Origin of the sequence: Flavonifractor porci (assembly GCF_037572415.1) — a bacterium.
GTDB lineage: Bacteria > Bacillota > Clostridia > Oscillospirales > Oscillospiraceae > Flavonifractor > Flavonifractor porci.
This window is the reverse complement of sequence record NZ_JBBHLB010000013.1, coordinates 1-89,083: the sequence shown is the minus strand read 5'-3', so window position 1 is coordinate 89,083 and position 89,083 is coordinate 1. Positions and strand designations below refer to the sequence as shown.

At 63.0% G+C, this 89,083-nt stretch carries 80 protein-coding genes, 1 pseudogene and 1 other annotated feature; of the genes and pseudogenes, 51 read left to right on the top strand and 30 right to left on the bottom strand.

All coding sequences use genetic code 11. The annotated features are described in order from the left end of the window. Positions 1–165 precede the first annotated feature (165 nt). The 4 genes from WHJ28_RS11950 to secA all read right to left on the bottom strand — a co-directional run bounded on the left by WHJ28_RS11950 (position 166) and on the right by secA (position 8,328). Positions 166–2,796, bottom strand: coding sequence for a cation-translocating P-type ATPase (locus WHJ28_RS11950; protein WP_340042345.1), 2,631 nt, complete (start codon positions 2,794–2,796; stop codon positions 166–168). A gap of 134 nt (positions 2,797–2,930) precedes the next feature. Further along, positions 2,931–4,475, bottom strand: a complete 1,545-nt coding sequence (locus WHJ28_RS11945; RefSeq protein ID WP_340042344.1) for an ABC transporter substrate-binding protein — start codon at positions 4,473–4,475, stop codon at positions 2,931–2,933. A gap of 191 nt (positions 4,476–4,666) precedes the next feature. Next, positions 4,667–5,479 carry a peptidoglycan editing factor PgeF gene (gene pgeF, locus WHJ28_RS11940; RefSeq protein ID WP_340042343.1) on the bottom strand — a complete coding sequence of 271 codons (813 nt, stop codon included), beginning with the start codon at positions 5,477–5,479 and terminating at the stop codon, positions 4,667–4,669. 101 nt (positions 5,480–5,580) lie between these two features. Beyond that, a complete protein-coding gene (gene secA, locus WHJ28_RS11935; protein WP_340042342.1) occupies positions 5,581–8,328 on the bottom strand; it encodes a preprotein translocase subunit SecA in 2,748 nt (915 codons plus the stop codon). Between the two features lie 308 nt (positions 8,329–8,636). On the opposite strand from secA, the gene WHJ28_RS11930 reads away from it, so the two are divergent. The 3 genes from WHJ28_RS11930 to WHJ28_RS11920 all read left to right on the top strand — a co-directional run bounded on the left by WHJ28_RS11930 (position 8,637) and on the right by WHJ28_RS11920 (position 12,071). Next, entirely contained in the window at positions 8,637–9,047 is a 411-nt protein-coding gene (locus WHJ28_RS11930) for a hypothetical protein (protein ID WP_340042341.1), read from the top strand. Continuing rightward, complete coding sequence (locus tag WHJ28_RS11925) at positions 9,044–10,924, top strand: protein kinase domain-containing protein (protein ID WP_340042340.1); 1,881 nt, start codon at positions 9,044–9,046, stop codon at positions 10,922–10,924. The genes WHJ28_RS11930 and WHJ28_RS11925 overlap by 4 nt, the downstream gene beginning before the upstream one ends. A gap of 112 nt (positions 10,925–11,036) precedes the next feature. Further along, complete coding sequence (locus WHJ28_RS11920; RefSeq protein ID WP_340042339.1) at positions 11,037–12,071, top strand: stalk domain-containing protein; 1,035 nt, start codon at positions 11,037–11,039, stop codon at positions 12,069–12,071. A gap of 72 nt (positions 12,072–12,143) precedes the next feature. On the opposite strand, the gene mfd is transcribed toward WHJ28_RS11920, so the two are convergent. The 9 genes from mfd to WHJ28_RS11875 all read right to left on the bottom strand — a co-directional run bounded on the left by mfd (position 12,144) and on the right by WHJ28_RS11875 (position 22,621). Further along, on the bottom strand, positions 12,144–15,662 hold the full coding sequence (gene mfd, locus WHJ28_RS11915) for a transcription-repair coupling factor (RefSeq protein ID WP_340042338.1): 3,519 nt from the start codon (positions 15,660–15,662) through the stop codon (positions 12,144–12,146). 69 nt (positions 15,663–15,731) lie between these two features. Further along, positions 15,732–15,977 carry a phosphopantetheine-binding protein gene (locus WHJ28_RS11910; RefSeq protein ID WP_340042337.1) on the bottom strand — a complete coding sequence of 82 codons (246 nt, stop codon included), beginning with the start codon at positions 15,975–15,977 and terminating at the stop codon, positions 15,732–15,734. Next, positions 15,974–17,317, bottom strand: a complete 1,344-nt coding sequence (locus WHJ28_RS11905; protein ID WP_340042336.1) for an AMP-binding protein — start codon at positions 17,315–17,317, stop codon at positions 15,974–15,976. Before WHJ28_RS11905 ends, WHJ28_RS11910 begins: the two co-directional genes overlap by 4 nt. Positions 17,318–17,329: 12 nt before the next feature. Next, positions 17,330–18,160, bottom strand: a complete 831-nt coding sequence (locus WHJ28_RS11900) for a VanW family protein (RefSeq protein ID WP_340042335.1) — start codon at positions 18,158–18,160, stop codon at positions 17,330–17,332. Between the two features lie 123 nt (positions 18,161–18,283). Further along, positions 18,284–18,739, bottom strand: coding sequence for a GNAT family N-acetyltransferase (locus WHJ28_RS11895; RefSeq protein WP_340042334.1), 456 nt, complete (start codon positions 18,737–18,739; stop codon positions 18,284–18,286). Between the two features lie 7 nt (positions 18,740–18,746). Next, positions 18,747–19,343: an aminoacyl-tRNA hydrolase gene (pth, locus tag WHJ28_RS11890; protein WP_340042333.1), complete on the bottom strand. Its 597-nt coding sequence runs from the start codon at positions 19,341–19,343 to the stop codon at positions 18,747–18,749. 357 nt (positions 19,344–19,700) lie between these two features. Continuing rightward, a complete protein-coding gene (locus WHJ28_RS11885) occupies positions 19,701–20,660 on the bottom strand; it encodes a ribose-phosphate pyrophosphokinase (RefSeq protein WP_340042332.1) in 960 nt (319 codons plus the stop codon). Between the two features lie 84 nt (positions 20,661–20,744). Beyond that, positions 20,745–21,935, bottom strand: coding sequence for a DapH/DapD/GlmU-related protein (locus WHJ28_RS11880; RefSeq protein ID WP_340042331.1), 1,191 nt, complete (start codon positions 21,933–21,935; stop codon positions 20,745–20,747). 173 nt (positions 21,936–22,108) lie between these two features. Continuing rightward, the gene (locus WHJ28_RS11875; RefSeq protein ID WP_340042330.1) at positions 22,109–22,621 is read right to left on the bottom strand and encodes an HD domain-containing protein; all 513 of its coding nucleotides are present in this window, start codon (positions 22,619–22,621) and stop codon (positions 22,109–22,111) included. Positions 22,622–22,841: 220 nt separating this feature from the next. Here WHJ28_RS11875 and WHJ28_RS11870 point away from each other — a divergent pair, with 220 nt between their 5' ends. The 13 genes from WHJ28_RS11870 to WHJ28_RS11810 all read left to right on the top strand — a co-directional run bounded on the left by WHJ28_RS11870 (position 22,842) and on the right by WHJ28_RS11810 (position 35,744). Continuing rightward, the gene (locus tag WHJ28_RS11870; protein WP_340042329.1) at positions 22,842–24,101 is read left to right on the top strand and encodes an acetyl-CoA C-acetyltransferase; all 1,260 of its coding nucleotides are present in this window, start codon (positions 22,842–22,844) and stop codon (positions 24,099–24,101) included. Positions 24,102–24,180: 79 nt separating this feature from the next. Beyond that, on the top strand, positions 24,181–24,870 hold the full coding sequence (locus WHJ28_RS11865) for a CoA transferase subunit A (protein WP_340042328.1): 690 nt from the start codon (positions 24,181–24,183) through the stop codon (positions 24,868–24,870). Continuing rightward, on the top strand, positions 24,870–25,526 hold the full coding sequence (locus WHJ28_RS11860) for a 3-oxoacid CoA-transferase subunit B (RefSeq protein WP_340042327.1): 657 nt from the start codon (positions 24,870–24,872) through the stop codon (positions 25,524–25,526). The genes WHJ28_RS11865 and WHJ28_RS11860 overlap by 1 nt, the downstream gene beginning before the upstream one ends. Before the next feature lie 210 nt (positions 25,527–25,736). Further along, positions 25,737–26,126 (top strand): GntR family transcriptional regulator, encoded by a 390-nt coding sequence (locus WHJ28_RS11855; RefSeq protein ID WP_087187310.1) that lies wholly within the window; start codon positions 25,737–25,739, stop codon positions 26,124–26,126. Then, the gene (locus WHJ28_RS11850; protein WP_340042326.1) at positions 26,123–27,025 is read left to right on the top strand and encodes an ABC transporter ATP-binding protein; all 903 of its coding nucleotides are present in this window, start codon (positions 26,123–26,125) and stop codon (positions 27,023–27,025) included. Before WHJ28_RS11855 ends, WHJ28_RS11850 begins: the two co-directional genes overlap by 4 nt. Next, a complete protein-coding gene (locus tag WHJ28_RS11845) occupies positions 26,979–28,901 on the top strand; it encodes a hypothetical protein (RefSeq protein WP_340042325.1) in 1,923 nt (640 codons plus the stop codon). Before WHJ28_RS11850 ends, WHJ28_RS11845 begins: the two co-directional genes overlap by 47 nt. Before the next feature lie 366 nt (positions 28,902–29,267). Beyond that, a complete protein-coding gene (locus WHJ28_RS11840; RefSeq protein ID WP_340042324.1) occupies positions 29,268–30,734 on the top strand; it encodes a pyridoxal-phosphate dependent enzyme in 1,467 nt (488 codons plus the stop codon). A gap of 14 nt (positions 30,735–30,748) precedes the next feature. Next, positions 30,749–31,987 carry a threonine synthase gene (locus tag WHJ28_RS11835; protein ID WP_340042323.1) on the top strand — a complete coding sequence of 413 codons (1,239 nt, stop codon included), beginning with the start codon at positions 30,749–30,751 and terminating at the stop codon, positions 31,985–31,987. Between the two features lie 29 nt (positions 31,988–32,016). Continuing rightward, positions 32,017–32,370 (top strand): hypothetical protein, encoded by a 354-nt coding sequence (locus tag WHJ28_RS11830; protein ID WP_340042322.1) that lies wholly within the window; start codon positions 32,017–32,019, stop codon positions 32,368–32,370. A 25-nt stretch (positions 32,371–32,395) separates the two neighbouring features. Beyond that, complete coding sequence (hydA, locus tag WHJ28_RS11825; protein WP_340042321.1) at positions 32,396–33,778, top strand: dihydropyrimidinase; 1,383 nt, start codon at positions 32,396–32,398, stop codon at positions 33,776–33,778. Further along, positions 33,775–34,341, top strand: coding sequence for a nucleotidyltransferase family protein (locus WHJ28_RS11820; protein WP_340042320.1), 567 nt, complete (start codon positions 33,775–33,777; stop codon positions 34,339–34,341). Before hydA ends, WHJ28_RS11820 begins: the two co-directional genes overlap by 4 nt. A gap of 188 nt (positions 34,342–34,529) precedes the next feature. Continuing rightward, on the top strand, positions 34,530–34,904 hold the full coding sequence (locus WHJ28_RS11815) for a lipocalin family protein (protein ID WP_340042319.1): 375 nt from the start codon (positions 34,530–34,532) through the stop codon (positions 34,902–34,904). Positions 34,905–35,324: 420 nt separating this feature from the next. Then, on the top strand, positions 35,325–35,744 hold the full coding sequence (locus WHJ28_RS11810; RefSeq protein WP_340042318.1) for a hypothetical protein: 420 nt from the start codon (positions 35,325–35,327) through the stop codon (positions 35,742–35,744). 397 nt (positions 35,745–36,141) lie between these two features. Here the strand turns inward: WHJ28_RS11810 and WHJ28_RS11805 are convergent, their stop codons facing one another. Then, on the bottom strand, positions 36,142–36,585 hold the full coding sequence (locus WHJ28_RS11805) for a nucleoside deaminase (protein WP_340042317.1): 444 nt from the start codon (positions 36,583–36,585) through the stop codon (positions 36,142–36,144). 113 nt (positions 36,586–36,698) lie between these two features. Here WHJ28_RS11805 and WHJ28_RS11800 point away from each other — a divergent pair, with 113 nt between their 5' ends. The 8 genes from WHJ28_RS11800 to WHJ28_RS11765 all read left to right on the top strand — a co-directional run bounded on the left by WHJ28_RS11800 (position 36,699) and on the right by WHJ28_RS11765 (position 43,491). Next, positions 36,699–37,271 (top strand): manganese efflux pump MntP, encoded by a 573-nt coding sequence (locus WHJ28_RS11800; protein WP_340042346.1) that lies wholly within the window; start codon positions 36,699–36,701, stop codon positions 37,269–37,271. 3 nt (positions 37,272–37,274) lie between these two features. Beyond that, entirely contained in the window at positions 37,275–37,991 is a 717-nt protein-coding gene (gene yqeC, locus WHJ28_RS11795) for a selenium cofactor biosynthesis protein YqeC (protein WP_340042316.1), read from the top strand. Further along, the gene (gene yqeB, locus WHJ28_RS11790; RefSeq protein WP_340042315.1) at positions 37,979–38,782 is read left to right on the top strand and encodes a selenium-dependent molybdenum cofactor biosynthesis protein YqeB; all 804 of its coding nucleotides are present in this window, start codon (positions 37,979–37,981) and stop codon (positions 38,780–38,782) included. Before yqeC ends, yqeB begins: the two co-directional genes overlap by 13 nt. After that, a complete protein-coding gene (locus WHJ28_RS11785) occupies positions 38,770–39,525 on the top strand; it encodes an XdhC family protein (RefSeq protein WP_340042314.1) in 756 nt (251 codons plus the stop codon). Before yqeB ends, WHJ28_RS11785 begins: the two co-directional genes overlap by 13 nt. 121 nt (positions 39,526–39,646) lie before the next feature. Further along, a complete protein-coding gene (locus tag WHJ28_RS11780; protein WP_340042313.1) occupies positions 39,647–40,138 on the top strand; it encodes an RNA polymerase sigma factor in 492 nt (163 codons plus the stop codon). Further along, positions 40,113–41,504 (top strand): hypothetical protein, encoded by a 1,392-nt coding sequence (locus WHJ28_RS11775; RefSeq protein ID WP_340042312.1) that lies wholly within the window; start codon positions 40,113–40,115, stop codon positions 41,502–41,504. The genes WHJ28_RS11780 and WHJ28_RS11775 overlap by 26 nt, the downstream gene beginning before the upstream one ends. 125 nt (positions 41,505–41,629) lie before the next feature. Then, positions 41,630–42,007 carry a BlaI/MecI/CopY family transcriptional regulator gene (locus WHJ28_RS11770; protein WP_340042311.1) on the top strand — a complete coding sequence of 126 codons (378 nt, stop codon included), beginning with the start codon at positions 41,630–41,632 and terminating at the stop codon, positions 42,005–42,007. After that, a complete protein-coding gene (locus WHJ28_RS11765) occupies positions 42,004–43,491 on the top strand; it encodes a M56 family metallopeptidase (RefSeq protein WP_340042310.1) in 1,488 nt (495 codons plus the stop codon). Before WHJ28_RS11770 ends, WHJ28_RS11765 begins: the two co-directional genes overlap by 4 nt. A gap of 57 nt (positions 43,492–43,548) precedes the next feature. Here the strand turns inward: WHJ28_RS11765 and WHJ28_RS11760 are convergent, their stop codons facing one another. From WHJ28_RS11760 to WHJ28_RS11740, 5 genes are all read right to left on the bottom strand, one after another. Then, a complete protein-coding gene (locus WHJ28_RS11760) occupies positions 43,549–44,538 on the bottom strand; it encodes an ABC transporter permease (RefSeq protein WP_340042309.1) in 990 nt (329 codons plus the stop codon). After that, entirely contained in the window at positions 44,538–45,623 is a 1,086-nt protein-coding gene (locus WHJ28_RS11755) for an ABC transporter permease (protein WP_340042308.1), read from the bottom strand. Before WHJ28_RS11755 ends, WHJ28_RS11760 begins: the two co-directional genes overlap by 1 nt. Continuing rightward, the gene (locus WHJ28_RS11750; RefSeq protein ID WP_425461134.1) at positions 45,616–47,205 is read right to left on the bottom strand and encodes an ABC transporter ATP-binding protein; all 1,590 of its coding nucleotides are present in this window, start codon (positions 47,203–47,205) and stop codon (positions 45,616–45,618) included. The genes WHJ28_RS11755 and WHJ28_RS11750 overlap by 8 nt, the downstream gene beginning before the upstream one ends. Positions 47,206–47,308: 103 nt before the next feature. Further along, positions 47,309–48,580 carry a BMP family ABC transporter substrate-binding protein gene (locus tag WHJ28_RS11745; RefSeq protein ID WP_340042306.1) on the bottom strand — a complete coding sequence of 424 codons (1,272 nt, stop codon included), beginning with the start codon at positions 48,578–48,580 and terminating at the stop codon, positions 47,309–47,311. Between the two features lie 175 nt (positions 48,581–48,755). After that, a complete protein-coding gene (locus tag WHJ28_RS11740; RefSeq protein WP_340042305.1) occupies positions 48,756–49,328 on the bottom strand; it encodes a xanthine phosphoribosyltransferase in 573 nt (190 codons plus the stop codon). A gap of 256 nt (positions 49,329–49,584) precedes the next feature. Between WHJ28_RS11740 and WHJ28_RS11735 the strand changes: the two genes are divergently transcribed. The 20 genes from WHJ28_RS11735 to aspS all read left to right on the top strand — a co-directional run bounded on the left by WHJ28_RS11735 (position 49,585) and on the right by aspS (position 70,056). Beyond that, positions 49,585–51,240 (top strand): S-layer homology domain-containing protein, encoded by a 1,656-nt coding sequence (locus WHJ28_RS11735; RefSeq protein ID WP_340042304.1) that lies wholly within the window; start codon positions 49,585–49,587, stop codon positions 51,238–51,240. Positions 51,241–51,274: 34 nt separating this feature from the next. After that, entirely contained in the window at positions 51,275–52,132 is an 858-nt protein-coding gene (locus WHJ28_RS11730) for a YitT family protein (protein WP_340042303.1), read from the top strand. 156 nt (positions 52,133–52,288) lie between these two features. Beyond that, positions 52,289–53,530: a peptidylprolyl isomerase gene (locus WHJ28_RS11725; RefSeq protein ID WP_340042302.1), complete on the top strand. Its 1,242-nt coding sequence runs from the start codon at positions 52,289–52,291 to the stop codon at positions 53,528–53,530. Positions 53,531–53,701: 171 nt separating this feature from the next. Next, positions 53,702–54,058 carry a helix-turn-helix domain-containing protein gene (locus tag WHJ28_RS11720; protein WP_340042301.1) on the top strand — a complete coding sequence of 119 codons (357 nt, stop codon included), beginning with the start codon at positions 53,702–53,704 and terminating at the stop codon, positions 54,056–54,058. Positions 54,059–54,061: 3 nt separating this feature from the next. After that, entirely contained in the window at positions 54,062–54,751 is a 690-nt protein-coding gene (locus WHJ28_RS11715; RefSeq protein WP_340042300.1) for a response regulator, read from the top strand. 102 nt (positions 54,752–54,853) lie between these two features. Continuing rightward, on the top strand, positions 54,854–55,660 hold the full coding sequence (locus WHJ28_RS11710; protein ID WP_340042299.1) for a ParB/RepB/Spo0J family partition protein: 807 nt from the start codon (positions 54,854–54,856) through the stop codon (positions 55,658–55,660). Positions 55,661–55,948: 288 nt separating this feature from the next. Beyond that, positions 55,949–56,734: a ParA family protein gene (locus tag WHJ28_RS11705; RefSeq protein ID WP_340042298.1), complete on the top strand. Its 786-nt coding sequence runs from the start codon at positions 55,949–55,951 to the stop codon at positions 56,732–56,734. A gap of 2 nt (positions 56,735–56,736) precedes the next feature. After that, complete coding sequence (locus tag WHJ28_RS11700; protein ID WP_340042297.1) at positions 56,737–57,627, top strand: ParB/RepB/Spo0J family partition protein; 891 nt, start codon at positions 56,737–56,739, stop codon at positions 57,625–57,627. Next, positions 57,624–58,175, top strand: a complete 552-nt coding sequence (locus WHJ28_RS11695) for a hypothetical protein (protein WP_340042296.1) — start codon at positions 57,624–57,626, stop codon at positions 58,173–58,175. The genes WHJ28_RS11700 and WHJ28_RS11695 overlap by 4 nt, the downstream gene beginning before the upstream one ends. Before the next feature lie 164 nt (positions 58,176–58,339). Further along, on the top strand, positions 58,340–59,641 hold the full coding sequence (serS, locus tag WHJ28_RS11690) for a serine--tRNA ligase (protein WP_340042295.1): 1,302 nt from the start codon (positions 58,340–58,342) through the stop codon (positions 59,639–59,641). Positions 59,642–59,693: 52 nt separating this feature from the next. Continuing rightward, positions 59,694–60,113 (top strand): large-conductance mechanosensitive channel protein MscL, encoded by a 420-nt coding sequence (mscL, locus tag WHJ28_RS11685; protein ID WP_340042294.1) that lies wholly within the window; start codon positions 59,694–59,696, stop codon positions 60,111–60,113. Continuing rightward, positions 60,106–60,459, top strand: coding sequence for a hypothetical protein (locus WHJ28_RS11680; RefSeq protein WP_340042293.1), 354 nt, complete (start codon positions 60,106–60,108; stop codon positions 60,457–60,459). Before mscL ends, WHJ28_RS11680 begins: the two co-directional genes overlap by 8 nt. Before the next feature lie 52 nt (positions 60,460–60,511). Beyond that, entirely contained in the window at positions 60,512–62,326 is a 1,815-nt protein-coding gene (locus WHJ28_RS11675; protein WP_340042292.1) for a WG repeat-containing protein, read from the top strand. A 63-nt stretch (positions 62,327–62,389) separates the two neighbouring features. Then, positions 62,390–63,151 (top strand): 16S rRNA (guanine(527)-N(7))-methyltransferase RsmG, encoded by a 762-nt coding sequence (gene rsmG / locus WHJ28_RS11670; RefSeq protein WP_340042291.1) that lies wholly within the window; start codon positions 62,390–62,392, stop codon positions 63,149–63,151. A gap of 88 nt (positions 63,152–63,239) precedes the next feature. Then, on the top strand, positions 63,240–63,983 hold the full coding sequence (gene minD, locus WHJ28_RS11665; protein WP_340042290.1) for a septum site-determining protein MinD: 744 nt from the start codon (positions 63,240–63,242) through the stop codon (positions 63,981–63,983). Positions 63,984–64,010: 27 nt separating this feature from the next. Further along, on the top strand, positions 64,011–64,427 hold the full coding sequence (locus WHJ28_RS11660; protein WP_087187280.1) for a methylglyoxal synthase: 417 nt from the start codon (positions 64,011–64,013) through the stop codon (positions 64,425–64,427). A 257-nt stretch (positions 64,428–64,684) separates the two neighbouring features. Continuing rightward, positions 64,685–65,320, top strand: a complete 636-nt coding sequence (locus WHJ28_RS11655; protein ID WP_340042289.1) for a hypothetical protein — start codon at positions 64,685–64,687, stop codon at positions 65,318–65,320. 335 nt (positions 65,321–65,655) lie between these two features. Further along, positions 65,656–67,017 (top strand): histidine--tRNA ligase, encoded by a 1,362-nt coding sequence (gene hisS, locus WHJ28_RS11650; protein ID WP_340042288.1) that lies wholly within the window; start codon positions 65,656–65,658, stop codon positions 67,015–67,017. Between the two features lie 124 nt (positions 67,018–67,141). Then, positions 67,142–68,071, top strand: coding sequence for an S-layer homology domain-containing protein (locus WHJ28_RS11645; RefSeq protein WP_340042287.1), 930 nt, complete (start codon positions 67,142–67,144; stop codon positions 68,069–68,071). A gap of 191 nt (positions 68,072–68,262) precedes the next feature. Beyond that, entirely contained in the window at positions 68,263–70,056 is a 1,794-nt protein-coding gene (aspS, locus tag WHJ28_RS11640; RefSeq protein ID WP_340042286.1) for an aspartate--tRNA ligase, read from the top strand. A gap of 88 nt (positions 70,057–70,144) precedes the next feature. On the opposite strand, the gene WHJ28_RS11635 is transcribed toward aspS, so the two are convergent. Next, the gene (locus tag WHJ28_RS11635) at positions 70,145–70,342 is read right to left on the bottom strand and encodes a hypothetical protein (RefSeq protein ID WP_340042285.1); all 198 of its coding nucleotides are present in this window, start codon (positions 70,340–70,342) and stop codon (positions 70,145–70,147) included. 90 nt (positions 70,343–70,432) lie between these two features. Between WHJ28_RS11635 and WHJ28_RS11630 the strand changes: the two genes are divergently transcribed. Then, positions 70,433–70,588: a ribbon-helix-helix protein, CopG family gene (locus tag WHJ28_RS11630; RefSeq protein ID WP_340042284.1), complete on the top strand. Its 156-nt coding sequence runs from the start codon at positions 70,433–70,435 to the stop codon at positions 70,586–70,588. 116 nt (positions 70,589–70,704) lie between these two features. On the opposite strand, the gene WHJ28_RS11625 is transcribed toward WHJ28_RS11630, so the two are convergent. The 4 genes from WHJ28_RS11625 to pta form a co-directional block, all read right to left on the bottom strand. Then, complete coding sequence (locus WHJ28_RS11625) at positions 70,705–72,612, bottom strand: molybdopterin biosynthesis protein (RefSeq protein ID WP_340042283.1); 1,908 nt, start codon at positions 72,610–72,612, stop codon at positions 70,705–70,707. A 22-nt stretch (positions 72,613–72,634) separates the two neighbouring features. Continuing rightward, positions 72,635–73,852, bottom strand: coding sequence for a molybdopterin molybdotransferase MoeA (locus WHJ28_RS11620; protein ID WP_340042282.1), 1,218 nt, complete (start codon positions 73,850–73,852; stop codon positions 72,635–72,637). Positions 73,853–74,005: 153 nt separating this feature from the next. Next, complete coding sequence (locus WHJ28_RS11615; RefSeq protein ID WP_340042281.1) at positions 74,006–75,493, bottom strand: peptidoglycan DD-metalloendopeptidase family protein; 1,488 nt, start codon at positions 75,491–75,493, stop codon at positions 74,006–74,008. A gap of 383 nt (positions 75,494–75,876) precedes the next feature. Further along, complete coding sequence (pta, locus tag WHJ28_RS11610) at positions 75,877–76,860, bottom strand: phosphate acetyltransferase (protein ID WP_340042280.1); 984 nt, start codon at positions 76,858–76,860, stop codon at positions 75,877–75,879. 180 nt (positions 76,861–77,040) lie between these two features. Between pta and WHJ28_RS11605 the strand changes: the two genes are divergently transcribed. Both WHJ28_RS11605 and lepA read left to right on the top strand, forming a co-directional pair. Continuing rightward, positions 77,041–77,739, top strand: a complete 699-nt coding sequence (locus tag WHJ28_RS11605) for a helix-turn-helix domain-containing protein (RefSeq protein WP_340042279.1) — start codon at positions 77,041–77,043, stop codon at positions 77,737–77,739. A gap of 145 nt (positions 77,740–77,884) precedes the next feature. Continuing rightward, entirely contained in the window at positions 77,885–79,693 is a 1,809-nt protein-coding gene (gene lepA, locus WHJ28_RS11600; RefSeq protein WP_340042278.1) for a translation elongation factor 4, read from the top strand. 113 nt (positions 79,694–79,806) lie between these two features. Here lepA and gpr read toward each other — a convergent pair whose 3' ends face one another. Further along, positions 79,807–80,709: a GPR endopeptidase gene (gpr, locus tag WHJ28_RS11595; RefSeq protein ID WP_340042277.1), complete on the bottom strand. Its 903-nt coding sequence runs from the start codon at positions 80,707–80,709 to the stop codon at positions 79,807–79,809. A 199-nt stretch (positions 80,710–80,908) separates the two neighbouring features. Here gpr and rpsT point away from each other — a divergent pair, with 199 nt between their 5' ends. Both rpsT and WHJ28_RS11585 read left to right on the top strand, forming a co-directional pair. Beyond that, a complete protein-coding gene (rpsT, locus tag WHJ28_RS11590) occupies positions 80,909–81,172 on the top strand; it encodes a 30S ribosomal protein S20 (RefSeq protein WP_087187261.1) in 264 nt (87 codons plus the stop codon). A 134-nt stretch (positions 81,173–81,306) separates the two neighbouring features. Continuing rightward, complete coding sequence (locus WHJ28_RS11585) at positions 81,307–82,176, top strand: YihY/virulence factor BrkB family protein (RefSeq protein WP_340042276.1); 870 nt, start codon at positions 81,307–81,309, stop codon at positions 82,174–82,176. A 30-nt stretch (positions 82,177–82,206) separates the two neighbouring features. Here WHJ28_RS11585 and WHJ28_RS11580 read toward each other — a convergent pair whose 3' ends face one another. Both WHJ28_RS11580 and WHJ28_RS11575 read right to left on the bottom strand, forming a co-directional pair. Beyond that, positions 82,207–82,947 (bottom strand): type III pantothenate kinase, encoded by a 741-nt coding sequence (locus tag WHJ28_RS11580; RefSeq protein ID WP_340042275.1) that lies wholly within the window; start codon positions 82,945–82,947, stop codon positions 82,207–82,209. A 1-nt stretch (position 82,948) separates the two neighbouring features. After that, positions 82,949–83,641, bottom strand: a complete 693-nt coding sequence (locus tag WHJ28_RS11575) for an ECF transporter S component (protein ID WP_340042274.1) — start codon at positions 83,639–83,641, stop codon at positions 82,949–82,951. A gap of 252 nt (positions 83,642–83,893) precedes the next feature. On the opposite strand from WHJ28_RS11575, the gene coaBC reads away from it, so the two are divergent. Together coaBC and WHJ28_RS11565 are read left to right on the top strand one after the other, a co-directional pair. After that, positions 83,894–85,093 carry a bifunctional phosphopantothenoylcysteine decarboxylase/phosphopantothenate--cysteine ligase CoaBC gene (gene coaBC / locus WHJ28_RS11570; protein WP_340042273.1) on the top strand — a complete coding sequence of 400 codons (1,200 nt, stop codon included), beginning with the start codon at positions 83,894–83,896 and terminating at the stop codon, positions 85,091–85,093. 55 nt (positions 85,094–85,148) lie between these two features. Continuing rightward, positions 85,149–85,356: a binding site (T-box leader), on the top strand. 188 nt (positions 85,357–85,544) lie between these two features. After that, positions 85,545–86,981: a glycine--tRNA ligase gene (locus WHJ28_RS11565; RefSeq protein WP_340042272.1), complete on the top strand. Its 1,437-nt coding sequence runs from the start codon at positions 85,545–85,547 to the stop codon at positions 86,979–86,981. Between the two features lie 265 nt (positions 86,982–87,246). On the opposite strand, the gene bilS is transcribed toward WHJ28_RS11565, so the two are convergent. The 3 genes and pseudogenes from bilS to WHJ28_RS11550 all read right to left on the bottom strand — a co-directional run. After that, positions 87,247–87,753, bottom strand: coding sequence for a flavodoxin family protein BilS (gene bilS / locus WHJ28_RS11560; RefSeq protein ID WP_340042271.1), 507 nt, complete (start codon positions 87,751–87,753; stop codon positions 87,247–87,249). 36 nt (positions 87,754–87,789) lie between these two features. Next, complete coding sequence (rnhA, locus tag WHJ28_RS11555) at positions 87,790–88,227, bottom strand: ribonuclease HI (protein ID WP_340042270.1); 438 nt, start codon at positions 88,225–88,227, stop codon at positions 87,790–87,792. 142 nt (positions 88,228–88,369) lie between these two features. Further along, positions 88,370–88,624, bottom strand: a pseudogene (locus WHJ28_RS11550) (endonuclease domain-containing protein); the annotation flags it as partial. Positions 88,625–89,083: the final 459 nt, after the last annotated feature.

Genomic DNA, 89,083 nt, shown 5'->3' with positions numbered 1-89,083 from the left:
AAAAACACTTCTCAGCCCGCAAGCGTGCGCGCTTTGCGTGTGCGACGCAGCGGGCTGCATTCCCTCGAAAAAATGCTTGCATTTTTGAGAAGCGTGTCGAGCTTTCTCGACACGCTGAGAGAGGGCCGCCCCGGCAGGGGCGGCCCTCTCTTTCGCGCCTGATGGCTACCCCCGGCTGGCCACCTTGGGGGCGCTCACCCGCTTACCCGGTTTATGGCTGCGGCGAAAGGTCTTGACCGCCTCGCACACCACCACCGGCGTCACCGCCAGACCGGCCACCACGCCCCAGGCCCGGGGGGACAGGGACACGGTGGAAAATACGGTTTGCAGCGGGGGCACCAGCAGCACCGCCAGCTGCATGGCAAGGCCGATGAGGAAGGCCTTGTTCATAGCCGGGTTGGAAGTTACCCCCAGCCGGAGGAGGGAGGCCTCCTCGCTGCGCACGTCAAAGGCGTGGAAGAGCTGACACAAGGTCAGGGTAGCGAAGGCCATGGTGTTGCCCGCCGCCAGAGAGCAGCCCGGCAGCATCCAGGCCCCCAGCACATAGGCCGCCAGGGTGAGGGCCCCCACCATCACCCCCTGCCAGGCCAGCCGGAAGGCAAAGCCGTGGGCAAAGAGGGACTCCCCCGCCTGCCGGGGCGGCCGGTCCATCACCCCCGGCTCCACCGGCTCCACCCCCAGCGCCAGAGCGGGCAGGGAGTCGGTGACCAGATTGAGCCACAGCAGCTGCACCGGGGCCAGAGGCATCTCGGGAAACCGAAACAGGGTGGCCAGGGCAATGGTCAAGATCTCCCCGATGTTGCAGGAGAGCAGGTAGTGAATGGCCTTTTTGATGTTGGCGTAGATGCCTCTCCCCTCCTCCACCGCCGAGACGATGGTGGCGAAGTTGTCGTCGGTAAGGATCATGTCGGCCGCTCCCCGGGCCACATCGGTGCCCCCCTTGCCCATGGCGCAGCCGATGTCGGCGGCCTTGAGGGCGGGGGCGTCGTTGGTGCCGTCGCCGGTCATGGCCACCACCTTCCCCCTGGCCTGCCAGGCCTGGACGATGCGCAGCTTGTGCTCCGGCGACACCCGGGCGTACACGGCAAATTTGTCCACTTCCTCCTCCAGCGCCTGCTGGGGCAGAAAGTCCAGGTCCTCCCCGGTGAGGGCACGGTCCCCCTCCCGGCAGATGCCCAGCTCTTTGGCCACCGCCACGGCGGTGAGCTTGTGGTCGCCGGTGATCATCACCGGCCGCACTCCCGCCCTGTAGCACTGGTCCACCGCCCGGCGCACCTCCGGCCGGGGCGGGTCCATCATGCCCAGCAGCCCCACAAAGGTGAGGCCTTTCTCCAGGCTGTCGCTGTCCAGGCTGTGGGGCAGCCCCTCTATATCCTTGTAGGCCATCCCCAGCACCCGCAAAGCCTTGCCCGCCATGGCCTCGTTGCGCCCGGTGATCCGCCGCAGGGCGCTCTCGGTCAGCCGGCACCGGCGGGCCAGCACGTCGGGAGCCCCCTTCACCATCACCCGGTATCCCCCGCCCGGCTTGCTATGTACGGTGGTCATGAGTTTTCGTTCGGAATCAAATGGAATTTCCCCTTTTCTGGGCCACTCCTCCTCCAATTTGTTTTTATCCAGTCCGGCCCGTGCCGCCGCTTCCACCAGAGCCGCCTCGGTGGGATCGCCGGTACACACCGGGGTTTTCCCCTTCCAGCTCAGCTCGGCGTCGCCGCTCAGAGTGCCGATGGTGAGGGCCAGATCCCGCTCCCCCTGGGAGGGCGTCCAGATGTCCACCACCGTCATTTTATTCTGGGTCAGGGTGCCCGTTTTGTCGGAGCAGATCACCCCGGCGCACCCCAAAGTTTCCACCGCCGGCAGCTTTTTGACTATGGCCCGCCGCTTGGCCATACGGCTTACACCCAGCGCCAGCACAATGGAAATGATGGCGGGCAGGCCCTCGGGGATGGCGGCCACCGCCAGAGATACGGCGGTGAGGAACATTTCCAGCAGATTCCGCCCCTGGAGCAGCCCCACCCCAAACATCACCGCGCACACGCACAGGCACAGGAAGGACAGGGTCTTGGAAATCTCCCCCATCTTTTTCTGTAAAGGTGTTTCACTTTCCCCTTTATCCATCAGGAGACCGGCGATATGACCCACCTCGGTATCCATTCCGGTGGCGGCCACCAGACAGGTGGCCCGGCCCCGGGTGACCACCGTGGCGGAGAGGAGCATATTGCGCCGTTCTGCCAGAGGGGTGTCGGCGGGCAGGGGTCCCAGGGCCCCCTTGTTGACCGGGGCGGACTCGCCGGTCATGGCGGATTCGTCAGCCTGGAGTCCTACCGCCTCCAGGATGCGGCAATCGGCGGGCACCAGGTCCCCCGCCTCCAGGCGGATCACGTCGCCGGGCACCAGCTTGTCCGCCTCCACCCGGGTCAGCACCCCGTCCCGCAGAGCGTGGGCCACCGGGGCCGACATCTGGCTCAGGGCCTCCAGCGCCTTGCGGGCGCTGTCCTCCTGGGACAGAGAGATAATTGCGTTTACCGCCACAATGCCCAAAATAATAGCGGCGTCCAGCCAGTCCTCTCCCCCGCTGGCCCACAGGGACAGGACCGCCGCCGCCAGCAGCACCAAAATCATGGGGTCCTTCAGCTGGCCCAGCAGCCGGGCCAGGAAGGACTTGTCCTTCTTGTGGGCCAGCTTGTTGGGGCCGTGAGCCACCAGCCGCCGGGCGGCCTCCGCCCCGGTCAGTCCGCCCTGATTGCTTCTCAATTCCTCCAGCGCCTGTTTGGCGCTGCACGCATACCACTGTGTCATGGTGACCGCTCCTCGCCTGTTTGTTTTCCATCTTTTGGATACAGTATAGCAGGCCTGTCCCCCGGAATTGGGGGAAAGCTGGCGGGGCGGGCAGACAAAAAGCGGCCCCCGCGTAACGCGGGGGCCGCAAAGGCTTACTGGGTGATCTGCCAATAGGGGAACTGGAAAAACAAATTCTGCTGGGTGGGGGTCATGCCGGAAACTGCGTTCCACTGGGTGAGCACCGACCAGTTTTTGAAGCAGAGTACCCCAAAGGGGGGCTCCTCCGCCAGCCGGGCAAAGAGCTGCCGGGCGCCGAGATCCCGGCTCTGTCCGCTGGTGGCCCGATAGCTCTGGAGCAGCTGTGCGGCCTGAGGGTCGCTGTAGCCCCCGTAGTTGAGGGCGCCCCCGGCGGCGATCAGGGGGGTGAGGTCAAAGTCGGCGGTAAGCCGCACCTCCCCCAGATAGAGGTCAAAATCTCCCTTCTGGAGGGCGGAGACATAGGCGTCCCAGTCCAGCTTGGTGAGGGTGGCGTGGATACCCAGATCGTTGAGGCCGTTGACCAGATGCTGGGCCGCTGCCGCCCGGTCCTGATTTTCGGCAGATACCACCAGTTCCAGGCTGAGGGTCTGCCGTCCGTTGACCCAGCCGCTGCCGGTATTGGTCCAGCCCGCGGCGGTAAGGGCCTCGTCCACCGCCTGGGAGGAGTAGCTGAGGGCGGACGCCTGATCCTCATGATAGAGGGCGGTGCCGGGGTGGACCGGCAGGGCGGCGGGCTGGGCGTGGCGGGAGAAGATGGCAGTGGATACCGACTCCCGGTCAAAGGCCCGCAGCAGGGCACGCCGCACCCCAGCGTCCCTGCAGGGGCCGCTGAGGGTGTTGAAGCCCACATACACCATGGTGGAGGTGGGGTAATCCAGGGTATCAAAGGAGCCGGAGAAGCCCAGGGCATTGGTGGCGGTCAGGTCGGTGGATACCAGAGAAATGTCCTTGGTATCAAAGGCGTGGATCAAATCGTCGGCCTCCTGAATGGCCCGCAGGGGAATGGTATCCAGGGGCAGCTGCTCCCCCTGCCACCAGCGGCTGTTGATGGTGAGGGACAGCTCACTTCCGCTGCCGGAGAGCACATAGGGCCCGGTGCCCAGGGGGGTGCCCCCGGTCTCCTTGACGATGGGGATATCCAGCAGAGCGGGCAGAGAGGCATTGGCCCGGCTGAGGGCCACGGTCACCGTTCCCTGTCCCGCTGTAATGGCGCCGATATCGGTAAACCGGGCGGAATAGAGGGGGCTGGTACGGGCGCTCTCCAGGGAGGAGACCACCTCCGCCGAGGTGAGGGGGCTCCCGTCGGAGAAGGTGACGCCGGAGCGCAGGGTAAAGGTCCAGGTCAGCCCGTCCTCCGAGGTGGTGTAGCGGTCGCACAGCACCTGGCTGACCTCAAACTGCTGATCCAGGGCAAAGAGCCCCTCATACATCAGCCCGCCCAGAGACAGGTTGGTACGGTTGCTGCCGGTGATGGGGTGGAATCCGGCCTGAGGATAGCAGGCCAGGGTAAATTCCGCTCCCTCAGGGGCAGGGGTGGCGCTGGCGGCAGGCTCCGGCGTGGGGGTGGTCTCCGGCTCCGGACCTCCGGTACAGCCCGTCAAGACCAGGCAGAGGGCGGCCCCCAAAGCCGCCAAAAACCGTCGTGTTCGTTTGTTCAAGGGCAGCCCCTCCTGTCTGTAAGTGCCGTATAAAACACACCGTTCCGGGAATTCACTTCCCGGAACGGTACCACTGCTTGCCCGCACTGGCGGGCAACCGTCTCCCCCGTGGGGAGGCGAGGGGGGTATCAAAACCGTTGTGCCGCAAGGCGGCGCGGCGGTTTTGTATCTAGGGGGGAATATATTCCCCCCTAGACGATTGCGATCATAGCAGCCTGGCTGCCCCGCTCCCCGTGGGTAAAGCGATGGGACCAGTACTTGTCGTGGAGGCAGGCGGTGCAGTCGCCGGACACGGCAATATGCTCAGGGTCCAGGCCCACGCTCTCCAACCGTTTGGCGTTGAGAGCCTTCAGATCCACATGGAACTTGCCGGTGGGCAGCACCTGGATGCAGTGGAGCGCGGAGGCGCCCATGGCCTCGGTCATGGCATTGGGCACGTCCTCGTGGGTCTCGAAGCAGCACTTGGAAATGCCGGGGCCGATGGCGGCCAGAATGTCCAGCCGGTCACAGCCGTAGCAATCCACCATCCGCTCCACCGCCTTGGCGGCAATGCCCAGAGCGGTACCCCGCCAACCGGCGTGGACCGCCCCCACCACCCGGCGCACCGGATCGTAGAGCAGGATGGGCAGGCAGTCGGCGGTAAAGACAGTAAGCACCACGCCGGGGATGTCGGTGACCAGGCCGTCGGCCTGCCAGGGCTCCGGCTCGTCCAGACCAATGCCCAGGTCGGCGGTGGTGACGGAACGCACCGTATCCCCATGGACCTGGCTGGCGCACACCACGCCCTTCACATCGGCTCCGATGGCGGCGCAGAACCGGCGGTAGTTCTCCGCCACTCTGGCCGGATCGTCTCCCCGGGTCATGCTCAGGTTGAGGGAGTCGTAGATTCCCTCCGACACCCCGCCCAGCCGGGTGGAAAAGCCGTGGACCGCCCCGCCGGCGGCCTCAACGCCGTCAGAGGCCAGGTACACCAGACCATTTTTGTTGTGTTCAATGATGTTCATATGGTCTCCTTTATCCAGGGCGGGCGGTCCGGAGGCCCGCCCCTACGGGTTTCCGTAGGGGGCGGCGTCCCCGACGCCCCGCTTCTGGGACCAGGCTGCTTTTAGTCCTCTTCGTGCATCCCGCAGCACTTCTTGTACTTCTTGCCGCTGCCGCAGGGGCAGGGATCGTTGCGGCCCACCTTCTGGCCCTTCTTGACGGGCTGCTTCTTCACAGTGCCGTCGCTGCCGGCGCTCTCACCGGTGACCTTGGCCACCCGCTCGCGCTTGACGGTGGAGCCCACCTGCACCCGGGCCAGGAAGATCCGGCGCAGAGTCTCCTCCTGGATGGCGGCGATCATGCGCTCGAACATCTCGTAGCCCTCGCGCTTGTACTCCACCACGGGGTCGTTCTGGCCGTAAGCCCGCAGGCCGATGCCCTGACGCAGCTCCTGCATGGCGTCGATGTTGTCCATCCAGTACTCGTCCACCACCCGGAGCATCATCACCCGCTCCAGCTCACGCATGAGGGGCTCGCCCAGCTCGGCTTCCTTCTTGCTGTAGACCTCGGTGGCCTTCCGGAGGAGCAGCTGCTCCAGGGCGTCCACGTCGTACTTCTGCAGCTCCTCGTCGTCGAACTTGTAGTCCTCGGGGGTAAGGAACAGGCCCCGGAACTGGGCGCACACCTCCCGCCAGTTCTCGGCGTCCATGTGCTTGAGCTCGCCCATGTGGGCCGCCACCTCGTTGGAGATGACGGTGGACAACATGGTCTGAACGGCCTCCTTCAGGTTCTCGCCGTCCAGCACCTTCCGGCGCTGCTCATAGATGACCTTACGCTGGGTGTTCATCACGTCGTCGTACTCCAGCACCGTCTTACGGGTCTGGAAGTTCCGGGACTCCACCTGCTTCTGGGCGTTCTCAATGACATTGGAGAGCATCTTGGAGTCCAGGGGCATATCCTCGTCCACCCCCAGCTTATCCATCATGCCCATGACCCGCTCGGAGCCGAACAGGCGCATGATGTCGTCCTGGAGAGAGAGGAAGAACCGGCTCTCGCCGGGGTCGCCCTGACGGCCGGCACGGCCCCGCAGCTGGTTGTCGATGCGGCGGGACTCGTGGCGCTCGGTGCCCAGAATGAACAGGCCGCCGGCGGCACGGACCTTCTCGGCCTCCTCCTTGATGGCGTCCTTATACTTGGCCTCGGCCTCGGTAAACATCCGGCGGGCCTCCAGGATCTCCTGGTTGTCGGTGTCGGCAAAGCCGGTGGACTCGGCGATGAGCTCGTCGCTGAGGCCGGCCTTCCGCAGCTCGGCCTTGGCCAAAAACTCGGCGTTGCCGCCCAGCAGGATATCGGTACCACGGCCGGCCATGTTGGTGGCCACGGTCACCGCCCCCAGCTTACCGGCCTGGGCCACGATCTCGGCTTCCTTCTCGTGGAACTTGGCGTTGAGCACGTTATGCTTGATGCCCTTGCGCTTGAGCATCTCGGAGATCTGCTCGGACTTCTCGATGGAAATGGTACCCACCAGCACAGGCTGGCCCTTGGCGTGGCACTCCTCGATCTGCTTGACGATGGCCCGGTACTTGCCGGCCTCGGTCTTGTACACCACATCGGGGTTGTCGATCCGGGCCAGGGGCTTGTTGGTGGGGATCTCCACAATGTCCAGGGCGTAGATGGTGCCGAACTCCTCCTCCTCAGTCATGGCGGTACCGGTCATACCGGACAGCTTGTTGTACAGGCGGAAGTAGTTCTGGAAGGTGATGGTGGCCAGGGTCTTGGACTCCCGGGCCACGGTGACGCCCTCCTTGGCCTCGATGGCCTGGTGGAGGCCCTCGTTATAGCGGCGGCCGTACATGAGGCGGCCGGTGAACTCGTCCACGATGATGACCTCGCCGTCCTTCACCACGTAGTCGATGTCCCGCTTCATCAGGCCCCGGGCCTTGATGGCCTGGTTGATGTGGTGGGACAGGGTGGTGTTCTCCGGGTCGGCCAGATTCTCGATTTGGAACTGCTGCTCGGCCTTGGCGATGCCCCGGGCGGTGAGGGTGACGGTGCGGGCCTTCTCATCCACGATGTAGTCGGCGTCCACATCGGGGTCCTCTTCCTCCTTGGTGTCCACCTTGGCCACCCGCTGGCCCTTCAGGCGGGCCACAAAGGCGTCCACAATGGTGTACAGCTGGGTGGACTTGTCACCCTGGCCGGAGATGATGAGGGGGGTGCGGGCCTCGTCGATGAGGATGGAGTCCACCTCGTCCACGATGGCGAAGGAGTGGCCCCGCTGCACCATCTCGGTGGCGTAGATGCACATATTGTCCCGCAGATAGTCAAAGCCGAACTCATTGTTGGTGCCGTAGGTGATGTCGGCGGCGTAGGAGGCCTTGCGGTCCTTGGGCTGGACGTCGTGGATCACCAGACCCACGGTGAGGCCCATAAAGCGGTAGACCTTGCCCATCCACTCGGAGTCACGCTTGGCCAGGTAGTCGTTGACGGTCACGATGTGGACACCCTCGCCGGCCAGGGCGTTGAGGTAGGCGGGCAGGGTGGCCACCAGGGTCTTGCCTTCGCCGGTCTTCATCTCGGCGATACGGCCCTGATGGAGAATGATGCCGCCGATGAGCTGTACCCGGTAGGGCTTCATACCCAGCACACGCCAGGCCGCCTCACGGCAGGCCGCAAAGGCCTCGGGCAGGATGTCGTCCAGGGTCTCGCCATTGGCCAGACGCTCTTTCAATTCAGGGGTCTTTGCCTTGAGCTGCTCATCGGTGAGCTTGGAGTACTCCTCGTCCAGGGCCTCGATCTTGTCCACGATGGGTTTGATGGCCTTGAGCTCCTTGGCGGAGCTGGTGCCGAACAGCTTTTTCAACAGTCCCATGTGTCTGATTCACCTTTCTGATCTCCACCGCGCAAAACGCGGCTGTTGACATTGATTCAGTTTCCTAGTATAGCATAACCCCTTTAAAGATAAAAGAATAAATTGTGAACAAAATCGCATTTCCCTGCTTTTCCCTGTTTCTGATCACGGCTATTATCCCATCATGCAATAAGTGTGCATTTTTGCACACCTGCCGGCGGAAAAACTATGATACACTCTTTCCAAGCCCAAAAACAGGTAGTATAATCAAAAAATAGTCAATCATTTTTTGTAAAATCATCCGTATTTTATCAGGAAGGAGGGGCGCCGTGAAAACCACAGAAGAACTGCGCAACGCGATTTGCACATCCTCCGATCCCGCCATGCTGGCAGGGTGCGCGTTCACACCGCCGGACTTCACCTTTTATTTATGCAGCCTGCTGGAGCGGCGGGGCTGGCTGGTCAAGGACGCCATCCGGGCCTGCTATCTGGAGCGGTCCTATGGCTATCAGCTCTTCAATGGCACCCGTCCTCCCACCCGTACCTTTCTGCTGCGGCTGGCCCTGGCGCTGGAGCTGGGAGAGGAGGAGGCCCAGCAGCTGCTCGCCCGCTGCGGCAAGGCCTCCCTCTATCCCCGCAGCCGGTTTGACGCGGCGGTGCTCTACGGACTGACCCATCACCTGACCCTGGAGGAGACCGACGAGCTGCTCCTCTCTCTGGGAGAAGGGGGGCTTTTGTGAGCCGCACCGATGATTTTCGTCAAGACTACAAGCAGGTGGTGGACAGTCTGTCCCTGCCCGACCGCATCGCCCTGGTCTACCGGCCGGAGGCCTGCCTGGCGGAGCGGGAGAGCCGCAGCGTGTGGCTCCTCCGCCGCCGGTGCGACGAGGCCCCCTATGCGCTCAAGATCGCCCGGGAGGGGGGCGAGGACCTGGAGGAGGAGTTCCGGCTGCTCACCCAGCTCTACCCCGCTCTGGCAGGCCGCGTGCCCCTGGCCGCCGACTGCTTCCGGCAGGAGCAGTCGGTCTATCTGGTCCGCAGCTATCTGCCCGGCCAGTCCCTGACCCGTTATCTGGACCGCACCGGCCCCTGTGACGAGGCCCACTGCCGCCAGCTGGGTGGACAGCTGGTGGAGCTGCTGGAGCGGCTCCACGGGATGGACCCGCCCATCATCCACCGGGATATCAAGCCGGACAATATCATCGTGGGATCTGACGGGGGCGTGGGGCTCATCGACTTCGGCATCGCCCGGCAGTACAAGCCCCACCGGGACAGCGACACCCGCATTATGGGCAGCTCGGTTACCGCGCCGCCGGAGCAATACGGCTTTGCCCAGACCGACGAGCGGGCCGACCTGTATGCCCTTGGCGCCACCCTGATCTGGGCCCTCACCGGCTCCTATGACCGGGGCAGTCTGGAGGAGGCCCCCGTATCCCGGCAGCTGAAGGGGGTGCTGCGCAAATGCACCGCCTTCAGTCCCGACGACCGCTATCCCACCGCTGGGGCACTGAAGGACGCCCTTGGCGGCAGGTCCCGCCGGGGGCCGGTAACGCTGGCGGCAGCGGCCTGTGCCCTGGCCCTATGCCTGGGGGTGGCCGGAGGGGCAGTCCTCCCCCGGATGCAGGCGTCCCAGCCGGTGGAATTCTCCTCCTACTGTCTGGAGCTGGCAGTGCGGGAGGAGCTGGACCGGCCCCTGGGAGAGATCACCTACGGCGATCTGGAGCAGGTGGAGCGGCTGGCTCTGCTGGGCAACGAGGTGCTGGAGGACCCCTCGTCCTATTCCTATTATATGAATGATACCACCGGTGATACCTCTCGGGGCGATGTGTCCGACCTATCCCTGCTGGCTCATATGCCCAATCTGGAGGAGGTATGGCTGTGCCGGCAGCAGATCACCGAACTGTCCCCTCTGGAGGGGCTGCCCATCACCACGCTGGTGGTGTGCGACAACCACATTGAGGACCTGTCTCCCCTCTCCTCCCTCATCGGCCTGAGCACCCTGTGGCTGGGGGGCAACACCCCCTCCGATCTGAGTCCGCTGGCGGGACTGGCCAGGCTGCGGAACCTGAATCTGGACGGGGTGGGCGGCGGCGACCAGCTCACCCCCCTGGACAGTCTGGCTCCCCTGACTGATCTGCCTCTGGTCCGCCTGTCCCTGGGCGGGCGTACGGTGTCCGACGGAGACTGGTCGGTGCTGGCTACTCTGCCCCTGCTGGAGGAGCTCTCCCTGTGGGCGCCCCCGGAGGAGGCGGTGGCCGCTCTGACAAAGCGGGAGCAGCTGCCCATCCTGAACGTGGGCCTGCTGCCCTGTGAGGATCTGTCTGTTCTGGCGGGCTGCCAGGTAGTGGACCTGCGGCTCCACGCCGGGCAGAACTCCCTGGAAGGGGCGGGCGACCTGCCCCGGCTGCGCAATCTGGGGCTGTTCAGCTCCCATGTCACCGACCTGTCCCCCCTGGCCCAGGCCGGACTGCTGGAGACCTTCTGCTTCAACGGCCCTGCCGTCCCCGACTTCTCCCCCCTGACTGACCTGCCCCGGCTCAATCTGGTGCTGGTGCCCCAGTCCATGACGGCCTCTGCCGAGATTGCCTGTCCCGGCAGGGTAAGCTCCCTGGGATAAGGGCCCCGCCCGCCGGCACAAGTGTGCATTCGCGCACACCACTTTCTTACAGTACTGTGGTATGCTGGTTTCAACCCTTGAAACCCCGCAGTTCATGAAAGGAAGTGTCTCTATGAAAAAAAGGACCCGCATGGCCGCTCTGGCCCTCACTGTGGTGCTGGGCACCGGCACCGCCGCCCTGGCCGCCGGTAATCTGGTCAGCATCGCCGTCAACCCGGGCATGAAGCTGTCCATCGACGGCGAGGCCTTTGTGCCCAAGGACGTCAACGGCAAGGAAATGGACGTGTTCGCCTACAACGGCACCACCTATGTGCCCATCCGGGCCATCAGTGAGGCCTTCGGCAAGGAAGTGGGCTACGACGCCGCCACCCAGACCGCCGTCATTCAGTCCGTAAAGCCCCCCTACGATCCCGACAAGGTAGACTATGTACTCTCCGTGGAGCCCGAGCCCTACGTCAATGACAACGGCGAGGAGGAGCTGTGGTACAACGGCGTGGGCTATGAGTTCCGCTGGTGGCTGCCCGAGGAGCAGCAGAACAGCAGCTTTACCGTCAAGCTGGTGGAGGGCCAGCTGCCTGACGGCATCACCCTGTTGGGCGACCACCTGGAGGGCGAGTGCCAGGCCGCCGGTGAAACCGACGTGACCTTTACCGTCACCCCCAGAAAGGGCGACCCCGTCACCCGCACCCTCCACTTCCGGTTCGTGGAGTCCGGCGAATTTGCGGTGGCCCCCATCATCCTGTGGGGCAAGGTAGGCGACACCGTGGACCGGGCCGGCATCAACTCCTTCTATGACGGCATCTTCTACACCGCCGACGACCTGACCGCCGACCGGGAGATCCCCGGCGCCTCCCCCCTGGGTACCCAGGCCACCCTGGACGCTCTGGCCGAGTACGGTCTGTCTCTGGACCATGAGGTCATTGAGAATGAGGACGGCTACCGCTGGGCAGACAAGTACCTGACCGGCACCTTTACCAAGGCCACCGACGGCTGGGTGAAGATCTCCATCCCGGTATACGCCACCGCCGGTACCTCCAACCCGGACTTCCCTATGGAGGAGAACTTCTGGTTCTACGACGATGAAAACGGCGATACCCGGCTGGTCCACGGCAATGTGGACGTCTACCTCAATATTATCGGCTTCTGATCCACGATTCCCATCTTTCTTTCCCTATACAGAAGGGGCCCGGCGCAATGCGCCGGGCCCCTTCTGTCTGTTTTACGGTTGGTCTGCCGGGCTTTGCGCCCCGGTCTTGCCGTAGTCCTCCATCACCTTGCGGCCCCATTTCAGGGGGTCCTCCCCCTTCTTGAGCCGCAGGGCCAGGTAGGGCTTCTCCCCGGCGGAGAAGAGCAGCCGCCCCCGGTAGTGCTCCAGGGCGCACAGGGCGCTCACCCGCTGGAGGTCAAAGCCGTCCAGATAAAATTGCAGGCCGCCCCCCTGCTGGCGGATCTGCACCACCCCATTCTCGGCGGCGGCCGCCCGCAGCAGAGCCACCGAAATCAGGTTGTTCACCGTCCGGGGCGGGTCGCCGTAGCGGTCGATGAGCTCGTCGGTGACGTCGTCGGCGTCGGCCTCGGTGCGGATGGCGGCGATCCGCCGGTACAGGTCCATCCGCTCCTCCGGGGAGGGGACGTACCGGTCGGGGATGGAGGCCGCCACACTGAGGTCGGCGGCGCACTCGGTGCGCTTGGGGATGGGCTCCCCCCGCTCCTCCAGCACCGCCTCCTCCAGCAGCCGCAGGTACATATCGTAGCCCACACTGAGCATGAAGCCGGACTGCTCCGGGCCCAGGATGTTGCCCGCGCCCCGGATCTCCAGGTCGCGCATGGCGATCTTGAAGCCGGAGCCGAACTCGGCAAACTCCCGGATGGCCCCCAGCCGCTTGGAGGCCACCTCGGTGAGCACCTTCCCCTGCCGGTAGGTCAGGTAGGCGAAGGCCCGGCGGGTGGACCGGCCCACACGGCCTCTGATCTGGTGGAGCTGGGCCAGACCCATCTTGTCAGCGTCCTCAATGATGAGGGTGTTGGCGTTGGCAATGTCGATGCCGGTCTCGATGATGGTGGTACACACCAGCACATCCACCTCGCCCTCGCTCATACGGGTCATGACCTCGTTCAATTCTTCCTGGCTCATTTTGCCATGGGCCACCGCCACCTCCACGTCCTCCCCCAGCATCTCCTTGATGCGGGCGGCGGTGCGGGTGATGGTGTCCACCCGGTTGTGGAGGTAGTACACCTGGCCGCCCCGCTCCAGCTCCCGGCGGGCGGCGTCCATCAGCACGCCCCAGTCGTGCTCCAGCACATAGGTCTGCACCGGCTGGCGGTCCATGGGGGGCTCCTCCAGGGTGGACATATCCCGGATACCCGAGAGGGCCATGTTGAGGGTACGGGGAATGGGAGTAGCCGAAAGGGTGAGCACGTCCACCTGGCGGGACAGCTCCTTGAGCCGCTCCTTGTGCTGGACGCCGAAGCGCTGCTCCTCGTCGATGACCAGCAGCCCCAGGTCCTTGAAGGTCACATCCTTCTGGAAAAGCCGGTGGGTGCCGATCAAGAGGTCGATCTGCCCCGCCGACAGCCGCCGCAGGGTCTCTTTCATCTGGGCAGCGGTGCGGAACCGGCTCACCACGTCGATCTCCACCGGGTACTTGGCAAAGCGCTGCTTGGCGGACAGGTAGTGCTGCCGGGCCAGCACGGTGGTGGGCACCAGAATGGCGGCCTGCTTGCCGTCCAGCACGCACTTCATAATGGCCCGGAAGGCCACCTCGGTCTTGCCGTAGCCCACGTCGCCGCACAGCAGCCGGTCCATGGGCCGGGCGGTCTCCATGTCCCGCTTGATCTCGGCGATGCACCGCAGCTGGTCGTCGGTCTCGGCGTACTCGAACTGCTCCTCAAACTCGTGCATCCACTCGGAGTCGGGAGAGAAGGCGAAGCCGGGCTGCCGCTGCCGCTGGGCGTACAGCTGGATCAAGCCCTTGGCCAGGTCCTTTACCGCCTTCTTGGCCTTGGACTTGGCCCGCTCCCAGTCGCCGCCTCCCAGCTTGGACAGCTTGCGCTTCTCGTTGGCGTCCTCGCCGCCGCCGATATACTTGCTCACCAGATCCAGCTGGGTGGCGGGGACGTACAGAATGTCGGTGCCGGCATAGGCGATCTTCACATAGTCCTTCTCAATGCCGTCCACCACTTTCTTGGTCATCTCCACGAACCGGCCCACGCCGTGGTGCTCGTGGACCACCAGATCCCCGGGGGACAGGTCGGCATAGGATTTCAGCTTCTGCCGGTTGGTTGCGGGCTTGCTCCGGCGCTTCTTGCCCAGGGCGGACTGGCCCTCGGTGAGTACCGCCAGCCGCCCCACCGGGTACTCCATACCGGCAGTCACGCCCCCCACGGCAATGACCGCCTTGCCGTAGCCGGGCAGCTCGTGAAGCTCGAAGTCCACGGCGGTGGTCATCTTCTGCTCCCGCAGCAGGGCCTGGAGGTTGAGGGCCCGCTGCTGGCTGCTCACCAGCACCACGGTACGGAAGCCCTCGGAGACGTAATGGGCCAGGTCGGAGACGGCGGTCTCCAGGCTGGCGCCGTAAGAGGGCAGCTGCTTGGCCAGCAGGTTGATCACCGTCCGGGGCCGCCGGGGATAGGTGGAGGCGGCGAAGGCGTCCAGGTAGCACACCGGCCACTCCTCCATCACCTGCCACAGCTCCTCGGGGGTGCGGGCAAAGTCGGCCAGATCCCCCGCCAGCTCGCCCCGCTCCATCAGGGACTTGGCGTCCTCCCCCAGCTGCCACAGGTAGTTCTTCCCCCGCTCGGCCACCCGGCCACTCTCGCTGAAGAGTATTACCGCATCCTCCGGCAGATAGTCGGCCGCCGTGGCCATCTGGGGGTAGATCAGGCTTACATACCGGTCCATGGCCGGGAAGGAGGTACCGGCGTCCAGCCGCTCCCGGTCCTCCTCCAGGGTCTGGACCAGCTTTTCCGCCCCCTTGCGCTTGCGGGTACGGACAATCAGCTTGTCCAGGCCCTCCAGCAGCCCCGCCCAGCCGCCGGGGGTGAACTGGGGCAGCACCTCGGCGGCAGGCAGAATCTCCGCCTCGCTGATGTTCTGAATGCGGCGCTGGGTGTCCGGGTCGAAGAAGCCCATGGCGTCCACTTCGTCCCCGAAGAACTCCACACGCACCGGCTTCTGGTGGGCGGGAGAGAAGAAGTCCAGGATGCCGCCCCGCAGGGCAAACTGGCCCACACCCTCCACCTGCTGGCACCGGGCGTACCCGGCGGCGGTGAGGGTGTCGGTGAGCTCGTTCAGGTCATGGGCCTCCCCCATCCGCACCACCTGGGCCGCCTGGGTGAGCAGGGTCTTGGGGATGGTGCGCTGGAGGAGGGACTCCACCGTACACACCAGCAGGGGGCACTCCCCCGCCGCCAGGGCACGCAGGACGGACAGCCGCCGGTGCTCATACTGCCGGGACACCACCGCCGCGTTGTGGAAGGTGAACTCCCGGGCGGACAGGGTGGCCACCTTCTCCCCGGAGAGGGCGGCCAGGTCCTTCTCCATCCGCTGGGCCTCCCCCTCGTCGGCGCACACCACCACCACCGGCCGCTCCAGCTCCTGATGGAGCCCGGCGGCAAAGTGGGCCCGGTGGACCGCCGATAATCCGGAGAAGGCCACAGGGCAGGCCCCGTTGTCAATGGCCGCCGTCAGGGCACAATATTCCGGGATATCCTTCAGCGCGGACAGCAGTTGTTTCATGGTACACCTCGAAGATATAGAAAAATTTGGAAGTCATAAGCGCACCTTACCCCGGTGCAAGGGTCAGCCTCAGAGGGCCTCCCCCTCCGCCTGACGGCAGAGGGCCAGAATGCCCTCCACCGTGCGGAAGGAGTCCCTGGGCACCCGGGTGGGCTGGATCTGGATGCCCAGATCCTCCAGTCCCTCCAGCAGGTCGATCATAGCCAGGGAGTCCAGGATACCCTCCTCCAGCAGGTCGGCTCCGGGGCGGAGGGCGTCCTGAGTGCCGCAGACCTGCACCAGCAGGTCCCGGATCACATCGTCACCCATCATCATAGCATCTCCTCCAGCCGTTTCCGGTCGCATTTTCCGTTGGGGGTCAGGGGCAGCCGGTCCAACAGCCTCCACTGACTGGGAATCTGATAGGGGGGCAGCAAATCCGCCAGGGCCTGAGCCAGCGTTTCCGGCTCCAGCCCGGACCCCTCCACGAAGGCGGTCAGGCCCTTCACCTGTCCCGCCCCATCCCGCCGGGGGAGCACCGCCGCCCGCTCCACCTGGGGCAGGGCCTCCAGCGCTCCTTCGATGCGGGCAGGTTCCAGCCGGTACCCCTTGTACTTCAGCTGTAAATCCCGCCGCCCCGCCCAGTAGAGCAGTCCGTTTTCCACATAACCCAGGTCCCCTGTGGAATACTTCCCCCCAAACCGTGGTGCCACACTGGCTCCGGTGAGGACGATCTCCCCTTCCTCCAGGGAGATATCCACAGCCCCCTCCCCAACGGTGCCGATGGGCAGGGGCCCACCGCACATCTCCCGGGAAATAGGGACGGCGCACACGGCGCAGGTGGCCTCGGTGGGACCGTAAGCGTTGAGGAGGGCCACGCCGGGAAACCGCTCCAGCAGCCGCCGGGCGGCGGCGGGGGGCAATACCTCCCCGCAGGAAAAGACCGTCCGCAGCCGGGGCAGCTTGGCGGGGTCGAAGGATGGCTCCGTCAGGCAGAGGCGCAAAAAGGAGGGGGTGGCCACCAGCAAAGACAGGTCGCTTTCCTCCAATCGGCGGAACAGGGCGGCAAAGTTCTCCTTTTCCCCTGGGGTGAGGGCCACATGGGTGCCGCCCCCCAGCAGGGACAGATAGAGGTCGGCCACCGACAGGTCAAAGGACCAGGCGGCCTGACCTACCGCCGTCCCGCCCAGGACGGCGGCGATCTCCGGCAGAGCGGAGGCCCAACGAAGGAAGTGCTCCAGATTGCTCAGGCTCACCTCCACCAGCTTGGGCGTTCCGGTGCTGCCCGAGGTAAAGATCTCATAGGCGATGCGGTTGGGGTCGTCGGGGGACGGGCAGGACGATCCGGAGGAAAAGCCCTCCTCCGCTTTTTGCCGGTCCAGCAGGACCGCCCCCGCCTGCTCCAGCAGTTCCCGCTGTCCCGCCAGGGGCAACAGGGGGTCCAGAGGCAGGTAGGGCCGCCCCGCCAGCAGGCAGGCCACAAAGGCCACCGGCACCCAAACCTCACCCGGGTCCCCGATGAGGGCCACCGGGCCGGTCCCTTCCACCTTTAGCTTGGCCGCCAGCCCCTGGGCCATGGGCCACAGCTCCCCCCAGCGGACCACTTCCTCCCCCGCCATCAGGGCGGGCCGGTCCCCCAGAGATTCACTGTGGGCCTTGATTCGTTCCAGCAGCATAGCGCTCTCCTTTCAGCGCGGTAACATCTGATCCGCCGGGATGAGGGCGGGATCAAAGAGCACCTTGGAGTGGTTGTCCAGCAGCAGCTGCCGGCCCACTTCCGCCCCGGTGGCCCGGTCGCAGGCCATGCGGTAGACCTGGCTTACCCGGTAGTATTCCTCACCCTCCCGGACATAACCGCTCCCCTCCTCCCGCAGCCGGTAGCGCAGGGGGAAGGGGGCCGTCCCCCTCAGCTCGCCGCACAGATCGTCCTCGTCCAGCCACACCCGCAGCTGGACCGGCTGGTCGGTGTCGTTGCGGAAGCGGTAATCCACATGGGGATAAAAAATGGAGGTGCCGGTGCCGAAGGGCACCCGGCGGCGGTCGTCGGGAAAGAGGGCGTCCGAGTGGTGGTGCAGCTCGGTGACGGTGAGGGGGCTGTGGAGCACCAGGTAGTGGATCAGGTTGGCCAGCTGGCACAGCCCGCCCCCCACCGCCCGGCCCAGGGTCCCGCTTGCAATGGTGAGCCCGTCCTGGTAGCCCTTCCGGGCGGAGGGCTTGCCCACCAGGCGCCAGAAGGAGAAGCTCTCCCCCGGCGCCACCACCACCCCGTCGATGTGGGCGGCGGCCAGGGCCAGATTGGTCCGCTTGCTGCGCTGCAGGTCCATATCCACTCCGCTCAAACGCCGGAGCACCGGGGAGCGGTGCCCCTTGAGGAGCACGGGCAGCTCCTCCTCACACCGCCAGGTGGACCAGTGCGCCCCGGTCCGCCAATCCGCCAGGGCCTTGCGTTTCCCCTCTTTCCACAGGGAGATCCGGTAGCACACCGGACCATACTGACAAAACAGCCTGCGTCCCGCCATGGAGACCACCTCCCAAATCCGGCGCGCCCCCCTGTGAAAAAGGAGCGGGCGCGCCCGCTCCTTTTATCCTAGCATCCCCGGTTGGAATTGCAAGTTACGATTTGGCAACAGCGGCCCACAGGTTCAAAGCCGGCGCATCATGCGCCGCTCCCGGTAGGTGGTTCCGTCAAAGGTATACTGAATCTCTCCCACGGTTTGAAAGCCCAGCTTTTCGTACATCTGATAGGCCGCCGTATTTTCCAATTCCACATGAAGATAGAGCTCCTCTACCTTCCTCTCTTCTTTCATAAACTCCAGGAAACGGCGTACCGCCTCTTTGCCCAGTCCCTGTCCCTGATACTGTGCGCCGATCATAAACCGGCTCATGCACCAGCCCGGAATTTCGGGGTCATAATCAAACAGGACAAAGCCCACCATCGTGTCATCGGAATAGACGGCCCGGGTGTACAGGCCCTCTTCAAACCGGGCCTCTGCCAAAGAGCGGGCATTATCTGCCACAAAGCCGGTCTGGTCGTCTCTCACCTTCAGACAGATGCAGTCCATGTAATTTCTTTGATCAATTTTGCGAAAAGTAATCATATTTTCCTCAGCCGTTGAATTTGTTCATGGCCTTGTCGGGCCCCTCAGCAATGAGGCACTCCACCGCCTTGCCCGCCTTCTCGATGGCGGCGGTGATGGTCTTGAGGTCCTCCCCCACAAACTTGGAGAGCACCCAGTCGGCCATGTCGTAATCGGGATGGGGCTTCTCCCCCACGCCCACCTTCACCCGGGGGAACTGGTCGGTGCCCAGGTGCTGGATGATATTTTTCAGGCCGTTGTGGCCCCCGGCGGAGCCCCCCTTGCGGATACGCAGTTTGCCGATGGGCAGGGACACGTCGTCGGAGATGACCAGCACATGGTCGGCAGGGATCTTGTAAAACCGGGCGGCCTCCCCCACCGCCTCGCCGGACAGGTTCATATAGGTCACCGGCTTCATGAGCAGCACCTTGGCGCCCCCCAGCTCCACCGTGTTGGTGAGGGCGCGGTACTTCAGCTTCTGCACCGGTACCCGCTGCTCCTCGGCGATATGGTCGATGGCGAGAAAGCCCACGTTGTGCCGGGTATTTTCATATTTGTCCCCGGGATTGCCCAGGCCCACCACCAGCCACTCCACGCCGGAGGCTCGATTTTTGTTGAAAAACATAATGGCTCCTTAAACAGGCAAAGGCGGGGGCAAGCCCCCGCCCTAAATTTGTCAAACAAGTGGCCGCAGCCACTTGTTTGAATGGGATGCAGCCCGCTGCACGCAGGATCTGTCCGCCAAAGCGGACAGATCCCACACTTGCAGGCTGAGAAGTGTTTTCAGCCACGCACATGTCGCGGCTGAAAACAGATAAGATCGTTTTCGTGCCTGCGGGCACGAACTCTGCGAGGCTCTTTTACCGTGCCCTGTATCGGCGCGGTGGTTTCGTATCTAGGGTCGAACCTGCCGGGGGCAGATTCGATGCCAATCAGGCGCAAGCCACCTTTTATGGCAGACAACGTCCCCCCTGGACGGTCATTACACAAAGAGCTTGGAGACGGAAACTTCCTCGTAGATGCGCTCGATGGCCTCGGCAAACATATGGGCCACGGACAGATACTTGATCTTGTCGCAGTTCACGCCCTGCTTGGCGGGGACGGTATCCAGGAAGTACAGCTCCTTGATGACGCTCTTCTCGATGCGCTCCACAGCGGGGCCGGAGAGCACGCCGTGGCTGGCGCAGGCGATGACGTCGGTAGCGCCGCCGATCTCCACCAGGGCCTGAGCGGCGCCGCACAGGGAGCCGGCGGTATCCACCATGTCGTCAAACAGGATAACCTTCTTGCCCCGGACGTCGCCGATGATGTTCATGACCTCGGAGGAGTTGGCCTTCTGACGGCGCTTGTCCACGATAGCCAGACCCATGCCCAGCTTCTGGGCAAAGGCGCGGGCCCGGGCCACGGAGCCCACGTCGGGGGACACCACGATGACCTCGTCCTCGTGGCCGTTGAAGCGGTCGTGGAGGTAGTTGGTGAAGATGGGGTTGCCCAGCAGGTTATCCACGGGGATGTCGAAGAAGCCCTGGATCTGGTTGGCGTGCAGATCCATGGTGAGCACCCGGTCGGCGCCGGCGCGGGTGATCAGGTTGGCCACCAGCTTGGCGGAGATGGGATCGCGGGGCTTGGTCTTGCGGTCCTGACGGGCGTAGCCGAAGTAAGGCATCACGGCGGTGATCCGACCGGCGGAGGCCCGCTTCAGGGCGTCGATCATAATGAGCAGTTCCATCAGGTTGTCGTTGACGGGAGAGCTGGTGGACTGGACCACGAACACATCGGAGCCGCGGACAGTCTCGTAAATGGAGACAAAGTTTTCTCCGTCGGAGAAGGCGCCCACCTCGGCGTTGCCCAGCTCCATGCCCATCTCCTTGCAGATGGCCTCAGCCAGCTGGCGGTTGGAAGTGCCGGAAAAGATCTTAATGTCCTTACCGTGTGCGATCATCTTTCAAACATCCTCTCACAAAATTAGTGTTCTTTGTCTTTGGTTCAGATCGGAATTATTTTCTGTCCCATCAGCGGGACGGGTTCACTTTCTTCTGGACCGGCGGGCAGCCCACTGCTTCTTCACCGCCTGGCGGGGCCGGGCGATGGCCAGGGAGTCGGCGGGCACGTCGTCGGTGATGGTGGAGCCGGCGGCGGTGTAGGCGCCGTCTCCTACCCGCACGGGGGCAACCAGATTGGTGTTGCAGCCGATAAAGGCGTCGTCGCCGATGGCGGTGCGGTACTTGCCCACCCCGTCATAGTTGACGGTGACGGTGCCGCAGCCCAGGTCCACCCGGCAGCCCACGTCGGCATCTCCCACATAGGTCAGGTGGGAGATCTTGCTATCCTCTCCCACGGTGGAGTTCTTCAGTTCCACAAAGCCGCCTACCCTTACATTGGCGCCCACGTGACAGCTGGGACGGATACAGGCGAAGGGTCCGATTTTGGCGCCGGCGTCCACGGTGCTCTCGCTGAGCTGGGAGGCATTGACCGTCACGTTATCGCCCAGGGCGCAGTCCCGGATCATGGTATTGGGGCCCAGCTCACAGCCGGTCCCGATCACCGTCTCGCCCCGCAGGATGGTGCCGGGCAGGATCACCGTGCCCCTGCCCACCCGGACCCGGGGTCCGGCATAACAGGTGTTGGGGTCCATCATACGTACGCCGCTTTCCAGCAGGCGGTAGGCTCCGTAATTGCGGGCGGTCAGCTCGGCCTCCACCCGGCCCTCGGGGCCGCTCTTGAGCAGGGCGGCGCTCTGATACCAGATGCTGCGGCCGCCCAGCTTGTCGGCGTTTTCCTTCAGGGCCTCGTCCAGGCCGCTGCCGTCGGCCAGAGCCTGGGCCAGCAGGGCCGCGTCAATGCGGCACACGCCAGTATCCTTATTATCCAGAGGACCGGCGGCGCTGTCATCCACCAGCTGCCGGGCGCTCTGCCAGGAGAGGAGCACCGGCCGGGTCAGGATGAGCACCTTTCCCTCCAGCTTGCCCAGAAAGGCCATCAGCTGGTCCAGGGCGTCCTCGGTGCCGCCGGTGACGAATTCCGTTTCCACAGGGAAGCAGGCCTCCGCCTTTTCCCGGTCGTCGCTGTGGCACACCACAAAAAACTGTTGCACGCCGGCGCTCTCCAGCGCCTGGGCCAGCCACAGGGCAGCCGGATCAAAGAGCAGCTCCTCCAGCATGGGAGACACGCCGGTCCCCTCCCGGGGCAGGAACACTACCGCTCCAGTCGCGCTCATACCTGAGATCACCTCAAAAAACAATGGATTTGCCTGTTCGCCGGGCGGACAGTCCGCACCGGGGCGTATTCTAAAATCATTATAGCAAAACAGTCGGGAAAATGCACCGAAATTTTGAAAAAATCCCGTCTTTTTTTCCAACTTGGGCCCCTTGCACAAGGAAAGAGCGGTCTTTACCCTTTCTTTACCGCGTTTCCACCGAAGGCGGGCCGGGGCAGACATGCCGTCCGGTACAGGGCGGTCCGCCGCCAGATACCCAGCACCTCCGCCGTGGCGCACAGCTTGTCGGCCAGGCACACCGCCGCCGCCGTCCGGCTGCGGGGGGCCCTGGAGGCCAGAGGCCACATATGGGCCAGGATGCCGTTCTCCTCCTCCCGGCTCAAACCTCCGCACAGATCCCTGGCATTGCGCTCCGCCGCCAGAGGATGGGCAAAGCACTGTTTATAGGAGGGCAGGCTTTTAGGGTCGTACAGATACAGATCATGGAGCAGTCCCGCCCGGGCCGCCGCCCGTCCGTCCCGCCCCCACCGCCGGGCCAGGCGGAAGGCCACATAGGACACGAACAGGCTGTGCTCAAAACAGGACACCCCCGGATGATGACGGATCTCCTTCATGGCCTGCACCGGCTGGGACACCAGCAGCTCCCCCACGCAGTCCAGATAGGCCGCCCAGTGTTCTTCCCGCACAATACCATACCTCCTCTCCGGTCTTGCTCCCCCCTTATTATATCCCCCCGCACCCCGGCCCGCAACCCTATCCTGCCTCTGCTGCGCTGGTACAAACTGGCTGGCCGCCCCTCCCGCTTGCTTGCTCACTTTCCACAGTTGATTTTTAGAAATAGCGGGGGTATAATGAAACGAAGGGTTTATTAGGGGAGAAATTGAAATTATCTGGAGGTCATTCACAATGAAAGAAGTCTACGTAGTCAACTGCTGCCGTACTGCTGTCGGCTCCTTCGGGGGCAGCCTGAAGGACACTCCCGCCACCGATCTGGGCGCCGTTGTGGTCAAGGAGGCCCTGAACCGCTCCGGCCTGAAGCCTGAGCAGGTGGACGAGCTGATGTTTGGCTGTATCCTCACCGCCGCCCAGGGCCAGAACCCCGCCCGTCAGGTGGGCGTGAAGGCCGGCCTGCCCTACTCCGTGCCCGCCTACACCGTGGGTATGGTGTGCGGCTCCGGCATGAAGAGCGTCATCGAGGGCGCCCGCGCCATCCTGGCCGGCGACGCCGACGTGATCGTGGCCGGCGGCACCGAGAATATGTCCGCCGCTCCCTACGCTCTGCCCGCTGAGCGCTGGGGCGCCCGCATGGGCGACAAGAAGGTCGTGGACACCATGATCAAGGACGGCCTGTGGGACGCTTACAACAACTACCACATGGGCACCACCGCTGAGAACATCGCCGACGTGTGGGGCATCACCCGCGAGGAGATGGACGCCTTCGCCGTGTCCTCTCAGAACAAGACCGAGGCCGCCCAGGCCGCCGGCAAGTTCGCCGACGAGATCGTGCCCGTCATGATCAAGAAGAAGAAGGAAATGGTGGAGTTCAAGGTGGATGAGTTCCCCAAGGCCGGCGTCACCATGGAATCCGTGGCCAAGCTGCGCGGCGCCTTCCCCGTGGGTCCCGAGGGCGTGGAGGACGAGATCGTCCACACCTTTGAGGTCACCCAGGTCCACACCGACGACGCCAAGCAGCACGTCCAGCGGGTCACCGCCGCCAACGCCTCCGGCATCAACGACGGCGCCGCCGCCATCGTGCTGGCCTCCGGCGAGGCTGTGGAGAAGTACGGCCTGAAGCCCATGGCCAAGCTGATCGGCTGGGGCCAGGGGGGCGTGGATCCCAAGATCATGGGCGTGGGCCCCGTGCCCGCCTCCCGCAACGCCATGGCCAAGGCCGGCGTGACCATCGAGGACATCGACCTGGTGGAGGCCAACGAGGCCTTTGCCGCTCAGTCCATCGCCGTGGCCCGTGAGCTGGGCTTCGACATGGAGAAGGTCAACGTCAACGGCGGCGCCATCTCCATCGGCCACCCCGTGGGCGCTTCCGGCGCCCGCATCATCGTCACCCTGCTGCACGAGATGGCCAAGCGCGACGACGCCAAGAAGGGTCTGGCCACCCTGTGCATCGGCGGCGGCATGGGTGTCGCCACCATTTTCGAGAAGTGCTGATCCATCCGTAACTTCAAACCGGAGGGCTGTTTACCGGCCCTCCGGCTTGAAAATAATGTGATTTAAGGAGGACACTCCAATGGCCAAGTTTGTCACTGTGGAAGAGGCTGTGGCCCTCATCCCTGACGGCGCCACCATCATGGTAGGCGGCTTCATGGGCTGCGGTACCGCCCACAAGATCATCGACGCCCTGTCCAAGTCCGGCAAGGGCAACTTTACCATCATCTCCAACGACGGCTCCATGCCCGGCGGCCCTCTGGGTGAGGACTACTATGGCGTGGCCAAGCTGATCCACAACCGGCAGGTCAAGCACCTGATCGCCACCCATGTGGGTCTGAACCCCGAGGTTGCCCTGCTGATGAACGAGGGCACCATGAAGGTGGACCTGATCCCCCAGGGCTCCCTGGCCGAGATGATCCGCGCCAACGGCGCCGGCCTGGGCGGCGTGCTCACCCCCACCGGCGTGGGCACCATCGTGGAGGACAACAAGGATTTCTGCCTGGGTAAGCAGACCATCGAGGGCCGCGACTACCTGCTGATGAAGACCGTCCACGCCGACGTGGCCATCATCTGCGGCAACAAGATCGACAAGGCCGGCAACGTGTGGTACAAGGGCACCACCCGCAACTTCAACCTGCCCATGGCCACCGCCGCCGATCTGGTCATCGCCGAGGCCGACCATGTGGTGGAGATCGGCGAGATCGAGCCCGAGAACGTGCACACCTACGGCGTGTTCGTGGACTACGTTGTGGATGGAGGGAAAGCGTAATGGAAAAGTCTGAGATCAAGGGCTTTATCGCCAAGCGTGTCGCCAAGGAACTGAAGGACGGCGACGTGGTCAACCTGGGCATCGGCCTGCCCACTCTGGTCCCCCACTACCTGCCCGAGGGCGTGAAGGTGACCCTCCAGTCCGAGAACGGCATCGTGGGTACCGGCACCGTCAATGACGAGAACAAGGATCCCCTGTACGTCACCGACGCCGGCGGCGCTCCCGCCGCTGTGGCCCCCGGCGGCGCTTTCATCGACTCCTGCTCCTCCTTCGGCCTGATCCGCGGCGGCCATGTGGACGCCACCATTCTGGGCGGCCTGGAGGTGGACGAGGAGGGCTCTCTGTCCAACTGGATCATCCCCGGCAAGAAAGTGCCCGGCATGGGCGGCGCCATGGACCTGCTGGTGGGCGCCAAGCACGTCATCGTCGCCATGGAGCACACCGCCAAGGGCAATCCCAAGATCCTGAAGAAGTGCCGTCTGCCCTACACCGCCGTGCACTGCATCACCAAGATCATCACCGAGATGGCCGTGATCAACGTGACCGACAAGGGTCTGGAGCTGGTGGAGTACAACCCCGAGTTCACCGTGGAGCAGATCCAGGCTGCCACCGAGGCTACCCTGATCGTCTCCCCCGACCTGAAGCCCATGTGCTGATCGGCTTAACGCCACATACAGACGTCCCGCGGGAAACCGCGGGGCGTTTTTTATATCCCGCCCGCCGTTTGCCGCAGAGATACGCTCCGGCCCGCCCGCGCCGAAAACCGGAAGAAAAACGTCACACTTTTTTAAGGATTTCCCCCTGCCCCTGCGTGTATACTAACTGTATTAAGATGTGTCATACACTTCCAGAAAGGAGATGCCAGGATGATCCAGCTCAATTACCGGGACGCCCGGCCCATCTACGAACAGGTGAAGGATGGACTGCGGCACCTGGTTGTGACGGGGGCCCTCCAGGCCGGGGACAAACTGCCATCGGTGCGGGCATTGGCCACGTCGCTGGCCATCAACCCCAACACCATCCAGCGGGCCTACGAGTCCCTGGAGCGGGAGGGCTATCTGTATACCGTGGCGGGCAAGGGCTCCTTTGCGGCTCCCCAGGCCGACGTAAATGCCGACCGGCGGGAGCGGCTGCTGAAGGACTTTGACTCCTCTGCCGCGGAACTGCTGTTTTTGGGCATGACGGCGGGGGAGCTGGCCCGCCGTCTGGACGAGGCCGCCGCCCGCCAGGCGGTGAGAGAGGAGAGGAAACCATGATCGAAGCCAAAAACGTGGTCAAGACCTTCGACGGCTTTAAAGCCCTGGACGGTCTGACCATGACGGTGCCCCAGGGCTCCATCTACGGCCTGGTGGGTCCTAACGGCGCGGGCAAGTCCACCCTGCTGCGCCACGTCACCGGGGTGTACCGGCAGGACTCCGGCTCGGTACTGCTGGACGGCAACCCCATCTACGAAAACCCCGCCGCCAAGGCCCGCATCGCCGACATTCCCGACGAGCTGTACTACTTTCTGTCCGCCTCCACCCGGGACATGATGCGCTTTTACAGGGGCTTTTATCCCCGGTTCGACACGGCCCGGTACGAGGCGCTGAAGGACGTGTTTACCAACGTGGACGAGGGCCAGCCCATCCGCCGCCTGTCCAAGGGGATGCAGAAGCAGTCCGCCTTCTGGGTGGCTCTGTGCTGCCGGCCGGAGGTGCTGGTGCTGGACGAACCGGTGGACGGCCTGGACCCGGTGATGCGCCGCCAGGTGTGGTCCCTGCTCATGGGGGACGTGGCCGAGCAGGGTACCACCGTGCTGGTGTCCTCCCATAACCTGCGGGAGCTGGAAGACGTATGCGACCATGTGGGCATCCTCTCCCACGGCAAGGTGCTCATTGAACGCTCCCTGTCCGATTTGCAGGAGAACGTGGTGAAAATGCAGATCGTGTTTCAGGAGCGGGAGATGCCCAAGCTGCCGGAGGATCTGGGGGTGCTCCATGTGTCCCAGGTGGGCCGCATCCATACCCTCATCATCCGGGGCAATTCCACCGACGTGACCAACCGTCTGGCGGTGTACGCTCCCATTCTGATGGAAGCTCTGCCCCTTACCCTGGAGGAGATCTTTATTTATGAGTTGGGAGGTGAGGACTATGGGGTCCGGGACATCGTACTTTAATATGACCCTCTTCCGCAAAAATCTGGCCCGGTTCTGGCCCATCTGGGGTCTGTACGCCCTGATCTGGGCGGTACTGCTGCCGGTAGGGGTGCTGCTGCGCCGGGACGGCTGGGACAAGGGCCTGGCCCGGGAGTTCCCCCTGCACCTGCTGTACCACAGCGGAAACATGGCCCTGGTGCTGGCCTTCCTCTTTGGCATCCTGTGCGCCATGGCGGTGTTCTCCTACCTCTACTCCTCCCGCTCGGTGGGGATGCTCCACGCCCTGCCCATGCGGCGGGAGGGCCTGTTCCTCACCAACTATCTGTCCGGTCTGGCCTTTCTGTGGGTCCCCAATTTCGGGGTCTTCCTGCTGGCTCTGATGGCAGAGGCCCTCAACGGCAAAGTGGTGTTCAGTTCCCTGTTCACCTGGCTGGTGGTCGCCTGCCTTTTGTGCCTGTTCTTTTACTCCTTTGCCGTGTTCTGCGCCATGTTCACCGGCCATATTCTGGCCCTGCCCGCCTTCTACCTGATCCTCAATTTTCTGGCCTCGTTCCTTACCTACCTGGTGGAGGGCATTGCCCGGGAATTTCTCTTCGGCTTCACCGGCGCGGTGTGGGCGGAGGAGTGGGCCATGTGGTTCACTCCCGCCCTCAAGCTGCTGCGATGCACCGGCCTGGACTACTCCACCAGCACTGTCCGGTACTGCGGCCTGGGTCTGGTAGTCCTTTACGCCCTCATCGGCCTGCTGCTGGCGGGCATTGCCCTGGCGGTCTACTGCCGCCGCCAGCTGGAGCGGGCGGGGGACGTGATCAGCGTGGGCTGGGTGCGCCCGGTGTTCCGCTACGGCATGGCCCTGTGCTGCGCCATCACCCTGGGCGCCTTTTTCTACTCCATCTTCTACACCCTGCTGCCCCGGGGCGCCTGGACCCTGTTGGGCTGGATGCTGCTGTGGGGGGCCTTTGGCTGCTTCATCGCGGAAATGTTGTTGAAAAAGCGGTTCTGGGTGTTCAAAACCAGCTGGAAGGGCTGCGTGGTCTTTCTGGTGTGCCTGGTAGGCGCCATGGCCACCCTGGAGCTGGATCTGCTGGGCTTTGAGCACCGGGTACCCGACGCCGCTCAGGTCAAGACGGTGGAGATCAGCGGTATCAACACCGCCCCCCGCGACAGCGGCGACTATCTGGTCTTCTCCACCTCCGATCCCCAGACCATTGAGCAGATCACCACCCTCCACTCCTCCATCACCGGCCGCAAGGGCGAACTGGAGGCCGTGCAGGCCAGAGGGGTCAGCACCGAGTCCTGGATCAGCGACTCCAACGGGCTGGACCTGCAGGTGGAGACCAGTACCACCGTGCGCCTGTGGTATGAGCTGACCGACGGCACCGTGCTGGAGCGGCGGTACGAACTGCCTGTTCGGCAGGAGGATCTGGAGGACGCCTCCTCCCCCGCCGCCCGGCTGTCCCAGCTCATCAACCAGCCCCAGGTGGCCAATCAGATCTACTTCGGCTCCATCGGCCAGAAGGACCGGCTGGTGGACGCCGCTCTGGTCAACCTTTACAACCCGGAGGACAACAGCTACGGCTTTGAGTACCTGCCCGCCGATCTGCTGAATCCCCTGCTGGAGGCCATACGGGCCGATGTTGCCGAGGGCAATCTGGGCCGCCGCTATCTGCTGGAGGACCAGGAGCGGATGGACAACTGCTGCTATGCCGACCTGGAGCTCACCTTCCGGCTGGATCAGTCCGGTACCTCCGGCGGCACCGCCCCCGCCAGCGAGGCCTCCACCTATACCGTCACCATCACCCTGCAAAAGAGCGCCGTCCACACCATGGAGGTGCTCAGCAGCTACCCCCACGCCTTCCTCTCCCAGGCGGAGGTCAACATACAGTCCAACAGCTGAACCCTCCGCCGCCATCCCTTCAGGGGCGCGCCGTCCAAAACGACGGCGCGCCCCTTTCACTTTTTAAAAAGCCTCGCAGAGTTTGCGCCCGCAGGCGCAAAATAAATTCAGATCTGTTTTTTCCGGGGACATGAGCCTCGGAAAAAACACTGCTCAGCCCACAAGCGTGCGCGCTTTGCGCGTGCGACGCAGCGGGCTGCATCCTGATCCCCAAAATGGCTTTGCCATTTTGGGGACTGCCGCGCCCTTTTGTTGCCTCTCCACAAATCCGACGACCTTTTTCCCAGTGTTGTGGGATACTTTTCCTTGATTTCTCAGCGTCATGTGCTATCATGTTGGTAAGTATCTCGGTAAGGAGGCTTGTGTATGATCGACCTGACCGTCCATCGCCAGGGCCTGGAGCATAACATCCGTATTGCCCGGGAAAACGGCGTGGTGATTCCCACCTTTGAAAATATGATCCATCCCGAGACGGTACCTCAGCCCATCCGGGACCGGCTGACCCATGTGGGCCTGTGGGATGTGGACCCGGCCAACCTGTTCCGCATCACCTGGAAGAACCAGCCGGTACCCACCGGCGGTCTGTACCGCTCCGCCCCCAACTACATCGAGCTGCCCCCCGCCCTCACCGGCGTGCCCGCCCGCATCCTGTGCCTGCCGGGCAAGTGGTTCCCCACTGGCTGCCACAAGGTGGGCGCCTCCTTCGGCTGTCTGGCGCCCCGTCTGGTCACCGGCCAGTTTGACGCCGCCTCCCAGAAGGCGGTGTGGCCCTCCACCGGCAACTACTGCCGGGGCGGCGCCTTCAACTCCAAGCTGCTGGGCGTCCACGGGGTGGCCATTCTCCCCGCCGGCATGAGCCAGGAGCGGTTTGACTGGCTGGCCTCCATCGACGCCGAGGTCATCAAGACCCCCGGCTGCGAGTCCAATGTGAAGGAGATCTTCGACAAGACCAACGAGCTGAGCCGTGACCCCAACTGTATGATCTTCAACCAGTTTGCCGAGATGGGCAACCACCTGTGGCACTATAAGGTCACCGGCGCGGCGGTGGCCGAGGCCTTTGAGGACGCCAAGCGCCCCGGCGACCGGCTGGCGGGCGCCTGCTTCACCTCCGGCTCCGCCGGCACCATCGGCTGCGGCGACTACCTGAAGGAGGTCTACCCCGCCATGAAGCTGGCGGTGGGCGAGGCGGTCCAGTGCCCCACCATCCTGAACAACGGCTTCGGCGACCACCGGGTGGAGGGCATCGGCGACAAGCACGTGCCCTGGATCCACGACGTAAAGAACACCGACATGGTGGTGGCTGTGGACGACAACGACGCCATGGCCCTGCTGCGGCTGTTCAACGAACCGGCGGGCAAGGCCCAGCTCATGGACGCCGGGGTGGACCCCCAGCTGGTGGAGCAGCTGTCCCTCATGGGCATCTCGGGCATTGCCAACGTGCTGTGCTGCATCAAGCTGGCCAAGTACTACGAGCTTACCGAGCACGATGTGGTATGCACCGTCCTCACCGACTCGGCGGATATGTACCGCTCCCGTCTGGCGGAGCTGACCGGGCAGCTGGGCGAGTACGACGCCAAAGCCGCCGCCTGGGACTTTGCCCTCCACCTGATGGGCCTGAAAACCGACTGCATGGCGGAGCTGGGCTACTACGACCGCAAGCGGGTCCACAACCTGAAGTACTACACCTGGGTGGAGCAGCAGGGCAAGACCACCGACGAGCTGGACGCCCTGTGGTACGGCACCGAGTGGGCCGACGTCCACAGCCAGGCCGACGCCCTGGATGAGCTGATCCGGGCCTTCAACGAGGAGACCGGGGTGCTGAAGAGCCTGTAAAAGGAGGTTCCTCCATGAAATATGTTCTGGGCGCCAAGTGCGTCAAATGCGGCAAGGAGTACGCCGCCGTCCCCGATCTCACCATCTGCTCCTGCGGGGGCATCCTGGATATCCAGTACGACTACGCCGCCCTCCGCCGGGATCTTTCCCGGGAAAAGCTGGCCCAAAACCCGGACCGCTCCATGTGGCGGTACCGCCCCCTGCTGCCTATGGAGGAGGAGTCCGCTCCCCCACCCCTGCGGGTGGGCTGGTCCCCCCTCTATGAGGCGGACCGGCTGGGGGCAGAGCTGGGGCTGAAAAAGCTGTACATCAAGGACGACGGCCAGAATCCCACTTCCTCCCTGAAGGACCGGGCCTCCGCCCTGGCGGTGGTCAAAGCCAGAGAGGCGGGAGCGGACACCATCGCCTGCTCCTCCACCGGCAACGCCGCCTCCTCTCTGGCGGGCAATGCCGCCGCGGCGGGACTGCGCACCTACATCTTCGTGCCCAGCAGGGCCCCCAAGGGCAAGGTGGCCCAGCTGCGGATCTTTGGCTCCACCGTCATCAGCGTGGACGGCTCCTATGAGGACACCTTCGAGCTGTCCAAGGCCGCCATTGACAAGTGGGGATGGTACAACCGCAACGCCGCCATTAACCCCTACCTGTCCGAGGGCAAAAAAACGGTGACTCTGGAGATCATGGAGCAGCTGAACTGGCAGGTACCCGACTACATCGCCCTCTCCGTGGGGGATGGCTGCACCATCGCCGGAGCCTGGAAGGGCCTTGTGGACCTGTACGAGGTGGGCCTTATTGACTGGCTGCCCAAACTCATCGCCGTCCAGGCGGAGGGCTGCTGCCCCCTGAACCGGGCCATCCAGACCGGACAGCCCTGGTCTCCCATGGCGGAAAACACCCTGGCCGACTCCATCGCCGTTGGGGTGCCCCGCAACCCGGACAAGGCTCTGAACGCCATCCGGGCCTCCCATGGCGTGGCCGTCAACGTGTCCGACGAGGAGATCCTCTCCGCCATGCCCCTGCTGGGCCGCACCCAGGGGGTGTTCGGCGAGCCGGCCGGAGTGGCCGGTACCGCCGGCGTGAAAAAGGCTCTGGAGCTGGGCCTGATCTCCCCCGACAGCACCGTGGTGAGCATCGTCACCGGCAACGGCCTCAAAGACGTACAAAACGGCATCAAGGCCGCCGGAGAGCCCATGATGGTATCCCCGGATATGGACGCGCTGCTTTCCGCCTTTGACCGGGCGGGCATCCGTCCCTGAAATCCACCAAAGAAAGGAACTTCATCCATATGAACGAACGTGCCGCCAAGGTCGGCGTCTGGGCCTACCTGCTCTTTACCGTGGCCAGCTTTGCTCTGGCCCTCTTCTATCTGCTGAACGGAGGCTTCCGTTCCAATGTCTCCCTGATCGCGCTGCCCGTATGGATGGGCTACACCGCCTTCACCACCATTAAGAGCGTGGCCGACCTCATCGGCGCCCAGAACCGTACCGCCAACTTCACCCGTATGCTGGATCGCTGGCAGGATGCCTTCGGCAAGCGGGGCTCCGCCCTTGCTCTGCTGGCCTTCATGACCATTGTCACCGGCGCCATCAAACTGGCCGTACCCTATATCCTGTTCCAGCTGGGCGTACAGTTCGCCTGACAGAAGCAGAAAGGAGCGCTTCATCATGTCTATCCTCATCCAAAACGGCACCCTGATCTGCCCGGAAGGCCCGGTACAGGCCGACCTGCGGGTGGAGGGAAACAAAATTGCCGAGATCGGTCCTGGCCTTCCCGTGGGGGACAGCCAGGTCATTGACGCCGCGGGCAAGCTGGTCTTCCCCGGCTTTATCGACACCCACACCCATTTTGAAATGAACAAGGGCACCATCAGGGAGACCGCCGACAACTGGGAGAGCGGCACCCGGGCCGCTCTGGCCGGCGGCACCACCTGCGTGCTGGACTTTGCCGAGCCGGAGCGGGGGGCCTCCCTTCAGTCCGCCCTGGACGAGTGGCACGCCCGGGCCGATGGCCACGCCAGCTGCCACTATGGCTTCCACATGACCATCAAGGACTGGGACAAACGCATCATCGCGGAGATCCCTCAGATGACCGCCCAGGGCGTCACCTCCTACAAGGTGTACCTGGCCTATGCCAATATCCGCATCTCCGACGGGGTGGCCTACGAGGTCATCAAGGCCGTGGGCAAGGAGGGCGGCGTGGTGGGCTGCCACTGTGAAAACGGCGACCTCATCGACCGGGCCATCGCCGAGCTGAAGGCCGCCGGCAAGCTGTCCCCCGCCAGCCATCCCCTGTCCCACACCGCCGCCATGGAGGCGGAGGCGGTGGACCGCTGGCTGGCTCTGGCCGAGCAGGCGGGCTACCCCGTGAACGTGGTCCACCTGTCCACCCAGCGGGGCCTGGAGGTGGCCCGTGCCGCCCGGAACCGGGGCCAGAAGGTCTATCTGGAGTCCTGCCCCCAGTACTTCACCCTCACCGAGGACAAGTACCACCTGCCCGGCTTCGAGAGCGCCAAGTATGTGTGCGCTCCCCCCGCCCGGCCCCAGTCCGACGTGGACGCCCTGTGGGAGGCCCTGGAGCACGGTGAGATCGACACCATCGGCACCGACCACTGCTCCTTCAATTTCAACCCCACCAAGATGCTGGGCAAGGACGACTTCTCCGCCATCCCCGGCGGCATCCCCGGCACCGAGCACCGCCCCCCCATCATGTACACCTGCGGCGTGAAATCCGGCCGCATCACCCCCCATCAGATGATGCTGGCCCTGGCTCAGCACCCCGCCCAGCTCTTCGGTATGTTCCCCCAGAAGGGCGCTCTGGCGGTGGGCAGCGACGCCGATATCGTAATCTTTGATCCTGATTATACCTGGCGTATTACCGCTGAGGCCCAGTATCAGCGGGTGGACTACACCCCCTACGAGGGCATGGAGATGGCGGGCCGCACCGACACGGTGCTGCTGGACGGCCAGGTGGCGGTACAGGATGGCAAGGTGGTCCGGGAGGGTCTGGGTCACTATGTGTCCCGTGGCCCCGCCCAGTTCTGGCGATGAAGCGCATCGGCGCCGTGCTGCTGGCCTCCGGTCTGGGCCGGCGGTTTGGCTCCAACAAGCTGTTGACGGCGGTAGAGGGCGTGCCCCTCTACCGCCGCGCCATGACCACCCTGGCGGGTGCGGGGCTGGACCGGCTGGCGGTGTGCTCTCCCTATCCGGAGGTACTGGCCGCCGGGGAGCAGCTGGGTTTTCTTCCCCTGTACAATCCTAATGGTGCAGAGGGTATTTCCGCCTCTATCCGCCTGGGGGTGTCCCGGATGGGGGACATGGACGGGGTGCTCTTTTCCGTATGCGACCAGCCCTTTTTGACCACAGATAGTATTATCAGACTAAAAAAGGCCTTTGAGGAATCAGAAAATGCCATCTGTGCCCTGTCCTGGGGAGGAAAACGGGGCAATCCCGTCCTCTTCCCTGCCGACCTGCTGGACGAGCTGGCCGCCCTCACCGGGGACACTGGCGGCGGCGCGGTGGTGAAGCGCCACCCGGAGCGGCTGACCCTGGTGGAGGCGTTTTCCCCGAAAGAGCTGGCCGATGTGGATCAGCCGGAGGACCTAGACTCATAACAGCAAGAGCAGGCCTCAAAGGGATTCGCTCTTGCTTTGTAACTTTTTTCCAACGCATATTTCTTTTTAAGATTTATTTCAGGTTGCCACTATTGCCCTGGTATGCTATAATCTAGACTACGAAATAAACGTATTTCGTTTATTTTGACCTCCGCCGTATTGCGGCTGAAAAAGAAAGGAAGAATGTTATGAAGAAGCGCGCATTGACTCTGCTCCTGGCTCTGGCCATGATCGTCAGCCTGGCTGCCTGCGGCGGCGGCGGTGGTCCTGCCGGCTCCTATAAGATGACCAAGATGAACGCTGCCGGCGTTGAGATGAACATTGAAGATCTGGCTGCCATGGCCGGTGTGGATATGACCGTCACCCTGGAGCTGAAGAGCGACGGCAACTTCACCCTGGACATGAGCGCTCTGGGCACCGGCAGCAACGTTTCCGGCACCTGGACCTCCAGCGGTAACACCGTGACTCTCTCCAGCGAGGGCGAGGATATTGCCGCTACCCTGAACGGCAATACGCTGGTCATGGAGCAGGACGGCCAGTCCCTTACCTTCGAGAAGCAGTAAGTCTGTTCTCTTACTTATCAAAACGCCTGTGAACCGGACTGTCCCATTTGGGGCAGTCCGGTTTTTCTTCCAGTCTCTGACCTTGCGTCTTTCCCGGGGGACATGCTATAATAATGTCTGCTGAATAAACTGAAAATCGGTTTATTCACGGGGCGGTAGCCGCGCAATTCCACAAAAATGGCTCAAAAGAGCCTCTTTTGTGGAATTCAGCCATTGCTACAACGCGTATTTTCACTGGCGCGTTGAAACGCGCCAGTGAAAGGTGCAAGGTTTTTAGCCGAAATTGTCCAAAAACCTTGCACTTAAATAAAGCCATTTGGCCTTGAAAGCCTTGCTTTTCAAGGCTTGTGGCTTTGTTCAGTACACATTATAATGAGGCCCTACAACCACCTGCCATATACGCAAGAAAGGAAGGACCTTATGAAGCTGATCCGAACCCGACTTCTTTTGCCTCTGTTGGCAGTTCTGTTTCTGACTGCGGGACTGACCGCCTGCGGCAGCGCCCCCCAGAGCGCCCCCACTGATCCCAGTGCCGACGTGGTGGGTATTTACCGCCTGCACACCATCTCCGCCGCCGGGCTGGAGCTGGACGCCGACGCGCTGAGCGAGACTATGGGCACCCAGATCTCCATCCAGCTGGAGATCAAGGCCGACGGCACCTTTGCGCTGGACACCGCCATGCCTGATCTGAACCGCCAGGAGACCATCTCCGGCGCCTGGAGCCAGAAAGACGGCGCCCTCACCTTCGCCACCGACAGCGAGGAACTGCCCGTTACCCTTGCCGACGGGCTGCTGACCCTGGAGCAAAACGGCCAGAGTTTGGTATTTGAAAAGACCTGAGCCCACGCCGCGGCAGACGGGAACCTCCCGCCTGCCGCGTTTTTTTGCAAAAACGGCAGGGGCCGGACGCCCGCTCCTGGCGTCCGGCCCCTGCCGAAGGAAAGAGGATACAATGAAATGAAAAGAAACTGTCTCTTGCGAGTATTATCATACCCAAGAGATGTTAACGAAAAAATCCTCAGGTGTTACAATTCCGTTAAATCTTTCACCCACTCTGTAAAGATCCTGTGAAGAACAGCGAAACGGGCAGCGTTGCGCTCGCTGCCCGTCTCTTATGATTGGAGGATAGAATGAAAAGAAGCTTTGTCTCTTGCAAGTGTTATCCTACCAGTGGGTTGTTAAAAAAGGTAGCTTTGTTTGTTACAATTTGATTAAATGTACAAAAAGGCCGGCTTCTTTACCTCAAATTCTGGAAGAAACTTTGCAGCAGGGCGGTACATTCCTCCTCCATCAGGCCGCCGTAGATGCGGGGATGGTGGTTGAACCGCTCTTCAAACAGATTGAGCACCGACCCGCAGCACCCCGCCTTGTCGTCCTTGGCCCCGTAGTACAGGGCGGGGATGCGGGCATTGACAATGGCCCCGGCGCACATGGGGCAGGGCTCCAGAGTGACGTACAGGGTGCAGCCCGTCAGCCGCCAGCCCCCCAATGTGCGGCAGGCCTGGTGGATGGCCTCGATCTCAGCGTGGCCCAGAGCGGTGCGGGCGGTCTCCCGCCGGTTGCGGCCCTCCCCCACCACCACGCCCTCCTTCACGATGACGCAGCCTACCGGCACCTCGCCCTCCTCCATGGCCTGACGGCCCAGCTCCAGGGCGCGGGCCATATAGTCCCGGTTCTCCATCCGCTCTCCTCCTTTTCAAATGCGTCCTTTGTGGTCATGTGTCCTTATATTTGTTATAGCATAATTCCAACGGCTATGCTATACTATTTGAAGGAAACCAAACTTTTTTGCAGGTGATCGTTTTGGTCGAAATCGTTCTCATCGCCGTCAGCCTGGCCCTGGATGCCTTTGCCGTTTCGGTGTCCAGCGGCATCTCCATCCCCGGCTTCGGCGGCAGACAGGCCGTGAAAATGGGGATCTGGTTCGGGTGCTTCCAGTTTGCCATGCCGCTGATCGGCTGGCTGCTGGGCACCAGCGTCAGCCAGTACATCGAGGCAATGGACCACTGGGTGGCCTTCACTCTGCTGGCTATCATCGGCGGCCGGATGGTGTGGGGCGCTCTGCGCCACGGCGCCGGCGAGGAGGAAGAAGCTCCCTCCGACCTGTCCGCCCGGCGGCTGTGCCTGCTGGCCATCGCCACCAGCATCGACGCCCTGGCCGTGGGCGTGTCCATGGCCTTTATGAACGTGCCGGTGCTCCTCTCCGCCGTGGTCATCGGCGTGGTGGCCTTTGTGCTGTCGGTGGCGGGCGGTCTGGCGGGCCGCCGGCTGGGGGCCCTGTTCCAGCGGCGGGCCGAACTGGTGGGCGGTCTGGTGCTGGTGGGCATCGGGATCAAAATTCTGGCGGAGCATACGATGGGAGGCTGAATCGTGGGCATTTGGGAACGTCTGAACCTGGACCCGGCGGCTCACCGTATGGTGGCCCTGGTGGGGGGCGGCGGAAAGTCGTCCACCATGTACGCCATGGCCAAACAGGCGGCGGACAGCGGGCGCAAGGCGGTGGTCACCACCACCACCCACATCCTCCCCCATCCCGGCCTGCCTCTGGCGGGGGATCTGGCCCAGCTTGCCGCCCTTCTGAAGGAGCACCGGGTGATCACTCTGGGGGCCTATGATGAGCGCGGCAAACTCACCGGCGCGGCAGACCCCGCCGCCTGTCTGGAGCTGGCCGACGTGGTACTCATCGAGGCCGACGGGGCCAAGCTGCTCCCCCTGAAGGCTCCGGCGGACCATGAGCCGGTGATCCCTCCCGCCTGCCATGCCGTCATTGCGTCGGCGGGCCTGGACAGCGTGGGCAAATCCGTGGGGGAGATCTGCCACCGGCCGGAGCGGGTGTGCGCCCTGCTGGGAGTGGAGCCCGACCACAAAATCACCCCCGCCGACGTGGCGGCCATTCTGTCCAGCCCTCTGGGCGGGCGAAAAGACGTGGGACAGGCCATGGCCTTCCGCTGTCTGCTGAACAAGGCGGACAATGACCAGCGGCGGGCCTGGGGAATGGAAATTCAGGAGCTGTTGGCCCAGCAGGGCATCCACAGCGCCATTACTTACTACAAAGAAGAGGAGCGGGGCGGACTATGCTTATTTTAGTGAAAGGCGCGGGAGATCTGGCCACCGGCACGGCGGTGCGGCTGTACCGGGCGGGCTTTCAGGTGGTCATGACCGACGTGGCCCAGCCCACGGCGGTACGGCGGACCGTGGCCTTCTCCCAGTGTATCTACGACGGTCAAACCACCGTGGAGGGCATCACCGCCCGGAAGGCGGAAAGTCGGGACCAGGTCAGGGACATTCTGGCCGCCGGAGAGATCCCGGTACTGGTGGACCCCCAGGCGGCCATTCTGACCCAGCTGCCCTTTACCGTGGTGGTGGACGCCATTCTGGCCAAGCGCAACCTGGGCACCACCATCAGCGACGCCCCCATTGTGCTGGCTCTTGGCCCCGGGTTCACCGCCGGGGTGGACTGCCACGGGGTCATTGAGACCAAGCGGGGCCACGACCTGGGCCGGCTGATCCTGGAGGGTGCCGCCATCCCCAACACCGGCGTGCCCGGCGACGTGGGGGGCTACACCACCGAGCGCATCATCCGGGCTCCCGCGGACGGGCCCTTTGAGCCGGTGGCTCAGATCGGCCAGCAGGTCAGCCTGGGGGACGTGGTGGCCCGTGTCAACGGCATTCCCGTCACCGCCCAGCTCACCGGCATCGTCCGGGGGATGCTCCCCGCCGGTATTCCGGTGACCGCCGGGATGAAGTCGGGTGACATTGATCCCCGGTGCCAGGTGCGCCACTGCTTCACCGTGTCCGACAAGGCCCGGGCCATCGGCGGCGGCGTACTGGAGGGTATTTTGTACTTTGGAAGGAGATTACACCTGTGGAACGACTGATTTTGTGCGGCGGAGGCCACGTCTCCCTGGAGCTGGCCTATGTGGCCGCCCGGCTGGAGTTCGAGGTCATCGTCATTGACGACCGGCCGGAGTTTGCCAACGAGGACCGCTTCCCCATGGCCCATCAGGTGCTGTGTATGCCCTTTGAGGAGGCCCTCAACCGGCTGGGCAGCCGGGACAGCGACTATTTTGCCATCCTCACCCGGGGCCACGCCTTTGACAAGGACTGCCTGGCCCAGGTGCTGCGGGGGCAGTACGCCTATGTGGGCATGATCGGCAGCCGAACCAAGGTGGCCGCCGTGTACAAGGCTCTGCGGGAGGAGGGCTTTTCCCAGGAAATGCTGGACGGGGTATACTCCCCCATCGGCCTGTCCATCGGGGGCCAGACCCCGGCGGAGATCGCCGTGGCCATTGCCGCCCAGCTGATCCAGGTCCGCTCTCAGCGGGGCCCCGGCGCCGTCAAGCCGCCGGAGGGGCCGGGTGTGCTGTGCACCATTGTGGAGAAGCACGGCTCCGCCCCCCGGGGTGTGGGCGCCTGGATGCTGGTGCGCCCCGACGGCAGCTGCGCCGGTACCATCGGCGGCGGCGCTGTGGAGTATGAGGCCAAAAACCACGCCCTGGCGCTGTGGCAGTCCGGGGGACAGGAGGAGGTCGTGGAGTACGACCTGTCCCACGCCGCCGCCGAGCTGGGCATGGTGTGCGGCGGCCGGGTGAAGGTCCGCTTTACGCCGAGAAAAATCTGACCGTACAGAGCCGCCGGGCATTGCCCGGCGGCTTTTTTGCGTCTGCTCCACAAAATGTCCCAAAAAATGAAACCGTTTGTACGCCAGAACCGTGTATAGGGCAGAAAGGAGGGCGGCTCACATGGACGAAGGATGGAGAGAGCCGGGCTGGCTGGCCCGGCAGTATGGTCCGGCGGTGTTTCGGCTGGCCTATGCCCGGACGGGCAGCCGGACCGACGCGGAGGACATCATGCAGGAAGTCTTTGTCTGCCTGCTGAAGGCAAAGCCGGACTTTACCGACCGGGAGCACGCCAAGGCCTGGCTGCTGCGGGTGGCGGTCAACTGCGCCAACGACTGGTTCCGGGCCCCCTGGCGGCGGCGGGAGGAGCCCCTCTCCCCCACCCTGCCCGCCTCAAACGGGCCGGAGGAGGGCGGCCTGGTGGAGGCGGTGCTGGCCCTGCCCCCCAAGTACCGGGCGGTGGTTCACCTGTATTACTATGAGGAGCTGAGCGTGGCGGAGATTGCCGCCATTTTGGGCAAAAGCCAGAGCGGCGTCAAGTCCCGGCTGTTCCGGGCCAGGGCTCTGCTGCGGGAATGGATGGAGGCGGATGAAGATGTTTCCCACGGACTATAAGCGGGAGATGGACGCTCTGGAGCCCAGCCGGGCCGCCATGGACCGGCTGGAGGCGCTGACAAAAGGAGAAGCGGAAGTGAAGCAGGTAAGACGGTTTGGACGCCGGGCGGTGGTGGCGCTGACTCTGTGCGCCGCCCTTGCGGTTTCCGCCCTGGCGGCGGGAACCGGCATCTGGCAGAGCATTTCCGCCAGGCAGGGCCCCTTTTCCCAGATCGCCCAGACCATTCATGGTGCCCTATGCACCGACCAGGGCATCGAGGTCCAGGTGCTCAGCGCCCTGGCCGACGATGTGCGGGGGCAGGTCTATTTTACCGTCCGGGACGTGACCGGCGACCGGCTGGACCGTCAGCTTACTCTGAAGGCAACGGCAGACAGCGATATCGGCGGCGAGCTGGTGGAGTACGATCCGGAAAGCCGCACCGCCCTGTTTGTGGCCCATTTAAACTATTATGACCCCCAGATTCATGGAGCTGTGGGAATCATCACAGGCCGGAAAAAGCAATGCGGCGGCACCATACGTCTGGCTCTGGACGGCATGACTACCCGAAACGGACAACTGGAGGCCTCCGCCTCCTGCGCCGGAGTGACCGATCAGCTGCTGGACAGCCTGCCCCTGTCCGACCAGGACAGGGTGGTCCTGCATATCGAGGAGAGCGGCCATACCCGGGCCATCCTGCCGGACCGGCAGGTGGTGCTGGCTCCCGGCCAGACCCCCATGGCCATGGAGGGTACGGAGGATGTGACCATCTCCTCCATGGGCTTTGCCAGCGACGGCCGCTTCCATGTCCGGGTGGCCTATGCGTCAGGGATCACCCACGACGATGTGAGCATGGGCTATTTCCTCTCCCGGATCTACCCTAAAGACGACAGCCAGGCGGGCCAGGAGAAGTACTGGCTGCCCATGGTGATCACCCAGGTGGACGGGGGCCTGGACGTAATGTTCCCCCTCATTCAGGCCGGCGAAGCCAACGAACTGGACGAAGTGTATTTTTACGGCTGCTATACCCTCCCGGGGGTGGTTATCCCGGGAACCTGGGACATCTCCTTTGAAATGACCTACCACCCCTCCACCACCCTGGCCTGGACGGGCGAGCTGGCCGGGCGGCAGGTGACCCGGGTGACGGTCTCTCCCATGACAGTCACCATGGACAGCAACGATACCGGCGGCTTCAGCTCCGACACGCTCTATGCCATCCTGAAAGACGGCACATCGGTGGCCGCCCAACCCTCTGTAGGTCAGTATGTCAACGTGGGACAAGACGTAGAGGTCATGCGTGCCTACAACACCTGGGAATTTGAGCAGCCCGTGGAGGTATCCCAGATTCACCATTTGACCCTTCTGGAGCAATCCATTCCCGTTCATTGACCCACATCTCTAAAGCCGCCGGGCGTGGCCCGGCGGCTTTTTGATGCCCTTGACATCCTCGTTTTTCCCCGCTATAATCTTCTACAGAAGAAGAACTTCTACAACAGACGAAGGAGGTGCAAACCATGAAGCAGGAGATCCGCCGCCTGCCCGACAGCGAGTTGGAGCTGATGCAGATCATCTGGGACAAGGAGCCCCCGGTGACCCGGCCGGAGATTGAGGAGGCCCTGGCCCATACCCATCCCCTGGCGCCCACCACCATCCTCACCTTCCTCACCCGGCTGTGCGACAAGGGCTTTCTCAAGCTGGAGCGTCGGGGCAAGGTAAACTACTACACACCGATTGTCACCAGAAAGGCCTATCTGGCCCAGGCCAGCCGTGGGGTGCTGGACCAGCTCTTCGGCGGCTCGGTGGCCGCCCTGGCCACCTCTCTGGTGGACGCCGGGGTGAGCCGCGAGGATTTAGAGGAACTGCGTAAGATGCTGGAGGAGGGACGGCTGTGAACCTTGTGCTTATCTGGGGCTACCGTCTGTTTGTGGCCGTCCTGCTGGCCGGCGGCATCGCCTATGCCTTCCATCGGGAGTGGAGCTACGAACAGCAGGTGGCCCTCACCGGCTGCACCAGCCGGGACAGCCGCGCACGCAGCACGGTGGTTTGGCTCACTCCCTGGTCCCTTCCCATTGTGGTAGCCGTGCTGTGGCTGATCACCCTGATCTATGCCGGTCCGGCGGTGGGGGCCGCCGTACTGACGGAGTTCTCCCTCCAGCTGATGGTGCTGCTCACCTTCTATTTCGGAGCGCTGATGCTCCTGCTTCCCCTGCTGCGGCGGAAGATCTCCGCCCGGGCCTGCGCCACCCTGTGGCTGCTGCCCGTCTTTCTCTATTACAACCTGACGGTCTGGCGGATGAGCTACCTGCCGCCCCTGGTGGTCCTGCGGGTGCCGCCCGGCGTGGTCCCCACGCTGCTGGGGCTGTGGGCGGCGGGCTTTGTGGCGGTGGTGCTGTGGCATATGGTCTCCCACTTCCGGTTCCGCCGGGCCATTTTACGGGACGCCAGGCCGGTGGAGGAGCCGGACGTGGTCAATCTGTGGTGGAAGGAACAGCGCCAGTCCCTGCTCAAGCAGCATATCAGGTTGGTCACCAGTCCCCATGTTACCTCCCCCCTGACCATCGGGCTGTTTCACTCCGCCATGTGCCTGGTGCTGCCGGAGCGGGCCTATACCCTGGACCAGTACCGGCTCATCTTCCGCCACGAGCTGCGCCACGTCCAGCGCCGGGACATAGACACCAAATGTTTTTACATCCTGTGTAAGGCCCTGTGCTGGTTCAATCCCCTGATGTGGCTGGCCGCCCGGAGGGCCTCCGCCGATCTGGAGCTGTCCTGCGACGAGATGGTGGTATACGGCGCGGATGACCAGACCCGCCGGGAATACGCCTCCCTCCTGCTGGAGTCCGCCGGGGACGACCGGGGGCTGTCCACCTGCCTGTCCTCTTCCGCCTCCAGCCTGCGCCACCGGCTGCGGGGGGTGGTCAGCCCCGGGGAGCACACCTCGGGGACCAAGCTGCTGGCCCTTATGATGGCCATCCTGGTGCTGTGCTCCGGCCTGGTGGGGGTGAGCGGCAGCTACGGCACCCTGGGAGAGGTGGCTTTGGCCTCTTACGGGCCGGACTACAAGGTGTCCTTTGTATCCATCGATGGGAGAACCCGCTACCGCGCTCAGCGGGATGTAGCCCCCCAGATCGGTGAGCCCCTGCTGGACTACCTGTCCGCCCTGCCGGTGACCAAGCTGGCCACCGGTCAGACGGTCAGTGACAGCGAGGGCAGCCACCTGAGCGCCTTTGTGGCCGCAGGGGACGCATATCTCTTTCTGAACCTCACCGACCAGCTGTGCTCCCTCCAGGACGTGAACAGCGACTCGATCTCTGCGGTGCTCTGCCGGGTGGACGGCCCGGTGGACTGGGATTACCTTGAGTCCCTGCTGGAATAATCCAAACAAAAGAGCGGCCCCGGCGCAAATGCGCCGGGGCCGCGTTTCGTTTGGATGTTACCGCTCTTCTCTAAAATAGGGCAGGCCCAAGGAGTTGGGCGGCTGCTTGTCTTTGCTGTTGCGCAGGGAGGTAAAGATCAGCACGATGACAGTGACCACATAGGGCAGGATCTTGTACAGCTCGTCAGGGATAAAGGCCAGGTGGAGCCGCTGGTACAGGATCATCAGCGCGCCGAAGAGGATGGAGCCCCAGATGGCGTTGAGGGGCCGCCACAGGCAGAAGATCACCAGGGCCACCGCCAGCCAGCCCTCGCCGGACAGGGCCTCGTGGTTCCACACGCAGCTGGCGATGGTCATAATGTACACCATGCCGCCGATGGCCGAGATGCCGCCGCCGATGACGGTGGCCAGGTACTTGTACAGGGTGACGTTGACGCCGGCGGCGTCGGCAGTGGCGGGAGACTCGCCCACTGCCCGCAGGGACAGGCCCGCCCGGCTCTTGTTGAGGAACAGGTGCATCCCCACCGTCAGCACCAGGCCCAGGTAGAGGAAGATGCTGTGGCCGAAGAGCAGGGGGCCCACCACCGGCAGCTGCTGAAGGGCCGCCGGGAAGGGGGAATTGAGAAAGACCGCCTTCAGGTCGTTGCTCACCGCCACATAGCCGCCGGAGCTTACCCGCATATACTCGCCGATGAACTGACCCGCACCGGTGCCGAAGATGGCCAGGGCCAGGCCGGTGACGTTCTGGTTGGCCCGGAGGGTGATGGTGAGGAAGGAGTAGATGAGGGCCCCAATGGCGCCCCCCAGGAAGGCAAAGAGCAGGGCCAGGATGACGGCCAGCACGCCGCTGGTGCCGCCGGCGCCCTCGAAGTAGAAGGCAGCGCCCAGGCCCATGGCTCCGCCCATGAACATCATGCCCTCCACGCCCAGGTTCAGGTTGCCCGCCTTTTCCGACAGGATCTCGCCCAGGGTGCCGTAGAGCAGGGGCACGCCGTTGAGGACGGCGGCCATGATAAGGAGCAGGACCGCGTTGCTGTTGATATCCATTACTTGGCCACCTCCTTATGGCTGCCCCGGAAGATGAGGCGGTAGTTGATGAAGAACTCACAGCCCAGCATACAGAACAGGAAGATGCCGGTGATGATGTCCGAGATGGAGGCGGGGACGGCCAGCTGAGTCTGGAGGGTGTCCGCCCCCTTGTCCAGCACCGCCAGCAGCATGGAGATGCCCACCATGGCAAAGGGATTGAGCTGCGCCAGCCAGGCCACGGTGATGGCGGTAAAGCCCACGCCTGCGGCCACGCCGGCATGGAGGGTATTGTCCGCGCCGGAGGCCACGATAAAGCCCACCAGGCCGGCAATGGCGCCGGACAGGAACATGGTGCGCATGATGATCCTGCCCACGTTCATACCGGCATACCGGGCGGTGTTCTCGCTCTCGCCGATGACGGCGATCTCGTAGCCCTGCTTGGTGTACTTCATATAGAAGAACATGGCCGCCGTCAGGATGAGGACGATGATCCAGCCGCAGTGGACCCCCAGCACCTTGGGCAGCACGGCGGCGCGGTCAAACTGAGGAATGATCTGGGAGCCGGGCCGCCCCTCCCAGGGACCGCCCTGGAGCCACTTGACCACGCCGATGATGATATAGTTCATCATCAGGGTGAACAGGGTCTCGTTGGTGCCCCACTTGGCCTTGAAGAAGGCGGGCACCAGGGCCCACAGGCCGCCGCAGATGGTACCGGCCACGGCCATGACCACCAGCAGCACGGGGGCGGGGAGCTGATCCGCCCAGAACAGGGCAAAGTAGCTGGCGCCCACAGCGCCGGCGGTGATCTGACCTTCGGCGCCGATGTTCCAAAAGCGCATCTTGAAGCAGGGCGCGATGGCCAGAGCGGTACCCAGCAGAGGCACGGCGATACGCACCGTCTGCCGGATGGCGGTGGGCTTGCCCAGAGAGCCGCTCACCATGGTGCCGAAGGCCCCGAAGGGGTTGTGGCCCATCAGCAGGAAGATAAGGGCGCTGATGAGAATGGCCGCCAGGAAGGAGGCTCCCCGGATGGCCCACACCTGGCCCTTGGGCATCCCATCCCGCTTGGCCAGGCGGATCAGGGGCGTATTGGATTCATGCACGGTCCTCTCCCTCCTTTCCCCCGCCCACACGGGTCATAAGCAGGCCCACCTGCTCCTTGGTGGCGGACGGTCCGTCCACAATGCCGGACACCTGGCCGCCGCACAGCACCAGGATCCGGTCGCACAGCTCCAGCAGCACGTCCAGGTCCTCGCCCACCAGCAGCACCGCCACTTCCTTCATCTTCTGTTCGTTGAGCAGCCGGTAGATGGTGTAGGAGGAGTTGATGTCCAGGCCCCGGACCGGGTAGGCGGTCATGAGCACCGTGGGGGCGGAGGCGATCTCCCGGCCCACCAGCACCTTCTGCACGTTGCCGCCGGACAGACGGCGCACCGGGGTAGCCACCCCGGGGGTGACGATCTCCAGCTCGTCGATGAGCTTTTCCGCCAGGGCCTTGGGGGCCTTCCGGTCCACCAGGGGGCCGGGGGTGTCCTTGTAGGTCTTGAGCATCATATTGTCCACCATGCCCATGCCGCCCACCAGGCCCATGCCCAGCCGGTCCTCGGGCACGAAGGCCAGAGAGACGCCCACCTTGCGGATCTGGCCGGGGGTCTTGCCCACCAGCTCCTCTCCCGCCTTGTCCACCGGCACATGGTTGCCGGCGATGTCGCTGTTGGGGTGGGGCGGATAGTAGAAGATATGTCCGGACTCCGCCTTCTGCAGGCCGGCGATGGCCTCCAGCAGTTCCTTCTGACCGGAGCCGGCGATACCGGCGATGCCCAGGATCTCGCCGCCGTACGCCTGGAAGGAGATGTCCTTCAGCACCGGCAGGCCCTCGCCATTGCGGCAGTTCAGGCCCTTCACCTCCAGACGGAGATCCCTGTACTTGGCCTGGGGCCGGTCGATGTTCAGGGTGACGGCATGGCCCACCATCATCTCGGTGAGCTTTTGAGGGTTGGTCTCACTGGTGTTAACGGTGCCGATGTACTTGCCCTTGCGGAGGACCGCCACCTTGTCAGACAGGGCCATCACCTCGTGGAGCTTGTGGGTGATGATGACGATGGCCTTGCCGTCGGCCTTCATGGCCCGAAGGATGTTGAAGAGCCGGTCGGTCTCCTGGGGGGTAAGGACGGCGGTGGGCTCGTCCAGAATGAGGATCTCGGCCCCCCGGTAGAGCACCTTGACGATCTCCACCGTCTGCTTTTCCGACACCGACATATCGTACACTTTCTTGTTGGGGTCGATGCCGAAGCCGTACTTGTCGCTGATGGCCTGGACCTGGGCGGCCACCGTCTTGCGGTCGTGCTCCTTCCCCTTCAGGCCCAGGGCAATGTTCTCGGCGGCGGTAAACACCTCCACCAGCTTGTAGTGCTGGTGGATCATACCGATGCCGTGGGTGAAGGCGTCCTTGGGGGAGCGGATGGTCACCGGCTTGCCGTCGGCCAGAATTTCTCCCTCGTCAGGGAGATAGATGCCGGAGAGCATATTCATCAGCGTGGTTTTACCGCTTCCGTTTTCCCCCAGCAGGGAGAGGATCTCCCCCCGATCGATGGCCAGGTCAATGCCATCGTTGGCCACCACCTTGCCGAAGCGTTTGGTGATGTGCCTGAGTTCAATTGCATGGACAGTTTCCAAGGCTGTCATCCTTCCTGTGATGAGACATGGGTGAGTGGTGCATCATTGCCTTTCCCGGGAAAAGACACAAAAGAGGGCTGCGGGGCAGCCCTCTTTTGTAAATGGATCGTGATTAACCGAAAGCGGAGTTGAGCCACTCGATGCCGTCGATCTGCACGGTAAAGTAGGGCGCAGACTGGAAGTGGGACTCATGGAAGGCCCCGTCAAACACGGCCTCCTCAGAATCGGCCACAAAGTCACCGTCGGTGTCCAGGGCCATGCAGGTGGTGAGAGGCTGACCCTTTACGGTGAAGGTGGAGGTGTCGAACACCTGCAGCTCGCCGTCATGGATGGCCTTCTCCACTTCAGCCAGCTTCTCAGCGGTGCCGGGGGCGGCGATGTCCTCATTCAGAGGAGTCATGACCACAGCGCCCTGGTCCATGCCGTGGCACCAATCCTGGTCGAAGGGCTGGTCGTTGGCCACGGCCTCGATGGCGTAGGCAAAGTACACGGACCAGTCGATGCGGGTGCCAATGAGGGAGGCGTCGGGGGCCACGGAGATCATGTCGTTGTTGTAGCCGGTGTGGAAGGCGCCGGCGTTCTGAGCGGCGGTGGCGGGGGTGGTGTTGTCGGAGTGCTGGGAGATCATGACGCAGCCGGCGTCGCACAGAGCCTTGGCGGCGTTGCCCTCCTCCGTGGCGTTGGACCAGGAGCCCACGAACTGGACCTTCATGGTCACGCTGGGGCACACGCTCTTGGCGCCCAGGTAGTAGGCGGTAAAGCCGGAGATCACCTCGGCGAAGGAGTAGGCGCCCACATAGCCGATGACGGCCTGCTCGGGGGTGATCTCGCCGTTGTCGATCATCTCCTGCATCTTCATGCCGGCCACCACGCCGGCCAGGTAGCGGCCCTCGTAGATGTTGGCGAAGGCGTTGTGGGTGTTCTCCAGGTCGTCCACGGCGGAGGCCTGGTTGGTGCAGGCGATAAACTCAATGTCGGGATAGTCGGGGGCCACCTTCAGCATATAGGGCTCAAAGCCGAAGGAGTTGTTGATGATCAGGTCGCAGCCCTCCTCAGCCAGCTCGATGTTGGCCTCCTCGCAGGAGGAATCCTCGCCGATGTTCCACTTGACCTTCCAGTCAATGGTGATGCCCTTCTCAGCCAGAGACTCAGTGACGGCCTCCTTGCCGCGGATGAAGTTGTAGGTGTAGCCCTGGTCGTTCTCGTCGCCGATGCAGATCAGGCCCACCTTGACGGTCTTGCCCTCGCCGGAGGGGGTCTCGCTGTTGCCGGAGGGAGTCCCGCCGCTGGGGGACTCGCCGCCGCCGCCGTTGCCGCCGCAGGCAGCCAGGCTCAGCATCATGGAACCGGCCAGGAGCATTGCAAGCAGTTTTCTCTTCTTCATGTCCAAATTTCCTCCTTTTAGATCCGATATGACTTCCAACTTTCCTTCAAAACAGCCTGTTCCCCGCAGGCTGGTCTGAACACACAAAAAGACACACGGGCCGTCGGGGACGCCGGCCCCTACGCCCATCTTGTAGGGGGCGGCCTCTGGACGCCCCGCAATTCCCGGCGTTGGCTCAGCAGAACTCCACGCCGTCCTCTACACTCATACTCTTAATTTTTGCCAGAGATTCCACCCGCACGCCCATGCCCCGGATCAGATCGCCGCCGGGCTGGAAGGCCTTCTCCACCGCGATACCGGCGCCCACCAGGGTGGCCCCGGCGTCCAGCACCAGCTTGATGAGGCCCTGGAGGGCGGAACCGTTGGCCAGGAAGTCGTCAATGATGAGCACCCGGTCCTCGGGCAGCAGGAACTGCTTGGCCACAATGATATCGTACACCTTGCCGTGGGTGAAGGATTCCACCTTGGAGGTGTACACGTCGCCGGCGATGTTCTTGGTCTTGTTCTTCTTGGCGAAGATCACCGGACAATCAAAAAACTGCGCGGCCACACACGCGATCCCGATCCCCGATGCCTCGATGGTCAAAATCTTGGTAACCCCGCAGTCCTTGTACAAACGCAAAAATTCCTTACCCATTTCCTGAAACAGCTTTACATCCATCTGATGATTGAGGAAGCTGTCCACCTTCAGCACGCCGCCTTCCCGAATGATGCCGTCGGTGCGGATGCGATCTTCCAGCAATTTCATATCGCCGTCTCCTTAACAAAAAATTCATATTTATTGTATCGAATTCTGCATCCCTCTGCAACTGACCATATTCTATCAAAAAACAACGCCCTCGTCACCCCTTTTTATTGATTTTGTCTGATCTATATGGGGTTTTTTCTGCCATCCTTCCGAAAGGCCCTCCGTTTTTCGTTGTACTTTGCCCGCTCCTTTGCTAAAATAAGAGGTGTCAGACCCTTGCCCCTGTTTTACCCACGATAAAGGAGGTCTTTTTTCCATGAAGCGTCGGATCTGTGCGGCGGCTCTCACCGCCGCTTTCCTGCTTTGCGCCGCTCCTCTCTCCCCCGCCGCCCGGGCCTTCTCCGACACCGGCGGCCACTGGGCCCAGGCCCACATCGACAAAGCCCGGGAGTATGGCCTGATGGAGGGCTATCCCGACGGCCGGTTCGGCATCGGGGACGAGATCACCCGGGCGGAATTTGTCACCGTTCTGTGCCGGATGTTCGGCTGGGATATGATCGCTCCATCCGCCCCCTCCTACATAGACTGCGGCACCAAGGAGTGGTATTACTCCGCGGTGGAGACCGCCCGGGCCCACGACGTGATGGACCCCAACGGCGCCTTCCGCCCCCTGGACCTGATCAGCCGGGAGGAGATGGCGGTGATGCTGGTGCGGGCCCTGGGATACGACACCCTGGCCCAGGACCTGTCCTCCCTCTCCCTCCCCTTTGACGACGTGAAAAACAACGGGGGCTATATCGCCATCGCCTACGACATCGGCATGATCAAGGGGGTGTCCGGCCCCAACGGTCAGCTCAAGTTCCTGCCCGCCCACTCGGCCACCCGGGAGGAGGCCGCCACCATGCTGGTGCGGGTGTATGAGCGCTACCTCTCCAAGGTGGACTGGCTCCACGGCTTCTATGCCTTCTCCTCCTACGCCCAGATCAACCTGACCGCCGACATGGATGCGGTCAGCCTGGGCTGGGCCCGGCTTGAGTACGGCCCGGACGGCCCCACCCTCAACTCCACCAACACAAACGGCAACGACTGGGTGAAACCCTCCGATCCCACCCCCGCCACCGACTACTTCACCAGCCACGGAGTGGACTACAACCTGTGCGTCTTTGGCTCTGCCACCGACTCGGTGACCCTGGCCGACGGCTCCACCACCTCCACCGTGGCCGCTGTGGTCAACAACTCCAACGCCCGGGCCCAGGCCATCGACGCCCTGGTGGCCGCCGCCGGGGACTACGCCGGCCTGACCATCGACTTCGAGGGGCTGAAGGGGGACACCATAAAAAAGAATTATGTCACCTTTATGCAGGAGCTGCGCTCCGCCCTGCCCGCCGGCAAGGCCCTGTATGTGTGCGTGCAGCCCGACACCTGGTACACAGGCTTTGACTACCGGGGCCTGGGTGAGGTGTGCGACAAGGTGATCCTCATGGCCCACGACTATCAGTGGACCTCCATCCCAGAGTCCTATGTGGGCACCGGCAACACCGACTCCCCCGTCACCCCCATCGCCAGCGTGTACGAGGCCCTGCGGGATATCACCGATCCAGCCGCCGGCGTCCGGGACGCGGGCAAGATCGCCCTGGCCATCTCCTTCGGTTCCGCCGGGTTCCACGTTGACCAGGACGGAAAACTCCTGGACACCACCATCTACCACCCCGGCCCCTCCACCCTGGCCGCCCGGCTGGCCCAGCCGGACACGGCGGTGACCTACAGCGACAAGTACCGCAATCCCTGCGCCGTCTACACCAATGAGGAGGGGGAGCGCTACAAGGTATGGTATGAGGACGCCCGCAGCGTGGCGGACAAGCTCCAGCTGGCCAAAATGTTCGGGATCACCGGGGTGTCCCTGTGGCGGGTAGGCACCATTCCCGCCAGCAGCGGATACGACGTGTGGAGCGCCGTCCAGGCCGCCCGATGACGGGACTCCCCCCTGACGAAAAGGAGAGATGGACATGATATCGGACAAAAAGCGATTCTGGAAGGAATTTCTGTGGATGAACATTGCCACGGTCATGATCTCCGTGGGCGTCTACTGCTTCAAATTCCCCAACAACTTCTCCATGGGGGGCGTGTCCGGCCTGTCCATCCTGCTGGGCAAGGTGCTTCCCGTCCTGTCGGCCTCCTCCTACAACACCATCATCAACGTGCTCTTTCTCATTCTGGGCTTTCTGATGCTGGACAAGAGCTTCGGGTTCCGGACGGTGTACTGCTCCCTGCTGTCGGCGGGCCTGATCCAGGTGTTTTCCTGGGTGTGGCCCCTCACCGCCCCTCTCACCGACCAGCTGATGCTGGAGCTCTTCTTCGCGGTGATCCTGCCCGCCCTGGGGGCCGCCATTTTGTTCAACATCGACGCCTCCTCCGGCGGCACCGACATTGCCGCCATGATTTTGAAGAAGTACACCGGCCTAGACGTGGGCACCGCCCTGCTCATCTCTGACGTGGCCATTGCCGCCGCCGCTCTCTTCGTCTTTGACGCCACGGCGGGCCTGTGCTCCCTGCTGGGCCTGGCCCTCAAGTCGGTGCTGGTGGACGGGGCCATCGAGTCTCTCAACCGCCGGAAGGCCTTCTTTATCATCACCTCCGACCCGGAGCACGTGTGCGACTATGTGACCCACACTCTGACCCGGGGAGCCACCCTCTGGACCGCCCAGGGGGCCTACACCCACGACGTCCACCATGTGGTGCTCACCGTTCTCTCCCGGGGCCAGGCGGTGGCTCTGCGCCGCCACCTGAAGCAGGTGGACCCCCATGCTTTCATGATCGTGGCCAACTCCAGCGAGATCTTCGGCAAGGGCTTTTTGCGGGCCTAGGAGCCGGCCAACCATAGATCCATCCATCCCATACCGGGGCGGTGTTTGTGAATTTTCAATGAACCCCGCCCCGGTTTTCTTGCCTGTGAAGAAAAAAAGGTGTACACTAGTGCTGTTTCGCCGGGACTGTCCGGCCATCACAAGGAGGAACGAGACATGAATTGGAAGAAACTCTTGTGCGCCGGACTGAGCGGCGCGCTTCTGGCAGGCGCCATGGCCGGCTGCGCCGCAGCCGATCCCAAGCCCGCCGACGACGATATCGCCTACAAGGCCACCGGCCTGAGCCGGGACACCGTGCTCTTCACCGTGGACGGCCGGGAGGTCACCGCCGACCAGTACCTGTACTGGCTGCTGACCAGCATCTCCACCGCCAAGAGCGCCGGCTACCTGGCCAATGACGAGGCCTGGGAGGAGGAGATCGAGGGCCAGCCCACCGCCGACTACCTGAAGGAGCAGGCCCTGGAGATCAGCAAGCTGTACGCCACCGTGGCCAACCATGCCGATGAGGCCGGGGTGACCGTCACCGAGGAGCAGCGGGCCGAGGCCGAGGCGCAGCTGGACCAGATGGGGGCCATGTACGAGCAGTATTACGGCCTGACCACCCAGGAGTGGCTGGACCAGCAGTGCATCAGCCGGGAGGGCTATCTGGGCCTGAACGACGCCTACTACCTGGTGTCCGGCCTCCAGAGCGCCATGAAGGAGTCCGGCGAGCTTACCCCCACCGACGAGGACATCCGGAACATGATCGACTCCGAAGGCATCTACAGCTGCAAGCACATCCTCATCGCCTTCCCCACCCATGAGGATGGTTCTCCGGCTACCGACGAGGAGAAGGCGGCCACCAAGGCGGAGGCCGACGCTCTGTACACCGAGATCACCGGCGCCGCCGACCCCGCCGCCGCCTTTGAAACGGCCATGAATGAGAAGAGCGACGACGGCCGGGACGAGACCACCGGCGAGCTGTATAAGCCCGAGGGTTACACCTTCCTGTCCACGGGCGCCATGGTGGACGGCACCGGCTCCCTGGTCTCCGAGTTCGTCACCGCCGGCACCCAGCTGGAGGTGGGCCAGATCAGCCAGCCTGTGGAGACCGACTACGGCTACCACATCCTGCTGCGGCAGGACGCCGACAACGAGACCACCCGCACCGCCTACACCGACTACGCCATGAACCAGCTGCTGGACCAGTGGACGGCGGACGCCAAGGTGGAGACCACCGACGCCTACAAGAACCTGGACCCCAAGGCCTTCTATGACTTTATGATGAACATGGTCCTGGAGTGGCAGCAGCAGAAGCAGGCGGAGGCCCAGGCTTCCGAGAGCCCCGCGGCCACTGAGAGCCCCGCTCCTGAGACCGAATCTCCCGCGGCGGAGCCCTCCGCCTCCCCCGCAGCCTGAGGCCCTTTTTCGCACCCTGCGCAGCAGCCCGGCTTTGTCCCGGCTGCTGCGTTTTTCTTTTGTTTTCAACTATTGTTATTTGATTTGAAACGATTATTTCTTGTAAAAATACTGAGTTGTGACACCCTATATCTATAGTTGGGATAACCTTTGATATGCGGGGTGGCTGCTGTGGAAAAACAGGAGAAAAAGCGGTGGCTGGGCGAAGTGGGCACACGGGTGTGGAACTGCCGGGCTCAGCTGGATATGAGCCGGGAGCAGCTGGCCGAGCGGCTGGGTATCACAGCTCAGTACGTCAGCGACATTGAACAGGGAAAAAAGTGTATGTCTATGTCTATTTTTGTAGAGATGAGTCAGGTACTGGGGGTGGGGCTGGACTTTCTGGCCCACGGCACCCTGCCGGAGGACCCGGCGGTGGACCGGCTGGAGCGCCATCTGCGCCAGACCTCTCCCCTGGACCGGGAATTGGCGGCCCATATGCTTCTGCTGGCCCTGAAGGCGGCGGAGGCCATGGGGCCGGAGGACTAAACCATGGCCGCCCACATTCGGGTGCTGGTGGCGGAGGACGATCCTGCCGCCCGGCGGCTGCTGGGAGAAGCCCTGCCCCGGCTGCCCGGACTCTCCCTGTGCGGCGTGGCCGCCGACGGGCTGGAGTGCCTGGCCCTCATGGAGCAGCTGCGGCCCGACGCGGTGCTGCTGGACCTGGTGATGCCCGGCCTGGACGGGCTGGGGGTGCTGCGGACCATGGGCCGGCGGCGGGATGGCCCTGTGGTGGTGGTCACCTCCCAAATCTCTCACCAGGGGGTGATAAAGTGCGCCCTCTCCCTGGGGGCCAGCTATTATCTGGTTAAGCCGGTGAACGTCCAGGCCCTGCCGGAGCTGCTCCAGTTCCTCTGCGGCGCGCCTCTGGAGCGTCAGGCTATGGAGCTGCTGGACTCCATGGGCGCCTCCGGCCTGGGCATGGAGGCAGCGGCACGGGCCGCCGTGGTCCTTCATCAGTGCCCCAGCGCCCTGCTGAAGGAGGCCTACGCCCCCACCATTGCCAGTCAGCACACCTGTTACGGCAGCGTGGAAAAGAACATCCGCTCCATGGTGGACAAGCTCCACGCCGCCCCTCGCCCAGCTTACATAGACCTGATGGGCGGCCTGCCGCCCCAGCGGCCCAGCAATCTGATCTTTCTCCGCCGCCTGGCCCAGGCCCTGGACCGGGAAGGCGGGTAAATGGAAAATATTTCCCATTCGACGCTGTTAGGCCTCTTTTGCGGAAAAATATGGTAATCTATAGTCAGACCAACTACTTACCACCGCGAAGGAGGCGCTTTTATGCCGCTGCTACGTCGAAAGGGCCTGTTTGAAAGCAATCGGGTCCAGTTTATGCCCATTTCCGCTATTTCCCCCAATCCGGCCCAGCCCAGAAAGGTCTTTGCCCAGGATGGGCTGGAGGAATTGGCGGCCAGCATTCAGGAGCACGGGGTGCTCCAGCCCCTGTCAGTGCGCCGGACAAGCACCGGGCTGGAGCTGGTGTCGGGAGAACGCCGTCTGCGGGCCTCCAAGCTGGCGGGGCTGACCGAAGTGCCCTGCATTATTGTCAGTGTGGACGGGCAGGAGTCCTCCCTGCTGGCCCTGGTGGAGAATTTGCAGCGCCGGGACCTGGACTTTGTGGAGGAGGCCGCCGCCCTGTCCTCTCTCATTCAGACCTACCGCCTCTCCCAGGAGGAGGCCGCCAAGCGGGTGGGCAAGTCCCAGTCCGCCGTGGCCAACAAGCTGCGGCTGCTGCGGCTCCCCCCTGCCGCCCTGTCGGTCCTGCGGGAACACGGCTGCACCGAGCGCCACGCCCGGGCCCTCCTCAAGCTGGAGGACCCCGCCGCCCAGGAGGCGGCTGCCCGCTATGTGGCGGAGGAAGGCCTGACGGTAGCCAAGACCGAGCAATATGTGGAGGAGCTCCTTCACCCCGCCCCGGACAAGCCTGCCCGAAAGAAGCCCGCCTTTATTATTAAGGATGTGCGGCTCTTCCTCAATACGGTCACCCGGGGGCTGTCCATCATGAAGAGCGCCGGGGTGAACGCCAACTGCAAACGTCAGGAGACGGCGGACTCCATCCAGCTGACCATTACCATTCCCAAATCATAGCCTTTCCCTCTCTTATCTTTTGCCGGATGTTTCACGTGAAACATCCGGTCTTTTTCTGTTTGACATTTCCAGCTTGTTTCACGTGAAACACACACTCTCTTTTTGCATAGTGCCCTCGCGCCAGCACAGCTGCGGCGACCTACGCTAAAAAATGTGCCACCGGCACATTTTCTTTACGCTGCGGCGTGAAACAGTGAAACAACCATTCTTTTTCTTTTGCTGTTGAATTGCGTCAGGCAAGGGGATATAATAGAACCTGAACCTTTACAAGAAAAAGGCAGGTGCGCTATGGCAAAAACCATCGCTATTGTAAATCAGAAGGGCGGGGTGGGCAAAACCACCACCTGCGTCAACCTGGCCGCCGCCCTGAAAAAGCTGGACCAGCGGGTACTGGTCTGCGACTTTGACCCCCAGGCCAATACCACCTCCGGCTTTGGTGTGGACAAGACCATCTCCCCCAACATCTACGATGTGCTCCTCAACGGCACCGACGTCCGCAAAGCTGTGGTATCCACTCCCTACGTGGACGTGATCCCCGCCAACAAATCCCTGGCAGGCGCCACCGTGGAGATGATCACTGCCGACCACCGGGAATATCTGCTGAAAAACGCTCTGGATGCTCTGGACGGAGACTATGACTATATCTTCATTGACTGTCCCCCCTCTCTGGAGCTGCTCACCCTCAACGCTCTGTGCGCCGCCGATTCCGTGCTGGTACCGGTGCAGTGTGAGTACTACGCCCTGGAAGGACTGAGCGATCTGCTGTCCACCATCCGCATCGTCAAGCGGTCCCTCAACCCCAGGATCGGACTGGAAGGAGTGGTCCTCACCATGTACGATGGGCGGACCAATCTGTCCATGCAGGTGGCGGAGGAGGTCAAGCGCCACTTCCCCGGTCAGGTATACGCCACGGTGATCCCCCGCAACGTCCGCCTGTCCGAGGCCCCCAGCTTTGGCAAGCCGGTGCAGGCCTATGACCCCTATTCCCGGGGGGCCGAGGCCTATGGAGCCCTGGCGGCCGAGCTGCTGGAACACAACCAATTTTCCATTACCCGGGAAGAAAGGAGCGAATGACCATGGCATTGGAACGCGGCCTGGGCAGAGGCCTGGGCGCGCTGCTGGGCGACGCCGCCCTCCAGTCCCAGGAGGGTGGTTCCCTCTCCCTCCCCATCTCCCAAGTGGAACCCGGCCTGAAGCAGCCCCGGAAGCGGTTCGACGAGGAATCCCTCCAGGATCTGGCCGACTCCATCCGCACCCACGGGGTCATTCAGCCCCTGACCGTGCGGCGGCTGGCCTCCGGCTACTATCAGATCATCGCCGGCGAGCGCCGGTGGCGGGCCGCCAAAATCGCGGGCCTCACCGAAATTCCCGCCGTCATCATCGAGGCCGACGACCGGAAGGTCATGGAGCTGGGCCTCATTGAAAACCTCCAGCGGGAGGACCTGAACCCGGTGGAAGAGGCCAACGGCTACAAAGTCCTGATGGACGAGTACGGCCTCACCCAGGAGGAGGTGGCCCAGCGGGTGGGCAAATCCCGCCCGGCAGTGGCCAACGCCCTGCGTCTTCTGGCTCTCCCCGATCCCGTCCACCAGCTGCTGGAGGAGGGCAAGCTGTCCGCCGGACACGCCCGGGCCATTCTGGCCGCCCCCACCGGCGAGCTGCAAAAGAAGCTGGCCCAGAAGGTCATTGCCGAGGACCTGTCGGTCCGGCAGACCGAAGCCCTGGCCAAGCGGCTGGCGGCCGGCGAAAAGGAGCCCCCCTCTCCCCCGCCCGGCCCCGACCTGTCCATTTACCTGCGGGCAGCGGAAAAATCCCTGGCCGCCCGGTTTGGCCGCAAGGTCAACATTATCAGCGGCAGGAAAAAGGGTAAAATAGAACTGGAATACTATAATCCGGAGGATCTGAACACGCTGCTGGACCTGCTGGAACAGCTGCCCTCCTCCAATCAGGGAGGTGCCGACCTTTGAGCAAACCCGATCCCGAGAAGCAGGAGCGCAGCCGCCTCCAGCACGAGGCCGAGCATGAAAAGCCCGCCAAGCGCAACCCAGTGCTCTTCTATCTGATGATCCTGTTCGCAGCGGCCTTCCTGCTGCTGCTCATGTCCTTCCTCATGCAGCGCCGGGCCAATCAGGAGGCCATCGACAACCTGCAGGAGACTTCTAACTCCGCCACCCAGTCCCTGCAAAATACCATTGCCCAGAATGAAGCGCTGACCAAGCAGGTGGAAGATCTGCAATCCGCTGTCTCCGACAACCAGCAGACCATCCGGGAACAGGAGGACCGCCTGGAGGCGCTGGAGCAGGAGCATGAGGCGCTGACCAAGAGCACCCAGGCCATGGACTGGTTCTGGCAGATCAACGAAGCCTATAGCCGGGGCCGCTATACCCAGGCCCGCGGCCTTATTGAGGAGATGGGCGAAGAGCTGCCCCAGTACCTGCCCAAGGAGAGCATTACCGACAACGGCCGCTTCTCCCCCTACGACCGCTATCAGGAGATCTACGAAGCCCTGTATTAAACGGGATGTAATGGCCAACTTACCGAAGACATGGCAGCCGAGCAGAAGACTCGGGCCACCTGTCACAACATTCTGTCCCGCACATTGTTTCACGTGAAACGGCAGGCGTCCAAAAGCCGCCTGCCTTCCCTTCCCTATCACACATCAGAAAGGTTGAATACACCATGCTGGATATCAAGTTTGTCCGTGAGAACCCCGAGATCGTCAAGGAAAACATCAAGAAGAAGTTCCAGGAGGAGAAGCTGCCCCTGGTGGACCAGGTCATCGCCCTGGACGCTGAGAACCGCAAGACCATCCAGGAGGCCCAGGATCTGCGTACCGCCCGCAACGCCAAGAGCAAGCAGGTGGGCGTGCTGATGGGCCAGTCCAAGAAGGACCCCTCCAAGCTGGCCGAGGCCGAGGCTCTGAAGGCCGAGGTCAAGGCAGACGCCGACCGTCTGGCCTTCCTGGAGAACCGGGAGACCGAGCTGGCTGAGGAGATCCGCAAGATCATGCTGGTCATCCCCAACATCATCGACCCCTCCGTGCCCATCGGCCCTGACGACTCCTGCAACGTGGAGGTCCAGCGCTTCGGGGAGCCCGTCACCCCCGACTATGAGATCCCCTACCATACCCAGATCATGGAGTCCTTTGACGGCATCGACATGGACGCCGCCGGTCGTGTGTCCGGCAACGGCTTCTACTATCTGATGGGTGACATCGCCCGCCTCCACGAGGCTGTGCTGGCCTACGCCCGGGACTTTATGATCGACAAGGGCTTCACCTTCTGCGTGCCCCCCTTCATGATCCACGGCAACGTGGTGGAGGGCGTTATGTCCCAGACCGAGATGGACGCCATGATGTACAAGATCGAGGGCGAGGATCTGTATCTGATCGGCACCTCCGAGCACTCCATGATCGGCAAGTTCATTGACCAGATCATCCCCGAGGAGAAGCTGCCCCAGACCCTCACCTCCTACTCCCCCTGCTTCCGCAAGGAGAAGGGCGCTCACGGCATCGAGGAGCGGGGCGTGTACCGCATCCACCAGTTTGAGAAGCAGGAGATGGTGGTTGTCTGTAAGCCCGAGGACTCCATGCACTGGTATGAGCAGATGTGGCGCTACTCCGTGGAGCTCTTCCGCTCCCTGGACATCCCCGTCCGTCAGCTGGAGTGCTGCTCCGGCGACCTGGCCGACCTGAAGGTCAAGTCCTGCGACATCGAGGCCTGGTCTCCCCGTCAGCAGAAGTACTTCGAGGTGTGCTCCTGCTCCAACCTGGGCGACGCCCAGGCCCGCCGCCTGAAGATGCGCGTCAAGGGCGAGAAGGGCACCTACCTGCCCCACACCCTGAACAACACCGTGGTGGCTCCTCCCCGTATGCTCATCGCCTTCCTGGAGAACAACCTCCAGGCCGACGGCAGCGTGAAGATCCCTGCCGTCCTGCGCCCCTACATGGGCGGCAAGGAAGTGCTGGTGCCCAAGCACTAATGAACGCAGGGGCGGCCCTTGTGGCCGCCCGCATAGAATAAAGGAGTACCAAATGTCCGCAAAAGAGAAAACCAAAGGCTTTATGGCCGAGTTCCGCAAGTTCATCGCCCGTGGCAACGTGATGGATCTGGCCGTGGGCGTCATCATCGGCGGCGCCTTCAAGTCCATCGTGGATTCCCTGACCAACGACATCCTCATGCCCTTCGTGGGCCTGTTCATCGGCGAGTCCACCTTTGCCGCCCTCACCTTCCAGGTGGGGGGCGCCACCATTGCCTTCGGCAGCTTTATCCAGGCGGTGGTCAACTTCCTCATTATGGCCTTCGTCATCTTCTGCCTGGTGAAGGGCATCAACCGTTTCCACCGCAAGAAGGAGGAGGCCGCCGAGACCGCTCCGGCAGAGCCGGTGCTCACCACCCAGGAGCAGCTGCTCACGGAGATCCGTGACCTGCTGAAGGAGCAGAACCATGACTGACCGGCCCGACAACAACACCAGCCGGGAGGAGCGGGAGCCCTACGTTCCCGCCTCCCCGGTGAAGCGCATCATGGCCTGGGTGGGCATCGTGTATATGGTGGGCTTTGTGATCCTCAACCTCTACCCCTTCTTCAATGGAGGCAAATACCTCACCGGCATCGCCCCCCTCTTCGCCTGCCCCGGCATCGCCGGTATCTTTGCCATCTCCCTCTATCTGGCCCGGCACCCGGACAGCACCTATTCCCGGAAGGTGTCCATGGCCATTCTGGCGGTACTCTGCGCCGTGGGCTTTGTGGTAAGCCTGGTGCTGGGCGTCCCTCCCCTGCTGGCCAATTTCGGTATCTGAATGGAACAAGCCCCGGGACCTTACGTCCCACCGTGAAACGGAGGTAAGCGCTATGAAACGACTGCTTTCCCTGCTTTTGACCGGCTCTCTGCTTGTAACACCCGTCCTGGCCGCCCAAACCGGCGTGGAGGACTCCTTCCCCGCTGTACGGGAACCCGCGTCCTTCGCAGACGTGGCCAGCGGCAGCTGGTATACCGACGCCGCCGGTCTGTGCTACGTCACCGGCCTGCTCAACGGCACCGGCAACGGAAACTTCTCCCCCAGCCGCTCCGTCACCATCGGCGAGGCGGCCACCCTGGCCGGGCGCATCCACCATATTCTGAACGGCGGGGACGGCACCCTGCCTGAAGCGCCCGCGGAGTGGGGTCAGATCGTCCTCACCCGGGCCGACGGCACTTCCGTCGGTCTCCAGGAAAACAGCAACACCGGCTTCTGGCTGGATGAAAAGAGTCTCCAGCTCTGTTTCAATCTGGATGAAAGCTGGAAGGCAGCCGAAGGCCAGACCGTCACCCTTACCCTCAACGGCACAAACTACACTGGCACCCTTAACTGGCAGGCGCAGAGCTGGAAGCCGCCCTTCTACTTCCAGCCTGACTTCCACAGTCAGAACTACCAGCAGTATTACGATGATCTGTGGGACGCCCTGTGGCGGCCCGCCCCCGGCAGCTGGAGCCGAAACACCGCCTACTATCTGGAGACGGTGCTCCATACCGGTCCCGACCAGATTAACGGCCTGGGCGAAACCGCCACCCGGCTGGACTTTGTGAAGCTGCTCAGCCTGGTGTCCGGCGACCTGCTGGAGCCCATCAACGACATCACCGACTTCCCTGACGCCACCGAGGAGACCAAGGATGTGGTCCTCCCCTTCTATCAGGCGGGCATCCTCACCGGCACCGACGACTACGGCACTTTCCGTGCCAACGGCACCCTGAGCCGGGCGGAGATGGCCACCATGGCGGCCCGGCTCATCCGGCCGGAGCTGCGCCAGGAGTTCACCCTTAAAACGGTGGACGACAGCCGCTATACCCTTACCGCCCTGGATCTGAAGGGCGGTAAGGCCGACGGCAGCTGGTCCACCTCCTCCCTGCTCCCCGTGACCTACGAGGACCACTGGGCCCTGTACCGTGCCGACGGCACCTGGTATACCCCGGAGAAGGGCATGGTGTTCCTGGACGCCAACGAGGACGGTCTGGTGATGATGCAGGCCGCCGACGATAGCTACGCCGTGATGGACAGCACCAAGGACTGGGCCGCCGTTCCCTTTACGCCCAACTGGTCCTGCAAGCTGCTGGGAGACGGTTTGTTTATCAGCCAGCCCTCCTACGGGGCCGATCCCGTCCTCCATGACCGGACCGGCGCCTCCATTGCCACCCTCACCGGCGGCGGCCATTGGGATGTGCTCAGCGACGGTCTGGCCCCCTGCCTGGATGAGAGCGCCCGGCTGTATGGCTTTGTGAACACCAAGGGCGACTGGGTCATCCCTGCCCAGTACATCGAGGTCAAATACTTCCGTGACGGCTACGCCGCCGTCAAGCAGGAGGGCGGCTGGGGCGTCATCGACACTACCGGCAAGCTGGTCATCCCCTGCACCCAGTCCCGACTGGAGCACCGGGGCGGCCCCTGGTTCTACAGCGACTCCGGCCAGTGGCTTACCGCCGACGGCTCCGCCGTGCCTGACGCTGCCTCTTCCTATAAGGGCCAGAACATCACCCTCACCGGAAACTACTTCCGCTGCGGCACCTACTACCTGGACCGGAACTTCCAGCCCGTCACCCCCCAGATCTTCGACTGGACCGGACCGGTGGATGAAAACGGACAGGCTTTCGTGGGTATGGACGGCGCCACCTACCGGATCACCCTGAAGTAAGGGCCGGTTTTCCACATCCCCTCCCCTCTTTGGGGAAAAGTATCTGAAAAAGGAGTCAAATCCATGGCCGACGAGAAAAACACCACCCAGACTTCCACATCCTTCCGTCTGGACGCCCAGCTGCCCCGCATTCAGCAGGGACTGGATACCCTGAGCATTCATACGCCGGGAGGCGCGGAAGCCCTGGCCCAATACGGCGCCATGCTGCTGGAGCAGAATCAGGTCATGAATCTGACCGCCATCACCGATCCCGACCAGGTGGTGGACCTCCACTTCCTGGACTGCGCCGCCCTGCTCACCATCGGCGAGGACTTCAAAGACAAGACCCTCATTGACGTGGGCACCGGCGCCGGATTCCCTGGTATGCCCCTGAAGATCCTGGAGCCCTCTCTGACGGTCACCCTGCTGGACAGTCTGGGCAAGCGGGTCAACTGGTTGGAAACTGTCTGTAAAGCTCTTTCGCTTGACAAAATCACCTGTCTCCACGCCCGTGGGGAGGAGCAGGCCCATCAGGAGGGCTTCCGGGACAGCTTTGACTTCGCCGTGTCCCGGGCGGTGGCCTCTCTGGAGGTGCTCAGCGAGCTGTGCCTGCCCTATGTAAAGGTAGGCGGCAAGTTCCTGGCCATGAAGAGCGTGGACAGCGCCGACGAGGTGGACCGGGCGGCCCGGGCCATTGCCAAGCTGGGGGGCCGTCTGCTGCCCCGAGTGGACTACGAGATCCCCGGCACCGGGGTCACCCACCGGGTAGTGGTGGTGGAGAAGGTCTCCCCCACCCCCAAGGGCTATCCCCGCCGGTGGGCCAGAATGCAGAAAACCCCCCTTTAAGGGAGATTTTGTGCATATATGACTAAGTTAAGCATTGCGTCTGACGAAATAATGTGTTATTCTAATCTTATATGTCGGGAGTGAACCTATGTCCACAGCAATCGTTATCACTTCAGGGAAGGGCGGCACAGGAAAGACCTCCCTCACCGGCGGCGTAGGCTCCTGCCTGGCCGCTCTGGGGCATCAGGTCCTGTGCATCGATATGGACATCGGACTGCGTAATCTGGACCTGAATCTGGGCCTCAGTGACCGAACCCTGATGGACTTTACCGACGTGCTCTGCGGGCGCTGTCCGCTGGAGCGGGCGGCGGTCGCCCACCCGGTGATCCAGGGTCTGAACCTGATCACCGCGCCGGTGAACCTGCCCGACGAACCCCTCAGCGAGTATGCCATGCGGGATCTGGTCCGCCAGGCCAAGCAGAAGTACGACTATATTTTGATGGACTCCCCCGCCGGACTGGGCGAGGGCTTCCAGCTGGCCTGCTGCGCCGCGGACCGGGCCATCGTGGTCTCCACCACCGATTCCTCCGCCCTGCGGGACGCACAGCGCACCGTGTCGGTGCTGCGCAAGCAGCTGCCCCAGCTCCACCTGGTGGTCAACCGGGTGCAGCCCAAGATCCTGCGGCGGCTCCACACCACCATTGACGACGCCATGGATACCGCCGGTCTGCCCCTGCTGGGTATCGTGCCGGAGGACCCCCAGGTCATCCTCAGCGCCAACCGGGGAGAGCCCCTCATCCTGTGCGCCAGCCGGGGAGCCGCCATCGCCTACTTAAACATTGCCAAGCGGCTGACGGGACAAAAGGTCCCGCTGATGAAGCTGCGAGCCTGATATCTCGAAAGGAAGAGAAGGTGTAGTATGAATATTGCGTTGATGAGCCACGATCGAAAGAAAGAGCTGATGGTGCAATTCTGTATTGCGTACTGCGGCATCCTGTCCAAGCACACGATCTGCGCCACCAACACAACAGGGCGTCTGGTGGCGGAAGCTACCGGTCTGCCCGTCCAGCTCTTCCTGTCCCATGAGCACGGCGGCAGCCAGCAGATCGGCGCCCGCATCGCCTATAACGAGATCGATATGGTGCTCTTCTTCTCCGATCCCCAGTCCAGCGATCTGGACGCGGATCTGAAGTATATCACCCGCCTGTGCGACCAGTACAACATCCCCGTGGCCACCAACGTGGCTACCGCCGAGATGCTCATCCACGGCCTGGAGCGGGGCGATCTGGACTGGCGCGATATCATCAATCCCAAGACCAAGCCCTTTACCGCGTGATATTGGAGCTTTTCCGCCCCGCTCCAGCACGCCGCCCACGGCGGCGCGGCGGCTCATGCCGCCGAAGGCCGACGGAATTCACTTCCGGCGGCCGCATTTGAAATGACTGGGGTCCCCGCACGATGGGAACCATCGGGTGGGGCGCGGGGCGATTTGGACTGGCGCGACATCATCAATCCCAAGACCAAGCCTTTTACCGCGTGATTCAGACGGGCGGCCCCTGTGGGTCGCCCGTTTTGCTTAAAAAGGAGGTAAAGATGAAACAACGTGTCATTATCCCCCTGTCCTGTCTGGCCGTGGCTGTCATTTTGCTTCTTCTCCTTTTTCAAATTCACAGCCTGCGCTCTGAGGTAGATGCGCTGCGCCAGCAGTTGGACCAAGCGGAAGCCAGCATCCAAAGCAACAGGGACCAGATCCGCCTGGCCTCAGAAAACCTGGAAGATCTGCGCAATGAGCTGGTCCCCGCGCCGGTCTCCCTGACCAGGGGCATCTGCGGTATGTCTTCCTGGCAGCACGGCTCCTACTGGCCCGACCTGCCTGACGGACAGGTGCTCATTCATCTCTATTTGATGCCAGAGGAGAATACTCCGGTATCACAGCCCGGCGATATTGCCTCCTTGGCTCTCCGACTTACCGACAGCTCCGGCGCACAGCTGGCCCTGATGGATATGACCCGGGATGAGGCCACACAGGAGGACGGCTCTTTCCACTATACCGCTGATATTACCACATATGCCCAGGGAGAGGACTATACGCTGGCCTGCTGGCCCATCCTCACCACCGATGAAGGCATGATCCTGACCAGTGAAAACCCCGCCGTATCCATTGAAATGGTGGATGGAGATCCCACCGGCAACTGCGGCAGCGTATTTTTGGTACCGGAAACGGAATAAGGATTGACTTTTCCCCCTTTTCGGGATAATATCGTAAGAGCTGAAACCGCAATGACGGAGCAAGTACCGCTCACACCGCCGCACCAGAGAAGGGTCCCCTGGCTGGAAGGACCCGCGGCAGGCGGCCGGGAGACGGCTCCACCAGCGGGCCCGGAGACGGGCGCGGTCCCCTTCCCGCAACAGAAGGCCAGAGGGCGCTTTTTGAGCGCCGAACATGGGTGGCACCACGAAAGCAGGCGCTTTCGTCCCGTGACAAGGGACGAGAGCGCCTTTTTGCGGACATCCGCCCTCACCGAGCCAAAATCTCAAATGTTACAATACAAAGGAGCATTACTATGGCCCAGATCAAACCCAGAACATTGTCCGGCTTTATGGAATTGCTGCCTGCCCGTCAGGTGCAGTTCGACCGGATGGTGGACATCCTCCGCAAAAGCTACTCCCTCTACGGCTTCACCCCCCTGGACACCCCGGCCATCGAGGCCAGCGAGGTGCTGCTGGCCAAGGGCGGCGGCGAGACCGAGAAGCAGATCTACCGCTTCACCAAAGGCGACAGCGACCTGTCCCTCCGCTTTGACCTGACCGTGCCGCTGGCCAAGTATGTGGCCCTCCACCAGAACGAGCTCACCTTCCCCTTCCGCCGGTTCCAGATCGGCAAGGTGTACCGGGGCGAGCGCGCCCAGCGGGGACGGTTCCGGGAGTTCTACCAGGCTGATATCGACGTCATCGGCGACGGCAAGCTGGACATCACCAATGAGGCCGAGATCCCCGCCATCATCTATAAAACTTTTACGGCCCTGGGCCTGCGCCGCTTCCAGATCCGGGTGAACAACCGGAAGATTCTCACTGGCTTTTACGCCATGCTGGGCCTTACAGAGAAGTCGGCGGACATTATGCGCACTGTGGACAAGCTGGACAAAATTGGCCCCGAGAAGGTGCGCCAGCTGCTCCTCCAGGAGAACGGCCTGAGCGAGGAGCAGGCCCTGGCCGTACTGCATTTTATTACCATTACCGGCGATACCGCCCGAAAGCTCCAGGTGCTGGAGCTGGAGCGGGGAAAAAATCAGATCTTTGACCAGGGTCTGGATGAGCTAACCACCGTGGTAAAGTACCTCTCCGCCTTCGGCGTGCCTGAGGACCACTTTGCCGTGGACTTGACCATCGCCCGGGGCCTCGATTACTACACCGGCACCGTGTACGAGACCACCATGCTGGATCACCCGGAGATTGGCTCCATCTGCTCCGGCGGGCGGTACGACAACCTGGCGGAGTATTACACCAGCAAACAGCTCCCCGGCGTGGGCATCTCCATCGGCCTGACCCGCCTTTTCTATGTGCTGGAGGAGCAGGGGTATCTGAACGACCAAATGGTCACCTCCCCCGCCGACGTGCTGGTGCTGCCCATGACGGAGGACCTCTCCCCCGCCATCGCCCTGGCCACGGCACTGCGAAAGGAGGGCATCCGCACTCAGCTGTACACCGAGAACAAAAAGTTCAAGCAGAAGCTGTCCTACGCCGACAAGCTGTCCATCCCCTACGCCGCCTTTCTGGGTGAGGACGAGATCGCGCAGGGCAAGGTGACTGTGAAGGACCTGACCACCGGTGAGCAGCAGACCGTGACTCCCGCTGAGGCGGTGGCTCTGGCCCAGGCCGGTCTGACCGCCCGGTCCGCCGGCGCTCCCATCCGGGACAAGGACTGAATGGAACTTTCCCCCTTCCCCATCGTCTATAGGGAAAAGACCTTCCCCCCTGAGGGGGGAAGGTGGCCCGTAGGGCCGGATGAGGGGATCTGCCCCTTTTGGATCTAATTAGGAGGAATGTTCCATGAAAAAGCTTGCCGCTCTGATTCTGTCCGCCGCCCTGCTGGTGGGCTCCGCCGCCGCCATCGCCCCCGAGGAGGCCTTCCCCAAGGTCAACGACTACCCCGGCTTCATTGATGTGGAGGCCGGTTCCTGGTACGAAGATCCCGCCCGCATCTGCGCCGAGGTGGGACTGATGCAGGGCACGGGCCACGCCTTTGCCCCCTTCCAGATCCTCACCGTGGGCGAGGTGGCCACCATCGCCGCCCGCATGAACGAGGCCATCACCGGAGACCCTATCCCCATGGCCACTCCCAAGCCCGGCGAGACCCTGCCCTGGTACTTCTCCTATGTGAAGTATCTGGAGGATCTGGGTATTGACGTGCCCGACCCCACCAAGCAGGCCACCCGTCAGGAGTTTGTGTCCATTCTGGCCGCTGTGGTGCCTGAGGAGATGCTCTCCCCCATCAACACCATCACCACCCTGCCCGACACCAAGGATGAGGCGGTGCTGCGCTTCTACAACGCGGGCATCCTCACCGGCGTGGACAACTGGGGCACCTTTGCTGCCAATAACAGCCTGACCCGTGCGGAGACCGCCGCCATGGTGGCCCGTGTGGCCCGCACCGACCTGCGCCAGACCTTCACCCCTGCCGACTACACCCCCTTCACCGCCGCCGGTCTCAAGCCCTCTGACGTGCTCTTTACCAACGGCACCACCGCCGGGGCCTACCTGCCCTATGTGCAGAGCCTCATCGACGGCCTGGAGGCCGACTGCGCCGCCCAGGGCATGGAGTTCAACTGGTTCAACACCGTGGACGGGGTCACCTTCCTGGACTACGTGAAGAACACCGCCCTCACCCACTTCGGCGTCACCGCCAAGGAGGGCACCGAAGCGTACAAGAACTTCGACGTGCAGGTGTACTACAGCAAGGTCATCGACCTGCGCAGCTGACCTTCCCCCCGCTGGGGGGAAGGTGGCCCGGAGGGCCGGATGAGGGGGAGTAGGCAAGCAGGGCCCCCTCATCAGTCAGCCTGCGGCTGACAGCTTCCCCCCACTGGGGGGAAGCTATTATCGTCCGGCCCTTCTTTTGTGTCCCATTTGTATTTTTACTATTATATATTACAATCTGGAGTTGATTTCACATGGCTAATGTCAAAACCGCCTACCGCACCCACACCTGTGGGGAGCTCCGCATGGAGCAGGTAGGCCAGACCGTCACCCTGGCGGGCTTCCTGGAGAACTTCCGTGAGGTGGGCGCCAGCCTGGGTTTCGCCGTCCTGCGGGACTTCTACGGCACCACCCAGGTGGTGGCCGAGACCGAGGAGATGGTCAAGACCATCAAGGCCCTGAACAAGGAGTCCACCATCGCCGTCACCGGCGTGGTGCGGGAGCGTGACTCCAAGAACCCCAAGCTGCCCACCGGCGACATTGAGGTGGTGCCCGAGAAGATCGAGGTGCTGGGCCGCTGCCGCCACAACGAGCTGCCCTTCCAGGTCAGCCGCAGCCGTGAGGCCGACGAGACCCAGCGTCTGAAGTACCGCTACCTGGATCTCCGCAACCCCACCGTCAAGAACAACATCATCCTCCGCTCCCAGGTGGTAGCCGCCCTGCGGCAGGCCATGACCGCCCAGGGCTTTATGGAGATCACCACCCCCATTCTGACCGCCTCCTCCCCCGAGGGCGCCCGTGACTACCTGGTGCCCAGCCGGAAGCATCCCGGCAAGTTCTACGCCCTGCCTCAGGCTCCCCAGCAGTTCAAGCAGCTGCTGATGGCCTCCGGCTTCGACAAGTACTTCCAGATCGCCCCCTGCTTCCGGGACGAGGACGCCCGCGGCGACCGCTCCCCCGGCGAGTTCTACCAGCTGGACATGGAGATGGCCTTTGCCGGTCAGGAGGACGTGTTCGCCGTTCTGGAGCAGGTGCTCCCCCCCATCTTCGCCCAGTACGGCACCTACAATGTGGCCTCTGAGGCCCCCTTCCGCCGCATCTCCTATCTGGAGGCCATGGACAAGTACGGCTCCGACAAGCCCGACCTGCGGATCGACCTGACCGTCACCGACGCCACCGAGGTGCTGGCAAACTGCGGCTTCGGTCCCTTCGAGGGCAACACCGTCAAGGCCATCGTGGTGTCCGGCTTTGAGGGCACCCGCAAGCAGATCGACGGCATCTGCAACGAGGTGGAGGTCCAGTCCGGCAACAAGGCCTACTGGTTCCGCTACGATGAGAAGGGCGAGATCGTGGGTGGCATCGCCAAGTTCGTCCAGCCCATCAAGGACGCCGTGGTGTCCGCCCTGGGCCTGGAGCCCGGCTGCTTCGTGGGCCTCACCGCCGGCAAGCTGCTGACCGCTCAGAAGACCGCCGGCGTGCTCCGCTCCAAGCTGGGTAACTTCTGCCCCAACCACATGGATAAGGAGCGCTACGAGTTCTGCTGGATCGTGGACTTCCCCATGTACGAGATCGGCGAGGAGTCCGGCGAGCTGGAGTTCTGCCACAACCCCTTCTCCATGCCCAACGGCGGCCTGGAGATCCTGAAGAAGGCCGCTGCCGGGGAGGTGGACCCCCTCAGCATCACCGCCTTCCAGTACGACCTGGTGTGCAACGGCGTGGAGCTGTCCTCCGGCGCGGTGCGGAACCACGACCCCGAGATCATGATCGAGGCCTTCCAGCTGGTGCGGCTGGGCGAGGAGGACGTGAAGGCCAAGTTCCCCGCCATGTACAACGCCTTTACCTACGGCGCGCCCCCTCACGCTGGTATCGCCCCCGGCGTGGACCGCATGGTCATGCTGCTGGCCGGCGAGGACTCCATCCGTGAGATCATCCCCTTCCCCATGAACAAGAACGCCCAGGACCTGATGATGGGCGCTCCCTCTTTCGTCACCGACGCCCAGCTCAACGAGCTGAACATCGTGTGCACCAAGCACGAGGACGAGGAATAAACCCAAACAGAACGGCCCCCATCGGAAAAACCGATGGGGGCCGTTTTCTTGCCTGTAGGGGCGGCCTTTATGGTCGCCCGCCGCTTGCTCACCCCTTTGGGGGTTCCGCATTGGTGGGAAGGATCAGTTCAAATATCCGCTCTGCCTTGGGCGGCTGGCCGCCCGCCGCCTTCCAGCCCGCCGCAAAGGCCAGGCGCACCATGGAAAATAAGTAGTTTTCCGCCTCATCATATTCGTGCCGGTCCAGGAAGTTGGAAAAGGCCTCTTCAAATCCGTTTGTATACATCTCTATCACCACCACTATTTTACACGATAAAACACTATAAGTCAAAATGAAATCGTAAATCATAGTATCATCCAAGATAGAGGTGGTACTGTGAAACCCTTAAAGAAAAGTGTCAGCATCACATTAGATCAGCCTGTTATTGAAAAAATACAAAAGCTGGCCGAGGCGCAGGACCGCTCCCTGTCCAGCTATATCAATCTGGTGCTCCGGGCCCATCTGGAGGCCCTGGAACACAAGCCCGATTAAACGTTCACGCCCGTGGGGGCGGGCAGATCTGCCCGCCCCCACGGGCGGCTTTTTTGTGCCGGCGGTCTGCACAGAACGGGCTGTGGGGGACACCGGCCACTATGGAAAACCGATTGTCAAAAATGCCGCCGCACCCGGCCGGGCCGGTCCAGGGTATAGCCCCCCAGCTGTTCCAGCCGTTCCCGGAAGGCCGGGCTTTGCAGCACCTCCAGCAAAGCCCGTACCACCGGGGTATCCCAGGCGTCGTCGGGGATGAGCAGGTCGTACTGCTCCACGCACACCGGCAGAAAGTCCAGGTCATACAGCCGGGCGGCGGACAGGATGCCCATGCCCGCGTCGGCGGTACCGGAAGCGATCTGGGCGGCCACCGAGGTGTGGGTCAGCTCCTCCCGGTCGTAGCCGTACACGGCGGCAGGGTGGATGCCCTCCTTCCGGCACAGGTAGTCGGCCAGAATGCGGGTGCCGGAGCCCTTCTGCCGGTTGACGTACCGCAGGCCGCGCTTGGCGATGTCCCCAAAGCCCTTCAGCCCCAGTGGATTGCCCTTGGCCACCATCAGCCCCTGGGCGCGGCCCACGCACTCCACCTGATACACGCCCCCGTTAGGAAAATACTGTTCCAGATAGGCGGTGTTGTAGCTGCCGTCGGCCTCGTCCAGCAGGTGGCACCCCGCCCCGTGGGCCTCTCCCCGGCGGAGGGCCATAATGCCTCCCATGGAGCCCACGTGGGTGGAGCTCATGTACAAGTCAGGGTGGGTCTGGTGGAGCAGGTCGGCCGCCTCGTCCAGCAGGGGGTCGTGGCTGCCCATCATCACCAGGGTGCGCTCCAGCTCCTCCCGGGGCCGCAGGAGCGAAATGGTCACCGTCTCCCCCGCCTCAATGCCCTCCTTGCCCTGGGGAATGTCCAGGATGCCGTCGGCCTTCATAAAGGAGGACACCACCCCGGCTCCCCGGTCCAGAGGGGAGGCCACCAGCTTGTCCCCCACCTGGCCCAGCCGCACCCGGACAAACTCCCGGTATTTCAGCCCCGACACCACCCGCCGGGCCAGCACCGCCTCCGCCTGTTCCCGGGCGGGGGCCTTTTTGCCGGTGCAGTGTTCAATGAGGGGACGGAGCAGGTGCTCCAGCACCAGAATCCCGCTGACCGGGTAGCCGGGCACCCCCAGCACGGGCACCGGGCCGCTCCGGCCCAGAATGGCGGGCTTGCCGGGGCGGATGGCCAGTCCGTGGCACAGCACCTCCCCCACCGTGCCCATGACGGCGGCGGAGTAGTCCTCCCGGCCCGCCGACGACCCGGCATTGAGCACCACCAGGTCACACTCCTCGATAGCCTTCGTGAGGGCGGCGGTGAGGGCTTCCGGATTGTCCTTCACGATGGGGTAGGTCTTGGCCTGACCCCCCCACTCGCCGATCATGGTGGAGAAGATGGAGGAGTTGAACTCCAGCACATCCCCCGGCTGGGGGTGATCGGTGGGGGGCACCACCTCGTCCCCGGTGGGGATAATCCCCACCACCGGGCGGGTGAACACCTCCACCGTCAGCACGCCCCCGGCGAGCATGGCCCCGATGGCGGCGGGGGTGATGGAGGTATGGGCGGGGAGGAGCATCTCCCCGGCGCACACATCCTCCCCGATCTGCCGGATGTGCTGCCAGGGGGCGGCGGCCTCATGGAGGATGGCCCTCTCCCCCTCCCACAGCACGTCCTCGATCATCACCACGGCGTCCTTCCCCTCCGGCAGGGGGTCGCCGGTATCCACCACGGTGAACTGATCGGGCTCCAGGGTCACGGGCGTGGTCTCGGTGGCCCCGAAGGTGTCCGCCGCCGCCACGGCGATGCCGTCCATGGCGCAGGCGGGATAGTGGGGGGCGCACAGGGTGGCGTAGACCGCCCGGGCAGTCACCCGGCCCGCCGATTGCGCCGCCGGCACCGTCTCGGTTTTGGGTTGAAAGCCCCCCTCCGCCAGCCAGGCGGGGTAGCGCTCCTCCGCCTGCTCCAGGGGGAGCTTGGTCAGATAGGTAAAGGGCATAAAAACGCCTCCTGATACAAAACTACCCGAAGAGGGACACCTCCACCGTCTCCCCCGCCGGGATACCCTCCCGGTCCCGGGGGACGCAGAAGAAGCCGTCCGCTCCCGCCAGGGTGGTGATCAGCCCCGACTTGCCCCAGATGGGACTGGCCCACAGCCCGTCGGGCTTCTCCTCCAGAGTGACGCCGGTATACTGGGCCCTGCCGTGGTTGGCGGGGACGGTCTGGGCCAGCCGGGCGGACACCCTCCGCTCCGCCCAGGTCCGCCCCTCCAGCCGGGCCAGCAGGGGGATAAGAAAGAGCTTTGCGGTGAACAGGGCGGCCGCCGGGTGGCCGGGCAGGCCCAGGATGGGCTTGCCCCCCGCCCTGCCCAGCAGGGTGGGCTTGCCCGGTTTCATGGCCACCCCGTGGCACAGCACCTCTCCCAGAGAGGCCATTACCCGGCAGGCGGCGTCCTTCTCCCCCACCGAGCTGCCTCCCGACAGCACCACGCAGTCACAGCGCTCCAGAGCCCCCTCCACCGCCTCTCTCAGCAGTTCCTCCCGGTCCGGGACAATGCCCAGCGCCACCGGCCCCGCCCCCGCCTGGGCCAGCAGAGCGGCCACCAGAGGGCCGTTCACGTCCCGCACCTGTCCGGGGCCGGGGTCCTGCTCCGGGGGCGCCAGCTCGTCCCCTGTGGAGATGATCCCCACCCGCAGTCTGGGGACTACCGGTACCTGAGTCACCCCCAGGGCCGCCAAAGCCCCCACGTCCTGGGGCTCCAGCCTGCGGCCCTGATGCAGCACCAGGTCCCCCGGCTTCACATCGTCCCCCTTGAAGATCAGGTTAGCCCCCGGGGGAACGCTCTTCACAATGCCGATCTCCCCGCCGCCGTAGTCCTCGGTGTGCTCTACCATCTGGACGGCGTCCGCCCCCACCGGCAGGGCCCCGCCGGTGGGGATGGGGGCGCACTGACCGGGGCCGATGGCAAAGGTGGGCTCCCTCCCCATCTCCACCGTCCCCGCACAGGTGAGCAGGGCGGGGACGGTCTCGCTGCACCCGAAGGTGTCCGCCCCCCGCAGGGCGTAGCCGTCCACGGTGGAGCGGTCAAACCCGGGGACAAATTGGGCGGCCCGGATATCCTGGGCCAGCACCCGGCCCAGGGCCTTGTACAGCCCCACCTTTTCCGGGGGTCGGTCCAGAGGGGCAAAGGCATTCCCGATCAGCGTTAAAAGTTCCTCAGGGGTCATGACGGTGAGCATGGTCCTCCTCCTTTCCCGGCGGCCACAATCCGGATCTCAGCCTTTCTTAATTTCTATTATATGGCTTTTTTGGGGGGATTGCAACGGACCGGAGGAATGCAAAAACCCCGGCGCATCTGCGATGCGCCGGGGTAGAATGCGGTGGAAAATAACTCAGCCCAGGTAGGCCAGGGGGTTGACGGCGGTGCCGTTGATCTGCACCTCAAAGTGGCAGTGGTTGCCGGTGGACCGGCCGGTGGAGCCCACACGGGCAATGGGCTGGCCCTGGTACACCTTGTCGCCGGTGGAGACCAGCAGGCTGGAGCAGTGGGCGTACAGGGTGCGCTTGCCGTTGCCGTGGTCCACCACCACATACTTGCCATAGCTCCAATAGCTGCCGGTGCCGGTGCCCGACCACACCACGGTGCCGCCGTCGGCAGCCTTGATGGTGGTACCGTAGGAGGTGGCGATATCCAAGCCGCTGTGGTAGCTGTAGGAGCCAAAGATGGAGCGGTAGCCAAAGCTGGAGGTGATGTTGCCGTACACCGGCCAGATAAAGGTGCCGGTGGGCAGCCAGGAGGGCCGCACCTTGGTGCCCACCGCGATGACCTTGTTGGTGGCCTCACGGGTGACCTCAGTGGAGAGCACCGTGCGCTCCTGCTCCACGCCGTTGAGGTAGGCCACGTCGGCGGTGACTACCTGCTCGCCGGGCACGCCGGCGTCCAGCACCTTGGACTGGCCCTGGTACATGGAGTCGTCCTCCACTTCCACCACGGGGCAGGGGATCGCCTCGGTATAGGTCACGTGGTCCACCGTCTTGACGGACAGGAAGGGGATCTCCTCCTTCACGTTGACGATCTGACCGATGTAAATGCGGCTGCTGTCCACGTCGGGGTTGAGGGCCTCCAGCTCGGACAGAGTCATATCGTTGGCCATGGCGATGTCCACAAAGGTGTCGCCCTTCTGCACCTCATAGGTGGTCTGGCCGTTCTGATTGGCAGTGAGAGCCGCCATCATGGCGTCGGCGTCCTGGTTGACGTCGGAGGCGGTGTACTCGTGGGTGATGTACACGCCGGAGGTAAACTCGGCGGAGATGGTATTCTCATTGATATAGGGGGCCTTCACCTGGTCCAGAACGATATCCAGGGTCTCACGGTCCTGGGCAGCGCCGATGAACTGGCCGTTGACGGTAAGCACATAGTTCTTCATCACGTCGCCGATCTGATCGAAGAGATAGGTCTCAAACTCAGCGGCGGGAGTGATGTTCTCCTGCTCAGCCAGGGCAAAGGAGTAGGTAATGTCGCCCTCCATCGTATAGTCGTGGCCCAGGATCCTGGTGGCCCGGGCCTCCACCCGATCCACCGCGTCCTCAAAGACCTGAGGAGAAGTGACGGTGCCCAGGGCCACGCCGTTCATCTCCACCACATAGGCGGGGGTGTAAACGGAGGTGACCACAGCGGCCACGCCCACAACGGCAGCCACAGCCAGGAAGTGGAACGGGCTGACAATGCGGCGGCCGCCGGCAGTGGCGGCGTCGGCCCAGTGCTGGAACCGCTTGGCGCCAATGCGGATGGCGTCGCCGGCGGCCTGGGCCTTGGACCGCAGCCGGGCGGTCAGACTCTCAGTCTCCCGTTCCTGCGGAATATGAAGGATCTCGTCCATGGGGGGATTCCCCTCCTATATCATGAAATATCAATGCGTCTGTATCTGGTCTGTATCCAATTGGTAACAGCCGGAAACGAAAAGGTTACAAATGGTTACAGTCCTAATGATACACGCATCTGATCCAAAAGTCAAGGCTTTCCGGGAAAAGCCCACAGTTTCTCCCCTTACGGAGAAAGAAATTTTCACACCACGATATCTGGTGGACAGGATAAAAAAGGAATCTCCCTACCCCCAAGACCGGCTGTTTGGGGTCCGCCGCCTTCTAAAATTTTTCGTCACATCGCCGGAGAAAGCGGGCGGCCATAAAGGCCGCCCCTACAAAGGACAATAAAAGACCGGAGCGCCCCTGAGAGCGCTCCGGTTTTTCATTCAGTCGTCAATTAGGCCAGGGCCGCGGTGATGATGGCCATGGAGTAGACCTCTTGGGCGTTGCAGCCCCGGGACAGGTCGTTGATGGGGGCGTTCAGGCCCAGCAGCACGGGGCCGTAGGCGTCGAAGCCGCCCAGGCGCTGGGCGATCTTGTAGCCGATGTTGCCGGCGTTGATGTTGGGGAAAATAAAGGTGTTGGCATAGCCGGCCACAGGGGAGCCGGGGCACTTCAGCTGGCCCACCTTGGGAGACACGGCGGCGTCAAACTGCAGCTCGCCGTCCACGGCGAAGTCGGGGTTGGTGGCAACCACCTTCTCGTAAGCGTGACGCATCTTGTCCACGGTCTCGCCCTTGCCGGAGCCCTTGGTGGAGTAGCTCAGCATGGCCACCTTGGGGTCGATGCCGAAGGTACGGGCGCAGTGGGCCACCTCGGTGGTGATCTCCACCAGCTCGTCCTCGGTGGGATCGATGTTGATGGCGCAGTCGCCCATGGCCAGCACGGTGTTCTCGCCCACGCCCTCACGGACCAGAATGAAGCAGGAGGACACGATCTTGTTGCCGGGCTTGGTCTTGATCAGCTGCAGAGCGGGACGGACGGTATCGGCGGTGGAGTAGGTGGCGCCGCCCAGCAGGCAGTCGGCCACGCCCACCTTCACCAGCATGGTGCCGAAGTAGTTGCCCTTCTGCAGGGCGGCACGGCACTCATCGGCGGTCATCTTGCCCTTGCGCAGCTCCACCATGGTGTCCACCAGCTGATCCATCTCGGGATAGGTCTTGGGGTCAATGATCTCGGCGCCCCGAATGTTATAGCCGGCCTCCTCAGCGGCGGCCTTGACCTCCGCCTCGTTGCCGATGAGCACGGGAGTCAGGAAGGTACCGGCCAGCAGACGGGCGCTGGCCTCCAGGATGCGGGGGTCGGTGCCCTCGGTAAATACGATGCGCTTGGGGCTCTTTTTCAAGGTGTCGATCAGGGTCTGGAACATATGAATAGCCATGGGAATCTCCTCCATTTCAAAGATCCGTACTTGTGCCAAATACTTGGCGGTATAGCTATTATACACCCGCTTTGATTACAATCTCAAGGACCCGCACAAAAAATATTGTGGAAAAATCCGCTTTACTTTTGGTATTTTTGCAATTATACTATACACACTGTTTTTTAGGAGAGGTGTGCTATGACTTCTGATTTTTCCCGCTGTCTGTCTCTGCTGCGGCAGGAGAAGGGGGCGTCTCAGCGGGCGGTGGCCAAGGACCTGGGCATCAGCCAGGCGCTGCTGTCCCACTACGAAAACGGCGTCCGGGAGCCCGGCCTGGCCTTTGTCATCAAGGCCTGCAACTATTACAATGTGTCCGCCGACTTCCTGCTGGGCCGGACTCTGAGCCGGGACGGCACCACCATCGCCGCCGAGGAGCTGTATGACTACTCCACCGAAAAGGACAACGTGCTCCACGGCTCCATCCTGGCCACCCTGAACAAGAAGCTGCTGGTCAACTCCACCGGCGTGCTTTTCGACCTGCTGGGCAAGACCGGCAAGAAGGAAGCCATCAATGCCGCCGCCGACTATCTGGGCACTGCCATTTACAATCTGTTCCGCCACCTCTACCGGGCGGACGGCACCCAGAACGAGGACTTCTTCTCCGTCCCCGCCCGGCAATTTACCGCCGGAGTACCCTTTGCCGATATGATCTGCGCCGAGGCCGACTACACCGAGGCCCTGGCCGCCCACGTCAAGGACAAGGGCAGCTTCCCTCCCATGAACAACGACGCCCTGATGGAACACTATCCCGGCCTGTACCAGTCCCTGCTCCAGATCATCCACAACACCGGCGAGCGCATCAACCGCCGGGTGGAGGCCCGCCGCAACGAGCGGTAAGTCGTTCCCCCATATGATTGAATTTGCTCGGGGCAAATGAATTGCCCCTGCGCCAAGGTTTTGCTGCGCAAAACGCTTGTACGCGCCATTCGGCGCGCCCCGCTCAGCGGGGCCCCGGGTGGACTTTCCTGCGGAGGTATGTTAAATGACCGACCAATCCAAGATTCGTAATTTCTCTATCATTGCACACATTGACCACGGCAAGTCCACCCTGTCCGACCGGCTCATCGAGCAGTGCAACGCCGTTACCGCCCGTGAAATGGAGTCCCAGCTGCTGGACAACATGGACCTGGAGCGGGAGCGCGGCATTACCATCAAGGCCCGGGCCGTCCGGCTGAGCTATCAGGCCCAGGACGGCGAGACCTACGAACTCAACCTCATCGACACCCCCGGCCATGTGGACTTCAACTACGAGGTGTCCCGGTCCCTGGCCGCCTGCGAGGGCGCCATTCTGGTGGTGGACGCCGCCCAGGGTATCGAGGCCCAGACCCTGGCCAACACCTTCCTGGCCATGGAGCACGACCTGGAGATCCTGCCGGTGGTCAACAAGATCGACCTGCCCGCCGCCGACCCCCAGCGGGTGAAGGACGAGATCGAGAACGTCATCGGCATCCCCGCCCAGGACGCCCCCGAGATCTCCGCCAAGGTGGGCATCAACATCCCCGCCGTGCTGGAGGACATCGTCAAGAATGTCCCCGCCCCCAAGGGGGACCCCAACGCCCCCCTGAAGGCCCTCATCTTTGACAGCCAGTACGACGCCTACCGGGGCGTCATCGTCTACTTCCGCGTCATGGAAGGCACCATCAAGACCGGCATGAACGTAAAGCTGATGGCCTCCGGCGCCACCTATCAGGTGCTGGAGTGCGGCCACCTGCTCCCCCTGGGCATGGAGCCCTGCAACGAGCTCATCGCCGGCGAGGTGGGCTACTTCACCGCCTCCATCAAGAACGTGAAGGACACCCAGGTGGGCGACACCATCACCGGCGCCGACTCCCCCGCTGCTGAACCCCTGCCCGGCTACCGCCCCGCCCGGGCCATGGTGTACTGCGGCATCTACACCGAGGACGGCTCCAAGTACCCCGATCTGCGGGACGCTCTGGAGAAGCTCCAGCTCAACGACGCCTCCCTGTCCTTTGAGCCGGAATCCTCCGCCGCCCTGGGCTTCGGCTTCCGCTGCGGCTTTTTGGGGATGCTCCACATGGAGATCATCCAGGAGCGGCTGGAGCGGGAGTTTGACCTGGATCTGATCACCACCCTGCCCTCCGTCATTTACCGCATCACCAAGACCGACGGCAGCGTGGTTATGGTGGATAACCCCCACAACTACCCCGATCCCGCCCACATTGAGATGGCGGAGGAGCCCTACGCCAAGGTATCCATCGTCTCTCCCCCCGACTATGTAGGCAATATCATGCCCATGTGCCAGGAGCGCCGGGGCGAGTACAAGGATATGCAGTATCTGGACACCAACCTGGTGGAGCTCCACTACTCCATGCCTCTGGGCGAGATCATCTACGATTTCTTTGACACCCTGAAGGCCCGCACCAAGGGCTACGCCTCTCTGGACTACGAGATGGACCGTTACGAGCCCTCCGAGCTGGTGAAGGTGGATATGTTGCTCAACGGCGATCAGGTGGACGCCCTTTCCTTTATTGCCCACAAGGACAAGGCCTATCCCCGGGCCCGCAAGCTGTGTGAAAAGCTGCGTGAGAACATCCCCCGTCAGCTTTTCGAGATCCCGGTCCAGGCGGCCATCGGGGGCAAGGTCATTGCCCGGGAAACCGTGAAGGCCATGCGGAAGGACGTGCTGGCCAAGTGCTACGGCGGCGACATCACCCGAAAGAAGAAGCTGCTGGAGAAGCAGAAAGAGGGCAAAAAGAAGATGCGGAGCCTTGGTACGGTACAGATCCCGACAGAGGCTTTCATGGCCGTGCTTAAATTGGACGAAGAATGATAAAAAGACCTGCCGCGTGATTGCGGCAGGTCTTTTTTACGGGCGAACACAAGGGTCGCCCCTACCAGGTTCCGTTTTTTCGTAGGGGCCCATGCCCACATGGGCCCGCCCCCTCAGCTCAAAAACAGCTCCACATCCTCCACCGTCAGCCCGGTCTGGAGGGCCAGGTTGATGCCGAACCCCACCACCTTGGCCAGGTCGGTGACCCGGGCGTCGATGTCCCTGGGGGTGACCATCAGCCCCTCCCCCGCCCCCTGGAGGGCCTGGGGGTCCAGATGAGCCTGGCCCGCCTCGGCCAGCAGGTCGGCGGCCAGGGTGGCCCCGTCCACCACCGTGGGCACCCCCACGGCGATGACGGGCACCCCCAGGCTGGCCCGGTCCAGGGCCGCCCGGGCGTTGCCCACCCCGGAGCCGGGGGTGATGCCGGTATCGGCCAGCTGGACGGTGGTACACACCCGGCTCAGGCTGCGGGAGGCCAGAGCGTCCACCGCAATGACGCAGGCGGGGCGGATCTTTTCGGTCACCGCACGCACCAGCTCCCCGCTCTCCACGCCGGTGGTGCCCAGCACTCCCGCCGCCAGAGCGGCCACCGGCCGGAAAGAGCCGAAGTGCTCCGGCACCTGCTCCACCAGATGGCGGGTGACCATGGTGTGGTCGGCGGCGGCGGGGCCGATGTTGTCCGGGGTGATGGCCCGGTTGCCCAGCCCCACCACCAGGGCGGGAGCCCCCTCCGGCAGCTTGAGCAGGGCGGACAGCTCCGCCGCCACCGCCCGGGCCGCCCGGCCGAAGGCATCCTCCTCCCGGCGGACCAGAGCCGACAGGTCCACCGTCACATAGGTGCCCACCGGCTTGCCGATGGCCTTTGCCCCCCGGTCGTCCAGCACTTTGACCGTGGTCACCGGGTAACCCTCCCGGGTGGATTCCTCCTGAGTCACGCCGGGCAGCTCCCCGGTATTGCCCCCCTCCCGCCACAGCTGAGCGGCCTCCAGCGCCAAATCCGTCCTTCTTTGTTCCATATACGTCCTCCTGTACACCCCAAGATATGGTGTTTTGTATGCTGCTTGCCTCTATTTTTTGCGGAGAGCGGCCCCATATACAAAAAAAGTGAAAAAACCTAAAAAAAACTGTTGCAATTTCTCTTGCTTCCTGCTAGAATGTAAAAATGCACAGGCAAACTATGTGTATTTACTATCGTCATCGGAGGAGGTGTTTGGTTTGCCGAATATTAAATCTGCCAAGAAGCGTGTCCTGGTGAACGAGACCAAGGCCATGCAGAACAAGGCCGCGAAGTCCGCTCTCAAGACCGACATCAAGAAGTTTGAGGCTGCGCTGGCTGAAGGCAACCGCAGCGAGGCCGAGGGCGCTTACAAGGTGGCCGTTAAGGCGGTCGACAAGGCCGTGGTTCATGGTCTGCTGCACCGGAACAACGCTGCGCACAAGAAGAGCGCCATGACCATCAAGCTGAACAAGCTGGCCTAATTGTGGTCAACATGAAACCGCCTGCCATGCAGGCGGTTTTTTGCTGCCCAAATGGGACCGGCTGATCTCTCCCCTTGCATTATCTTCCATTTTATGGTATATTCAGAAGGAACCTGTGTCCGGGAGGTGGGCCTATGCCCAAAGAGCTGCTGAAAAAGAAGCCGGTGAAATTTGTACTGGAGATGGTGGACATTTATTTCTCCAAGCACATCTCCCGCTCGGCGGCGGAGCTGGCCTACTTTCTCATCCTCTCCTTTTTCCCCCTGCTCATCTGCATCAATGCTTTTATCAGTCTGCTGCCGGTGGATCTGGAGGAGATTTTGGCTGCGGCCTCCCCCCTGCTGCCCAGGGCGGCCCGGGATATCCTGATGGAGTATGTGGGCTATATCACCACCAATCAGTCTCCCGGCCTGCTCATTGCAGGGGTTTTCATGACGGTGTTCTTTGCCTCGGCGGCCTTCCGGGCCCTGATGAACATTATGGAGGAGATCTATGGCCGCAAGGGCTACCGGGGCCTGCGGCAGGTGATCGCCAGCGTGCTCTTTGCCCTGCTGCTGCTGGTCACCATCTTCCTCTCCCTGGTGGTGCTCCTCACCGGCGGCTGGCTCTTCCAGGCGGCGGAACGGCTGCTCCATCTGGATACCAACTCCCTGCCCTGGGACTGGCAGTGGATGCGCTTTCTGCTTCTCTTTCTGCTGGTGTTCCTGTTTGTACTGCTGGTATACCGGGTGGCCGCCCCCCAGGGCAAACCACGCCCGCCGGTGATGACCGGGGCTTTTCTGACCGCGGTGGTGCTCTCCGTCTTTTCCATCCTGTTTTCCTGGTTCATTGGCCTGTCCTCCCGGTACTCCCTGGTGTACGGGTCCCTGGCCTCCATCATCATCATGCTGGTGTGGCTCTATCTGTGCGGCAATATCCTCATCATCGGCAACATCTTCAACTGCGTGTGGTATAAGCACAAAAAGCTGAAGCTGCTGAAAGATCTGAAAAAAGAAGAGAAATAAAAAAGCACGCTGCTGATGCAGCGTGCTTTTTCATCCATTATTTTGCTTCCAGATCTCTGCCAGCCCCAGGAAGGTCAGGTGAGGCTCCCATGCGGTGGAGATGGAGAGCAGAGGGCGTACCAGCGTGCTGTTGCCGCCGGTGAGCACCACCGTCAGGGGCCCCAGCACCTCCTCCAGCCGCCTGACAATGCCCTCAATGGCCCCGGCAGCCCCGTACAGGGCGCCGTACTTCATGCAGGACACAGTGTCCGTCCCCAGCAGCCCCTCCGGCGTGGACAGGGTGATAGGGGGCAGCTGGGCGGCCCGGGCGGACAGAGCCTCCAGGCCCAGAGCCAGGCCGGGCAGGATCATGCCGCCCCGGAAAAGGCCGCCCTTGTCTACCACCGACAGGGTGGTAGCGGTGCCCATGTCAAAGACAGCCACCGGAGGGGTATACCGGGCCAGAGCGGCCACACAGTCCACCACCCGGTCCATGCCCAGGTTGGCGGTGTCGTAGCCGCTGAGATCCAGACCGGTGTGGGTGGTTTTATCCACCACCAGGACGGGCTTTCCGGTGATGGCTTTCAGACCCTCCCCCACCGGGCCGGTGAGGGCGGGCACCACCGAGGAGAGAACGGCTCCCTTGGCCTCCACCCCCTCCAGCAGCTCTTTGAGGGCGGCGGTCCAGTCCAGGGCCAGGTCGCTGGGCAGCTTTTTCACAAAGGCCACCTGATCTCCCCGCAGGCCCGCGATGGCAACGGTGGTGTTGCCGATGTCAACCGTGAGCAGCATCTCAGGCAGGCTGCTCCACAGCGGTGGGGGCCTTTTTCTCCAGCTTGAGGGCACGCACCATGGGCACGCACACCGCGGGGGTGATGACGGCAGCCACCATGGCCTCAGGCACGCCGTTGGCGGCCACGATGCCCAGGATGAAGCCCAGTACCGCGTCGGCGGGGATGCCCTGGGCGGCGGCATAGGCCTCGGTAAAGATGACGCCGATGGAGCCCATCACCAGGGCGGTGTTGGTGAGAGCGCCCACGATGCCGGCGATCACCATGCCCCCGGTCTGGATACCGGCGTTGGACTTGCGGAAGAGGGTCTTAATGAGGGTGTAAACCAGCCAGGGGGTGACGCCCACCAGGATACGGGGCACAAAGCAGATGAACAGAGCCCAGGGGCTGCCCCGGTCCAGGCCGGGCACGGGAATGAAGGGGGAAAACACAAAGGAGGAAAGACCGGGCACCAGCGTATTTTTGATCAGGCTGGACAGACCGAACATTCCTCCCAGGAACGCGCCCTTCTTGGGCCCCAGCAGAATGGAACCGATGATGACCGGCACATGGAGAATGGTGGCCTTGATCACAGGCAGGTCGATAAGACCCAGGGGGGTAAAGGTGAGCAAAAAGATAATGCCGGTAAACATAGCCAGAATGGCCATGCCCTGCACCTGCTTGCTCCGCTGAGACCGGGTGAGCGCTTTTTTCATATTCAATTACCTCCAGCTGCCGTTCCTTTCTCAGGATACAGCGCATATTTTGGGTGACTGACCACCGATGGGCTGGGACCTGCCGTCTCACAGAGTACAGCGGCCCCGGACGGGGACAGCCGGAGATATTATAGCGGTTTTATCCCCAAAATGCAATGGCAATGTGGAAAACTTCCTTCGTGTCTGCTATAATTGAGGGACACATTACGGCGGCGGAAGGCCGTCCCTACAGATCATAAGGAGCTTCTTGCTATGCAGTTAAAAGGAAAAACCGTGCTGCTGGGGGTCACCGGCGGCATTGCCTGCTACAAATCCGCCAACCTGGCCTCCGCCCTGGTGAAGCAGGGGGCCAACGTCCAGGTGCTTATGACCAAAAATGCCACCGAGTTCATCGGCCCCCACACCTTTGAGTCCCTCACCGGCAACCGGGTGAGCGTGGATACCTTCGACCGCAACTATCAGTTCCAGGTGGAGCACATTGCCCTGGCCGACCAGGCCGACCTGGTGCTGGTGGCTCCCGCCACCGCCAACGTGCTGGCCAAGCTGGCCCACGGCCTGGCCGATGATATGCTCACCACCACCATTCTGGCCTGCAACTGCCCCAAGATCGCCGCCCCCGCCATGAACACCAAAATGTACGAGAACCCCGTCACCCAGGACAACCTGGACATTTTGAGAAAATACGGCTGGGAGATCGTGGAGCCCGCCAGCGGCCGTCTGGCCTGCGGGGCCGTGGGCAAGGGCAAGATGCCCGAGCCGGAGGACCTGCTGGAGACCGTCCTCCACGCCCTGAGCCACGAGAAGGACATGACCGGCCTCAAGGTGCTGGTCACCGCCGGTCCCACCCGGGAGGCCCTGGACCCGGTGCGCTATCTCACCAACCACTCCACCAGCAAGATGGGCTACGCCATCGCCAAAGCCGCCGCCGCCCGTGGGGCCCAGGTCACCCTGGTGTCCGGGCCGGTGAACCTGAAAAAGCCCCCCTACATGGAGGTGGTGGACATCCTGTCCGCTCAGGATATGTTTGACGCGGTGACCAGCCGTGCCCCCGACCAGGATATCATCATCAAGGCTGCCGCCGTGGCCGACTACCGCCCCGCTTCCGTGGCGGAGGACAAGATCAAGAAGAGCGGCACCGACGCCGATCTCTCCCTCCCCCTGGCCCGCACCAGCGATATTCTGGCCTGGCTGGGGGAGCACCGGGTGCCCGGTCAGTTCCTGTGCGGCTTCTCCATGGAGACCAGGGACATGGTGTCCAACTCCAAAAAGAAGCTGGAGAAAAAGCACATCGACCTCATTGCCGCCAACAACCTGAAGCAGGAAGGCGCCGGCTTTGGGGTGGACACCAACGTGCTCACCCTCATCGCCGCCGACGGGGCCAAAGAGCTGCCCCTCATGAGCAAGGAGGAGGCCGCCCACGCCCTGCTGGACGAAATTATGGACCGCCGGTGAGCTTTCGCCCCTTTTTGCCTTGACGGTAGGGGGAAAAAATGATAGAATAGCCCGCGATAAGGCAGTGATCGGGAAGAGTACCCCCATGTTTCCGCACCAGAGAGGAGCCGGACGGTGCAAGGCTCCGGCGGAGGTGGAGGGAAGGCGCCCGTGAGCCGCGGGGAGGCAATGCCCCGCCGGTCCCCCGCCGTTACCGGAAACGAAGCGCGTACCAGCCAGGTACGAATTCAGGTGGAACCACGGACATTTTGTTCGCCCTGAGCCGAAGAACGGCTCAGGGCGTTTTTTATGCTCTGGGCCAAGGAGAGCTTCCCCCCTCTGGGGGGAAGCTGGCAGCCAAAGGCTGACTGATGAGGGGTTCCCTCTATCCCGCGCCCCCTCATCCGGCCCTGCGGGCCATCTTCCCCCTGAGGGGGAAGGTAACCACAAACAAAAGGAGTTTGATTGTACCATGAAAAACACCGAAAAGACCATGGAGCAGATCGTCACCCTGTGTAAGGGCCGGGGCTTCATCTTCTCCGGCTCCGAGATCTACGGCGGTCTGGCCAACACCTGGGACTACGGCCCCCTGGGTGTGGAGCTGAAGAACAACGTCAAGAAGGCCTGGTGGAAGAAGTTTGTCCAGGAGAACCCCTACAACGTGGGTCTGGACGCCGCCATCCTCATGAACCCCCAGACCTGGGTGGCCTCCGGCCATCTGGGCGGCTTCTCCGATCCTCTGATGGACTGTAAGGAGTGTAAGGAGCGTTTCCGCGCCGACAAGCTCATCGAGGACTGGTGCGCTGAGAACAGCGTGGAGCTGCCCAAGCCCATCGACGCCTTCTCCCAGGAGGAGATGAAGAACTTCATCGAGGAGAACAACATCCCCTGCCCCACCTGCGGCAAGCACAACTTCACCGACATCCGTCAGTTCAACCTGATGTTCAAGACCTTCCAGGGCGTCACCGAGGATGCCAAGAACACCGTGTACCTGCGGCCTGAGACCGCCCAGGGCATCTTCGTCAACTTCCAGAACATCCAGCGCACCACCCGCAAGAAGCTGCCCTTCGGCGTGTGCCAGGTGGGCAAGTCCTTCCGCAACGAGATCACCCCCGGCAACTTCACCTTCCGTACCCGTGAGTTCGAGCAGATGGAGCTGGAGTTTTTCTGCAAGCCGGGCACCGACATGGAGTGGTTCCAGTACTGGCGCTCCTTCTGCAAGGAGTGGCTGCTGAGCCTGGGTATGCAGGAGGATCACCTGCGGCTGCGTGACCACAGCCCCGAGGAGCTGTGCTTCTACTCCAAGGGCACCACCGACTTCGAGTTTCTCTTCCCCTTTGGCTGGGGCGAGCTGTGGGGTGTGGCCGACCGTACCGACTACGACCTGACCCAGCACCAGAACGTCTCCGGCAAGGACATGACCTACTTCGACCAGGAGACCGGCGAGCACTATGTCCCCTATGTGGTGGAGCCCTCCCTGGGCGCCGACCGCGTGACCCTGGCCTTCCTGGTGGACGCCTTCGATCAGGAGGTGGTTGGCCAGGACAAGAAGGGCAACGACGACATCCGCACCGTGCTGCGCCTCCACCCCGCTCTGGCTCCCTTCAAGTGCGCCGTGCTGCCCCTGAGCAAGAAGGAAGTGCTGGCTGGCCCCGCCCAGCAGCTGCGTGACGAGCTGGCCCGCGACTTCATGGTGGACTACGACGACGCCGGCTCCATCGGCAAGCGCTACCGCCGCCAGGACGAGATCGGCACCCCCTTCTGCATCACCCTGGACTTCCAGACCGTGGGCGACGAGAACACCCCCGCCGACCACTGCGTCACCATCCGTGAGCGCGACTCCATGGAGCAGGTGCGTATTCCCATGTCTGAGGTTAAGAATTATATCGCTGAGCGTATCAAGTTCTGATCTCTTTCCAAACTATGACGCACCTGCTCCATTCCGCCGGTCACGGCGTCACAAGCGTTTTGGCCCTGGGCCAAAACCTTGGTGCGGACGAATTCACTTCGGCCGCACAGAATCCAATCCGGGACCCCAAAAAATCTTATTTTTTGGGGTCGCAGGTGCGAATTTCCATGTCCGAGGTTAAGAATTATATCGCTGAGCGCGTAAAGTTCTGACTTTCATCAAAAAAATCCCTGTTGCTAACGCAACAGGGATTTTTTCTTGCCTTTTATGCCTTCATGGCCTCCCGGGCGAAGTCGGCGGCCTGGTCCAGGTCGCTCTGGTCCGGGTGGGTCAGGGCCAGGTCAAAGGCCTGGATCATGGATTTCAGCTTGGCGTTGTCCGGGTCAGCCTTGAGCTGGGCTTCATACCGGTCCTTCACCGTCTGGGGCATCTTGCCGGTGCAGAAGAAGGTGCTCACCACCTGGTTCCCCTTGGGCACCTCCGCCTTAAAGCGGTCGGCCAGGGAGGCGAAGTACAGCTCGGAGATACCGAAACCGGCGGTGCCGAAGATGGCTACCCGCTTGCCGTACAAGCTATGTAAAAATTCCTGCATAGCAGGAGTGAGGGTACCCTTGTCGGTCCAGGACCCGGCAAAAACCAGCTCTGCCTGGTCCACGTTCTGGGGCGGCGGGCCAAAGGCCACGATGTCGTGGCCCTCACAGGCCTCCCGGATGGCCTGGGCCACCTGGGCGGTGTTGCCGGTCTGGCTGTCGAATACAATGGCGATTTTCATAGGTCCTCCTTTGGACGGCGGGCGCATACCGCGCCCCTACTTGTACTTCCGGCTCTCCGCTACTGCTAATTCATCACAACGGTTATTAAACGGGTTATCGGCGTGGCCCTTGACCCAGTGGAGATGGACGGTGTGGTAGTCGCACAGGTCCAGCAGGGTGGCCCATAGATCCGGGTTAAGGGCGGGCTTTTTATCTCCCTTCACCCAGCCTCTGGCCTTCCAGCCCCGGGCCCAGCCCTTCTCCAGGGCGTCAATGACGTACTTGGAGTCGGAGTAGAGCTCCACGATGCAGGGCTCTTTCAGGGCCTTCAGGGCGGTGATGACGCCGGTGAGCTCCATACGGTTGTTGGTGGTGTGGGCCTCCCCGCCGGAGAGTTCCTTTTTGAATGCTCCGTACTGCAAAATGGCCCCCCACCCGCCGGGGCCCGGATTGCCCGAGCAGGCCCCGTCGGTGTAAATGGTAACTGTTTTCATAGATCTCCTTCCAAACCTTCCCCCCTGTGGGGGGAAGGTGCCCCCGTAGGGGGCGGATGAGGGGGGTCCTGCATTGAACTTCCAGCCCAATGGTAGTACAAACACCCTCAAATCGCTGCAAAATATCCAAATTACTAAACCGTAATATGGTAATGCCGTAGGTCTGCTTTAAAAATTCTGTGCGGATTTTGTCCTCTTCCTGTCCCGTCTTTTCAAAATGCTGGGAGCCATCCAGCTCTATGGCCAGCTTTGCAGCAGCACAGTAAAAATCCACAATATAGGGACCAAATACCACTTGTCGCCGGAATTGAATGGGAAAGGTGCGTAAAAACTGATACCATAGCTTATTTTCTTCTTTGGTAGCATTTTTCCTCAGACTTTGGGCGTTTTTTCTCATCCATAGACGCATGAGATACTCCCCCTCATCCGGCCCTGCGGACCACCTTCCCCCCTCAGGGGGAAGGTTAAGCGGTACAGAGCTTCCCCCCCACTGGGGGGAAGCTGGCGAGCGCAGCGAGACTGATGAGGGGGACCTTCTCTCGTGCATCCCCTCATCCGGCCCTGCGGGCCACCTTCCCCCCTCAGGGGGGAAGGTTAAGCGGTACAAAGCTTCCCCCCCACTGGGGGGAAGCTGGCGAGCGCAGCGAGACTGATGAGGGGGACCTTCTCTCGTGCATCCCCTCATCCGGCCCTGCGGGCCACCTTCCCCCCTCAGGGGGGAAGGTTAAGCGGTACAGAGCTTCCCCCCCACTGGGGGGAAGCTGGCGAGCGCAGCGAGACTGATGAGGGGGACCTTCTCTCGTGCATCCCCTCATCCGGCCCTGCGGGCCACCTTCCCCCCTCAGGGGGGAAGGTT

What these genes read in the sequence shown, in the direction of transcription:
- mfd (WP_340042338.1), bottom strand. Translation starts at nt 15,662, where the DNA reads ATGAAACAACTGCTGTCCGCGCTGAAGGATATCCCGGAATATTGTGCC.
- minD (WP_340042290.1), top strand. Translation starts at nt 63,240, where the DNA reads ATGTCCACAGCAATCGTTATCACTTCAGGGAAGGGCGGCACAGGAAAG.
- WHJ28_RS11910 (WP_340042337.1), bottom strand. Translation starts at nt 15,977, where the DNA reads ATGATGATGGGTGACGATGTGATCCGGGACCTGCTGGTGCAGGTCTGC.
- WHJ28_RS11920 (WP_340042339.1), top strand. Translation starts at nt 11,037, where the DNA reads ATGAAAAAAAGGACCCGCATGGCCGCTCTGGCCCTCACTGTGGTGCTG.
- WHJ28_RS11735 (WP_340042304.1), top strand. Translation starts at nt 49,585, where the DNA reads ATGAAGCGTCGGATCTGTGCGGCGGCTCTCACCGCCGCTTTCCTGCTT.
- WHJ28_RS11905 (WP_340042336.1), bottom strand. Translation starts at nt 17,317, where the DNA reads ATGCTGCTGGAACGAATCAAGGCCCACAGTGAATCTCTGGGGGACCGG.
- WHJ28_RS11885 (WP_340042332.1), bottom strand. Translation starts at nt 20,660, where the DNA reads ATGATCGCACACGGTAAGGACATTAAGATCTTTTCCGGCACTTCCAAC.
- WHJ28_RS11950 (WP_340042345.1), bottom strand. Translation starts at nt 2,796, where the DNA reads ATGACACAGTGGTATGCGTGCAGCGCCAAACAGGCGCTGGAGGAATTG.
- WHJ28_RS11645 (WP_340042287.1), top strand. Translation starts at nt 67,142, where the DNA reads ATGAAAAAGCTTGCCGCTCTGATTCTGTCCGCCGCCCTGCTGGTGGGC.
- WHJ28_RS11845 (WP_340042325.1), top strand. Translation starts at nt 26,979, where the DNA reads ATGAGTTGGGAGGTGAGGACTATGGGGTCCGGGACATCGTACTTTAAT.
- WHJ28_RS11565 (WP_340042272.1), top strand. Translation starts at nt 85,545, where the DNA reads ATGAAAAACACCGAAAAGACCATGGAGCAGATCGTCACCCTGTGTAAG.
- WHJ28_RS11750 (WP_425461134.1), bottom strand. Translation starts at nt 47,205, where the DNA reads ATGACAGCCTTGGAAACTGTCCATGCAATTGAACTCAGGCACATCACC.
- WHJ28_RS11830 (WP_340042322.1), top strand. Translation starts at nt 32,017, where the DNA reads ATGAACGAACGTGCCGCCAAGGTCGGCGTCTGGGCCTACCTGCTCTTT.
- WHJ28_RS11840 (WP_340042324.1), top strand. Translation starts at nt 29,268, where the DNA reads ATGATCGACCTGACCGTCCATCGCCAGGGCCTGGAGCATAACATCCGT.
- hisS (WP_340042288.1), top strand. Translation starts at nt 65,656, where the DNA reads ATGGCCCAGATCAAACCCAGAACATTGTCCGGCTTTATGGAATTGCTG.
- lepA (WP_340042278.1), top strand. Translation starts at nt 77,885, where the DNA reads ATGACCGACCAATCCAAGATTCGTAATTTCTCTATCATTGCACACATT.
- WHJ28_RS11660 (WP_087187280.1), top strand. Translation starts at nt 64,011, where the DNA reads ATGAATATTGCGTTGATGAGCCACGATCGAAAGAAAGAGCTGATGGTG.
- WHJ28_RS11680 (WP_340042293.1), top strand. Translation starts at nt 60,106, where the DNA reads ATGACTGACCGGCCCGACAACAACACCAGCCGGGAGGAGCGGGAGCCC.
- WHJ28_RS11820 (WP_340042320.1), top strand. Translation starts at nt 33,775, where the DNA reads ATGAAGCGCATCGGCGCCGTGCTGCTGGCCTCCGGTCTGGGCCGGCGG.
- WHJ28_RS11740 (WP_340042305.1), bottom strand. Translation starts at nt 49,328, where the DNA reads ATGAAATTGCTGGAAGATCGCATCCGCACCGACGGCATCATTCGGGAA.
- WHJ28_RS11655 (WP_340042289.1), top strand. Translation starts at nt 64,685, where the DNA reads ATGAAACAACGTGTCATTATCCCCCTGTCCTGTCTGGCCGTGGCTGTC.
- WHJ28_RS11835 (WP_340042323.1), top strand. Translation starts at nt 30,749, where the DNA reads ATGAAATATGTTCTGGGCGCCAAGTGCGTCAAATGCGGCAAGGAGTAC.
- WHJ28_RS11865 (WP_340042328.1), top strand. Translation starts at nt 24,181, where the DNA reads ATGGCCAAGTTTGTCACTGTGGAAGAGGCTGTGGCCCTCATCCCTGAC.
- WHJ28_RS11775 (WP_340042312.1), top strand. Translation starts at nt 40,113, where the DNA reads ATGAAGATGTTTCCCACGGACTATAAGCGGGAGATGGACGCTCTGGAG.
- mscL (WP_340042294.1), top strand. Translation starts at nt 59,694, where the DNA reads ATGTCCGCAAAAGAGAAAACCAAAGGCTTTATGGCCGAGTTCCGCAAG.
- WHJ28_RS11870 (WP_340042329.1), top strand. Translation starts at nt 22,842, where the DNA reads ATGAAAGAAGTCTACGTAGTCAACTGCTGCCGTACTGCTGTCGGCTCC.
- WHJ28_RS11625 (WP_340042283.1), bottom strand. Translation starts at nt 72,612, where the DNA reads ATGCCCTTTACCTATCTGACCAAGCTCCCCCTGGAGCAGGCGGAGGAG.
- WHJ28_RS11605 (WP_340042279.1), top strand. Translation starts at nt 77,041, where the DNA reads ATGACTTCTGATTTTTCCCGCTGTCTGTCTCTGCTGCGGCAGGAGAAG.
- WHJ28_RS11700 (WP_340042297.1), top strand. Translation starts at nt 56,737, where the DNA reads ATGGCATTGGAACGCGGCCTGGGCAGAGGCCTGGGCGCGCTGCTGGGC.
- WHJ28_RS11810 (WP_340042318.1), top strand. Translation starts at nt 35,325, where the DNA reads ATGAAGCTGATCCGAACCCGACTTCTTTTGCCTCTGTTGGCAGTTCTG.
- WHJ28_RS11730 (WP_340042303.1), top strand. Translation starts at nt 51,275, where the DNA reads ATGATATCGGACAAAAAGCGATTCTGGAAGGAATTTCTGTGGATGAAC.
- pgeF (WP_340042343.1), bottom strand. Translation starts at nt 5,479, where the DNA reads ATGAACATCATTGAACACAACAAAAATGGTCTGGTGTACCTGGCCTCT.
- WHJ28_RS11900 (WP_340042335.1), bottom strand. Translation starts at nt 18,160, where the DNA reads ATGGCGGGACGCAGGCTGTTTTGTCAGTATGGTCCGGTGTGCTACCGG.
- WHJ28_RS11770 (WP_340042311.1), top strand. Translation starts at nt 41,630, where the DNA reads ATGAAGCAGGAGATCCGCCGCCTGCCCGACAGCGAGTTGGAGCTGATG.
- gpr (WP_340042277.1), bottom strand. Translation starts at nt 80,709, where the DNA reads ATGGAACAAAGAAGGACGGATTTGGCGCTGGAGGCCGCTCAGCTGTGG.
- WHJ28_RS11805 (WP_340042317.1), bottom strand. Translation starts at nt 36,585, where the DNA reads ATGGAGAACCGGGACTATATGGCCCGCGCCCTGGAGCTGGGCCGTCAG.
- WHJ28_RS11745 (WP_340042306.1), bottom strand. Translation starts at nt 48,580, where the DNA reads ATGAAGAAGAGAAAACTGCTTGCAATGCTCCTGGCCGGTTCCATGATG.
- aspS (WP_340042286.1), top strand. Translation starts at nt 68,263, where the DNA reads ATGGCTAATGTCAAAACCGCCTACCGCACCCACACCTGTGGGGAGCTC.
- secA (WP_340042342.1), bottom strand. Translation starts at nt 8,328, where the DNA reads ATGGGACTGTTGAAAAAGCTGTTCGGCACCAGCTCCGCCAAGGAGCTC.
- WHJ28_RS11895 (WP_340042334.1), bottom strand. Translation starts at nt 18,739, where the DNA reads ATGATTACTTTTCGCAAAATTGATCAAAGAAATTACATGGACTGCATC.
- yqeB (WP_340042315.1), top strand. Translation starts at nt 37,979, where the DNA reads ATGCTTATTTTAGTGAAAGGCGCGGGAGATCTGGCCACCGGCACGGCG.
- pth (WP_340042333.1), bottom strand. Translation starts at nt 19,343, where the DNA reads ATGTTTTTCAACAAAAATCGAGCCTCCGGCGTGGAGTGGCTGGTGGTG.
- rsmG (WP_340042291.1), top strand. Translation starts at nt 62,390, where the DNA reads ATGGCCGACGAGAAAAACACCACCCAGACTTCCACATCCTTCCGTCTG.
- WHJ28_RS11715 (WP_340042300.1), top strand. Translation starts at nt 54,062, where the DNA reads ATGGCCGCCCACATTCGGGTGCTGGTGGCGGAGGACGATCCTGCCGCC.
- WHJ28_RS11815 (WP_340042319.1), top strand. Translation starts at nt 34,530, where the DNA reads ATGAAGAAGCGCGCATTGACTCTGCTCCTGGCTCTGGCCATGATCGTC.
- WHJ28_RS11725 (WP_340042302.1), top strand. Translation starts at nt 52,289, where the DNA reads ATGAATTGGAAGAAACTCTTGTGCGCCGGACTGAGCGGCGCGCTTCTG.
- pta (WP_340042280.1), bottom strand. Translation starts at nt 76,860, where the DNA reads ATGGCTATTCATATGTTCCAGACCCTGATCGACACCTTGAAAAAGAGC.
- WHJ28_RS11620 (WP_340042282.1), bottom strand. Translation starts at nt 73,852, where the DNA reads ATGCTCACCGTCATGACCCCTGAGGAACTTTTAACGCTGATCGGGAAT.
- WHJ28_RS11880 (WP_340042331.1), bottom strand. Translation starts at nt 21,935, where the DNA reads ATGAGCGCGACTGGAGCGGTAGTGTTCCTGCCCCGGGAGGGGACCGGC.
- WHJ28_RS11760 (WP_340042309.1), bottom strand. Translation starts at nt 44,538, where the DNA reads ATGGATATCAACAGCAACGCGGTCCTGCTCCTTATCATGGCCGCCGTC.
- coaBC (WP_340042273.1), top strand. Translation starts at nt 83,894, where the DNA reads ATGCAGTTAAAAGGAAAAACCGTGCTGCTGGGGGTCACCGGCGGCATT.
- WHJ28_RS11850 (WP_340042326.1), top strand. Translation starts at nt 26,123, where the DNA reads ATGATCGAAGCCAAAAACGTGGTCAAGACCTTCGACGGCTTTAAAGCC.
- WHJ28_RS11615 (WP_340042281.1), bottom strand. Translation starts at nt 75,493, where the DNA reads ATGGACGAGATCCTTCATATTCCGCAGGAACGGGAGACTGAGAGTCTG.
- WHJ28_RS11780 (WP_340042313.1), top strand. Translation starts at nt 39,647, where the DNA reads ATGGACGAAGGATGGAGAGAGCCGGGCTGGCTGGCCCGGCAGTATGGT.
- WHJ28_RS11675 (WP_340042292.1), top strand. Translation starts at nt 60,512, where the DNA reads ATGAAACGACTGCTTTCCCTGCTTTTGACCGGCTCTCTGCTTGTAACA.
- WHJ28_RS11575 (WP_340042274.1), bottom strand. Translation starts at nt 83,641, where the DNA reads ATGAAAAAAGCGCTCACCCGGTCTCAGCGGAGCAAGCAGGTGCAGGGC.
- WHJ28_RS11860 (WP_340042327.1), top strand. Translation starts at nt 24,870, where the DNA reads ATGGAAAAGTCTGAGATCAAGGGCTTTATCGCCAAGCGTGTCGCCAAG.
- WHJ28_RS11855 (WP_087187310.1), top strand. Translation starts at nt 25,737, where the DNA reads ATGATCCAGCTCAATTACCGGGACGCCCGGCCCATCTACGAACAGGTG.
- hydA (WP_340042321.1), top strand. Translation starts at nt 32,396, where the DNA reads ATGTCTATCCTCATCCAAAACGGCACCCTGATCTGCCCGGAAGGCCCG.
- WHJ28_RS11580 (WP_340042275.1), bottom strand. Translation starts at nt 82,947, where the DNA reads ATGCTGCTCACGGTTGACATCGGCAACACCACCGTTGCCATCGCGGGC.
- rnhA (WP_340042270.1), bottom strand. Translation starts at nt 88,227, where the DNA reads ATGAAAACAGTTACCATTTACACCGACGGGGCCTGCTCGGGCAATCCG.
- serS (WP_340042295.1), top strand. Translation starts at nt 58,340, where the DNA reads ATGCTGGATATCAAGTTTGTCCGTGAGAACCCCGAGATCGTCAAGGAA.
- bilS (WP_340042271.1), bottom strand. Translation starts at nt 87,753, where the DNA reads ATGAAAATCGCCATTGTATTCGACAGCCAGACCGGCAACACCGCCCAG.
- WHJ28_RS11635 (WP_340042285.1), bottom strand. Translation starts at nt 70,342, where the DNA reads ATGTATACAAACGGATTTGAAGAGGCCTTTTCCAACTTCCTGGACCGG.
- WHJ28_RS11705 (WP_340042298.1), top strand. Translation starts at nt 55,949, where the DNA reads ATGGCAAAAACCATCGCTATTGTAAATCAGAAGGGCGGGGTGGGCAAA.
- WHJ28_RS11585 (WP_340042276.1), top strand. Translation starts at nt 81,307, where the DNA reads ATGCCCAAAGAGCTGCTGAAAAAGAAGCCGGTGAAATTTGTACTGGAG.
- WHJ28_RS11710 (WP_340042299.1), top strand. Translation starts at nt 54,854, where the DNA reads ATGCCGCTGCTACGTCGAAAGGGCCTGTTTGAAAGCAATCGGGTCCAG.